This is a genomic window from Rhizobium sp. 10N414 (genome assembly GCF_056394785.1).
The window spans coordinates 1-111,954 of sequence record NZ_JBFTIN010000015.1 but is presented as its reverse complement, the minus strand read 5'-3'; the positions used below and the strand labels follow the sequence as shown (position 1 = coordinate 111,954).

108 protein-coding genes and 2 pseudogenes (1 of these 110 only partly in view) are annotated in these 111,954 nt (G+C 60.9%); 58 read left to right on the top strand and 52 right to left on the bottom strand.

Annotated elements, in window-relative coordinates; all coding sequences use genetic code 11:
• Together AC1DE4_RS15965 and AC1DE4_RS15960 are read right to left on the bottom strand one after the other, a co-directional pair.
• On the bottom strand, positions 1-922 hold the 5' portion of the coding sequence (locus tag AC1DE4_RS15965; RefSeq protein WP_018857509.1) for a DEAD/DEAH box helicase. It extends 761 nt beyond the left edge of the window; the window shows 922 of its 1,683 coding nt (coding positions 1-922); it begins with the start codon at positions 920-922; its stop codon lies beyond the left edge, outside the window.
• 321 nt (positions 923-1,243) lie between these two features.
• Positions 1,244-1,630 carry a hypothetical protein gene (locus AC1DE4_RS15960; protein WP_082728539.1) on the bottom strand — a complete coding sequence of 129 codons (387 nt, stop codon included), beginning with the start codon at positions 1,628-1,630 and terminating at the stop codon, positions 1,244-1,246.
• Between the two features lie 283 nt (positions 1,631-1,913).
• Between AC1DE4_RS15960 and AC1DE4_RS15955 the strand changes: the two genes are divergently transcribed.
• Positions 1,914-4,760, top strand: a complete 2,847-nt coding sequence (locus tag AC1DE4_RS15955) for a response regulator (protein ID WP_477882019.1) — start codon at positions 1,914-1,916, stop codon at positions 4,758-4,760.
• On the opposite strand, the gene mnmC2 is transcribed toward AC1DE4_RS15955, so the two are convergent.
• Entirely contained in the window at positions 4,750-5,466 is a 717-nt protein-coding gene (gene mnmC2 / locus AC1DE4_RS15950) for a tRNA (5-methylaminomethyl-2-thiouridine)(34)-methyltransferase MnmC2 (protein ID WP_025660457.1), read from the bottom strand. The two genes, AC1DE4_RS15955 and mnmC2, sit on opposite strands and share 11 nt — an antisense overlap.
• Between mnmC2 and AC1DE4_RS15945 the strand changes: the two genes are divergently transcribed.
• From AC1DE4_RS15945 to AC1DE4_RS15905, 9 genes are all read left to right on the top strand, one after another.
• Positions 5,465-6,643 (top strand): NAD(P)/FAD-dependent oxidoreductase, encoded by a 1,179-nt coding sequence (locus tag AC1DE4_RS15945; protein WP_025660456.1) that lies wholly within the window; start codon positions 5,465-5,467, stop codon positions 6,641-6,643. The two genes, mnmC2 and AC1DE4_RS15945, sit on opposite strands and share 2 nt — an antisense overlap.
• 113 nt (positions 6,644-6,756) lie before the next feature.
• On the top strand, positions 6,757-7,479 hold the full coding sequence (locus AC1DE4_RS15940; protein WP_025660455.1) for a DUF1045 domain-containing protein: 723 nt from the start codon (positions 6,757-6,759) through the stop codon (positions 7,477-7,479).
• Between the two features lie 99 nt (positions 7,480-7,578).
• Positions 7,579-8,502: an allantoinase PuuE gene (gene puuE, locus AC1DE4_RS15935; protein ID WP_018857514.1), complete on the top strand. Its 924-nt coding sequence runs from the start codon at positions 7,579-7,581 to the stop codon at positions 8,500-8,502.
• Entirely contained in the window at positions 8,502-8,999 is a 498-nt protein-coding gene (gene uraD, locus AC1DE4_RS15930; protein WP_018857515.1) for a 2-oxo-4-hydroxy-4-carboxy-5-ureidoimidazoline decarboxylase, read from the top strand. Before puuE ends, uraD begins: the two co-directional genes overlap by 1 nt.
• A gap of 55 nt (positions 9,000-9,054) precedes the next feature.
• Positions 9,055-9,348 (top strand): nucleotidyltransferase family protein, encoded by a 294-nt coding sequence (locus tag AC1DE4_RS15925; protein WP_025660454.1) that lies wholly within the window; start codon positions 9,055-9,057, stop codon positions 9,346-9,348.
• A complete protein-coding gene (locus AC1DE4_RS15920; RefSeq protein WP_018857517.1) occupies positions 9,345-9,707 on the top strand; it encodes a HepT-like ribonuclease domain-containing protein in 363 nt (120 codons plus the stop codon). The genes AC1DE4_RS15925 and AC1DE4_RS15920 overlap by 4 nt, the downstream gene beginning before the upstream one ends.
• 4 nt (positions 9,708-9,711) lie before the next feature.
• Positions 9,712-10,212, top strand: a complete 501-nt coding sequence (locus tag AC1DE4_RS15915) for an ureidoglycolate lyase (RefSeq protein WP_018857518.1) — start codon at positions 9,712-9,714, stop codon at positions 10,210-10,212.
• Positions 10,209-10,565, top strand: a complete 357-nt coding sequence (gene uraH / locus AC1DE4_RS15910) for a hydroxyisourate hydrolase (protein ID WP_018857519.1) — start codon at positions 10,209-10,211, stop codon at positions 10,563-10,565. The genes AC1DE4_RS15915 and uraH overlap by 4 nt, the downstream gene beginning before the upstream one ends.
• A gap of 3 nt (positions 10,566-10,568) precedes the next feature.
• Positions 10,569-11,309: a metallophosphoesterase family protein gene (locus tag AC1DE4_RS15905; RefSeq protein WP_025660451.1), complete on the top strand. Its 741-nt coding sequence runs from the start codon at positions 10,569-10,571 to the stop codon at positions 11,307-11,309.
• A gap of 9 nt (positions 11,310-11,318) precedes the next feature.
• On the opposite strand, the gene AC1DE4_RS15900 is transcribed toward AC1DE4_RS15905, so the two are convergent.
• Entirely contained in the window at positions 11,319-12,461 is a 1,143-nt protein-coding gene (locus AC1DE4_RS15900) for an alpha-hydroxy acid oxidase (protein ID WP_025660450.1), read from the bottom strand.
• Positions 12,462-12,537: 76 nt separating this feature from the next.
• Positions 12,538-13,506, bottom strand: coding sequence for a quinone oxidoreductase family protein (locus AC1DE4_RS15895; protein WP_025660449.1), 969 nt, complete (start codon positions 13,504-13,506; stop codon positions 12,538-12,540).
• A 97-nt stretch (positions 13,507-13,603) separates the two neighbouring features.
• Here AC1DE4_RS15895 and AC1DE4_RS15890 point away from each other — a divergent pair, with 97 nt between their 5' ends.
• Positions 13,604-14,455, top strand: a complete 852-nt coding sequence (locus tag AC1DE4_RS15890; RefSeq protein WP_018857523.1) for a LysR family transcriptional regulator — start codon at positions 13,604-13,606, stop codon at positions 14,453-14,455.
• 74 nt (positions 14,456-14,529) lie between these two features.
• On the opposite strand, the pseudogene AC1DE4_RS15885 reads toward AC1DE4_RS15890, so the two are convergent.
• The 3 genes and pseudogenes from AC1DE4_RS15885 to AC1DE4_RS15875 all read right to left on the bottom strand — a co-directional run bounded on the left by AC1DE4_RS15885 (position 14,530) and on the right by AC1DE4_RS15875 (position 16,698).
• Positions 14,530-15,274 (bottom strand): annotated as a pseudogene (locus AC1DE4_RS15885) (SDR family oxidoreductase).
• Between the two features lie 24 nt (positions 15,275-15,298).
• Positions 15,299-16,288 carry an aldo/keto reductase gene (locus tag AC1DE4_RS15880; protein ID WP_018857524.1) on the bottom strand — a complete coding sequence of 330 codons (990 nt, stop codon included), beginning with the start codon at positions 16,286-16,288 and terminating at the stop codon, positions 15,299-15,301.
• Between the two features lie 14 nt (positions 16,289-16,302).
• The gene (locus AC1DE4_RS15875) at positions 16,303-16,698 is read right to left on the bottom strand and encodes a (R)-mandelonitrile lyase (protein WP_018857525.1); all 396 of its coding nucleotides are present in this window, start codon (positions 16,696-16,698) and stop codon (positions 16,303-16,305) included.
• Between the two features lie 123 nt (positions 16,699-16,821).
• On the opposite strand from AC1DE4_RS15875, the gene AC1DE4_RS15870 reads away from it, so the two are divergent.
• The gene (locus tag AC1DE4_RS15870; protein ID WP_025660448.1) at positions 16,822-17,715 is read left to right on the top strand and encodes a LysR family transcriptional regulator; all 894 of its coding nucleotides are present in this window, start codon (positions 16,822-16,824) and stop codon (positions 17,713-17,715) included.
• Positions 17,716-17,771: 56 nt separating this feature from the next.
• On the opposite strand, the gene guaD is transcribed toward AC1DE4_RS15870, so the two are convergent.
• From guaD to puuD, 3 genes are read right to left on the bottom strand one after another with little or no spacing between them, the layout of a single operon-like run.
• Complete coding sequence (gene guaD, locus AC1DE4_RS15865) at positions 17,772-19,079, bottom strand: guanine deaminase (protein WP_025660447.1); 1,308 nt, start codon at positions 19,077-19,079, stop codon at positions 17,772-17,774.
• A gap of 44 nt (positions 19,080-19,123) precedes the next feature.
• Positions 19,124-19,555 carry a COG3650 family protein gene (locus AC1DE4_RS15860; protein ID WP_477882012.1) on the bottom strand — a complete coding sequence of 144 codons (432 nt, stop codon included), beginning with the start codon at positions 19,553-19,555 and terminating at the stop codon, positions 19,124-19,126.
• Complete coding sequence (gene puuD / locus AC1DE4_RS15855) at positions 19,552-20,790, bottom strand: urate hydroxylase PuuD (protein ID WP_025660445.1); 1,239 nt, start codon at positions 20,788-20,790, stop codon at positions 19,552-19,554. Before puuD ends, AC1DE4_RS15860 begins: the two co-directional genes overlap by 4 nt.
• Before the next feature lie 780 nt (positions 20,791-21,570).
• Here puuD and AC1DE4_RS15850 point away from each other — a divergent pair.
• Positions 21,571-21,903, top strand: a complete 333-nt coding sequence (locus AC1DE4_RS15850; RefSeq protein ID WP_018857532.1) for a hypothetical protein — start codon at positions 21,571-21,573, stop codon at positions 21,901-21,903.
• Here AC1DE4_RS15850 and AC1DE4_RS15845 read toward each other — a convergent pair.
• Positions 21,900-22,805, bottom strand: coding sequence for a LysR substrate-binding domain-containing protein (locus AC1DE4_RS15845; protein WP_018857533.1), 906 nt, complete (start codon positions 22,803-22,805; stop codon positions 21,900-21,902). The two genes, AC1DE4_RS15850 and AC1DE4_RS15845, sit on opposite strands and share 4 nt — an antisense overlap.
• A 101-nt stretch (positions 22,806-22,906) precedes the next feature.
• Between AC1DE4_RS15845 and AC1DE4_RS15840 the strand changes: the two genes are divergently transcribed.
• Positions 22,907-23,104, top strand: a complete 198-nt coding sequence (locus AC1DE4_RS15840) for a hypothetical protein (RefSeq protein ID WP_037216974.1) — start codon at positions 22,907-22,909, stop codon at positions 23,102-23,104.
• 54 nt (positions 23,105-23,158) lie between these two features.
• Here AC1DE4_RS15840 and xdhB read toward each other — a convergent pair whose 3' ends face one another.
• The 3 genes from xdhB to AC1DE4_RS15825 are packed head-to-tail and all read right to left on the bottom strand — an operon-like array spanning position 23,159 to position 27,775.
• The gene (gene xdhB, locus AC1DE4_RS15835; RefSeq protein ID WP_477882009.1) at positions 23,159-25,498 is read right to left on the bottom strand and encodes a xanthine dehydrogenase molybdopterin binding subunit; all 2,340 of its coding nucleotides are present in this window, start codon (positions 25,496-25,498) and stop codon (positions 23,159-23,161) included.
• Entirely contained in the window at positions 25,498-26,964 is a 1,467-nt protein-coding gene (gene xdhA, locus AC1DE4_RS15830; RefSeq protein WP_477882007.1) for a xanthine dehydrogenase small subunit, read from the bottom strand. Before xdhA ends, xdhB begins: the two co-directional genes overlap by 1 nt.
• 34 nt (positions 26,965-26,998) lie before the next feature.
• Entirely contained in the window at positions 26,999-27,775 is a 777-nt protein-coding gene (locus AC1DE4_RS15825; protein WP_025660442.1) for a 3-hydroxybutyrate dehydrogenase, read from the bottom strand.
• Positions 27,776-27,953: 178 nt separating this feature from the next.
• Here AC1DE4_RS15825 and glpK point away from each other — a divergent pair, with 178 nt between their 5' ends.
• A complete protein-coding gene (gene glpK, locus AC1DE4_RS15820) occupies positions 27,954-29,447 on the top strand; it encodes a glycerol kinase GlpK (protein ID WP_025660441.1) in 1,494 nt (497 codons plus the stop codon).
• A gap of 39 nt (positions 29,448-29,486) precedes the next feature.
• On the opposite strand, the gene AC1DE4_RS15815 is transcribed toward glpK, so the two are convergent.
• Entirely contained in the window at positions 29,487-30,569 is a 1,083-nt protein-coding gene (locus AC1DE4_RS15815; RefSeq protein ID WP_025660440.1) for a hypothetical protein, read from the bottom strand.
• A gap of 72 nt (positions 30,570-30,641) precedes the next feature.
• Between AC1DE4_RS15815 and AC1DE4_RS15810 the strand changes: the two genes are divergently transcribed.
• The 8 genes from AC1DE4_RS15810 (at position 30,642) to map (ending at position 37,035) form a co-directional block, all read left to right on the top strand.
• Complete coding sequence (locus AC1DE4_RS15810) at positions 30,642-31,049, top strand: OsmC family protein (RefSeq protein WP_018857540.1); 408 nt, start codon at positions 30,642-30,644, stop codon at positions 31,047-31,049.
• Positions 31,050-31,174: 125 nt separating this feature from the next.
• Positions 31,175-32,101 carry an MYG1 family protein gene (locus AC1DE4_RS15805; RefSeq protein ID WP_025660439.1) on the top strand — a complete coding sequence of 309 codons (927 nt, stop codon included), beginning with the start codon at positions 31,175-31,177 and terminating at the stop codon, positions 32,099-32,101.
• A 207-nt stretch (positions 32,102-32,308) separates the two neighbouring features.
• Complete coding sequence (locus tag AC1DE4_RS15800; protein WP_018857542.1) at positions 32,309-32,683, top strand: YciI family protein; 375 nt, start codon at positions 32,309-32,311, stop codon at positions 32,681-32,683.
• A complete protein-coding gene (locus AC1DE4_RS15795; protein WP_025660438.1) occupies positions 32,680-33,939 on the top strand; it encodes an RNA polymerase sigma factor in 1,260 nt (419 codons plus the stop codon). Before AC1DE4_RS15800 ends, AC1DE4_RS15795 begins: the two co-directional genes overlap by 4 nt.
• 102 nt (positions 33,940-34,041) lie before the next feature.
• Positions 34,042-34,509 (top strand): SRPBCC family protein, encoded by a 468-nt coding sequence (locus AC1DE4_RS15790; protein WP_018857544.1) that lies wholly within the window; start codon positions 34,042-34,044, stop codon positions 34,507-34,509.
• A gap of 29 nt (positions 34,510-34,538) precedes the next feature.
• Positions 34,539-34,955, top strand: a complete 417-nt coding sequence (locus AC1DE4_RS15785; protein ID WP_018857545.1) for a DoxX family protein — start codon at positions 34,539-34,541, stop codon at positions 34,953-34,955.
• A 153-nt stretch (positions 34,956-35,108) separates the two neighbouring features.
• Positions 35,109-36,170: an LLM class flavin-dependent oxidoreductase gene (locus AC1DE4_RS15780; protein WP_025660437.1), complete on the top strand. Its 1,062-nt coding sequence runs from the start codon at positions 35,109-35,111 to the stop codon at positions 36,168-36,170.
• A 106-nt stretch (positions 36,171-36,276) separates the two neighbouring features.
• Positions 36,277-37,035 (top strand): type I methionyl aminopeptidase, encoded by a 759-nt coding sequence (map, locus tag AC1DE4_RS15775; RefSeq protein ID WP_018857547.1) that lies wholly within the window; start codon positions 36,277-36,279, stop codon positions 37,033-37,035.
• Positions 37,036-37,039: 4 nt separating this feature from the next.
• On the opposite strand, the gene AC1DE4_RS15770 is transcribed toward map, so the two are convergent.
• Entirely contained in the window at positions 37,040-37,609 is a 570-nt protein-coding gene (locus tag AC1DE4_RS15770) for a PadR family transcriptional regulator (RefSeq protein ID WP_025660436.1), read from the bottom strand.
• 152 nt (positions 37,610-37,761) lie between these two features.
• Here AC1DE4_RS15770 and AC1DE4_RS15765 point away from each other — a divergent pair, with 152 nt between their 5' ends.
• Positions 37,762-38,946, top strand: a complete 1,185-nt coding sequence (locus AC1DE4_RS15765; RefSeq protein ID WP_210258319.1) for a YbfB/YjiJ family MFS transporter — start codon at positions 37,762-37,764, stop codon at positions 38,944-38,946.
• Positions 38,947-39,070: 124 nt separating this feature from the next.
• Complete coding sequence (bacA, locus tag AC1DE4_RS15760; RefSeq protein WP_018857550.1) at positions 39,071-40,336, top strand: bacteroid development protein BacA; 1,266 nt, start codon at positions 39,071-39,073, stop codon at positions 40,334-40,336.
• A 22-nt stretch (positions 40,337-40,358) separates the two neighbouring features.
• Here bacA and AC1DE4_RS15755 read toward each other — a convergent pair whose 3' ends face one another.
• The gene (locus tag AC1DE4_RS15755) at positions 40,359-40,625 is read right to left on the bottom strand and encodes a DUF2277 domain-containing protein (RefSeq protein ID WP_018857551.1); all 267 of its coding nucleotides are present in this window, start codon (positions 40,623-40,625) and stop codon (positions 40,359-40,361) included.
• A gap of 134 nt (positions 40,626-40,759) precedes the next feature.
• Positions 40,760-41,758, bottom strand: coding sequence for a polysaccharide deacetylase family protein (locus AC1DE4_RS15750; protein ID WP_025660434.1), 999 nt, complete (start codon positions 41,756-41,758; stop codon positions 40,760-40,762).
• A gap of 117 nt (positions 41,759-41,875) precedes the next feature.
• Between AC1DE4_RS15750 and AC1DE4_RS15745 the strand changes: the two genes are divergently transcribed.
• From AC1DE4_RS15745 to der, 3 genes are all read left to right on the top strand, one after another.
• Complete coding sequence (locus AC1DE4_RS15745) at positions 41,876-42,460, top strand: NnrU family protein (protein WP_025660433.1); 585 nt, start codon at positions 41,876-41,878, stop codon at positions 42,458-42,460.
• Between the two features lie 104 nt (positions 42,461-42,564).
• Positions 42,565-43,248, top strand: a complete 684-nt coding sequence (locus tag AC1DE4_RS15740) for a tetratricopeptide repeat protein (RefSeq protein WP_018857554.1) — start codon at positions 42,565-42,567, stop codon at positions 43,246-43,248.
• Positions 43,249-43,263: 15 nt separating this feature from the next.
• Positions 43,264-44,688, top strand: coding sequence for a ribosome biogenesis GTPase Der (gene der / locus AC1DE4_RS15735; RefSeq protein WP_018857555.1), 1,425 nt, complete (start codon positions 43,264-43,266; stop codon positions 44,686-44,688).
• A gap of 14 nt (positions 44,689-44,702) precedes the next feature.
• On the opposite strand, the gene AC1DE4_RS15730 is transcribed toward der, so the two are convergent.
• Entirely contained in the window at positions 44,703-45,140 is a 438-nt protein-coding gene (locus AC1DE4_RS15730) for a MarR family winged helix-turn-helix transcriptional regulator (RefSeq protein ID WP_062370317.1), read from the bottom strand.
• A gap of 159 nt (positions 45,141-45,299) precedes the next feature.
• On the opposite strand from AC1DE4_RS15730, the gene AC1DE4_RS15725 reads away from it, so the two are divergent.
• Complete coding sequence (locus AC1DE4_RS15725) at positions 45,300-46,313, top strand: alpha/beta hydrolase (RefSeq protein WP_025660431.1); 1,014 nt, start codon at positions 45,300-45,302, stop codon at positions 46,311-46,313.
• A 5-nt stretch (positions 46,314-46,318) separates the two neighbouring features.
• Here the strand turns inward: AC1DE4_RS15725 and AC1DE4_RS15720 are convergent, their stop codons facing one another.
• Both AC1DE4_RS15720 and AC1DE4_RS15715 read right to left on the bottom strand, forming a co-directional pair.
• Positions 46,319-47,485, bottom strand: a complete 1,167-nt coding sequence (locus AC1DE4_RS15720) for a glycosyltransferase family 4 protein (RefSeq protein WP_156932714.1) — start codon at positions 47,483-47,485, stop codon at positions 46,319-46,321.
• A 156-nt stretch (positions 47,486-47,641) separates the two neighbouring features.
• Entirely contained in the window at positions 47,642-48,562 is a 921-nt protein-coding gene (locus tag AC1DE4_RS15715; protein WP_025660429.1) for a sugar kinase, read from the bottom strand.
• A gap of 151 nt (positions 48,563-48,713) precedes the next feature.
• Here AC1DE4_RS15715 and AC1DE4_RS15710 point away from each other — a divergent pair, with 151 nt between their 5' ends.
• Entirely contained in the window at positions 48,714-48,947 is a 234-nt protein-coding gene (locus AC1DE4_RS15710) for a hypothetical protein (RefSeq protein ID WP_025660428.1), read from the top strand.
• A 66-nt stretch (positions 48,948-49,013) separates the two neighbouring features.
• A complete protein-coding gene (gene bglA / locus AC1DE4_RS15705) occupies positions 49,014-50,663 on the top strand; it encodes a beta-galactosidase BglA (RefSeq protein ID WP_025660427.1) in 1,650 nt (549 codons plus the stop codon).
• 4 nt (positions 50,664-50,667) lie between these two features.
• Here the strand turns inward: bglA and ade are convergent, their stop codons facing one another.
• From ade to AC1DE4_RS15665, 8 genes are all read right to left on the bottom strand, one after another.
• A complete protein-coding gene (gene ade, locus AC1DE4_RS15700; protein WP_025660426.1) occupies positions 50,668-52,365 on the bottom strand; it encodes an adenine deaminase in 1,698 nt (565 codons plus the stop codon).
• A gap of 137 nt (positions 52,366-52,502) precedes the next feature.
• The gene (locus AC1DE4_RS15695; RefSeq protein WP_018857563.1) at positions 52,503-53,606 is read right to left on the bottom strand and encodes a branched-chain amino acid ABC transporter substrate-binding protein; all 1,104 of its coding nucleotides are present in this window, start codon (positions 53,604-53,606) and stop codon (positions 52,503-52,505) included.
• Between the two features lie 257 nt (positions 53,607-53,863).
• Positions 53,864-55,192: an omega-aminotransferase AptA gene (aptA, locus tag AC1DE4_RS15690; RefSeq protein WP_025660425.1), complete on the bottom strand. Its 1,329-nt coding sequence runs from the start codon at positions 55,190-55,192 to the stop codon at positions 53,864-53,866.
• 265 nt (positions 55,193-55,457) lie between these two features.
• The gene (locus tag AC1DE4_RS15685) at positions 55,458-55,775 is read right to left on the bottom strand and encodes an ArsR/SmtB family transcription factor (RefSeq protein WP_025660424.1); all 318 of its coding nucleotides are present in this window, start codon (positions 55,773-55,775) and stop codon (positions 55,458-55,460) included.
• Between the two features lie 96 nt (positions 55,776-55,871).
• Positions 55,872-56,627, bottom strand: a complete 756-nt coding sequence (locus tag AC1DE4_RS15680) for a HugZ family pyridoxamine 5'-phosphate oxidase (RefSeq protein ID WP_477881998.1) — start codon at positions 56,625-56,627, stop codon at positions 55,872-55,874.
• 32 nt (positions 56,628-56,659) lie between these two features.
• The gene (gene choV / locus AC1DE4_RS15675) at positions 56,660-57,712 is read right to left on the bottom strand and encodes a choline ABC transporter ATP-binding protein (protein ID WP_018857567.1); all 1,053 of its coding nucleotides are present in this window, start codon (positions 57,710-57,712) and stop codon (positions 56,660-56,662) included.
• Positions 57,709-58,554, bottom strand: coding sequence for a choline ABC transporter permease subunit (gene choW, locus AC1DE4_RS15670; protein ID WP_018857568.1), 846 nt, complete (start codon positions 58,552-58,554; stop codon positions 57,709-57,711). Before choW ends, choV begins: the two co-directional genes overlap by 4 nt.
• An 81-nt stretch (positions 58,555-58,635) precedes the next feature.
• Positions 58,636-59,592, bottom strand: a complete 957-nt coding sequence (locus AC1DE4_RS15665; protein ID WP_025660422.1) for a choline ABC transporter substrate-binding protein — start codon at positions 59,590-59,592, stop codon at positions 58,636-58,638.
• Positions 59,593-59,829: 237 nt separating this feature from the next.
• Between AC1DE4_RS15665 and AC1DE4_RS15660 the strand changes: the two genes are divergently transcribed.
• From AC1DE4_RS15660 to AC1DE4_RS15650, 3 genes are all read left to right on the top strand, one after another.
• A complete protein-coding gene (locus tag AC1DE4_RS15660; protein WP_025660421.1) occupies positions 59,830-60,432 on the top strand; it encodes a thymidine kinase in 603 nt (200 codons plus the stop codon).
• A gap of 73 nt (positions 60,433-60,505) precedes the next feature.
• A complete protein-coding gene (locus AC1DE4_RS15655; protein WP_477881996.1) occupies positions 60,506-61,600 on the top strand; it encodes a hypothetical protein in 1,095 nt (364 codons plus the stop codon).
• Between the two features lie 75 nt (positions 61,601-61,675).
• Positions 61,676-62,797, top strand: coding sequence for a DUF2333 family protein (locus tag AC1DE4_RS15650; protein ID WP_062370298.1), 1,122 nt, complete (start codon positions 61,676-61,678; stop codon positions 62,795-62,797).
• Positions 62,798-62,806: 9 nt separating this feature from the next.
• On the opposite strand, the gene AC1DE4_RS15645 is transcribed toward AC1DE4_RS15650, so the two are convergent.
• Both AC1DE4_RS15645 and AC1DE4_RS15640 read right to left on the bottom strand, forming a co-directional pair.
• Positions 62,807-63,532 carry a helix-turn-helix transcriptional regulator gene (locus AC1DE4_RS15645; protein ID WP_025660418.1) on the bottom strand — a complete coding sequence of 242 codons (726 nt, stop codon included), beginning with the start codon at positions 63,530-63,532 and terminating at the stop codon, positions 62,807-62,809.
• A gap of 241 nt (positions 63,533-63,773) precedes the next feature.
• Entirely contained in the window at positions 63,774-64,298 is a 525-nt protein-coding gene (locus AC1DE4_RS15640; protein WP_062370295.1) for a TIGR00645 family protein, read from the bottom strand.
• A gap of 155 nt (positions 64,299-64,453) precedes the next feature.
• Between AC1DE4_RS15640 and AC1DE4_RS15635 the strand changes: the two genes are divergently transcribed.
• Positions 64,454-66,133, top strand: coding sequence for a formate--tetrahydrofolate ligase (locus AC1DE4_RS15635; protein WP_025660417.1), 1,680 nt, complete (start codon positions 64,454-64,456; stop codon positions 66,131-66,133).
• A 56-nt stretch (positions 66,134-66,189) separates the two neighbouring features.
• The gene (locus tag AC1DE4_RS15630; protein ID WP_025660416.1) at positions 66,190-66,444 is read left to right on the top strand and encodes a hypothetical protein; all 255 of its coding nucleotides are present in this window, start codon (positions 66,190-66,192) and stop codon (positions 66,442-66,444) included.
• A gap of 53 nt (positions 66,445-66,497) precedes the next feature.
• On the opposite strand, the gene AC1DE4_RS15625 is transcribed toward AC1DE4_RS15630, so the two are convergent.
• Positions 66,498-67,349 (bottom strand): extensin-like domain-containing protein, encoded by an 852-nt coding sequence (locus tag AC1DE4_RS15625; RefSeq protein ID WP_018857577.1) that lies wholly within the window; start codon positions 67,347-67,349, stop codon positions 66,498-66,500.
• A 263-nt stretch (positions 67,350-67,612) separates the two neighbouring features.
• Here AC1DE4_RS15625 and AC1DE4_RS15620 point away from each other — a divergent pair, with 263 nt between their 5' ends.
• The 8 genes from AC1DE4_RS15620 (at position 67,613) to queF (ending at position 78,252) form a co-directional block, all read left to right on the top strand.
• Complete coding sequence (locus AC1DE4_RS15620) at positions 67,613-69,916, top strand: TonB-dependent hemoglobin/transferrin/lactoferrin family receptor (protein ID WP_018857578.1); 2,304 nt, start codon at positions 67,613-67,615, stop codon at positions 69,914-69,916.
• Between the two features lie 248 nt (positions 69,917-70,164).
• Positions 70,165-72,354, top strand: a complete 2,190-nt coding sequence (locus AC1DE4_RS15615; protein WP_025660415.1) for an anthranilate synthase — start codon at positions 70,165-70,167, stop codon at positions 72,352-72,354.
• 17 nt (positions 72,355-72,371) lie between these two features.
• Entirely contained in the window at positions 72,372-73,079 is a 708-nt protein-coding gene (locus tag AC1DE4_RS15610) for a DUF2161 domain-containing phosphodiesterase (protein ID WP_018857580.1), read from the top strand.
• Between the two features lie 254 nt (positions 73,080-73,333).
• On the top strand, positions 73,334-73,792 hold the full coding sequence (locus AC1DE4_RS15605; RefSeq protein WP_477881993.1) for a (2Fe-2S)-binding protein: 459 nt from the start codon (positions 73,334-73,336) through the stop codon (positions 73,790-73,792).
• A 3-nt stretch (positions 73,793-73,795) separates the two neighbouring features.
• Positions 73,796-75,955, top strand: a complete 2,160-nt coding sequence (locus tag AC1DE4_RS15600; protein ID WP_025660413.1) for a xanthine dehydrogenase family protein molybdopterin-binding subunit — start codon at positions 73,796-73,798, stop codon at positions 75,953-75,955.
• An 11-nt stretch (positions 75,956-75,966) separates the two neighbouring features.
• Positions 75,967-76,620: a hypothetical protein gene (locus AC1DE4_RS15595; protein WP_025660412.1), complete on the top strand. Its 654-nt coding sequence runs from the start codon at positions 75,967-75,969 to the stop codon at positions 76,618-76,620.
• A gap of 252 nt (positions 76,621-76,872) precedes the next feature.
• A complete protein-coding gene (gene emfA, locus AC1DE4_RS15590; RefSeq protein WP_025660411.1) occupies positions 76,873-77,787 on the top strand; it encodes a CDF family cation efflux transporter EmfA in 915 nt (304 codons plus the stop codon).
• Positions 77,788-78,252 (top strand): preQ(1) synthase, encoded by a 465-nt coding sequence (gene queF, locus AC1DE4_RS15585; RefSeq protein WP_025660410.1) that lies wholly within the window; start codon positions 77,788-77,790, stop codon positions 78,250-78,252.
• Positions 78,253-78,297: 45 nt separating this feature from the next.
• On the opposite strand, the gene AC1DE4_RS15580 is transcribed toward queF, so the two are convergent.
• Positions 78,298-79,092, bottom strand: a complete 795-nt coding sequence (locus tag AC1DE4_RS15580) for a glycosyltransferase family 25 protein (RefSeq protein ID WP_025660409.1) — start codon at positions 79,090-79,092, stop codon at positions 78,298-78,300.
• 126 nt (positions 79,093-79,218) lie between these two features.
• A complete protein-coding gene (locus AC1DE4_RS15575; protein ID WP_025660408.1) occupies positions 79,219-80,022 on the bottom strand; it encodes a DUF2076 domain-containing protein in 804 nt (267 codons plus the stop codon).
• A 214-nt stretch (positions 80,023-80,236) separates the two neighbouring features.
• On the opposite strand from AC1DE4_RS15575, the gene AC1DE4_RS15570 reads away from it, so the two are divergent.
• The 3 genes from AC1DE4_RS15570 (at position 80,237) to leuA (ending at position 84,285) form a co-directional block, all read left to right on the top strand.
• Entirely contained in the window at positions 80,237-80,824 is a 588-nt protein-coding gene (locus AC1DE4_RS15570; RefSeq protein ID WP_018857588.1) for an ATP-dependent Clp protease proteolytic subunit, read from the top strand.
• A gap of 229 nt (positions 80,825-81,053) precedes the next feature.
• Positions 81,054-82,238, top strand: coding sequence for a benzoate/H(+) symporter BenE family transporter (locus AC1DE4_RS15565; protein ID WP_477881991.1), 1,185 nt, complete (start codon positions 81,054-81,056; stop codon positions 82,236-82,238).
• A gap of 331 nt (positions 82,239-82,569) precedes the next feature.
• Positions 82,570-84,285: a 2-isopropylmalate synthase gene (gene leuA / locus AC1DE4_RS15560; protein WP_025660406.1), complete on the top strand. Its 1,716-nt coding sequence runs from the start codon at positions 82,570-82,572 to the stop codon at positions 84,283-84,285.
• Between the two features lie 44 nt (positions 84,286-84,329).
• Here leuA and AC1DE4_RS15555 read toward each other — a convergent pair whose 3' ends face one another.
• Positions 84,330-84,719, bottom strand: a complete 390-nt coding sequence (locus tag AC1DE4_RS15555) for a winged helix-turn-helix transcriptional regulator (protein WP_025660405.1) — start codon at positions 84,717-84,719, stop codon at positions 84,330-84,332.
• Between the two features lie 72 nt (positions 84,720-84,791).
• Here AC1DE4_RS15555 and AC1DE4_RS15550 point away from each other — a divergent pair.
• A pseudogene (locus AC1DE4_RS15550) lies at positions 84,792-85,768 on the top strand (quinone oxidoreductase family protein).
• A gap of 5 nt (positions 85,769-85,773) precedes the next feature.
• Here AC1DE4_RS15550 and AC1DE4_RS15545 read toward each other — a convergent pair.
• The 4 genes from AC1DE4_RS15545 to AC1DE4_RS15530 form a co-directional block, all read right to left on the bottom strand.
• Entirely contained in the window at positions 85,774-86,616 is an 843-nt protein-coding gene (locus tag AC1DE4_RS15545) for an anti-sigma factor family protein (protein WP_018857592.1), read from the bottom strand.
• 1 nt (position 86,617) lies between these two features.
• Positions 86,618-87,124 carry an RNA polymerase sigma factor gene (locus tag AC1DE4_RS15540; RefSeq protein ID WP_025660404.1) on the bottom strand — a complete coding sequence of 169 codons (507 nt, stop codon included), beginning with the start codon at positions 87,122-87,124 and terminating at the stop codon, positions 86,618-86,620.
• Positions 87,125-87,293: 169 nt separating this feature from the next.
• On the bottom strand, positions 87,294-87,854 hold the full coding sequence (locus AC1DE4_RS15535; protein WP_025660403.1) for a hypothetical protein: 561 nt from the start codon (positions 87,852-87,854) through the stop codon (positions 87,294-87,296).
• Between the two features lie 150 nt (positions 87,855-88,004).
• Positions 88,005-88,913, bottom strand: coding sequence for a metallophosphoesterase family protein (locus AC1DE4_RS15530; RefSeq protein WP_025660402.1), 909 nt, complete (start codon positions 88,911-88,913; stop codon positions 88,005-88,007).
• Positions 88,914-89,026: 113 nt separating this feature from the next.
• On the opposite strand from AC1DE4_RS15530, the gene AC1DE4_RS15525 reads away from it, so the two are divergent.
• On the top strand, positions 89,027-89,464 hold the full coding sequence (locus AC1DE4_RS15525) for an NUDIX domain-containing protein (protein WP_051420064.1): 438 nt from the start codon (positions 89,027-89,029) through the stop codon (positions 89,462-89,464).
• Between the two features lie 9 nt (positions 89,465-89,473).
• On the opposite strand, the gene AC1DE4_RS15520 is transcribed toward AC1DE4_RS15525, so the two are convergent.
• A complete protein-coding gene (locus AC1DE4_RS15520) occupies positions 89,474-90,460 on the bottom strand; it encodes a glutathione S-transferase family protein (protein WP_025660400.1) in 987 nt (328 codons plus the stop codon).
• A gap of 270 nt (positions 90,461-90,730) precedes the next feature.
• Here AC1DE4_RS15520 and AC1DE4_RS15515 point away from each other — a divergent pair, with 270 nt between their 5' ends.
• Together AC1DE4_RS15515 and AC1DE4_RS15510 are read left to right on the top strand one after the other, a co-directional pair.
• Complete coding sequence (locus tag AC1DE4_RS15515) at positions 90,731-91,231, top strand: GNAT family N-acetyltransferase (protein ID WP_025660399.1); 501 nt, start codon at positions 90,731-90,733, stop codon at positions 91,229-91,231.
• A 72-nt stretch (positions 91,232-91,303) separates the two neighbouring features.
• Positions 91,304-92,614 (top strand): MFS transporter, encoded by a 1,311-nt coding sequence (locus AC1DE4_RS15510; protein ID WP_113160343.1) that lies wholly within the window; start codon positions 91,304-91,306, stop codon positions 92,612-92,614.
• Here AC1DE4_RS15510 and AC1DE4_RS15505 read toward each other — a convergent pair.
• Genes AC1DE4_RS15505 through AC1DE4_RS15485 form a run of 5 tightly spaced genes read right to left on the bottom strand, consistent with a single transcriptional unit; the run spans position 92,611 to position 99,856 of the window.
• Positions 92,611-93,027 carry a GNAT family N-acetyltransferase gene (locus AC1DE4_RS15505; protein ID WP_025660397.1) on the bottom strand — a complete coding sequence of 139 codons (417 nt, stop codon included), beginning with the start codon at positions 93,025-93,027 and terminating at the stop codon, positions 92,611-92,613. The two genes, AC1DE4_RS15510 and AC1DE4_RS15505, sit on opposite strands and share 4 nt — an antisense overlap.
• A 4-nt stretch (positions 93,028-93,031) precedes the next feature.
• Entirely contained in the window at positions 93,032-95,101 is a 2,070-nt protein-coding gene (locus AC1DE4_RS15500; protein WP_018857601.1) for a membrane protein, read from the bottom strand.
• Position 95,102: 1 nt separating this feature from the next.
• On the bottom strand, positions 95,103-97,916 hold the full coding sequence (locus AC1DE4_RS15495; protein ID WP_025660396.1) for a DUF4159 domain-containing protein: 2,814 nt from the start codon (positions 97,914-97,916) through the stop codon (positions 95,103-95,105).
• Complete coding sequence (locus AC1DE4_RS15490; protein ID WP_018857603.1) at positions 97,913-98,833, bottom strand: DUF58 domain-containing protein; 921 nt, start codon at positions 98,831-98,833, stop codon at positions 97,913-97,915. Before AC1DE4_RS15490 ends, AC1DE4_RS15495 begins: the two co-directional genes overlap by 4 nt.
• Positions 98,834-98,845: 12 nt before the next feature.
• Positions 98,846-99,856: an AAA family ATPase gene (locus tag AC1DE4_RS15485; RefSeq protein ID WP_025660395.1), complete on the bottom strand. Its 1,011-nt coding sequence runs from the start codon at positions 99,854-99,856 to the stop codon at positions 98,846-98,848.
• 158 nt (positions 99,857-100,014) lie between these two features.
• Between AC1DE4_RS15485 and AC1DE4_RS15480 the strand changes: the two genes are divergently transcribed.
• Genes AC1DE4_RS15480 through AC1DE4_RS15470 form a run of 3 tightly spaced genes read left to right on the top strand, consistent with a single transcriptional unit; the run spans position 100,015 to position 102,532 of the window.
• On the top strand, positions 100,015-100,638 hold the full coding sequence (locus AC1DE4_RS15480; protein ID WP_025660394.1) for a DUF1285 domain-containing protein: 624 nt from the start codon (positions 100,015-100,017) through the stop codon (positions 100,636-100,638).
• Positions 100,635-101,285 carry a CoA pyrophosphatase gene (locus AC1DE4_RS15475; RefSeq protein ID WP_018857606.1) on the top strand — a complete coding sequence of 217 codons (651 nt, stop codon included), beginning with the start codon at positions 100,635-100,637 and terminating at the stop codon, positions 101,283-101,285. Before AC1DE4_RS15480 ends, AC1DE4_RS15475 begins: the two co-directional genes overlap by 4 nt.
• Positions 101,282-102,532, top strand: a complete 1,251-nt coding sequence (locus AC1DE4_RS15470) for a CCA tRNA nucleotidyltransferase (RefSeq protein ID WP_025660393.1) — start codon at positions 101,282-101,284, stop codon at positions 102,530-102,532. The genes AC1DE4_RS15475 and AC1DE4_RS15470 overlap by 4 nt, the downstream gene beginning before the upstream one ends.
• A 1-nt stretch (position 102,533) precedes the next feature.
• Here AC1DE4_RS15470 and AC1DE4_RS15465 read toward each other — a convergent pair whose 3' ends face one another.
• From AC1DE4_RS15465 to hemF, 3 genes are all read right to left on the bottom strand, one after another.
• Positions 102,534-102,719 (bottom strand): DUF1059 domain-containing protein, encoded by a 186-nt coding sequence (locus AC1DE4_RS15465; RefSeq protein WP_018857608.1) that lies wholly within the window; start codon positions 102,717-102,719, stop codon positions 102,534-102,536.
• Positions 102,720-102,830: 111 nt separating this feature from the next.
• The gene (locus tag AC1DE4_RS15460) at positions 102,831-103,091 is read right to left on the bottom strand and encodes a hypothetical protein (RefSeq protein WP_025660392.1); all 261 of its coding nucleotides are present in this window, start codon (positions 103,089-103,091) and stop codon (positions 102,831-102,833) included.
• 90 nt (positions 103,092-103,181) lie between these two features.
• Entirely contained in the window at positions 103,182-104,096 is a 915-nt protein-coding gene (gene hemF, locus AC1DE4_RS15455) for an oxygen-dependent coproporphyrinogen oxidase (protein ID WP_025660391.1), read from the bottom strand.
• Positions 104,097-104,262: 166 nt separating this feature from the next.
• On the opposite strand from hemF, the gene AC1DE4_RS15450 reads away from it, so the two are divergent.
• Positions 104,263-104,523, top strand: a complete 261-nt coding sequence (locus AC1DE4_RS15450; protein WP_025660390.1) for a hypothetical protein — start codon at positions 104,263-104,265, stop codon at positions 104,521-104,523.
• 5 nt (positions 104,524-104,528) lie between these two features.
• Here the strand turns inward: AC1DE4_RS15450 and AC1DE4_RS15445 are convergent, their stop codons facing one another.
• Both AC1DE4_RS15445 and AC1DE4_RS15440 read right to left on the bottom strand, forming a co-directional pair.
• On the bottom strand, positions 104,529-106,175 hold the full coding sequence (locus AC1DE4_RS15445; RefSeq protein ID WP_025660389.1) for a Na/Pi cotransporter family protein: 1,647 nt from the start codon (positions 106,173-106,175) through the stop codon (positions 104,529-104,531).
• Positions 106,176-106,370: 195 nt separating this feature from the next.
• On the bottom strand, positions 106,371-106,832 hold the full coding sequence (locus AC1DE4_RS15440; protein ID WP_018857613.1) for a tRNA (cytidine(34)-2'-O)-methyltransferase: 462 nt from the start codon (positions 106,830-106,832) through the stop codon (positions 106,371-106,373).
• A 388-nt stretch (positions 106,833-107,220) separates the two neighbouring features.
• Here AC1DE4_RS15440 and AC1DE4_RS15435 point away from each other — a divergent pair, with 388 nt between their 5' ends.
• Entirely contained in the window at positions 107,221-109,077 is a 1,857-nt protein-coding gene (locus AC1DE4_RS15435; protein ID WP_025660388.1) for an ABC transporter ATP-binding protein, read from the top strand.
• 58 nt (positions 109,078-109,135) lie between these two features.
• Here AC1DE4_RS15435 and AC1DE4_RS15430 read toward each other — a convergent pair whose 3' ends face one another.
• Positions 109,136-109,345 carry a ribbon-helix-helix domain-containing protein gene (locus AC1DE4_RS15430; RefSeq protein WP_018857615.1) on the bottom strand — a complete coding sequence of 70 codons (210 nt, stop codon included), beginning with the start codon at positions 109,343-109,345 and terminating at the stop codon, positions 109,136-109,138.
• Between the two features lie 182 nt (positions 109,346-109,527).
• Here AC1DE4_RS15430 and AC1DE4_RS15425 point away from each other — a divergent pair, with 182 nt between their 5' ends.
• The gene (locus AC1DE4_RS15425; protein ID WP_477881986.1) at positions 109,528-111,447 is read left to right on the top strand and encodes an ABC transporter ATP-binding protein; all 1,920 of its coding nucleotides are present in this window, start codon (positions 109,528-109,530) and stop codon (positions 111,445-111,447) included.
• Positions 111,448-111,770: 323 nt separating this feature from the next.
• Positions 111,771-111,954: ubiquinol-cytochrome c reductase iron-sulfur subunit N-terminal domain-containing protein (locus AC1DE4_RS15420; protein WP_477817943.1), on the top strand; the 184-nt coding region annotated here is incomplete at its 3' end.

Genomic DNA, 111,954 nt, shown 5'->3' with positions numbered 1-111,954 from the left:
GGGCGGCAACGTCGGTCGCAATCAGCGTCTTGACGTCGCCGTCACGGAAGGCCTTGAGGGCGCGCTCGCGCTGGCCCTGGCTCTTGTTGCCATGGATGGAAGTGACCGAATAGCCAACGTGGTCGAGGTGCTTCATCAGCTTCTCGGCGCCGTGCTTGGTGCGCAGGAAGACGATCGCGCGTCCGTCAGGGTTCTCGGTGAGTGACTTCTTTAGGAGGTCCGTCTTGTCGTTCTTGCCGTTGACGAAGTGGACATACTGCTCGACCTTGTCGGCAGCCTTGCCCGGAGGTGTCACTTCGACGGTGACCGGGTCCGTCAGGTATTCGCCGGCGAGGTCGGCGATCGATTTCGGCATGGTTGCCGAAAACAGCATCGTCTGGCGCTTCTTCGGCACCATCTTGGCGATCTTGCGCAGGTCGTGGACGAAGCCGAGGTCGAGCATCTGGTCGGCCTCGTCGAGAACGAGGTAGCGTACGGCGGTGAGGCCGATGGCGCGGCGGGCGACGAGGTCGAGCAGGCGGCCGGGCGTGGCAACGAGGATGTCGGTGCCCTTTTCGAGCTGCAGCTGCTGCTTGTTGATCGAGACGCCGCCCACGACGACGTTGATGCGCAGGTGCGACTTGCGCAGGAAGTTCTTAAGGTTCTGGGCGATCTGGTTCACCAGTTCGCGGGTTGGGGCGAGGATCAGCGTACGGGTGGTACGGTTGTCCGGACGCCGCTCTTCAGGGATGATCTTTTCGATGATCGGCAGGCCGAAGGCGGCCGTCTTGCCGGTGCCTGTCTGAGCAAGGCCGATAAGGTCGCGGCCTTCGAGAAGAAGCGGGATCGCCTTTTCCTGAATGGGGGTCGGCTTTTCGATGCCGAGCTGGAAAAGTGTGGCGACGATCGGCTTGGAGATGCCAAGCGATTCAAAATTGGTCAAGTCATAACCTTTTTAGGGCGCGCCAAAAAAATCGGCCGGATCGCAAAATGCGGCCCGGTGTCATTCTGGCGTCAAGAACCCCGCGTGAAGTGGGAACTTGTCTTGTTGGAAAAAGCTTTCCAGCGCTTCTTGCCCGCGTCTTGGGATGCGGCCTGTACGAAATGCGCTTTTGCCCTTCTTCCTGCTCCTATTTGCTGGCAGGGGCACGCTCACGCGGCGGCCGGAAGGTGAAAGCTGGCCTGCATTTGGTCTAGTTGGGGCCAAAAGTCAAGAGCACAGGCTCAACGCCCACCGCAGCGACACCCTATGCCAGCGCCGTTCTCAGTAGCAGACCCGTGTCCGGTAAGCGTCGCCCCAACCGTTGTGCCGCCATACGATATGGCACCGAGGCGCGTAGTAGTACCGCGAATAAGGCCTGTAATAGCTCCGATATGCCGGCCTGTAGTAGCCCCCATAATAGGGTTGGTAGTACGGCCTATAGTAGGACCTGTAATACGGCCGATAGTACGGTCGATAGTATGGGCCCGGATAGCCGTAATAGGCGTAGGGGCGCCCAACCTGCGACAGCAGCAGGCCGCCGACTGCTCCAACGGCAACGCCTCCCCAGAAGTCATGATTGGCGTTCGCGGGCGTTGCCGGGATGAGGGTTGTACCCGTCAGGGTCAATGCCATTAAGCCCGCCGCCATGCTTTTATGAAGTACGGACATGGTCGTCTCCTTTCGTAGACGATGCTTGTTCCTGAAGCCGTCAGGCGAAACCGTTCGGGTATACGGGCCAACTGAACGAGTTCATTTTAGAAACGAGTGAAACTATACCACAGTTCCGCAGGGTTTATTCGGTTTGAACTGCTGCATCGCAGCGGCCGCGCCGGCGCTAGAGCACAGGTTACCTGCGTCCTGCAGGGTGCCGCTGCATTATGGTTAAAGGGTTGTTAAAGAGCGCCCGTTATACTTGCTCGATGAGTAAGCTTTTCCTGACTGAGGACCAACTTTGACATCGAGCGGGGACCTTCTCGAGCTGGCCTGCCGCCGGATCGCGGATCTGGAGCGCCCCGCCTATGTCAAGAACAGCGAGCTTCGCTATGTGGCCGTCAACGAGGCCTATGCATCCTTCTTCGGAAGGGAGATCCCTGATTTCATCGGCTGCCGGAGCCGAGAACTTATCGATACGCCGGAAGAGGAGGCCCGCGAAGACAAGGAGCGGCGCGCGCTCGTCTTCGCGAGTGAGGAAAGTGCCGTTTGTTTGGACAGCAGGGGCTTCGGGCGCGAGCGGGTGCGGATCGAGAGTTTCTCGCCGTCCGAAGACCGCGTCTATGTGCTCGGTATTTTTGAAAGGACAGCTCCACATCAAGACGGCGGCGATCAGCTGACAGGGGCCAAGCCGACCCTTTCGGCATCCGACTTGGCTCGCAGCCGGGCGCTGACGGACGATCTTGAAGGCATTCTTCGTGCTCTCCCAGTCGGTGTCATGATCCTCGACGAAGAGCGCAACGTCCTCTACGCCAATGACGAGTTCTACGATGTCTGGGATCTACCACGTGACGACCGCTTCGACGGCTTGGCCTTCATCGACGTCATCCGTCGCAATCACCAACTCGGTCGCTATGGGGACAGGCTCACGCCGGAGCAGATCCTTGCCCGGCGCGAGAAGCATTTTGCTGCGGAACAGCAGCCGCCAATAGAACTGGGCTGGGTTAACGGCAAGCGGGTCCTGTTCGAGGGCGGCTGCCTTTCCAACGGTCGCGTCCTGCTTTCCTATACTGATGTCACTGCGGTCCGCCAGCGGGAGAAGGAAATTCACGAAACGCGGGCGGCTCTCGCGCATCTCGGCGACTTGATGGAGGACGCGACACGGGCGATGTCGCAGGGCCTCTTGATCGTTCAGGACGGCAACATCCTGCTTGCCAGCGAGCCACTCAGCGAGATCCTCGCCATACCACCTGAATATCTCGCAGTTGGACGGGGGTGGATCGATCTGTTCCGGTTTTGCGCCGAACGTGGCGACTTTCACGGGCAGGAAGATGAAATCCTGCAGAGCTGGCGCGATAATATCGCGGCCAAGAAGCCGATTTCGACGCCGTTCCATGTCGCCGGAGAGCGCTGGGTTAACCTGGATGCGACGATCAGCGAGCGGCAGCACTGGGTTGCGCTGTTCACCGATGTCACCGAAGCGAAGCAGCGTGAGGCCGAGCTTGAGCGGTTGCTATCCCGGGCGGAAGCCGCCGATCGCGTCAAGTCGGAGTTCCTGGCGAATATGAGCCATGAGATCCGAACGCCGATGAACGGCGTTCTCGGAATGGCCGAATTGCTGGCGAAGACCAATCTCGACACGCGCCAGAAGACGTTCATCGATATCATCGCCAAGTCGGGCAACGCCTTGGTGACGATTATCAACGACATTCTCGACTTCTCCAAGATCGACGCCGGCCAGATGACCCTCAGGCGCACGACGTTCGATTTGGTCGAGGCGATCGAGGACGTTACAACGCTCCTGTCTTCGCCGGCGGCTGAGAAGAACATAGAGCTGCTGGTGCGCGCGGCACCCGATTTGCCGTCGGCCGTGATCGGTGACGCCGGCCGCTTCCGCCAGATCATCGCCAATCTCGTCGGCAATGCCATAAAGTTCACCGAGCGCGGTCACGTCCTTGTGGACGTCGGCTTTACGCCGGGCGCGGAAGACGAAATCATGGCGCGCATCCGGGTCGAGGATACCGGCATCGGCATCCCGGGCGACAAGCTCGACTCCATTTTCGACAAGTTCTCGCAGATCGACTCATCCTCCACGCGTCGCCATGAGGGAACCGGGCTTGGCCTTGCCATCACGGCAGGGCTGGTCGACTTGTTCGGCGGCTACCTCGAGGTGGACAGCGAACCGGGGGAGGGCTCGGTCTTTACGGTAAACCTGCCTCTCACCGTGGCAGCGGCGCGCCTTGCTCCAAAGCCCTTGCCGGTCAACGTGACGGGTGCGCGCGTTCTCATCGTCGACGACAACGCGGTCAACCGACAGATTTTGGCCGAGCAGCTGGACCTCTGGGGCTTCGATGGGGCCGCCGCCGAGGACGGACCGGCGGCCATGGCAATAATCGCCGCAGCGAACGAGTTGGGCATCGAGATCGATGCGGTCGTGCTGGATTACCAGATGCCGGGCATGAACGGCGCCGACATCGCACGGAAGCTGCGCGCCGACAGCCGCTTTGAACGGCTGCCGATCATCTTCCTGACCTCAATGGACATTTCCGGGACGGAGAAAGAGTTCGCCGCGCTTAACGGTCAAGCCTATTTGATGAAGCCGGCGCGGGCCAACGTGCTGCGAAACACCATCGTTGACGTCGTGCGGGCAAGTCGCACGAAACAGATCGCTGCGGCGGGGAAGACGGTTCCGGAGGCAGCGCCGCCGCCGCTCGCCAAAGCTGAGCCTTCCGAATGGCCGCCGGCGGAGTTCATCGACGTGCTGGTTGCGGAAGATAACGAAGTCAACCAGATCGTCTTTACGCAGATATTGCAGGAAACCGGCCTCAGTTTTCTCGTCGTCGGCAACGGCGAGGAGGCGGTCGAGGCATGGGATCGCTGCGCACCACGCATCATCATGATGGATGTCTCGATGCCTGTCATGAACGGCCACGACGCGACGCGCGCAATACGCGATCGCGAACGCGTACAAGGTCATCGCGTGCCGATCATCGGAGTGACGGCGCATACGCTGGAGGTCGACCGCGATCTCTGCCTGGACGCCGGAATGGACGATTACATGTCAAAACCGATCAGCCCGGAACTGCTCGAAGAGAAGCTTGCGCTGTGGCTGCGCGCGAGCGAGCAGCACGCGGGGTCTAGGATTTGATGCCGCAGAGCATCTCGCGTTTTCCGGCAAAGCCGGCACGACGCTCCACCGCAAAGCCGGCGGCGATCAGGTTTCGTCGGACAAAGCCGGCCGCCGCATAGGTCGCGAAGGTTCCGCCTGGCTTCGTCTTCTCGCAGACGAGGCGCATCAATTCCTCAGACCACATGTCGGCATTGCGCGATGGGGCGAAGCCGTCGAGATACCAGGCATCGAAGCCGGCTTGCGCGGCCGCGACGCCTTCGAGAGCATGGCCGCGGATAACGCTGAGCGACGTCTGGTCATCGAGCCGCAGGAAGACGCTTGCTTCCGGCGTTTCCGGCCAGGCGGCCGCCAGGGCTTGCCGCTCGATGTCGATCTCGGCCCAATGAGAAAGCGCACGGTCGATTTCCCCACGCCGCATCAGATAAAGTTCAAACGACATGAAGTGCAGTTGCTGCCCGTTGCGCCGAAAGAGTTTCCATTGCCGCCACGTTTCGGCGAAATTCAAACCTGTGCCGAAGCCGAGCTCACCGATCAGGAAGTCGCCGTTATCCTGCCAGCGCTGCGGCAGGCCGTTGCCGGCGAGGAAAACGTGTCCGCATTCCAGCCGGCCATCGGTCTGGCAATAAAAATGGTCGCCAAAGGCCGGTGAATAGGGCATATCGCCGTCGCGCCACTCCAGCGGCTGGTGGGGGCCAGCACTCTTTTCGGGATCAGTATCTGTCATGCCAAAAGCCGATAGTCCGACCGCGCGTTCCGGTCAATCATCGACTGCCCTGCTGATCATCGGTGGCGGTATCATGGGGCTATGGGCAGCGGTTCAGGCGGAACGCCTGGGCATCAATGCATGGCTCATCGAAGCCGGCCGGCTAGGTCACGGCGCGAGCGGCGGCCTGCTCGGGGCGCTGATGCCGCACATGCCGGACAAGTGGAATGCCAAGAAGCAATTTCAGTTCGATGCGCTCGTTTCTCTGGAGGCGGAGATTGCAGCGTTGGAACGGCAGACCGGTCTTTCCGCCGGCTATCGGCGCTCGGGCCGCCTCATTCCGCTGCCGAAGCCGCATTTGCGCGAGATCGCGCTCGGTCATTCCCGGGATGCGAAGCATCGCTGGATCGCCGGCGAGCAGCGCTACCACTGGCGCGTGCTCGACAAGCCTCCCCAGGACAACTGGCTGGACGCAGCGGCAGGTGAAAGCGGCTTCGTGCACGACACGCTTGCCGCCAGAGTCGCGCCGCGGTCGCTCATCGCGCTCCTAGCGGCATCACTGCGCGACGCACGGAGCGTCCGCGTTGCCGAAAACGTTTCGGTCGATGATCTCGATCTTGAGCGCAAGGTTGCGATTACCAGTGCAGGTGACATTGCTTTCAGACAGTGCATTGTCGCTGCCGGCCACCAATCCTTTCCATTGCTGCAGCGGTATACCGGTGGCCTTGTGAAGCCGCTGGGCCAGCCCGTCAAAGGCCAGGCAGCCCTGCTGAAAGTCGACATAGCCCCGTCCTTGCCGACGATCTTTCGCGACGGGCTGTATATCGTTGCGCATGAGGGCGGCCATGTCGCCGTCGGCAGCACCAGCGAGAATCGCTTCGACGAACCATTCTCGACGGACGAGCAGCTCGACGCGCTGCTTGAGGCATCTGCCCAATTGGTGCCGGCGTTGCGAGGCGCGCCCGTTGTTGAGCGGTGGGCCGGTCTGCGGCCGAAAGCGATCGATCGTGATCCGATGATCGGCGTCCATCCCGACCATGCCGGCCTGATCGCATTGACCGGCGGCTTCAAGGTCAGCTTCGGCCTGGCGCACCGTCTGGCTGCGGCAGCGATCCACCTCGCGGCCGGCCGCCAGCCGCCCTTCGCGCTGCCGGAAAGCTTCTTGCTCGCCAATCACATCTGCGTCGCTTCACGCTAAACGTGAATTAGCACCTCCTGCCTTTCGTTATTCTGTCATGCAAATCACCTATCTGCTAGCGCAACCGCGGCGCCGACGGAGGGCTGTGCCGTTTGTTCGACGGAGGAAATTGGATGCGCTATGCCATTTGCTTTACACCCGCTGCGAGCGACCCGCTTTCGCACGTGGCTGCAAACTGGTTGGGTCGAAACGTGTTCTCTGGCGAGATGGTCGAGCCGACAGCGATCCGCGGCCTGAGCATTCACGAGATTGCCTTCCATACGGCGCTACCGCGCCGCTATGGCTTCCAAGGTGTTCTGAAGGCGCCCTTCCGCCTCGCCGCCGACGTAACGGAGGCGCAACTTCTGCGGGATCTGATGCGCTTCTGTGGAACGCTGACGCCGTTTCACATCCATCAGCTTGAGGTGGCGAGGCTCGGTGTATTCTACAGTCTCGTTCCGTCGCGGCCTTGCGAACATGTCCACTATCTTTCCAGTGCCGTCGTTCAAGAGTTCGACCGATTCCGGGCGCCGTTGAGCGAGGCAGAAATCGAGCGGACGGACCCGGGTGGCCTGTCGGCGGCGCAGTTCGCCAATCTGTATCGCTGGGGCAGCCCTTTTGTGATGGACGAGTTTCGCTTTCATATGCCGCTGACCGGTCCTGTCAGCCACTGCGACATGCCACGGGTCGAGCAGGCGCTTCGGAACGCCTTCGAGCCAGTCCTCGCCGATCCCGTCAAGGTCGCCAATGTCGCGCTGATGGTCGAAGAGGGGAATGGCGGGCCGTTTAGCGTGCATTCGCTGCATCCGATGGGCAAGGTCAGCGCACGTCGAGATCGTGTTTCTACACTGGCCTAAGAGTTTGYGCCGCAAAGGCAAAACTCTGTTGCGTACTTTCCGTCTCGACATTCCTTCTCTGGATGCTACCGTTTCGCCGACTTTCAGGAAGGTGATTTCATGGTATCCGAAACTTATCCGCGCAATCTGATCGGTTACGGTCGCAACACGCCCGACCCGAAGTGGCCGGGCGATGCCTGCGTGGCCGTTCAGTTCGTTATCAATTACGAAGAAGGCGGCGAAAGCTGCATTCTCGATGGCGATCCTGCCTCCGAAAACCTTCTGTCGGAAATTGTCGGTGCCGCGTCCTGGCCGGGTCAGCGAAACCTCAATATGGAATCGATTTACGAATATGGCTCGCGCGCCGGGTTCTGGCGCTTGTGGCGCATGTTCACGGAGCTCAAGGTTCAGGCCACCGTTTATGGGGTGACGCTTGCTATGGCGCGCAACCCGGAGGCGGTCGCGGCCATGAAGGAAGCCGGTTGGGAGATCGCCAGCCACGGGTACCGCTGGCTTGAGTACAAGGACTTCCAGGAAGACGTCGAGCGCAAGCATATCCAGGAAGCCGTGCGCCTCCACACGGAACTGACCGGCGAACGTCCCTACGGAATGTACCAAGGCAAGCCTTCGGACAACACGCTGCGCCTCGTCATGGAAGAGGGCGGTTTCCTTTATTCCTCTGACTCTTATGCCGACGATCTGCCGTTTTGGGTGAAGGGTGTCGATGACAACCCGTTCCTGATCATACCCTATACGCTCGAGACGAACGACATGCGCTTTGCAACGCCGCAAGGCTTCAATTCCGGCGATCAGTTCTTCACTTACCTCAAGGATGCCTTCGATACGCTGTATGAAGAGGGGAAGGCCGGCAGCCCGAAGATGATGTCGGTTGGCCTGCATTGCCGTCTCGTCGGTCGTCCCGGTCGCGCCGCAGCGTTGAAACGCTTCATCGAATATGTGCTGAAGCACGACAAGGTGTGGATACCCAGGCGAATCGAGATCGCGCAGCATTGGCATGCCCACCACAAGCCGGAGACAATCTGATGCTTTCGCGGGACGAGTTCGTGTCACGCTACGGCGGTGTCTTTGAACATTCGCCGTTCATTGCCGAGCGTGCCTATGACGACGGTTTCGTCGGCGACGAACTGACGGTGGATCGTGTCCACACGGCGCTCGTCGCCATCTTCCGGGCGGCGAGTCCGGAGGAGCGGCTCGGCGTGCTGCGTGCCCATCCCGATCTTGCCGGACGTCTCGCGATAGCGGGTGAGCTTACCGAAGACAGCAAGAAAGAGCAGGCAGGCGCCGGGCTCGATCGGCTGAGCGCCGCGGAACATGGCCGCTTCACCGAGCTCAACACGGCCTATGTCGAAAAGTTCGGCTTTCCCTTCATCATCGCGGTTAAGGGCCTGAACAAGGATGACATTCTGGCTGCCTTCGAAAAGCGCATCGACAACACGCGCGATGAAGAGTTCGAAACAGCCACCGCACAGGTCGAGCGTATCGCGTTTCTGCGCCTTGAGATGATACTGCCGGGGCGTTGAGACAGGCAGCTCCTTGGTGCTTTTCTCTTTTGCGCCCGTGACTTATAGTTGCGCCATGAGGCCATCCGAAGTGCTGGAGAAGAACAGGCAGGCGATCCGCGAAGTGACGAAGCGCTTCAACGCGGCGAACCCACGTGTCTTCGGCTCCGTGGCGCGCGGCGAGGACCGGCCGGACAGCGATCTGGATATTCTGGTGGATGCGCTGCCGGGCAGCACATTGTTGACGCTGGGCGGCTTGCAGGACGCACTGGAACAGATGATGCTGGGTACGTCCATCCATCTGCTGACGCCCGGCGACTTTCCCGAACCCGTGCGTATCCGTGTCCTTTCGGAAGCGAAGCCCATATGAGCCTCGAGCGAATTTCCTACCTGCTGGAGCGCATGCGGCAAGCCGCTACCGATGCCCATCAAATGGTCACCGATGTCAGTAAGGAGCACTTTCTGGCTGACATCATCCTTCAGCGGGCGGTCGGAATGAGCCTCCTGATGGCTTCGGAGATCGCTGCACAACTCATAAAGATCCATCCCGAGTTTATGGTAGAGCACCCCGAGTTCCCTTGGGGCGCGATGCGAGGCATGCGCAATCGTATTGCTCATGGCTATTTCGACATCGATCTCGACAAGATTTGGGCGACCGCGAAAGACGATGTTCCCGACCTGCTCTACAGACTTGACCTCGTGCGCAATTGGCGTGCCGAAGGCGAATAAAGACATGTCTCAAATCCTCGATATTGTTCCGCTGACCAAATCCGCCTTTGCGCCCTTCGGTGATATCATCGAAGCCGATCCGGTAACGATGCGCTATATCAACAACGGAACGACCGAGCGCTTCCATGCGCTTGCCGCTGCCGAAGCGGCAGGCGAGGGCGCGCGCGTCATCATCAACCTGTTTCGCGGGCAGCCGCGCCACTTTCCCTATGAAGTTGACATGATGGAGCGGCATCCGTTCGGCAGCCAGAGTTTTTCGCCTATCTCCGGCCGCCCCTATCTCGTCGTCGTCTCCGAGGACGAGGGCGGCAAGCCCGGTCGTCCGCGGGTGTTTCTGGCGCGGGGCGATCAGGGCGTGAACTATCGCCGCAATACCTGGCACCACCCGTTGATGTCGCTTGGCGCCGTAAGCGATTTCCTTGTTGTCGACCGCGAGGGACCCGGCAACAATCTGGAAGAATACTTCTTCGAAAGGCCCTTCATCATCAGCGAGCCGAGCCTATGACCGGACTGACCACCCACGTACTAGATACCGCGTCCGGCAAGCCGGCCGAGGGATTGCGGATCGATCTCTTTCACCTTGAAGGAGAGGTCCGTCGCCATATGAAGACGGTCAAGACCAATTCCGACGGCCGCGTCGACGGCGGGCCGATCCTGATCGGCGATAGCTTCAAGGCGGGGACTTATGAACTCGTCTTTCATGCCGGAGACTATCTGCGCGCCGAGGGTATTGCTCTGCCACACCCGGCCTTTCTGGATCTCGTGCCCATCCGCTTCGGTATTGCCGACGTCACCGCGCATTACCACGTGCCCTTGTTGATCTCGCCTTACGGCTATTCGACCTATCGCGGTAGCTAGGTGATGCGGTTTGCGGCGATCGCGGATGTACACGGCAACCATCTGGCGCTCGAGGCGGTGCTGGCCGATATCGCGGCGCAGGGCGTTACCGAGATCGTCAATCTCGGCGATTGTTTCAGCGGCCCGCTGACGGCAGGGCGAACTGCGGAGCTTCTGCGGGAGCGAGACATGCTAACCGTCCGCGGCAATCACGATCGCTATCTGATCGAACAGCAGCGCGAGGCCATGCATCTTTCGGACACGGCAGCGTTTGATCAGCTGACGGCGGACGACCTGCAATGGTTGCGCGGCCTGCCGACGAGCGCCGTTTATCGGAGCGAGGTCTACCTTTGCCACGCGACGCCTGCGAACGACAGCACCTATTGGCTGGAATCCGTGTCTACGGAAGGCCATGTCTTCCTGAAGCCGCTTGCAGAGATCGAGGCGTTGGCCACGGGCGCGGATTTCCCGCTGATCCTCTGTGGCCATAGCCATATCCCGCGACTGGTTCGCCTCAGCGATGACAGGCTGATCGTCAATCCCGGCAGCGTCGGCTGCCCGGCCTATGACGACGATCGACCGCATTACCACAAGGTCGAGACCGGCCACCCGCTGGCGTCCTATTGTATCCTGGAAAAGGGCGAGACCGGCTGGCTCCCTGCCTTCCGCACGGTCGCCTACGACTACATGGCCATGTCGCGCCTCGCAAATGAAAACGCCCGCCCGGATTGGGCAGGCGCGCTCGCGACCGGTTGGATGCCGTAGCTTCTTTTCTTACTGCCGACCGAGCAGTATGGAAGAATTGACGTCGTTGATGTCGCGCTTGCCGCAGAGCGCCATGGTGATGTCCATCTCCTTGCGGAGGATGCTGAGCGCGAGTGTAACGCCGTCCTTACCCATGGCGCCGAGGCCGTAAAGGAAGGGGCGGCCGATATAGGTGCCCTTGGCGCCGAGGGCTACTGCCTTCAACACGTCCTGGCCGGAGCGGATGCCGCCGTCGAGATGCACTTCGATCTTGTGGCCGACCACATCGACGATTGGCTCCAGCATGCTGATCGAAGAGGGGGCGCCGTCCAGCTGGCGACCACCATGGTTGGAAACGATGATGGCGTCGGCGCCTGTTTCTGCTGCTGCCTTGGCGTCCTCGACGTCGCAGATGCCCTTGATGATCAGCGGGCCGCCCCACTGCTCCTTGATCCAGGCGACGTCGGCCCAGGAGAGCTGCGGGTCGAACTGTTCGGCGGTCCAGGAGGAGAGCGACGAGAGATCGGAAACATTCTTGGCGTGGCCGACGATGTTGCCGAAGCTGCGGCGCTTGGTCTGCAGCATGTCGAGGCACCAGAAGGGGCGTGTCGCCATCTGCCAGATGTGCTTCGGCGTGAACTTCGGGGGGGCGGAGAGACCGTTGCGCAGGTCCTTGTGGCGCTGGCCGAGGATCTGCAGGTCAGCGGTCAATACGAGAGCCGAGCACTTCGCCGCCTTGGCGCGATTGATCAGGTTGAGCACGAAATCCTTGTCGCGCATCACGTAGAGCTGGAACCAGAATGGCCTGGTGGTAACCGAGGCGACATCCTCGATCGAGCAGATGCTCATCGTCGACAGCGTGAAGGGAACGCCGGCTTCTTCCGCAGCACGGGCTGCCAGCATTTCGCCGTCTGCGTGCTGCATGCCAGTCATGCCAGTCGGGGCGAGCGCCACTGGCATCGACACTTTCTGGCCGATCATGGTCGTTTCAAGTGTCCGGTTCGTCATGTCGACGAGGACGCGCTGGCGCAGCTTGATCTTGGCAAAATCGCTCTCGTTCGCCTGGTAGGTCGACTCCGTCCAGGCACCCGAATCCGCATAGTCGAAAAACATCTTCGGGACGCGGCGCTGGGCGAGGCTCTTGAGGTCGGCGATTGTGAGAGGAGTGGCCATGGATAAGACTTTCACATCTGAATAACGCCATGGCCCTTAACATGATTTCCGAGGCTTTGTGTATCTCTTTCGTCGCCTATGGGACAAGAATCAGGCTGCCTGCCGCCCGTCCTTCCTCAAGGAATTGCTGGGCTTCCGCAGCCGCCTCTAGAGGGTATTCGCGGGCAATTGTCGACGTTATGCCTGAAGCCAGCATTCCGACCACGGCTTCAGCTGCCGTCAGGTAGGCTGCAGTGTCCGTGATGTAAGCCATGACGCTGGGATGTGTCAGCGATTTTCCGGGGCGAAGCTCATCAACTGAGACAGGCGGGATCGGCCCGCCGGCCTGTCCGATTGTGGCGACGACACCGAAGGGACGAAGGGCCGCTATGGATTTTGCCAGCATGCCGCCCCCGATGCCGTCATACGCGACATCGACGCCGCGGCTGTCCGTCAACCGCTTCACTGCGGCGACGACATCTGCGTCTCGGCCGATGATCAGATGGTCCGCACCGTAGCTGCGGGCGAGATCGGCCTTCTCCTCCGAACTCACGGTTCCGATGACTGTAGCGCCGAGATACTTTGCCCACCGCACGAGAATACTTCCAAGCCCGCCGGCGGCGGCATGAATGAGAACGGTCGTTCCGGGCTCGACGCGATAGGTCTTCGTCAAGAGCATGTACGCTGTCAGCCCCTTGAGCATGGACGCGGCCGCAACCTTTGAAGGTACGCCATCGGGTAGGAGAACGGCGCGGGCCGCCGGCAAGAGCCTTGTCGCGGCATAGGCGCCGACAGGCGCGCCGGCATAGGCTACGCGATCGCCGGGTTTCAGTCTCGTGACGGCGCTTCCAACGGCTTCGACAGTGCCTGCTCCCTCGACCCCGAGTACGGCGGGATAGGCCGGCAGGGCGTAGAGCCCGCGACGGTGGTAGATATCGAGGAAATTCATACCGATCGCGTCGTGACGGATGCGGATCTCGTTTGCGCCAGGCTCCTGCGGCTGCTGTTCTGATACCTGTAGTTGCTCGATGCCTCCTGGTGCGAGAAGCGTAACGGCCTTATCCATGAAACGTGCTCTCCGATTGCTGCTGCAGCCATCATCGCCCATGGCGTTATGGTCGAAAATTCCCTATCGTTTCTCATTGCATGGGAAAAAATGAACAATGATCGATTGGGAAAACCTTCGCTACTTCGCGGCGCTCGCTCGTGCCGGAACGTTGCTCGGAGCTGCGCGCGCCCTCGGAGTGGAGCACGCGACAGTTGCCCGTCGAGTGGCCGGGCTCGAGGAGCAGATGGGTGTGAAGCTGGTCGACCGGCGCGGTCGGCGCATCGTGCTGACGCCGGAGGGCGAGCGGGTGGCGGGCATGGCGGAGCGGATGGGGCAGGAGGCGCAGGCCATCGAACGCTTGGGGCTTGCGGCCGGCGCGACGCTTGCCGGCGAGGTCAGGATCAGCGCGCCACCGACGCTCGCGGCTGCAATGCTGCCGGCAGCGCTGGTCGCCTTGCGAGCCCGCCACCCAGATATTGGTATCACCATCGTCGGCGAGACCCGCTATGCGTCACTCGACAGGCGGGAGGCGGATATTGCGGTCCGCATGACGAAGCCGGAACAGGGCAATTTCGTCATCAGCAAGCTTGGGAATGTCGGCTTCGGCTTCTATGCCACGGCTGCCTATCTGGCCGCGACGTTGGAGGAACAGCGGACTTTCATCGCCTACGATGAAACGATGGCGAGCGCACCGCAGTCGATCCGGCTCGCCGACGCGACTGAGGGAAGGAAGGTGGCACTAAGGGCAACGACGCTGGAATTCCAGCTGGCGGCGGCGCGCGCTGGCGGCGGCATCGCCATGCTGCCAAATTTCATGCTGGCGGGTCGTGATGATCTCGTCGAGGCTATTCCTCAGCGGCAGCCGCTGACTCGGGAGTTCTGGCTCGTCGTCCATGCCGACATCCGCAACGTGCCGATCATCCGGGTTGTGATGGAGGCGCTGAAGTCGATTCCGTGGTCCGGCTAGCAGCTGCGGGCATTTCCGTGGGCAATAGCGCAGGTGGTTGGGGCTAAGAGGCGGCCTGAGCCGGCCGCCCCTAGTCAATATTCTTGCTTGGTCGGCCTGAACAGGATCTCGTTGACGTCGACATCCTCCGGCTGGCTCATGGCGAAGGCAACCATCCTCGCGAAAGAGTCGGCCGGGATCGCCATTGCGTAGACCTTGCGGACGCGCTCGGCGACGTCAGGTTCAGTGATGCTGTCGGGCAGCTCGGTTCGCAACGGCGCCCGGCGAGATGATCGTCGTGCGGATGTTGAAGGGCTTTACCTCCTGCCGCAGCCCTTCGGAAATGATGCGCAAGCCATGCTTGGTCGCGGCATAAACGGCGCCGCCCGGATTGACCTTGTGGCCGGTGACCGACGAGACGTTGATGAGATGGCCACTCTTCTGCTGCTTCATATAGGGCAGCGCTGCGGCAATGCCGTAGAGCACGCCCTTGAGGTTGACGTCGATCATGCGGTCCCAATCCTCGACCTTGCCGCGCTCCAGCGGAGAGTGCGGCATCAGGCCGGCATTGTTGATGATGACGTCGACGCGGCCATGCAGCCGAACGGCGTGGTCGACCAGGCGTTTGACCTGATCGACCTTAGTTACGTCGGTCTCGACGACGGCGTCGCTGCCGAGGCCGAGTTCGTCGGCGATCGCATTCAGCCGGTCGAGACGCCGGGCGCCGAGAACGAGTTTGGCGCCGTCTCGCGCCAGGTGTCTGGCCGCCGCTTCACCAAGGCCGCTGCTCGCGCCGGTGATCACGACGACCTTGTCCTTGATACTGTAGTCATGACAGATCCTTTCCCTTCGCTTGGTCACCGCTCAGCGGTCGACCCTTGCCTGTAGGTGTGCCGGATAGCGGTCACCCTCGACCTTTATGCCAGCGAGCGCGGTTTCGATGGCGGCAAGGTTTTCCGCCGTCAGCTGCGCGGCAGCGGCGCTGATGTTCTCTTCCAGACGGTGCATCTTTGTCGTTCCGGGGATCGGAACGATCCAGGGCTTGCGGGCCAGCAGCCAGGCAAGCGCGATCTGTGCCGGGGTCGCGCCCTTGTCGCGGGCGATCTCGCCGAGGCGATCGACGAGCGCTTGATTGGCCTTGCGGGCTTCGGCGGAAAAGCGCGGAACGACGTTACGGAAATCCTTGCTGTCGAAGGTGGTCGTCTCATTGATCGCGCCGGTCAGGAAGCCCTTGCCGAGCGGGCTGAACGGAACGAAGCCGATGCCAAGCTCCTCGAGCGTCGGCAGGATGTCCTGTTCTGGCTCGCGCCACCACAGCGAATATTCGCTCTGCAGCGCGGCGACCGGCTGCACTGCATGCGCGCGGCGGATCGTCCTGGCGCCGGCTTCCGAAAGGCCGAAGTGCTTGACCTTGCCTTCGCTGATCAGGTCCCTGACCGTGCCGGCGACATCCTCGATCGGCACGTCAGGATCGACGCGGTGCTGGTAGAAGAGGTCGATCACGTCGGTGTTGAGGCGCTTCAGCGCCGCATCGGCAACCTCTCTGATATGAGCAGGGCGGCTGTTCATGCCGCTCTGGCCGCCATCCGGGCCGAAGTTGAAGCCGAACTTGGTGGCGATGACGACCTTGTCGCGGAATGGCGCCAGCGCCTCGCCAAGCAGGGTCTCGTTCTTGTAGGGACCGTAGGCTTCCGCGGTGTCGAAGAAGGTGACGCCGCGTTCGAAGGCGGCGCGGATTAACTTGATCGCGTCCGCGGTGTCCATTGCCGGGCCGTAGCCATAGCTTAAGCCCATGCATCCGAGGCCGAGCGCGGAGACTTCGAGGCCGCTTTTTCCGAGTGTGCGCTTCTGCATGGAATTTCCCTTTCCTAGCCCTGGTATTGTTCGTCGGTGACCGTTTCCATCCAGTCGACCACCTTGCCGTCGAGGGCTTCGGCGATCGCGATGTGGGTCATGGCTGTTGTCGCGGATGCGCCGTGCCAGTGCTTTTCGCCCGGTTCGAACCAGATGATGTCGCCGGCGCGAATTTCTTCCACAGGTCCGCCGTCACGCTGTGCGCGGCCGGTACCGGAGAGGACGATCAGCGTCTGACCGAGCGGATGGGTGTGCCAGGCGGTGCGGGCGCCGGGCTCGAAGGTCACCGTTGCACCGCCGACGCGTGCTGGCGCCGCCCCGTTGAACGGCGCATCGATGCGGACCGTCCCAGTGAAATAATCCGCCGGTCCCTTGGCGGATGGATCGGAGCCGTTTCGCTTGATTTTCATCTTTCGTCCTTTCGTGAGCTCAGGAGCGTGCTGCTCGGCCGACGTTCGGAAGAAGATCTAGTGCGGATGCTTTCCTGCGATTAGATGGTATAAACGGCATAAGCTTATGAGTGAGATTCATGAATGACGCGGCAATCGATCAACGACCTCATCGCCTTTCTGGCCGTGGCGCGGGAGAGAAGCTTCACGAAGGCCGCGGCCAAGCTCGGCGTGTCGCAATCGGCGCTCAGCCATACCGTCCGCGGCCTTGAAACACGCCTCGGCCTGCGGCTGCTGACGCGCACGACACGCAGCGTGTCGCCGACGGAGGCAGGCGAGCGTCTGCTGAGCTCGATCGGGCCGCGTTTCGATGAGATCGAGAGCGAGTTGGCTGCGCTCAGCGAATTTCGCGAGAAGCCGGCGGGTACGATCCGCATCACCGCGGGAGAGCACGCCGCTGACGCCATACTCTGGCCCGCGCTGGAGAGGCTGTTGCCTGATTATCCCGATATCAATGTCGAGATCATCGTCGACTACGGGCTGACCGACATCGTCGCCGAGCGCTATGACGCCGGCGTCCGCCTTGGCGAGCAGGTGGCGAAGGACATGATCGCTGTGCGCATCGGGCCGGACATGCGGATGGCTGTCGTCGGAGCGCCTGCCTATTTCGACCGGCAGCTCAAGCCGCAGGCGCCTGCCGAACTCACCGACCACAACTGCATCAACCTGCGCCTGCCGACCTATGGCGGGGTCTATGCCTGGGAGTTCGAGAAAGAAGGGCGAGAGGTAAAGGTGCGGGTGGAGGGGCAGTTGGTGTTCAACAACGCGCAGTTACGGCTGAACGCAGCGCTTTCTGGCCTCGGTCTGGCGTTTATGCCGGAGGCGCTGGTGTGGCAGCCACTGTCCGATGGACGGCTCGTTCGCGTCCTTGAGGATTGGTGTGCGCCGTTCCCCGGATATCATCTCTATTATCCGAGCAGCCGGCAGACGTCGCCGGCCTTCGCCCTGCTGGTCAATGCGCTTCGCTACCGGGGGTGAGGCATACGAAATTCGCCTGCTCGCTGCGGACCGATGCCGACCTCAACGGGCAGATCTCAGATCGCACTCTTGGCGGCGACGCCTGCCACATAGGTCTCCACGATCGCGCGGTCGTCGCCCATGGTTTGCAGCAGGAAGAGTTCTTCCGGCAGCGTCTTCACGACCTCCATCTTGAGCGCCATGGCGGGCGTTGCGGCGGCGTTGAGGACGACGATATCGGCGTCGGAGCCGACATCGAGCGTACCGATCCTGTCGGCAAGGGACAGCGACCGGGCGTTGCCCAATGTTATGTGATAGTAGCTCTCCAACGGGTTCAGGCGTTCGCCGAGCAGCTGCTGGATCTTGTAGGCCTCGTCCATCGTGCGCAGCATCGAATAGCTGGAGCCGCCGCCAATGTCGGTCGCGACCCCGATGCGCACCGGCTTTTCGCGGCGCGCAAGCGCCTTCAGCGGGAAAAGACCCGAGCCGAGGAAGAGGTTCGACGTCGGGCAATGCACCGCGACCGAGCCTGCTTCGCTCATCGCATCGGCCTCGCGATCCGAAAGATGGATGCAGTGGCCGAAGAGCGTCTTGTCGCCGAGCAGGCCGTAGCGCGCGTAGATGTCGGTGTAGTCGATCGCCTCGGGATAAAGCTCGCAGGTGAACTTGATCTCGTCGTGGTTCTCGGAGAGGTGAGTCTGGATGTGGAGGTCGGGAAACTCGCGGGCAAGCGCCTGGGTGGCCTCCATCTGTGCGGGCGTCGAGGTAATCGCGAAGCGCGGGGTGATGGCGACGTGGCAGCGCGCCTTGCCGTGCCAGTCCGCGATGATCTTGCGGGTCTCGTCATAGCCCATCTGAGGTGTGTCGAGCAGCCCCTGCGGGGCGTTGCGGTCCATCATCACCTTGCCGCCGATCATGCGCATGCTGCGCCTCAGCGCTTCTGCGAAAAAGGCGTCGGCGGAGGTCTTGTGGACGGAGCAGTAGGCGACGGCCGTCGTCGTGCCGTGGCGCACGAGCTCATCGTAGAAATGCGTGGCGATGCGCTGGGCGTGATCGCTTTCGACGAAGCGGCATTCCTCGGGGAAAGTATAAGTGTTCAGCCATTCCAGCAGGTTTGCCGCATAGGAGGCAATGACCTGCATCTGCGGGAAATGCAGGTGCATGTCGATGAAGCCAGGCATGATCAGATGCGGACGATGGTCGACGGTTACGGCATCGGCGGGGGCGTGCGGGCTCACCTTGTCATAGGCGCCGCAGGCAACGATCAGGCCATCCTTGATCAGGAGGGCGCCGTCGCTTTCGTAGAGATAGCTTCCACTATCGCCAAGATCTTGGGGTGCGCGCAGGAAGGAAAGCAGGCGGCCGCGGAGGAGGGTATGTGTCATGGCTTTCTGTCTCTGTCGATTGTCTTCTTGTTGCGCCGTTGGCGTCAGGGCGCCGGCTGGGCGGCAATGGCCGCCGGAGTGTCGGCGCAGCCGTACATGGTCTTGTCTCCGAATGCCAGAACCGCGTTCAGCGTGTAGTGACGATCGGACATGCCGTCTGAGCAATCCCCTTTGGTCAGCGTCAGCTTGAAGGGTGCCGGCCCGTCGGCGATCGTCCACGTGGCGCGATCGTTCTCGATGACCGGACCGGAGTTGGCGCTTTTGACGTCCTCGATACCTGGACGGCTGAACGTGAGCCCGTCGGTGCGGATCTTGATCGCCCAGAAGGGCTCGGTGCCAAGGGCGTTCAGATCGCCTGAAAAATTGCCAGCGGCTGGTGCCGCGCCGCCCTCCGATCCCGAAGCATCCGCTCCGCTCTGCCCGCAGGCGGTCAGGGTGGCGGCGAGGAGCAGGGCGCGAAGGGTGGCTGAGATCATTCCTGTTTGCCTTCGACTGCGCTTTCGAACCAGGCGACGAGCAGCTTGCGCTCATCCGGGGTGATATCGGTCAAGTTGCCGGGCGGCATGGCGTGGCTGCGGCCCGCCTGTATATAGATCTCGCGCGCATGAGCGGCAATTTCCGCATCGGTTTCGAGGACGACGTCCTTTGGCGGCCGCGCTAGCCCTTCATAAACCGGTTCGGCGGCATGGCACATGGAACAGCGCGTGCCGACAAGCTGCTTGACCGCGGGGAAATGCGGGTCGCCGGCGAATTGCTGAAAGGCGGGGGCAACCGCTTGCGCATCCTTCTCGCCGGTTAGCACCTGCGGCACCGTGGACAGCCACATGATCAGGATGAAAAGGATCACGGTGACGATCCAGGTCCAGGTCGGGCGGCCCTTCCTCGCATGCGTCGTGTTGAACCAGTGGCGGATGGTGACGCCCATCAGGAAGACGAGGGCGGCGATTACCCAGTTATAGGCGGTGCCGAAGGCCAGCGGATAGTGGTTCGACAGCATGAAGAAGATCACGGGCAGCGTCAGGTAGTTGTTGTGGAGTGAGCGCTGCTTGGCGATCGCGCCGTACTTGGCATCGGGCGTGCGCCCGGCGATCAGGTCGGCGACGACGATCTTCTGGTTCGGGATGATGATCATGAAAACGTTGGCCGACATGATCGTTGCCGTAAAGGCGCCGAGATGCAGGAAGGCGGCGCGGCCGGTAAAGAGCTGCGTGTAGCCCCAGCCCATGAAGACGATCACGGCGTAGAGAACCGCCATCAAGCCCCAGGTGTTCTTGCCGAGCGGCGACTTGCACAAGAGGTCGTAGATGACCCAGCCAACCGCAAGCGAGGCGAGCGAGATCAGGATCGCGACCGGAGCGGTAATGTCGAGCACATGGCGGTCGATGAGGAAGAGATCGGCGCCGCCATAGTAGACGATGCAGAGCATCAGGAAGCCGGAGAGCCAGGTAAAATAGCTTTCGTATTTGAACCAGGTCAGGTGCTCGGGCATCTGCGCGGGCGCCACCAGATACTTCTGGATGTGATAGAAGCCGCCGCCGTGAACCTGCCATTCCTCGCCATAGGCGCCGGGCGGAAGGTGCGGCCGCTTCACTAGGCCGAGGTCGAGCGCAATGAAATAAAAGGACGAGCCGATCCACGCAATCGCGGTAATGACGTGAAACCAGCGGGCCGCAAAAGCCAACCATTCCCACGCTATGGCATATTCATACATAGAGTTCCCCTGTTCTTCCCTCGACTCGTCACTTTGCAGAAAGACGCGCCCGGAGGAAAGAGGATTGCGGTTACTCGGAGCTATTGCCGAGAATAACGTAGAGCCGATCACGGTAACGAACTTTTGAAAAGGCGGCGTGCGATCCGTCCGCGCACGCTCGAGGCTCGAAACCTGCCGGTAGAGCCAGGTGGTTCCCTTCATGTTCGTTGAGGAGATCAAGGTTTGCGGGAGCGACCTACCCGGAGCATGTCGACGTGGGAGCCGGTGATTGACAGCACCGCCCAACTGCCTTCGTCGCCCTTGTAACCGATCGTGTCGAGTGTCTCGTTGACCTGTCCCGGCCCTCGAACGCGAAGAAAATCCGATCCTGATAAGGCTGCAATACATAAACCATATCAACGCCGTTTTCCGGGCTGCTCACCTTGCGGACCTCGCCGACGTCGATCGCCATCAGATCCTCTACCTGAAGCCTGCGCTCCTGGGCATGCAGCGCGAGCGGCATCGAGACAAAGCATACTAGGCCAACATGTCGACGTTTTTTCATTGGATGCTCTCTGTGCCGGCGACGCTCGGCACTCTAGAGACCGCTTGCCGGCTGTCGAGAGGTGGGCGCGCGAAATGGTACGGCGCCCCCGAACAAAGGGGGCTGTCAGCGCCGCTGTGCAGCATGGAAAGTGGCTTGAAATGTCACGTTTCGATTACAATTTCATTTTGAGGCCGTCGGGCTGAGGTGGAAACCGCTTCGTCCCGGCGGCGCTTTCATCAACGGAGATGATGCCCATGCGCAGCATTCTTGTGTGTGTGATGATTGCATTCGCATCCTGTGCTTACGCGCATGATGCGCCGTCGGGCTGGAGCTATGAGCCGTTCTGTTGCAATGGTGACAGCGAGACCGGCGACTGCCAGATGATCCCACCAAAGAGCGTAGCGATCACGCCGCACGGCTATCGAGTGACGCTGCTGCCGGGGGATCACCGGCTTGTCACGCATGCGCATGTGTTCCTTCTTCCCATGGGCAAAGCGATGCGTTCGGGCGATGGCGACTACCATCTCTGCCTGTTCCCGAACGAGGATACGCCGCGCTGTTTCTACGCGCCACAGATGGGCTATTAGCTGCCGTCGATCCCGGCGGCGTTCATTTCCGCAAGAATCCAATTTCGGAATGCCTTGATCTTAGGGACGTTGCGACGGTTCTCCGGATAGGCGAGCCAATAGCCTCGGCCATCGGTGCATTGCAGTTCGAATGGGCGGATCAGCTTCCCGCTTGCAAGCTCTTCCGGATAGAAGTCGGGCGTCAGGATCGCGACACCCTGGCCGGCGACGGCAGCCGCGGCCTCATAGGCCTGGGCGCCGTAGAAGCTTGTGCTTCGCTTCTCGAGGCTGGGAATCGGTACACCAGCTGCGTCCAGCCATTGGTGCCACCAAGGATCAGTGGGATCGAAAATCCGAAGCTTCAATAGGTCGGCGGGCTCATGAATGCCGCCAATGCTTTCCGCGAGTGCCGGGCTCAGCATAGGCGTGAAGTAGACGTCCATCAGTTTGTCCGCCCGCAGGCCGGGCCACTCGCCCCTGCCTGAGCGTATGCCGACATCGACCGCTTCGCGGCCGAAATCGACCAGCGAATCCGACGTGCTGAGCCGTACGGCGATATTCGGATTGGCGAGCTGAAAATTGCCGAGCTTACGCGCAAGCCATTGGGACGCGAATGTCGCCAGGCAGGTGATCTGTAGCGTTACCTCCGTTTCGCCGCGTGCCTCGGCCATCGCGAGTTGCAGCATTTCGAAGGCTTCTGTGACCTGTGGAGCCAGCCGTTCTCCAGTCTCGGTCAGACTGATGTGACGTGGACGACGCAGGAACAGCGGCTCGCCGACATTCTCCTCCAGAAGCTTTATCTGGTAGCTCACGGCAGTCTGAGTCATGCCGAGTTCTTCGCCCGCGCGCGTAAAACTGCCGAGCCGCGCGACCGCCTCGAAGACCCGCAGGGCGTTCAACGGAAATTGCTTCGACAGCTTCATGGATAAGTTCTCTTTATGTGTTCCGACGATTGTTCGATTGGAATTGCAGCATTTATTGGCACAATCTGCAACTCAACGGATCAGATTATTGAGGTGAAGTTATGGATTGCGCCGTTATCGAACAAGAGAGCCATGCAAGGGCTGCCGGGACTTCCAGTTGGCTCTCCGGCTTTGGCCGAAGGCTGCTGCGCCGGCTTTCGGAATGGGACAGGCTGGAGCTCGAGGGTATGCCGGATCGCGTGAAGCGCGACCTTGGTTTCATGGATGGACGCGAGCCGCGCTACGACAGGGAGTTCTAGCGGTAGGGCCCGGGATGGGAACGATGGCAGCACCGCGACGTGCTGCCCGTCATGTCAGGCCCTCTTCATCCGCTCGACGGCCATCAGCACCCGCTCGGGCGTTGCCGGTGCATCGAGCTTCGGGCAGACCTTGTAATTTGCGACGCTGGCGACAGCCATCGAAATGGCCTCGAGCACCGAAATCGCCAGCATGAAAGGCGGTTCGCCGACTGCCTTGGAGCGGCCGATCGTGTGCTCGGCATTCTCCGACCATTCGGCAAGCCGTACGTTGAAGACCTTCGGTCGGTCAGAGGCGAGCGGAATCTTGTAGGTTGATGGTGCGTGCGTGCGCAGCCGGCCCTTTTCATCCCACCACAATTCTTCCGTCGTCAACCAACCCATGCCCTGCACGAAGGCGCCCTCGACTTGTCCGATGTCGATCGCCGGGTTCAGAGAACGCCCGACGTCGTGCAGGATATCGGTGCGGTCGATGAGGTATTCGCCCGTCAGTGTATCAATCGATACCTCCGAGCAGGCTGCGCCATAGGAATAGTAGTAGAAGGGCATGCCGCGGCCGGCGGCCCGATCCCAGTGGATCTTCGGGGTCTTGTAGAAACCGGCAGCCGAAAGCTGGACGCGGGCGAGGTATGCCTGCTTGACGAAATCCGCAAATGCGAACTCCTTGTCGCCAACGCGCACGCGGTTTGGCAGGAAGACGACGTCCGATGGAGGGACGCCCCACTTGTCGGCGGCAAAGGCGACTAGCCGTTCCTTGATCTGGCGCGCGGCATCGTAGGCGGCCATGCCGTTCAGGTCGGAACCCGAGGAGGCTGCCGTCGCCGAGGTGTTCGGCACCTTGCCTGTTGTCGTCGCCGTGATCTTCACATGCTCGATATCGACCTGGAAACTGTCGGCCAGCACCTGCGCGACCTTGGTGTAAAGACCCTGGCCCATCTCCGTGCCGCCGTGGTTCAGATGGATCGAGCCATCCTGATAGACATGCACGAGCGCGCCCGCCTGGTTGAAGGCGGTCATGGTGAAGGAGATGCCGAACTTCACCGGCGTCAGGGCAATGCCCTTGCGGATGTAGCGGCTATTGCGGTTGAACTCGATGATGGCGTTGCGGCGCGCCTGGTACTCAGCGCCTTCTTCCAGTTCGCCAACGATGCGTTCGAGGATGTTGTCTTCGACTTCCTGGTGGTAAGGCGTCAGTGTGCGGCCAGAGCCGGGCTGGCCGTAGAAATTCAGCTTGCGGATCTCCAGCGGGTCCTTTCCGATCGCATAGGCGATCTCTTCGATGAAGCGCTCGGCCCCGAGCATGCCCTGCGGTCCGCCGAAGCCGCGAAAGGCAGTGTTGGAGACTGTATGGGTCTTCAGCGGTTTCGAGCTTAGATGAACATGCGGATAGAAGTAGCTGGAATCCGCATGAAAAAGAGCGCGGTCCGTGACCGGGCCTGAAAGGTCGGAAGAAAAGCCGCAGCGCGCCGCATAGGTCGCGTCGACCGCGTAAATGCGGCCGTCATCATCGAAGCCGAGTTCGTAGTCGACAAGGAAGTCATGGCGCTTGCCGGTGGCCGTCATGTCCTCATCGCGATCAGGTCGGAACTTGATGGCACGCTTCAGTTTCTTGGCGGCGATCGCTGCCAGGGCCGCGAACTGGTTGCCCTGGGTTTCCTTGCCGCCGAAACCGCCGCCCATCCGGCGGACATTGACGGTGATGGCATTCGACGGAATATTCAGCACGTGACCGACGATATGCTGGATTTCGCTCGGATGCTGGGTGGACGACCAGATGACAACGTCGTCGTCCTCGCCGGGGATGGCCACGGCGATATGGCTTTCCAGATAAAAGTGCTCCTGGCCGCCGATCCGCATCTGGCCATTCAGCCGGCGCGGGGCATTTTCCATTTTCGCCTTCGCATCGCCGCGCTGCAGGGTCATTGGCGTGATGACGAGTGGGCTGCCGTTCTCGAGCGCACCGTCAATATCGCTCCAATGCGGCAGGTCGCGATACTCGATCTTCGCCTTGCGGGCGGCCCGCCGGGCAATCTCGCGCGTCTCGGCGATGACGGCGAAGATCGGCTGGTTGTGGAATTCGACCTTCTTCTCGGCGAGCAGCGGCTCGTCGTGGCTACCGTTGGAACTGACATCATTGACGCCGGGAACGTCCTTGCCAGTGAGAACCCAGACAACGCCGGGCGTCGCTTCGACCTCCGAGAGATCCATGCTGACGATTTCGGCGTGCGCCCGGTCGGACAGGCCGAGTGCGCCGTGCAACAGGCCGGCGGGCTCCGGAAGGTCGTCGATGTAGTCGGCCGATCCGGTCACATGCTTGTGCGCGGAATCGTGGCGCAAGGCATCGTGCATCGCGCCGTTGATGATGAATTTGGGATCGGCGAAAGTCGACTTGTCCATTATGCCACCTCCTCGAAGCGGTGGAGCTCAGCTGGTGCGCCGGATGTTTCCAGGAAGAAGCGCGTCAACAGGTTCTTCGTCGTCAACTGGCGATACTCGGCCGTTGCGCGCCAATCGCTCAGCGGTTGGAAGTCGGCGTCGAACTCTGCACGCACTTCTTCGATCGTTTGTTCGTTCCATGGCCGGCCCATAAGCGCATTCTCGACGTTGCGCGCACGCTTCGGCGTTGCGGCCATGCCGCCGAAGGCGATGCGGATGTCGTTAACGTCGCCTTCGCCGTCCAGCGTCAGATAGAAGGCGCCGAGAACCGCCGTGATGTCTTCATCGCGGCGCTTGGTGATCTTGTAGACCGCAAACTGGGTTTCTTCTGCCGGGTAGGGCACGAAAATGCTCTCGACGAATTCGCCGGGGCGCCGATCCTGCTTGCCGTAGTCGATGAAGAAATCTTCCAGCCGCAGCATGCGCGTTCCGGCCAGGGAGCGCAGCTTCACCGTCGCTCCAAGGGCAATCAACGGTGGTGGCATATCGCCGATCGGCGAACCATTCGCGATATTGCCACCGATAGTACCCATGTTGCGCACCTGATCGCCGCCGATGCGGTTGATGAGGCGGCCAAGCGTCGGAACCTTACCGGCGATAGTCTCGAAGGCGCGGCTGTAGGTGACACCCGCGCCGATCGTGAAGCCGCCGTCGCCAGCGGTGAGCGACTGCAGATCGGTCAGATGGTTGATGAAGACGACGGGGTCCAGGGCACGCATCTGCTTGGTTACCCAGAGGCCCACGTCGGTCGATCCGGCGACGATCGTGGCGTTCGGCTCTTCGGACAGCACACGGGCCAGCGCGTCCAGTGATCCGGGCAGAGTCAGTCGGCCCTCCGCCGTGGTGATCGTGACGGTCTCACTGTTTCGCATCGCCCAGAGGCGCGAGATGATCTCGGAGCGGGTTTTCTCCAGCGGATCAAAGAGCGCGCTCGGGCGGGTGTGGCTCACCTGCTCGGCCGCCTTCACGATCGGCTCATAGCCGGTGCAACGACAGAGATTGCCTTGCAGTGCCTTTTCGATGTCTGCGCGGCTCGGCTTGTCGTTGGAAAGCCAGAGGCCATACATCGACATGATGAAGCCCGGCGTGCAAAAGCCGCATTGCGATCCATGGCAATCGACCATCGCCTGCTGTACCGGATGAAGCGTGCCGTCCTTGGCGGCCACATGCTCGACAGTGACGACATGGGTGGCGTTCAGCGACCCCATGAAGCGAATGCAGGCGTTGACGGACTCATAGTGTAGCTTGCCGTCTATCAGCCGTCCGACAAGGACGGTGCAGGCGCCGCAATCGCCCTCCGCGCATCCTTCCTTCGTGCCGGTCAGCCGGCGCTTCAACCGGAGATAATCGAGAAGCGTCTCGGTCGGCCGGACATCGCCAAGCGTGATGTCCTCGCCATTCAGGATGAAGCGGATGCTGTCGTTCATATTGTTCCCTGGTTTTTATCTTTGTTTTGAATGGTTATGCCGCGGTCCAGCCTCCGTCAATCGAGATGTGGGTCCCGGTCACTTGCCGAGCCTCGTCGCTTGCGAGGTAGAGAGCGAGCGCGCCAATCTCTTCGGCCTTGACGAATTCATGCGTTGGTTGCGCCTTTAGGATCACCTCGGTCTTGACCTGTTCCTCGGTGATGCCGCGCGCCTTGGCCGTATCCGGGATCTGCTTCTCGACGAGGGGCGTCAGCACGTAGCCTGGGCAAATCGCGTTCACGGTTATGCCGAATTCGGCAAGTTCGAGCGCGGCGGTCTTCGTCAGGCCCAATATACCATGCTTTGCAGCGACATAGGCGGATTTGAAGGGTGAGGCGACCAACCCGTGCGCGGAGGCGATGTTGATGACGCGGCCTAGCTTCTTTGCCTTCATCAACGGAATCGCCGCCCGCATCGTGTGAAACGAGCTGGACAAATTGATGGCTATGATCTGGTCCCACTTTTCGATCGGGAAGTCTTCGATCTTCTCGACATGCTGAATGCCGGCGTTGTTGACCAGCACATCCACACTGCCGAAGGTCTTGGCGGCCGTTTCGATCAGATCCGCGATTTCGGTCGGCTTTGTCATGTCTGCCGGATGGTAGATCGCCTTTGCCTCCGAGACTGATTCAAGCGTCTCGACTATCGCCTTGATTTCCTCGGGCTTTCCGAAGCCGTTGATGACGACGTTGTCGCCCTTGCCGGCAAAGGCTGTCGCGATCGCAAGCCCGATGCCGCTGGTGGATCCGGTGACGACGACTGTTCTGGCCATGCGCTTCTCCTCAGGGTGTTTTGCGACGCAATAGAGCTGAGGTTATGCGCAAAGCATCTCTGCTGGCAATTGCGGTCAAGGCAAAACTCCTGTGTCGAAGCGATGGCGGGTTCTTTCCTCAATCGCCCTCCTGTCCTATTGATTTCTCCCGACAATCACGATCAGCGGGAGGGCTGGCATGAGCGGGTATGTTCTGGCAATCGATCAGGGGACGACGTCGACACGGGCGATCGTCTTCGACGGCGAGATGAAGATCGCCGGTGCGGGCCAGAAGGAGTTCCGCCAGATCTATCCGCGATCCGGTTGGGTCGAGCACGATCCAGAGGAAATCTGGGATTCCGTCATCTCGACGATCAAGATGGCGATCCGTGAGGCCAGGATCACGGCAAAGGACATTGCGGCGCTTGGCATTACCAACCAGCGCGAGACGGTTGTGGTCTGGGAACGCGAGAGCGGCAAGCCGATCCACAACGCGATCGTCTGGCAGGATCGCCGCACCGCAAGCTATTGCGACAAGCTGAAGAGACAGGATCTCGAAAAGACTTTTACGAAGAAAACCGGCCTTCTCCTCGATCCCTATTTCTCCGGCACCAAGCTTTCGTGGCTGCTCGCGAACGTCAAGGGCGCACGGGCACGCGCCGCCAAGGGCGAATTGTGCTTCGGCACCGTCGATACGTTCCTGATCTGGCGGTTGACCGGCGGCAAGGTGTTCGCGACCGATGCGACGAACGCCTCTCGCACGCTGATGTACAACATTGCCGACAACACGTGGGACAGGGATCTCCTCGACATCCTGCGCGTTCCGGTAGCCATGCTGCCCGAGGTAAAGGACTGCGCCGACGATTTCGGCACGACCGAGAAAGCAATCATCGGAGCGGAGATCCCGATCCTCGGCGTCGCCGGGGATCAGCATGCCGCGACCATCGGGCAGGCCTGCTTCGAGCCGGGCATGATGAAGTCGACCTACGGCACCGGCTGCTTCGCTCTGCTCAACACCGGCAGCGACATGGTTCGCTCGAAGAACCGGCTGTTGACGACGATCGGCTATCGGCTGAATGGCGAGACCACCTACGCGCTCGAAGGCTCGATCTTCATCGCGGGAGCCGCGGTGCAGTGGCTTCGCGACGGGCTTGGCATCATCGATACCGCCTCGCGCACCGGCGAGCTGGCCGATGCCGCGGATCCGACGCAAGAGGTCTACCTGGTTCCCGCCTTCACCGGCCTCGGCGCGCCGCATTGGGATGCCAACGCCCGTGGGGCGATCTTTGGCCTGACGCGCAACAGTGGGCCGAAGGAATTCGCTCGGGCCGCGCTCGAGGCGGTCTGCTACCAGTCCCGCGATCTGCTCGATGCCATGCACAAGGATTGGAAGGGCGGCGTGGAGAGCACCGTCCTTCGTGTCGATGGCGGCATGGTTGCCTCCGACTGGACGATGCAGCGGCTTGCGGACATTCTCGACGCGCCTGTCGATCGGCCGGTCATCCTCGAAACCACGGCGCTTGGCGCTGCCTGGCTTGCCGGCAGCAAGGCCGGTGTCTGGCCGGACCGCGTTGGGTTTGCCAAGAGTTGGAAACGCGACCGCCGTTTCGAACCAAGCTTGGACGAGAAGACGCGTGCGGCGAAGCTGAAGGGATGGCGGAGTGCCATCAAACGCACGCTTGCCGACGTCTGACGAGCGTGGTCCCGTTCGCTGAGGGTGCAGGTAGGTCGGCTATTCCTCGATCTCGCCAGCGGCTCGGCTCATGCGATGCTCGAGAAAAGTCAAACGGTTCTCCTTGATGGCTTGCAGGGCGGACATGTCGCTGCCCGCTATCTTCAGGTGTGGCAGATGCTCTCGGTAAACGAGTTCGAATATTGCGGCACGCGTGCCTGGATCGACAGGGTTGGCCTCGTAGACGGGTAGGTCCGCGTGGATCGAGGGGCGGCCCGTGGCCTGTTCGATGCGCGTGGAATAGACTGGCTTGCCTTTGATCCGCGTTGTCGTTGCCGACATGTCGGCGCAGATTTCAAGCGCCTGCAGGATCGTAAACCTCTCCTGTCTTGTGGGCAGAACAAACCGGTGCATGATGTCCATCGAGCGGCCACTGTCGCTCAGGTTGGCGATGATGGCGAGATCGCCGAGACGGATCATGATGGTTTGCGTTTCGTGCACGGTGACGAAGTCGAAGTCCTCACGATAGCGATCGTCGTCAATCGCGAGGATGACGATCGAGCCCAACACCTCTGGCGCGATATGCGCGCCGGTGTAGGGGGATCTGGCGAGGCAATGAATGTGATGCAGCGTCGCCCAGTCGGTGTTCTTGTCTTGCATCACCGCTTCCACGCGGTGATCGGGGTTGATCGGGATGGCGCCGTCCTTGATCAGGAACTTCAGGAAGATCCAGGAAAGCCAGGCAAACAGCAGGCGTTGTGTGTCACCGTCGAGATGGCGCAGAAGTTTCGAGTGTCCGCCTTCCATTAATCGCCGCACCGGTTGTTCAAGCTTTCTTCCGAGCATCGAATTGCAGTCCTTGCAGCAGGGGATCGTGTGGCGACCGTATCGGCGACCATGGTATTCGTGCGGCAGGCTGACCTCCTTGTCGTAGAGGTCGTACTTCCGCAGGATCCACTTGGGCAGGACGTGTTCCCGGTTGACCACTTTACTGTCGAGGGGTTCGCAGCAGATCAGGCACCGTGTCTTTTTGCTGACGAGGTCAATGAAGGTGTCGGTATCGATGTAGACCTTGGGGTCATTCAAATACGGTGAAGGCGTCATGTCCTTGTCTCCCGTCGGATCGATGAGGATAATATGCACCGAGTTTCCCGTCAGGTCGCGCGAAACTGCGGCGTGTTCGGACTTGCCTGTTTCAGTCACGGAGGAGTTGGCATGGTTGCGGTCACGGTGGAGCTGCGGAATGTCGAGGGTACGCAAGCGGCGATGGGGTGGGCCGGTCCGCACACCATCATTGTCGATCGTCCGGAGGGGAAGGCCGGTGGGCAGGGGCTCGGCTTCAACGGCGCACAGCTTTTGGCGCTGGCGCTCGGCGGGTGCTTCTGCAACGACCTGCGCTATGTCGCCGAAGAGATGGGCGTCTTGCTTGGCAGGATTGCGGTCTCGGTAGTCCTGGAGCTCGAGGGGAGCCCGCTGCTCGCCAAATCGGCCAAGATGACCGTTCTCTGCGAAAAGCAGGATGGCGACGGCGCCGAACGTGTGATCGAACGGGCGAAGGAGGTCTGCATGGTCGCCAATTCGCTGGGGCGTGGGGTTGCAGTTTCGATTGAGCATGCCGCCTAGTCTAGGCCCTATAGCCGGAACTGAAGCGGGCACGACGGGCACTGACGGGTTGAGATGACCGCCAGCAAAGGCTATGAGCTGCCGACCGCAAGCGGCTTCCGCAAACCAACAAGGGCGCATCCTGCATGACTCCAGAGTTCCTCGTCACTCATTCCGGTGGCTTCCATGCGGATGAGGTGCTGTCGAGCGTCATCCTCACCCGGCTCTTCCCGCAGGCTCGAGTGATCCGCAGCAGGGCGCCGGAGTGGATCAAGCCGGGCGCCGACCGCATCATCTATGACGTCGGCGGCGCGTATGATGCCTCTCAGCGTATCTTCGACCACCATCAGCGTGGCGCACCGCTGCGTGACGATGGGCAGCCCTACAGTTCGTTCGGCCTGGTCTGGAAGCACTACGGCCACGACTATCTTGTTGTCACCGGCATTCCAGAGGCTCACGTCGCGGCCTTGCATGCCTCGTTCGACCTCTCCTTCGTGCTGCCGGTCGATCTGACTGACAATGGTGCGCTCAGCCCGTCCGGACCGCTGGCCGGGCTGACGCTACCGACCTTGCTGGAAACCTTGAAGCCGGTGTTCGACGAAACGGACGCGAATGCCGATGATCGCAGATTTCAGGATGCCGTTGCCATCGCCCGCAGTTTCGTCGAGGCGAAGATCGCTCAAAGCGCCGCCAAACTGCGGGCAGAGACGCTCGTGCTTCAGGCGATAGAGCGTACGGGGCAGGGGCGCGTGCTCGAACTTCCGATGGGAATGCCTTTCCGTCCCGCGATCGTCAAGGCGGGCGCCGATCACCTGCTCTTTGTCGTTCATCCGCGAGAAAGGGATTGGTGCGTCACCGGCATTCGCCGCGGGGACGAGGGGTTCGAACTTCGTGCGGATCTGCCTGCTGCCTGGGCCGGCCTGACCAATCACGATCTGGAGGCCGTTTGCGGCGTCGATGGCGCAACCTTCTGCCACAACGGCCGATTCGTCGCTGCAGCCAAGACACGCGAGGCCGCGTTAGCGATGGCCGAGCTGGCCGTGCAGGAGGCCATCAACGTCGGATCAGGCTGACTAGATGGAGAGGAGATAGCTGGCGCTCGTCAGGCCCGACCGTTTTAGCAAGAAAGGCTGCGACCGCAGACGTCGTCCGTTTGCCGCATTCGGCACGCCGGCCCCTGCCGTCAGGGCGGCGGCATCTCCTTTTGCGCGCTGCAATTTTTTGCTGCGTTCTGTCGGATGTCACGCTACTCCTTCGTCATTCAGGAAGAGGAGTAAGACATGCTTTATGCAATCCTTTGTTACGCCAATGAAGAAACGGTGTTCTCCTGGACCAAGGAGGAGGAAGACGCCGTGATGGCGAAGCTTTATGCGGTTCAGGCACCTTTGGCCGAGCGCGGCAAGCTTGGTCCTGTCGGCCGGCTGATGCCGACGACAGCGGCGACCACCGTGCGCAAGGGCAAGGAGGAACCGCTCGTTCTCGATGGCCCCTTCGCRGAAACGAAGGAAGCACTCCTCGGTTTTTACGTGGTTGATTTCGACACTCTGGAGGAAGCCGTTGCGTTTTCCAAGGAGCTCTCCACGGTCAACCCGGGTTCTACCTCTTACGAAATTCGGCCGTTCTACGTGTTCCGACCGGGAGTTTCTTCGGCATGACAGACATTGCCTGGATCGACGTGACGCTTGCTTCGGCCCGACCGAAAGCGCTTGGTGCGCTGCTCAGATACTTCCGCGATCTCGATATCGCGGAGGAGGCCTTCCAGGAGGCCTGTTTGCGCGCCATCCGTACCTGGCCGGACAAGGGGCCGCCGCGCGATCCGACGGCATGGCTGATCTTCGTCGGCCGCAACAGTGGCATCGACGCCGTGCGCAAGCGTTCGAAGACGCAGGCACTTCCTGATGAAGAACTGATCTCCGATACCAGCGATGCTGAGAGCGATATTGCCGAACGGCTTGATGATTCCAACTATCGCGACGATATCCTGCGGCTGCTCTTCATCTGCTGCCACCCGGATCTGCCGGCGACGCAACAGATCGCATTGGCGCTGCGCATCGTCTCGGGCCTGTCAGTACAGCAGATCGCGCGTGCCTTTCTTGTTGGCGAAAGCGCGATGGAGCAGCGGATCACGCGGGCCAAGGCTCGCGTTGCCAAGGCCGGTGTACCCTTCGAGACGCCGGACGCGCAGGAGCGGGCCGAGCGGCTCTCGATCGTCAGCACAATGATCTACCTGATCTTTAACGAGGGCTACAGCCAGGCGGATCCGAAGCACGACGCCTGTGCGTTCAGCGACGAGGCGATCCGGCTCGCGCGGCTCCTGCTGCGCATCTTCCCCGGCGAGCCTGAACTGATGGGTCTGCTCGCATTGATGCTCCTGCAGATCTCGCGGCGCCAGGCCCGTTTCAACGGTGAGGACGATATCGTGCTGCTCGAGGATCAGGATCGTTCGCTGTGGAACCGCGAGCTGATCAACGAGGCGCTGGCGCTGCTCGACAAGGCGATCCGCCATCGCCAACCGGGGCCTTACCAGCTGCAGGCGGCGATCGCTGCCCTGCATTCGCGGGCCAGGCGCGCCGAGGATACGGACTGGGAAGAGATCGAGCTGCTTTATCGCGCGCTGGAGCGTGTTCAACCGTCGCCGGTCATTACGCTCAACCGCGCCGTCGCCGTCTCCAAACTCAAAGGGCCGGACGTGGCGCTGGCACTCGTCGAAACGCTTGGCGAGAAGCTCGATGGCTACTTCTACTATCACGGCCTGCGTGGCGGTCTGCTGAAGCAGATCGGTCGTGCCCGCGAGGCGCACGAGGCCTTCGATCGCGCCATAGCACTTGCTCATTCGGCAGCGGAAGCCGCGCATATCCGCCAGCAGATCGACAGCCTCGCCCATGGGGCCGCGCAGCCGATCGCCAAATAATTCCAGAAATAATTGCGCCGGGTTGTCGGAACCGGAAAACCTCCCACGTCCTTGTAACAACCTGATCGAAAACAGGTTTCACTCAATAGGAGGAATGCCGAGATGACCGCAGAAGCCCAACACGAACTGGTTCTCGTCCGGGAATTCGACGCTCCGCGCGAGAAGATCTTCAAGGCCTGGACCGATCCTGTCCTGATGAAGGAATGGTTCGTACCACGTCCCTGGACCCTTGCTGATGTGAAAGTCGATGCACGGCCGGGCGGCTCGAACCTCATCGTCATGCGCAGCCCCGAGGGCCAGGAATTTCCGAACCGCGGTGTCTATCTGGAGATCGTCGAAAACGAGAAGATCGTCTTCACCGATGCGTTCACCAGCGCCTGGGTGCCATCCGAAAAGCCGTTCTTCGTCGGCATCATCCTGCTCGAAGACCTCGGAAACGGCCGGACGAAATATACCGCGAAGGCGCGGCACTGGACTGCGGCCGACAAGGAACAGCACGAGCAGATGGGCTTCCACGAAGGCTGGGGCAAATGCGCCGACCAGCTCGCCGAGCTGCTGCCCAGGATCTGAGACTAGAATCGAAACAGGGGGATAGAGGCATGTCTGCAATTGTTGATTCAACTGCCGGGCTTCCGCGCTGGCAGACCGTCACCGGCACTGTCATGAGCGGGCTGATCGTGGCCTTCCTGGTGTTCGACGGCGCGATCAAGCTGGTGCCGATCGTGCCGGTCACGGAGACTATGACGGCGCTCGGTTATTCGGGCGACCCGATGCTTGCTCGCGGCCTCGGTTCCCTGACGCTGTTGTGCGCGCTGCTCTATGCAATTCCGCGGACGTCGGTGCTCGGCGCAATCCTACTCACCGGTCTGCTCGGAGGCGCGATAGCGACGCATCTGCGTGTCGGGAGCCCGGTCTTTTCCCATCTGCTGTTCGGCGGCTATCTCGGGCTCATTGCATGGGGTGGCCTTTATCTCAGATACGAAGCCGTTCGGAAAATGATTCCATTCAGGCGCTGAAACCGTTGATTTCAGAATCAAAGTTCCGCCGCGATCCCAGGTCGCGGCGGTACTGCTTATCGATATTTTTCGAACGATCGGTTCCAGAATTTATGTTTGCCCTGAGGCCGCTCAGTCCTTATCTCCATCAGTAGATACAACGGGATGCGAGCGATGGAACTGGGCCTCTACACCTTTGCCGACGTGAACCCGAACCCGAGCCGAAGCAAGGGTGAGGAAGGGGCCGAGCGGCTGAAGCATCTGATCGATGAAATCGAACTCGCGGACCACGTGGGGCTCGACGTATTCGGATTGGGCGAGCACCACCGGCCCGATTATGCGGCCTCGGCTCCGGCAGTCGCTCTCGCGGCCGCTGCGATGAAAACGAAGAACATCAGGCTGACCAGCGCAGTGACCGTGCTGAGTTCAGACGATCCGGTTCGGGTCTTCCAGCAGTTCGCAACACTCGACCTGCTTTCGAACGGGCGTGCCGAGATCATGGCCGGACGAGGCTCGTTCATCGAGTCCTTCCCGCTGTTCGGCTACAATCTCGAGGACTACGACCAACTGTTCGAGGAAAGGCTCGACCTGCTGATGGCCCTCCGCGACGAGGAAGTGGTCACCTGGTCGGGTGAATTGCGTGCGCCGATCAATGGGCGTGGCGTTTACCCGCGGCCGCTGCAGGACCCCTTGCCCTTGTGGATCGCCGTTGGTGGCACGCCGCAATCGGTTGCGCGCGCGGGCGCGATGGGCTTGCCAGTGGCACTGGCGATCATCGGCGGCGAGCTGCGCCGTTTCGCGCCGCTGTTCGACCTCTATCGCGAGGCGGCTCGCCGAGCCGGGCAGGAGGCATCGAAGCTCAAGACCAGCATCAACGTGCACGGCTTCATCGCCGATACGACGGACGCTGCTGCCGATCAGTTCTACGGCCCGCAGGCCGAGGTCATGAACCGAATTGGCCGCGAGCGCGGCTGGGGGCCGACGAACAGGGCGCATTTCGACATGTCCCGCGGACCTAGCGGCGCGCTCTTCGTGGGCGATCCGGAATTGGTCGCGGAGAAGATCATCGCGCACCATCGGTTGTTCAAGAACGACCGTTTCCTGCTGCAGATGGCGATCGGCTTGATGCCCCACGACCAGATCATGCGCGGGATCGAACTCTACGGCACGAAAGTCGCGCCGCTCGTCAGAAAGGCATTGACTGAAAGCGACGAAGAGGCGAAAGCCACCGCCTGAAGCTGGAGCATGATGCCGTAAAGGATGAATTGGATTCTGAACGCCGTCGTGCTCTCATCGTGATCGAGAGCCGGCCGACCGGCCGAAGAAGGCCGGGTAGACATTCATGATCATTGAAAGCGAAGACGAACTCCTCAAGCTAAAGGAAATCGGGCGAATCTGCGCCAATGCCCTGCAAGTGATGAGCGCATCGCTTGAACCGGGTATCACGACCCTGGAGCTCGATCAGATCGGCCGCAAAGTGTTGGAAGATGCCGGTGCGCGTTCTGCGCCCGAACTTTGCTACCAGTTTCCCGGTGCGACCTGCATCAGCGTCAATGAGGAAATCGCCCACGGCATTCCAGGCCCGCGCGTCATTCGCCCGGGGGATCTGGTCAATATCGATGTCTCAGCGGAGAAGGACGGATTCTTTTCCGACACCGGCGCGTCGTTCAGTGTTCCGCCGCACAGGTCCAAGATCGAAAAGCTCTGCCGCGACGGCAAAAGGGCGCTGTGGGTTGGGCTTAACCAGGTGAAACCCGGCGAGCCGCTCGCCAAGATCGGGCAGGCTGTCGGCGCCTTCGCCCTGAAGAATCGCTATACGCTTGTTGCCAATCTGGCGAGCCACGGGATCGGCCGTTCGCTGCACGAGGAGCCGGCCGAGCTCTCGACCTGGCCGGATCCGTCCGAGAAGCGAATGATCACGGAAGGCCTCGTCTTCACGGTCGAGCCGTTCCTCTCGCTCGGCGCAACATGGGCGGAAGGCGGCGACGACGCCTGGACGCTCTACGCGGACCCGGAGGCCCCGACCGTGCAATACGAGCACACGGTCGTCGCCACGCGAAATGGCCCGCTGATCCTGACGCTGCCGGAAGGCGGCGCCTGAGGCCTCACTCGCCCGAACGTCCGCCGGCAAGAATTTCGCCGGCCGCGCGCTCCAGAATGCCGGCGATGCGCTTGGCCTCGTCCTTCGACCAGGGAAAGCGGAGCCGGAGGGCCGATTTCAGCAGCATTCGTGCAGCTGCGACTTCGCTTTTGTCTTCCGGAAATGCGTCCTCGTCCCGATCGCCATTGCGGCTTTCTGGGTCGAAAATCTTGCGCACATGCGCCATCTTCGCGCCGATTTTCTCCAGCTTTCCGAGCGTCATGTCGATCATCGACTGGTTCTCCTCGACGAGCCTGCGGCCGCTCTGCGTGATGCGGTAGAGCTTCTTGGTGCCTTCGCTCTCCACGTCGGCAAGGCCGGTTTCTTCCAGGTAGGTTAGCGCCGGATAGATTACGCCGGGGCTTGGAACATAGAAGCCGCCCGAACGCTCTTCCAAGAGCTTGATCAACTCGTAGCCGTGGCGGGGCTGCTCCACCAGCAGGGCCAGGATCACCAGTTGCAGGTCGCCTGATGCGAATTTCCGCCCCATGCGAAAACCGCCACCACCCATCATTCCGCCTCTAAAACCTCTCATAGGTCACTCCTTAGATATATCTTTCACTATGTCGTAAAACATATATCGTAAGATGGTCGCTTTCAAGGGCTGGCTTTATGATTTCGTGAGATTGATCAATCGATCAGAAATTCTTGATTGTCGGCGCCGTGCTGCAGCGCGATAAACACGCCATGTTGGCACGCAATGAAACTTTCCCCGAAAACTTGTTTCGAACTGGCCTTGCAGGCGCCATCGCCATGGCCGCCGCGATGGGCTTTGGACGCTTTTCCTACACGCCGATCCTGCCGAGCATGATCAGCGGCGTGCCGCTCTCGGCTGCCGATGCCGGCTTCATCGCCTCTGCGAACTTCGTCGGCTATCTGGTGGGCGCTGTTCTCGCCGCCTACGGGTGGGCAACAGGATGTGAGCGCAAGGTCGCACTCCTTGCGCTAGCGGCGACAGCATTGCTTCTTGCTGCCATGGCCACGACGACATCCGTCATGGTCTTTGCAGTCATCCGCTTCCTGGCGGGTGTTGCGAGTGCCTTTGCTCTCGTATTCAGTTCGCAGATCGTACTTAGCCACGGAGCCATGGCCGGTAACGACCATGTGCAGGCAGCCCATTTCGGCGGCCCGGGTGCCGGCATCGCGCTTTCATCGGTGATGGTGCTGCTGGTCGGGTTGTTCTTTGATGGAAGCAGCGACGCCTGGCGGGCGTCCTGGGTTGGAGGCGCGATCTATTCGGCTCTCAGCCTGCTGGCAGTCTGGTGGCTGCTGCCGTCGGGCCCGGCTGCCGCGGCACAGACCGGCAAGGAACCGCGGATCGCTTGGAGCCTGCCGATGCTGCTTGTCACGGCGTCCTATGGCCTGTTCGGGTTCGGCTATGTGATTACAGGCACATTTCTGGTGACGATCGCGCGCATGGATGCCGCCGGGCCGATGGTTGAGTTTCTCTGCTGGTTCATCGCCGGCCTGACAGCTTCGGTCGCGCTTTTTGCATGGAAGCCGTTCGTCCGTCCGCTAGGATTGGGCTGGGTCTACGTGGCGGCGCTGCTTATCGAGGCGGTCGGTGTGTTGGCGACTGTTCTACTGCCGCACTCTGTTGCGCCGCTGATTGGGGGAGCGTTGTTTGGAGCGACCTTCCTCGCGATCACCGCCTATGGCCTGCAGATCGGCCGTAAACTTTCGCCGGCCAGCCCGCGCCGGATATTGGCGACGATGACGGCAGCATTCGGAGTCGGGCAGATTGTGGGCCCCATTGTTGCTGGCTGGATGGCAGAGCGAACCGGCAGCTTTACGACGCCGACTTACGCTGCCGCGGCGGCGCTGCTGGTGTGCGCAATGCTGGTGATGCCGGTCGCCAAAAAGCTGTCATAGCGCGTTACAAGTGCGTAACAATGGGGTGAGGCCATTGCCGCTCTTTGCGAACTGCCGTAGTTTTCGCCGCAATCTGTCTGTTTAGAGACACCGAAGACTCCAGTTCAGGAAAGCAAGCTCTCCCGTGTTCGTATCGTATTTCCCCAGGCCCAGGCTTTTCTTCATCTCAGCTGTTGCTTGGGCACTTCTGGCCGTTCTCTTTTGGTATTTCGTGGGTTCCGGCCTCGGCTCGGTGATCGGCCTCCCGCCGCTGGCTCCAGGGGCGGAGGCTCCAATCGGTGTTTCGGTCTTCTGGTCGGCTCCGTTCCTGTGGTTCTACATCTATTATGCTTTGGCCGTGGCGCTCTTCGCCGCCTTCTGGTTTACCTACAGCCCGCATCGCTGGCAGATGTGGTCGGTGCTCGGCTCGGCACTGATCATCTTCAACACCTACTTTTCGGTTCAGGTGAGCGTCGCCATCAATGCGTGGTATGGACCGTTCTATGACCTGATCCAGCAGGCGCTCGCAAAGACGGCGCCGGTGACCGCAATGCAACTCTACCTCGGCATGTTGGGCTTTGCCGGCATCGCCTTCGTGGCGATCACCGTCGGCGTGCTCAACCTCTTCTTCGTCAGCCATTGGATCTTCCGCTGGCGCACGGCGATGAACGAATACTACATGGCACACTGGCCGAAGCTCAGGCACATCGAGGGCGCCTCGCAGCGTGTCCAGGAAGACACGATGCGCTTTTCCTCCACGGTCGAAAGCCTTGGCGTCAGCCTCGTCAGCTCGGTCATGACGCTGATCGCCTTTCTGCCGGTGCTATTCAAGATCGGCGCTAATATCACCGAGTTGCCGCTGATCGGCGAGGTGCCGCACGCGCTCGTCTGGGCCGCAATCTTCTGGTCGATCTTCGGAACAGTCTTCCTAGGATTGGTCGGCATCAAGCTGCCGGGCCTCGAGTTCCGCAACCAGCGCGTCGAAGCCTCTTACCGCAAGGAACTCGTCTACGGCGAAGACCATGCCGACCGCGCGACGCCGCCGACTGTCGCCGAGCTTTTCGCCAATGTGCGCCGCAACTATTTCCGGCTCTATTTCCACTACATGTATTTCAACGTCGCCCGCATCTTCTATCTGCAGGCGGATAACCTCTTCAGCCTGATCGTGCTCGTGCCGTCGATCGTCGCCGGCAAGCTGACGCTCGGCTTGATGACGCAGATCAACAACGTCTTCGACCAGGTGCGCGGCTCGTTCCAGTATCTCGTCAATTCCTGGACGACCATCGTCGAGCTGTTGTCGATCTACAAGCGCCTTCGCACCTTCGAATCCGCGATCGAAGGTGAGCCGCTGCCGGATATCGACCAACGCTATCTGGAGCGCGAGGCTGGCATCGTTCACGCCGACGGCTAGAGTCGTCGGCTGTGAGGCCCTCTTAGGCGAACCGCATCGCTGTTCTCGCGCGAGCCTTTGCGGCCACTTCTTCACGGTCACGAGGAGGCTGGGAAGTCTCCAGTGAATCAAGCAACTCGTGGGCGCATTTCGCGATCGAATTGACCGCACGTTCGAACGCCGCCTCATTGCGTTTCGATGGTTTGGTCGTTCCGCTCAGCTTCCGCACGAACTGAAGCGCCGCATCATGGATCTCCTCGTCCGTTGCTGGCGGATCGAAATTGAAGAGGGGTTTGATATTCCGGCACATGACTAGCTCCCGGTCGTCTTCTCTCCGCCACTACGAGGAGGGTGGCGTAGGACAGAAGGTAGTCGCGTAAGCGCTAATTGCAAACGGACCAGATGGCCGCGCCGGCAAAAGGCGGAAGGGATGGCAATGCCTGCTTAAAGACCCGATGTTTGCGTCTGGTCCTGCAGCTTACCCCGCGCTTCGATCATCGGGATCGCCTCCGAATAGCTGACGCAGGCTACGTCCGCGCGACGGCAGACATCGCTGACCAGCCGGTCGAGCGCGCGCCAATAGGCGCCGCCGTTCATCTCGACGAAGTGAAAGCCCAGCTGCAGCGGGATGCGGCTGCCTGAATACTGCTTGTCGAAGGCTTCCTTGAAGGCGGCATAGGAGCGGTCTTCGAATGCCTTCGAATCGGCCTTGTCTTCCTCGCCGTTGGAGTGGCGAACGAAGAGGTTGTAGTCCATGCCGATGATCGGTTTTTCGCGCGGGCCCTCGGGGATCAGTGGCAGGCCGAAGCGGATGATGCCGTTTTCCTCGACCGGCAGGGTCGGCCCCTTGGTCACCAGGCTGGCGTCATAGGTGAAACCGGCCTTCCTTTCCGCGGCGATCATATCGGCGCCCGGCGTTGCCGAGAGATAGGGCGCGCGGAAGCCGTGGATGCCATGGTCGACCAGATCCTGCCAGCCCTTGGGTTCTTCGAGGTCGACGCTCTTCCAGGCATTCTTCAAGGTGGCGTGGAAGGTGGCGAACTCCTTGCCCCAATCTGCCTCGCTCCACTGCCGTCCATCGAAGTGGCCGCAGGCGTGGCTCGAGATGTCGTGCCCCTCGAGGTGGGCGTGCCAGATGTTGCCGAGCCGCTCGCGAATCTCGTCGTCGCCCTGGGCAAAGCCGACATTGGATTTGCCAAGCTTCTGGTGCGGCGCCTGATAGGCCTTCTTGGTCGCCTGGTTCATCAGGAAGGTGCAGGAGAGGAAGTAGGTGAAGCGGGCGCCGTTCTTGGCGGCCATCTCACGGCTTTTCTGCCAGAGCGCATTGTCGTGCGCACCGTCGAACGAGATCATCACCAGCTGTTTCGGCTGGTCGACAGCGCCCGCTGTGCCTGGAATAAACAAAGAGAGGGCGAGGGAGGCCTGGAAAAAAGAACGAAACATGGACACCGCGAGAATTTGTTTGCGGCTTTCCTGTTACAGAAATGCGGCGAAGCTGCGGTGACGCTGGCGTTTTTGCGCGGCTCCGGCTAAGTCTCGGAAAACGCACAGGAGATCGCCATGACATTGCTTATCGTCGGCATCATCATTTTCCTCGGACTTCATCTCATACGCGTCATCGCGCCCGGCTTTCGACAGTCCATGATCGATAGTCTCGGCGAGAACGGCTGGAAGCTGGCGTATTCCATCGTCAGCATTCTCGCGCTGATCCTGCTGATTTACGGCTTTGGTCAGGCCCGTCAGGTGACCGGCTTGCTCTACACGCCGCCGGTCTGGATGGCGCACATCACCCTGACCCTGATGCTGCTCGCAATGATCTGTCTGGTCGCCTCGCTGCTGCCGGCGGGGTATATCGCCGTCAAGGCGAAGCATCCGATGGTGCTTTCGGTGAAGATCTGGGCCTTCTCGCACCTGCTGGCCAATGGCGAGACCTCTTCGGTACTGCTGTTTGGTGCTTTCCTGGCATGGGGTGTGATCCTGCGGATTGCGCTGAAGCGTCGTGAGCGCGCCGGCGAGCTCACCCTTCGTCCGTTCGTCTCGGGCAAGTATGATCTCTATGCCGTCATCATCGGCGCGATCGCCTGGGCGCTCATCACGTTCAATCTGCACGAGCTATTGATTGGCGTGGCTCCGATCGTTATGTGACGAATCTTTCCAATCCCCCTTACAACTGCTGAAAAATGGGGTAGAAGGCGCCACAATGTGCGTGCAACCCGCATGCCGAAGCATATCCGCGGCCGGAGACGAGAATGGCATTCAACGACGACAGCTTCATTCGTGAAGTTAATGAGGAACTGCGTTCCGACCAGGTGAAAGGCGCATGGCGCCGGTTCGGCCGCTACCTGATCGCGCTCGCCGTCCTGATCGTTCTCGGCACCGTCGGCTACAAGGTCTATGAATATTGGGACGACAACCAGTCCTCCGGCGCGGGTGACAAGTTTATCGCTGCCATGAAACTCGCCGACGAGAACAAGCACGACGAGGCGCTGGCAGCGCTTGAGACGCTCGAAAAGGAAGGCCACGGAGCCTATCCGATCCTCGCGCGGATGCGTGCCGCAAGCGTTCTCGCCCAGAAGGGCGATACGGCGGGTGCTGTGGCGGCCTTTGAGGTGATCGGCAAGGATAACGCCGCGCCGGCAGCTGTGCGCGATGCCGCCAGAATGCGCGCCGGCTGGCTGCTGATCGAAGGTGGCACCTACGAACAGGTCTCGGCCCAGGTTGAGGAAATGGCTGTTCCCGGCAACGCCTTCCGTCACTCCGCCCGCGAAGCACTCGGCCTTGCTGCCTACAAGGCTGGCAACATGCCGCAGGCACGCCAGTGGTTCCAGGCGATCGCTGACGACGCGCAGAGCCCGCGCAATGTTGCCAATCGCGCCCAGATGATGCTTGATAACATCACCGCATCCGGCAAGGCGCCCGCCGCACAGGGCTGAAAGTAAGGAATATCAATGAGCTTCACGGTCGCCATCGTCGGTCGCCCGAATGTTGGCAAGTCGACGCTTTTCAACCGCCTGGTTGGGAAGAAGCTGGCGCTTGTCGACGACACGCCGGGTGTCACCCGCGACCGTCGCCCCGGCGAGGCGCGGCTCGTCGACCTGCGTTTCACCATCGTTGATACCGCCGGTCTTGAAGAGGCCCATGAAGAGAGCCTGCAGGGCCGCATGCGCGCCCAGACCGAAGCGGCGATCGATGAAGCCGACCTTTCTCTGTTCGTCGTCGATGCCAAGACGGGCCTGACGCCTGTCGACACGGCGCTCGCGGAAATGCTGCGTCGTCGCGGCAAGCCGGTCGTGCTCGTGGCCAACAAGTCGGAAGCTCGCGGCTCGGACGCTGGGTTTTACGACGCTTATTCGCTCGGCCTTGGCGAGCCGACTCCGATCTCGGCGGAGCACGGGCAGGGGATGCTCGATCTCAGGGATGCGATCGTTGCAGCGCTTGGCGAAGACCGGGCGTTTCCGCCGAAGGAAGATGTCGCCGTCACCGACGTCGATATCCCTCAGTCGTCCGGCGAGGAAGGCGAGGAAGAGGAAGAACCCGTATACGACGACACCAAGCCGCTGCGTGTGGCGATCGTCGGCCGCCCGAATGCCGGCAAGTCGACCCTGATCAACCGCTTCCTGGGTGAGGACCGGTTGCTGACCGGACCGGAAGCCGGAATCACACGCGACTCCATCTCGGTTGAATGGGACTGGCGCGGCCGCACCATCAAGATGTTCGACACGGCAGGCATGCGCCGCAAGGCCAAGGTGATCGAGAAGCTGGAAAAGCTTTCGGTTGCAGATACGCTCCGCGCCATCCGCTTCGCCGAACTTGTCGTCATCGTCTTTGACGCGACGATCCCCTTCGAGAAACAGGATCTGCACATCGTCGATCTCGTGCTGCGCGAGGGCCGGGCTGCCGTGCTCGCCTTCAACAAGTGGGACATGATCGAGGAGCCGCAGGCGGTTCTCGCGGACCTGCGCGAAAAGACCGACCGGCTGCTGCCGCAGGCGCGAGGAATCCGCGCCGTACCGATCTCCGGCCAGACGGGTCGCGGGCTCGACAAGCTGATGCAGTCGATCATCGATACGGACAAGGTCTGGAACAAGCGCATCTCGACCGCTCGCCTCAACCGTTGGCTGGAGCAGCAGCAGGTTCAGCATCCGCCACCGGCAGTCTCCGGTCGCCGTATCAAGCTCAAGTATATGACGCAGGTGAAGGCTCGCCCGCCGGCCTTCATGATCTCCTGCACGCGCTCGGACGCGTTGCCGGAATCCTATACGCGTTATCTGATCAATGGCTTGCGCAACGATTTCGACATGCCGAGCGTGCCGATCCGCATTCACTACCGCTCGCCCGAAAATCCGTACGAATCGAAGAAAAGACGGAGCTGATCAAGCGAGCAATCTTACGTCTCATAACGCGACAGCGTATCGCGTAGTGTGATGACATCTGCCGCCAGCCGCTTCAGTTCTGCAAATTCCCGGCCCGATGCATCCAGAATGCAGCCGGGAATGGATGCCGCACGCTTCCTGAGTTCGCGGCCTTCCTCAGTCAGGCCAATAATGACGACACGCTCGTCCTCCTTGCCGCGCTGCCGCTTGATGTAGCCGGTCGCTTCCAGGCGTTTGAGGAGGGGGGTAAGGGTGCTCGACTCGAGATGCAGCTTCTCGCCGATGCCGCCGACAGTCTGTCTGTCTTCCTTCCAGAGAGTGACCATTACCAGATATTGCGGGTATGTGAGATCCAGTGCGTCAAGCATCGGCTTGTAGACGCGGTTCATCGCGTGGTTCGCGGTGTAGAGGGCGAAGCACATAAAATCGTCGAGGTTGAGATCGTCGCTCATGTCGTGTTCTCCGAAATTGATCTAATTATATCGCGCAATAAATAATCGCAATCAAGTTTGTTGCATAGGAGCTATGCCGGAATATTTATCGTGCGATAAACGATCGTGCGATAAACAAATTGCGTGTTCACGACGAACCGCAACCAAGAGGACTGGACAATGTCGACCATCAAGACCGCACTCTCCGCAGCCACGATCCTGGCAGCCACCACATTCGGCGCCGCTGCCGATCCGGTATTGGAACCGACGACGCAGAAGTTCATCGACGCGCTGGCCGGCGCCAAGCCGATCTACACGCTGTCTCCGTCCGACGCCCGCGACGTACTTGCCGGAGCGCAGAAGGGCGCTGTCAAGAAACTCGCCGCCAAGGAAGAGAACCTCACGATCAAGGCTGGTCCGACCGGCAGCATCAAGCTGCGCGTCGTCCGTCCGGAAGGCGCGAAGGGCAAGTTGCCCGTCGTGATGTATTTCCACGGTGGCGGCTGGGTTCTCGGCGATGCCGAGACGCATGACCGCCTCGTTCGCGAGATCGCCAACGGCGCCAAGGCCGCCGTCGTCTTCGTTGATTATGAGCGCTCGCCTGAGGCACGCTATCCGATCGCGATCGAGCAGGCCTATGCCGCTACGAAATACGTCGCTGAGCATCAGAAGGAATTCAACGTCGATGCGAGCCGCCTGGCAGTGGCCGGCGATAGCGTCGGTGGCAACATGACGGCAGCAGTGACCCTTCTAGCCAAGGAGCGGGGCGGTCCCGCAATCGATCAGCAGGTCATGTTCTATCCCGTGACCGACGCCAACTTCGAGACCGGCTCCTACAACCAGTTCGCCAATGGTCCCTGGCTGACCAAGGAGGCCATGAAGTGGTTTTGGAACGCCTATCTGCCTGACGAAGCCAAGCGCAAGGAGCCGACCGCTTCGCCGCTCCAGGCATCGCTCGACCAACTGAAGGGCTTGCCGCCGGCATTGATTATTACCGATGAGAACGACGTGCTGCGCGACGAAGGCGAGGCCTATGGCCGCAAGCTGACGCAAGCCGGCGTCAAGGTAACCTCCATCCGCTACAACGGTACGATCCATGACTTCGTGCTTCTGAACGCCATTGCCGAGACACCGGCAGTGCGCAGCGCGGTCTCGGTCGCCAGCCAGACGCTGCGCGAGGCGCTCAGCAAGTAACGCCTTCAGGTTCCCGAAGAGACAGGCCCGGCGGCTTCGCCGGGCTTTTTCGTTCTTGGCAGCGACTTGGCGGCAAATTGCCAGGCCTTTTTCCATTTCGGCGTAATGACACCGTTGGCAGCGCGGATGTTGTTGATGAACTGCGTGGTTGCCGCTTCCCAGGAATATTGAAGCGCGAGTTCGCGTGCTTTCTCGCGGGAAGCAGACAATGCCGTCAGGCAGGCCGTTTTCAGGTCGTCGTCGAGTGCTCCGACTTCGTTGTCGTCTCCGATGATGTCGAACGGGCCGGTGACAGGGTAGGCGGCCACGGGAACGCCTGACGCGAGGGCCTCGAGGATCGTATTGCCGAACGTATCCGTCAGCGACGGGAAGACGAAGACATCGGCCTGGGCATAGGCCTTTGCCAGCTCCTCGCCGACTTTTAGGCCGGTGAAATGCACATCGGGATAGCGTTTCTCGAGTTCCGTGCGGGCCGGCCCGTCACCGACGACGACCTTCGATCCGGGCAGGTCGAGATCGAGGAAGGCCGGCAGGTTCTTTTCCAGGGCAACGCGGCCGACTGTCATGAAGATCGGGCGGGTAAGGCTGAACGGCGCATCTTCCGGGGGCATGGGGCGGAAATGATCGGCATCAATGCCGCGGCTCCACGGCATGAGGTTTCGAATGCCCTTTTCGGAGAGTTCGCGCGCAAGGCTTGGGGTCGCGACCATGCAACCGGCGCCCGAGTTGTGAAACCAGCGAACGAAGGCGTAAAGCCAGCTCTTCGGTATGGGCAGGCGAGCCGAAACGTATTCCGGAAAGCGGGTGTGGTAGCTGGTGGAGAAAGGCATGCGATTCTTCAGGCACCAGCGCCGCGCCGTCAGTCCCAACGGGCCCTCCGTCGCGATATGAACGTAGGAGGGCATGTGTTTCTTGATCTCGCGCGCGACGCGGCGGTAGCTCGCTATCGAGAGACGAATTTCGGGATACGTGGGGCAGGGCACGCTGTGAAAGCCCTGCGGCGTCACCATCGCCACGTCAATGCCCATCTTCGCCAGTTCGCGATTGGTGTTCTCGATCGAACGGACGACGCCGTTGACCTGCGGATGCCAGGCATCGCTGACAATCACCAGCCGTTCCGCCATGCCCGGCCGAGATGCATACCGGCCTTCGTTGCCTCCAACATCCGACATATGTTGCAGCACGCCCCAATCCCATCCATGCCGCGCCCGCGGGGGCGCCGGCCCAATTCCCGGCTGACCCGGAGACTCGATTCCCGCGCCTCACATTCTGGCGGTCGTCGATGATGGAAATATTACAGTCGCACTGCGCCGATCGTTCGATGTTGCTCAGGTCTTGTCGATGCCGAGCTTTTCCCATGCGATGAGGGCGCCGTGTTCGCTAACCACGCGTGCGGCGACCTTCGCGGCAAACGCCGCTGCAGCAGGGGCGTCCTTCGTTTCGAGATAGTGGGCGAGAAATGCGCCGTTGAAACTGTCGCCGGCGCTGGTCGTGTCGACGACCTGTTCGACCTTTTCGGCTGGGACGAAGCTCTCCACGCCGTCGAAGCTCAAGGTCGCTCCCTCTGCGCCGTTCTTAACGACCACATCGGTCGCGCCAAGCGTGCGATACCGCTGGATCGTCGCAGCGATCGAGACGTCGCCGAAGTGCGTTGCTTCGTCGTCAAAACTCGGCAGCACCAGGGACGAGGCGCGCGCACCTTCGCTGATCGTCGCATGCATCACGTCATAGCCGGACCAAAGCCGCGGGCGGATATTGGGGTCGAAGGCCACGATCTTGCCGGCGGCCTTGGCGCGACGGACTTCGGCGAGCAACGTATCGGCGTCATTGCGAGACAGGATCGCAAGTGTGATGCCGGAGAAATAGATGACGTCGCATGCCTCGATCGCCTCGCGCAGGAGCTCCGCATCGGCTGCCAGCTGGCGGGCGGCCGAGTTGTCGCGCCAGTAGCTGAAGGAGCGCTCGCCGTCCTTGAGGCTGATCATGTAGAGACCGGGCGCCTTACCCTTGATGCGCCTGATAAATTCCGTGCCGATGCCAGCCTGCTTGTAGAAGGCGATCATCTCATCGGACATGGCTTCGTCGCCGAGCGCGGTAAAATACTCCACCGACCAATCTGCCGGCAGGCAGGCGCGGGCATACCAGGCGGTGTTCAGCGTATCGCCGGCAAAGCCCTTGCGTAGCAATCCGGCGCCTGCCTGCGAAAGCTCCACCATGCATTCACCGATCGATAAAAAACGCCCGCTCACAGAAAGCCTCCCTGAATTTTCCCGTTTCGCTGATACGCGCAGAGCACCTTCCTGACAAGCCGCGAGCGGCATGTGTCTGCGGCATTAGGCCGGATTTGTTGACCGTGTGGACGGGGCGCATAATGACCCGCGTAGCTATGGGGATATGTTCATGCAGAAGATCCCAGTTTCTCTGATCGCCATTTCACTTGTCGCGGGACTATCCCTCTCAGCTATTCCCGCTTTCGCACGCGGCGGAGGCAAGGGCCGAAAGATGGATTGCCAGACACTCGCCATTCAGGAGCGCAACTCCGTGGGCGGCAAGCTACCGAGCAAGGACATCAAGCGCCGCGACAAGATAAAGCGCCGAATGCAGAAACTTGGATGTGCGACGGATCCCGGCTGAAGGTTGTTTTTTGGCGCGCCCGCTTTAGTCTTGGCATGATTGCGTGATGCGGGAGATGATTGGCTGATGTCGGTTGCAGGCAAGACGGCGGACTGGTGGCGGGGTGCTGTCATTTATCAGGTCTATCCGCGATCCTTTCAGGATACCAACGGAGATGGTCTCGGAGACCTGAAGGGCATTACCCGGAGATTGCCCTATATCGCCAACCTTGGCGTAGATGCGATCTGGCTGTCGCCGTTCTTCAAGTCACCCATGGCCGACATGGGTTACGATGTTTCGGATTATTGCGATGTCGACCCGATCTTTGGCACGCTTGATGATTTCGATGAAATGATGGCGGCCGCCCATGGGCTCGGCCTCAAGATCATCATCGATCAGGTCATTTCCCATACCTCCGATGTTCATCCCTGGTTTGTCGAAAGCCGCTCGAGCCGGACCAATCCCAAGGCGGACTGGTATGTGTGGGCGGACCCGAAACGGGATGGGACGGCCCCCAACAACTGGCTCTCGATCTTCGGTGGACCAGGATGGGAATGGGACGGCGTGCGCCGGCAGTATTACCAGCATAACTTCCTGACCTCGCAGCCGGATCTCAACTTCCACAGTCCGGAGGTTCAGGATGCCGTGCTTGCCACCGTGAAGTTCTGGCTCGACCGCGGCGTCGACGGCTTCCGCCTCGACACTGTCAATTATTACTTCTGCGACAGGCTGCTTCGCGACAACCCTCCGCATGCGCCCGATGAGAGCGATACCGGTCTCGATGCGCCGGATACCAACCCGTACGGCATGCAGAACCACCTCTACGACAAGACGCAGCCGGAGAATGTCGGCTTCCTCCGGCGGTTCCGGGCGCTGCTTGATCGCTACGAGGCGCGCGCGACGGTCGGCGAGGTCGGCGACGGTGCCCGCTCGCTGAAGACCGTCGCCGCCTATACGGGCGGCGGCGACAAGCTGAACATGTGCTACACCTTCGACCTGCTCGGACCGGACTTTACCGCGACGCATATTCGAAACTGCGTCGATGCCTTCCAGAAATCGGTTGCCGATGGGTGGGTATGCTGGGCGTTCTCGAACCACGACGTCAACCGTCATCTGAGCCGCTTTGCCAAGACGGCAGCAGAGCGGCCCGTGATCGCCAAGCTCGCCATGTCTGTGCTGGCGACGCTGCGCGGCTCGATCTGCCTCTACCAAGGAGAAGAACTTGGGCTTCCCGAGGCCGAGCTCGCCTTCGAGGATCTGCGTGATCCCTATGGCATCCGCTTCTGGCCGGCGTTCAAGGGACGTGACGGATGCCGCACTCCGATGCCCTGGGAGGCTGCCAAGGCGCATGCCGGCTTTACGAGCGCCGAGAAGTCATGGTTGCCGGTGCCTTATGAGCAGGCGGCGCTTTCCGTCGATACGCAGGAGAGCGATCCGAATTCCGTGTTGCACCACTACCGGCAGACGCTCAATTTCCGGAAAAGCCACCCGGCTTTGCTCAATGGCACTATGGAATTCATCGGTACCAATCAGGACCTTCTCGCCTTCACGCGCAGCAAGGGAAGCGAGAAGCTGCTCTTCGTCTTCAACCTGACGCGCAAGCCCGCGCAGTTCATCCCGCCGGCCGGAATGGTGATCGGAGAACGGCTGGCGATGCCGGGCTTCGCGGCGGCAGCCGGAACCGGTCCAATCAAGCTGGCCGCACTCGATGCATTCTGCGCACGGGTGGCTGGCTAGACGCTCACCCGATGAGGGCGAACTTGTCGACGTCCACCATTCCGCGATCCGAGATCTTCAGGTGCGGAATGACCGGGAGCGGCAGGAAGGCCACCTGCAGGAAGGGTTCCTCAAGCGTCGTGCCGAGCGCGTAGGCGGCCTTGCGTAGATGGTGGAGCGTGTCGCGCACCGTCTCGTAGGTCTCGAGGCTCATCAGGCCGGCAATGGGCAGGGCGATCTCGCCGGTGACCTTGCCATCCTCGACGACAACGAAGCCGCCGTTGATTTCGCCGAGGCGATTGGCGGCGAGGGCCATGTCATCCTCGCTGACGCCGACGACGCAGATGTTGTGACTGTCATGCCCGACGGTCGAGGCGATCGCACCTTTCTTCAGGCCGAAGCCCTGGACGAAACCATTGGCATGGTTGCCGTTCTTGCCGTGCCGCTCGATGACGGCGACCTTGATGATGTCATTGCCGAGATCGACGTCAGTCTGGTTGCCCTTCACCGGTAGCCGGTAGCGGCGATGTTCGGTGATGATCTTGCCGGGCGTGACGCCGATCACAGGGGTTTCGCCGTCGGCGACGGGAACGCCGAAGTGCGCGGCGTTGACGGGCCGGGCCTTGACGCTATCAAGGCCGACCGGTTCGACGGGCTTGCGCGTGGCGAAAAGCTCTGGGGTCACTTGGCGCCCACCGGCAAAGACGAGATCTGCGCGGCAGTTTTCAAGGCTGTCGATGACCACGAGGTCTGCACGCCAGCCGGGGGCTACGAGACCGCGGTCCCTCAGGCCGAAGGCACGGGCAGCCGAGATCGACGCGGCGCGATAAATGGCCAGCGGCTCAACGCCGTTCTTGATCGCGGTCCGGATCATGTAGTCGAGATGGCCTTGCTCGGCGATGTCGAGGGGATTGCGGTCATCAGTGCAAAGGGCGAGGTACGGCGACAGGCGCTCGGTGATGATGGGCATCAGGGCCGCCAGATCCTTCGACACGGAACCCTCGCGCACGAGGATATGCATGCCCTTGCGCATCTTTTCTAGCGCTTCGGCAGCACTGGTGCATTCATGCTCGGTGCGGATGCCGGCGGAGAGGTAGCCATTCAGGTCATTGCCCGAGAGCAGGGGGGCGTGGCCGTCGATATGCTGCCCCTGGAAGGCATCGAGCTTGGCCATGCAGATGGGATCCTTGTGGATCACACCGGGGAAGTTCATGAACTCGGCGAGGCCGATGACCTTCGGATGATGGCGAAATGGAAGGAGACGTTCGATCGGCAGATCTGCGCCCGATGTTTCCAGATGCGTGGCGGGCACGCAGGAGGAGAGTTGGACACGGATGTCCATGATCGTTTCGAGGGACGAATCGAGGAAATACTGAATGCCTTCGGTGCCGAGAACATTTGCAATCTCGTGCGGGTCGCAGATGACTGTCGTTACGCCATAGGGCAGGACGCAGCGGTCGAATTCGTGCGGCGTCACCAGCGAAGACTCGATGTGGAGATGCGTATCGATGAAGCCCGGCACCACGATCTTGCCCGAGATATCGATCTCGGTTTCGCCGTCGTAGCTGCCGCACGTGCCGACGATACGATCCTGTGCGATCGCGACATCGGATGCCACCAGTTCTCCGGTCACGAGGTCGAAGAAGCGTCCGCCTTTCAGAACGATGTCGGCGGGCAGGCGGCCCGTCCCTTGGTCGATAAGGCGTTCGAGCTTGGCGGTCATGGCATCCTCGTGCTGGCGTTTCACCAGTTATAGCCCATGTGTCTGACAAAGCGAGATCGGCTTTGTCGGCCGGTCCACAAACGAAAACCGGGCGCCCCAGAGGGACGCCCGGCGATCGAAATCGGGAGATCGAAGGCTTATTCGGCCGGAACGATCTTGCCAGCTTCCCACTTGTAGAGCGCGAAACTCTGCGAAGTCAGGTCGCCGGTTTCGCCGTAGGTCAGCTTGCCGATTGCCGTCGGGATCGCTTCGCCGCCCTTCAGCGCCTTGGCGACTGCTTCGGAATCCTCAGCGCTGCCAGCCTTCTCGATACCTGCCTTCAGGACTTCGACTGCGGCGTAGGCGTTGAGCGTGAAGGCTTCGGCCGGGATGCCCTTGGCCTTCAGCGCATCGGCAGCTGCCTGCGAATCCGGGCTCTTGGTCGCATCCATGGCATTGGTGAAGATCGTGCCGCCGGCTGCGTCGGTACCGATGTTCCAGAACTCGCTGTTCGAGAGGCCGTCGCCGCCGATGATGACGGCCTTGACGGACAGGTCATGCAGCTGGCGGGCCAGCAGGCCGCCTTCCGGGTGATAGCCGCCGAAATAGACGACATCGACGTTCTCGGCCTTCAGACGGGTGGTCAGCGCGCTGAAATCCTTGTCGCCAGGGGTCAGGGAGTCGTCGAGCACTTCCTTGATGCCGCCAGCATTCAGTGTGGCCTTGAATGAATCGGCCAGGCCCTTACCGTAGGCGCCCTTGTCGTTGATGATCGCAACGCGCTTGTCCTTGAAGTTCTTCAGGACGTAGTTGGCGGCGACTTCGGCCTGCTGGTCGTCGCGACCGCAGGTGCGCAGGACGTTGGCGAGGCCACGCTTGGTGAGGTCTGGTGCGGTTGCCGTCGGGGTGACCATCAGCACGCCGTTCTCAGCAAGAACGTCGGAAGCCGGGATCGCGACGCCCGAGGTGACCGGGCCGACGACGAAGCGGATACCGTCGCCGACGAGCTGGTTTGCAGCGGAAACGCCCTGCTTGGGTTCGCCGGCATCGTCGGCATATTTGAGGATGACTTTCTCGCCGAGGATGCCGCCCTTTTTGTTGATCTCGTCAACAGCAGCCTGCGCGCCATTCTTCACCTGATCGCCATAGGCGGCAACGGGGCCAGTCAGCGGCGCGATGAGGCCGATGGTGACGTCAGCATGGGCGAGCGGCGCAAAGGCAAGCGAGGCGACGAGGGCCGCCGACAAAGTCTTCAGACTCATTTTCTTTCTCCTTGGGTGGGTATCAAAACCCGCGATTTAAGTGCCGCGGCGGCGAGCCCAGATCGTCAACAGCCCTTGCAGGGGGATGCGCCAAGAGACGATGAGCAGCCGCGCGCCGAAACACCCGCCCTCCATATTTGGCTTCGACGGACGCTTTGCAAGTTTCTTAGGAATTTACCGTCGATTTCGCAAGAAGATAAAGAAATAGGGCCCGTTTTTGCCTGATTTGACAAAAGCAGGCCCCGAAAACGCGTCGTTTAGATGTTATTTTGCAAAATTTCGCGCAGTTTTCCGAAGAGCTCGTCGATGTGGTGCTTTTCGATGATGAGCGGCGGCGAGAGCGCGATGATGTCGCCGGTAGTGCGGATCAACAGGCCCTTCTCATAGGCCCTCAGGAAGGCGGTAAAGGCGCGCTTGGTCGGCTCGCCGGCGATCGGATCGAGCTCGATCGCGCCGATCAGACCGGTGTTTCTGATGTCGATGACATTCGGGCAGTCCTTCAGGGAGTGCAGCCCGTCGGCCCAGTAATCCGAGAGCTCGGCGGCGCGGGTCAGGAGGCCTTCTTCCTTGTATGTGTCGAGCGTGCCGAGTGCTGCGGCGCAGGCGATCGGGTTGCCGGAGTAGGTGTAACCGTGCATGAACTCGATCATGTGCTCGGGGCCGCTCATGAACGCGTCATGGATCTCTGCGGTCACGAAGACCGCGCCCATAGGAATCACACCGTTGGTCAGGCCCTTTGCGGTGGTGATCATGTCCGGCTTGACGTCGTAGTACTGGGCAGCGAACGGCGCGCCGAGGCGGCCAAAGCCGGTGATGACTTCGTCAAAGATCAACAGGATGCCGTGCTTGGTGCAAATTTCGCGGAGCTTCTGCAGGTAGCCCTTCGGCGGGATCAGCACGCCGGTCGAACCGGCAATCGGCTCGACGATGACGGCGGCAATCGTCGAAGCGTCGTGTAGCGTGACGATGCGCTCGAGCTCGGTCGCCAAGTCGCCGCCATGCTCGGGCTGGCCGCGGGTGAAGGCGTTCTTGCCCGGCTGATGCGTGTGGGGCATGTGGTCGACGCCCGTCAGCAGCGTGCCGAACATCTTGCGGTTGGAAACGATGCCGCCGACGGAGATGCCACCGAAGTTGACCCCATGATAGCCGCGTTCGCGGCCGATCAGACGGAAGCGCGAGCCGTTCCCCTTCACACGATGGTAGGCGAGGGCGACCTTCAGCGCCGTCTCGACCGATTCAGACCCCGAATTGGTGTAGAGAACGTGGTCCATGCCTTCGGGCGCGATGTCGACGAGGCGGTTCGCGAGTTCGAACGCCTTGGGGTGGCCGAGCTGGAAGGCCGGCGCGTAGTCGAGCTCACCAGCCTGTTCGCGGATCGCTTCGGTGATCTTCGGCCGGCAGTGGCCAGCATTCACGCACCAGAGGCCGGCGGTGCCGTCGAGCACCTGACGGCCGTCATGGGTCTGATAGTACATGTCCTTGGCGCTGACGAAAAGACGCGGCTCCTTCTTGAACTGGCGGTTCGCAGTGAAGGGCATCCAAAAGGCCCGAAGGTCGTTTGGCGTGGTATTGAGGCGATTGGACATGCTGTTCTCCATGGCCGTTTCGGAGGCCGTTCCCGGTATTGGCTGATGCGGTTTTTTTACTGCCTGGTCAAATTATCAGCGGTTCTTCGGGCGTCAAGCCGCTGACATTGCCGTCAGGCCGCTGCATCGGAGATACGCGCAAAAAATAGACCGGCATCGCTGCCGGTCTAAAAGTATGTAAACGTGCTGAAATGAGGTTGCCACACTATTCCGGATGCATTTCACGGCAGTGGGGCTTATCGGCTGACATTATGTCAGCTTGTCCTTACGCCGCGGACTTTGCCTGGCTTTGAACAGAGTAGATGTCGGTGAGGGCTTCGAGGATCCTGAGGACCGGCTCGGAGTTGCTGGAGTAGTAGATCGTCTGGGCGTCGCGGCGCGTCTTCACCAGTTTTTGGGCGCGCAGCTTTGACAAGTGCTGCGACAGCGCGGACTGGCTCAAGCCAACCTCCTGCGCCAGCGCACCGACCGGGATTTCGCCCTTCACGAGGTTGCAGAGAATGAGAAGCCTTTTCGGGTTTGCCATTGCGGACAAGAGCGCAGCGGCAATATTCGCATTGGCGGTTAAATCGATTGTGTCCATATCTTCTTCCCGATGTGAAACTAATTTCAAAAACGCATGTTCCCGCTCAATGCCGGACGGCGAAAACTATCAATACGGCGTCAAGATTGTATATAGCTAAATTTCAGGTATTGCGGATTTTATGTTAGATATATGGAAATAAACGTCCTCGATGTCCTCTGCGACGGCAGCGAATTCGCAACGCAGAAGCAAATCACCCGAAATCAGATCGAAACCGGCGCAGTCCACTCCACAAATGCGCCAATCGCCGCCGTTGCCGGCCTTCAAACTCGCTGCGGTCATGGCGGCGAGATCGGGGCTTGTACCTAGTAATTCTTGCACTATCGCATCGGCCTGCGCCGCCACGTTCTCGTTGCCGGGGGATCGAATCGTCAGGTCGTCTCCATCAAGAAGAAAGGCGCGACCAAACCCACCATTCAGGCTCGCGGATTGCGGCACCAGCCGGAAGAAGCGGAAATCCGGGAAATCGATATAGAGCTTTGCCTTGGCATGGCGGTTGAGGAAGCGGCTGCGAATCCGGGCATGGATGACGCGGTCGCGCTCGACCGGTTCGGCAAGGCATTGGGTCGTCAAGCGCGGATAGGCCAGCGGATCGCCCTTGCCGGGCTCGCCCGTCAGAAGCGACGCACGGCGATCGACGTCAAGCGCGCGGGTATGCGTCGACAGGCCCGACACGAGAATGACGGGAACGCCATCGATGTCGGTGCCGAGAAGTACCCGGCTGGCAAATGGGAAGCCGGTCTCGGGATCGAGGACCGCGATTGCAGCATAACGGGCGGAACGGAGAAGCGTGCGCGCGAGCTTGCGGGCTTCTCCGTCCGTTTCCCTGAGAACGGAAGCTTGATCTTTCATGTCCACTTTTCTGACCGAAGCGGACGGTCGGATCAAGCTTCTTCTTTGCGGCGATGCTGCGTCAGACCCTCAACGATATCCTGGGCCGAAATGGTACCGATGATCGCGCCGTTTTCCACCACCCCGATACTGCCGGGCTGGCGCGACAGTGCATCGAGAATGTCGATCAATGGCGTCTCGGCGCGCGCAGTGCCGCTGACGCTTGCGCCAGCGGCGGCGTGGCCGAGGCCTGGCTGCATTACGTCCTGGGCCGTCAGCATGCTGATCGGATTCATGTGCTGGACGAAATCGGCGACGTACTGGTCGGCGGGGTTTTTGACGATCTCCTGCGGCGTGCCGCATTGGATGATGCGCCCGCCCTCCATGATGGCGATGCGGTTGCCGATGCGGAAGGCCTCATCCAGGTCGTGGCTGACGAAGAGGATCGTCTTCTTCAGCCGCCGCTGGAACTCGAGAAGCTCGTCCTGCAGGCGCGTGCGGATAAGCGGATCGAGCGCCGAGAACGGCTCGTCCATCAGCAGGATCGGCGCGCCGGTCGCGAAGGCACGAGCGAGGCCAACGCGTTGCTGCATGCCGCCGGACAATTCATTGACCTTGCGGTCCGCCCATTTGGTCAGGTTGACCAGTTCGAGCTGTTCGCCCACGCGCTTCTTGCGCTCGGCCTCGGGCATGCCCGCAAGCTCAAGGCCGAAGCCGACATTTTCCGCGACCGTTCGCCACGGCAGCAAGGCAAACTGCTGAAACACCATGGAAACGGTGTGCATGCGCAGGTCGCGCAGGCCCTTGGCGGTGGTCTTGTAGGGATTGCAGGGGCCGTTTGGCGTTGCGACCGAAACCTCGCCGCGCACGACGGGCGCCAGCCCGTTTACGGCCCGCAGAAGGGTGGACTTGCCGGACCCAGAAAGTCCCATGAGGACGAGGATCTCGCCTTCCTGCACGGAGAGCGAGGCATCCGCCACGCCGAGAACAAGACCAGTCGCAGCACCGATCTCGTCGCGGTTCTTACCCTGATCGGCCAAAACCAGGGCGTTTTCCGGCTTGTCGCCGAAGACGATGCTGACGTTGTCGAAACGGACCGCAGTCATACGCCTTCTCCTTCACCCGCAGTGCGGAACATTCGGTCGAGAATGATGGCCAGGATGACGATGCAGAGACCCGCTTCGAAGCCCTTGGCGACGTTGACCGTATTGAGTGCACGAACCACCGGCACGCCGAGGCCGTCGGCGCCGACAAGCGCGGCGATGACCACCATCGACAACGATAGCATGATCGTCTGCGTCAGGCCTGCCATGATCTGTGGCATGGCAAAGGGCAGCTCGACCTTGCGCAGCACCTGCATCGGCGTAGCGCCGAAAGATTCTGCCGCTTCCACCAGGGAGGAAGGGGTCGAGATGATACCGAGGCGCGTGAGGCGGATGGGGGCGGGGATTGCGAAGATCACGGTTGCGATCAAGCCGGGCACCATGCCGAGTCCGAAAAGGATAAGTGCAGGAATGAGATAGACGAATGTCGGAATGGTCTGCATCAAGTCGAGGATCGGGCGCAGGGCGGAATAGACCCAGGCGCGGCGCGCGGCGGCGATGCCAAGAGGAATGCCGACGATCATGCTGACAAAGGTTGAGGCGAGTACCAGCGCCAGCGTCTCCGTCGTCTCCTTCCAGTACCCCTGGTTCACGATGAAGAGGAGGCCAAGACAGGTGAAGACCGCCACGACGATCGAGCGACGGAGCCAGTAGGCAATCGCCCCGATCCCGAGGATGACGATTAGTGGGTGAGGTTTCTGCAGAATGAAAAGCAGCCCGTCGATGACGTGGGACAGAATGAAGGCGAGCTGATTGAAAAACCAATCGGCGTTGGAGGTCAGCCAGTCCACGAAGGCTTTCGCCCAGGAGCCGATGGGAATTTTAGTGTCGGTGAGCCAGGTCAAGGGAGCGCCTATCCATTGGGAACAACAACATTTCGCGACGATAGCGAGATGGGGCGGCGCGAGCCGCCCCGCTCGTCGTTATCAGAGGCCGAGGCTCTTCTTGACGACCGCGAGGCCATCGCCGCTGTCATCGCGCGCCTTGACGCCGGCAAGCCAGGGGTCAAGCGCGGAAGGATTGGCCTTCAGCCACTCTGTCGCTGCCTTTTCCGGCTCATCGCCGTCGTTCAGGATCTTGCCCATGATCTGGTTTTCCATCTCGAGGGAGAAAACCATGTTCTTGAGCAATGCACCGACGTTCGGGCACTCATTGAGATAGCCCGCGCGCACGTTGGTGAAAACCTTCGCGCCGCCGAAGTCCGGCCCGAAGACATCGTCACCACCGGTCAGATAGGTCAGCTTGAAGTTGTCGTTCATCGGATGCGGCTCCCAGCCGAGGAAGACAACGGGCTTGCCTTCCTTCTCGGAGCGAGCCACCTGCGCCAGCATGCCCTGTTCGGAAGACTCGACCACTTCCATGCCCTTGAGGCCGAAGGTGTTCTTTTCGATCAGATCCATGACGAGGCGGTTACCGTCGTTTCCGGGCTCGATGCCGTAGATCTTGCCGTCAAGGTCATCCTTGTGAGCTGCAATATCCTTGAAATCCTTGATGCCGAGCTCAGCGCCCTTGGCGTTGGTCGCCAATGTGTATTTTGCGCCGACGAGATTCGGTCCGAAGGATTCGACCGATTTATCATCAAGGAAGGGGCGAACGTCTTTTTCCTGTGTCGGCATCCAGTTGCCGAGGAAGATGTCGATGTCCTTGTTCTTTAGCGATTGGTAGGTTACCGGCACGGAAAGAACTTTGACGTCAGGGGTATAGCCTAGTCCCTTCAGCACGACTGCTGCAGTCGCCGTTGTGGACGTGATGTCAGTCCAGCCGACGTCCGAAAAATGAACGGTGGAACAACTGTCCGGATCTGCGGCGAATGCAGCGGTTGCGACAGAGAGAGCGGCAACTGCGGTGGCGGTGATCAGTCTGAATGCGCTTGTCGTTTTCATTTATAGACTCCCAGTCTTACGTTCCCAAGCCAAGCACCAATAGCCGAGTTTTACAAGCGACCTCAGCGCGTTTGCGCCGCATTGCAGTACTCGATTGCGACGTGGGTCATTTTTCCGCCAGCGCTGAGATTTCAAAGGTTTTTGGCGATTTTTGGTCCTGAATTTCCTGTGACTATCAGAATGAGGGACTTTTCTTCGAGGTTTCGAGCTTCCAAGAAGCGAAAGACGGAGAAAACGATGGCAAAACTCTATTTCAACTACTCGACCATGAACGCCGGCAAGTCGACGATGCTGCTGCAAGCCGCCTACAACTACGAGGAGCGCGGCATGCGTGTCGTTCTGCTGATTGCGGCCTTCGACGAGCGCGCTGGAAAGGGGATTATCGGGTCTCGGATCGGTCTGCAGGCAAGCGCCGTCGCCTTCGAACCGGAAGCTGACCTCCAGGCCTTGATCGGCGAACTCGGCAAGGAGGGAGAGCCGATCGCCTGCGTCTTTGTCGATGAAGCTCACTTCATGACGCGCGAGCAGGTCTGGCAACTCGCCCGGGTTGTCGATCGCATGAACATACCCGTCATGGTTTATGGCCTGAGGACTGATTTCCAGGGCCAACTCTTCCCGGCGTCGCAGGAGCTTCTGGCGATTGCCGACGAGATGCGCGAGGTGCGGACCATCTGCCATTGCGGACGCAAGGCGACGATGGTGGTGCGTCTCGACGCAAATGGAAAGGTGCTGCGCGAAGGCGCACAGATCGATGTCGGCGGCAACGAAAAATACGTCTCGCTCTGCCGGCGTCACTGGGATGATGCCGTGAACGGGGAATGGCTCGCCACGGCGGTGTGACCGGTCCTCAAAGTGATTCCGGTTTGGCAGCTTATGCGCTAGGTTCGCGATAACCGATTCATGGAGCCGCCCGGTGCGCAAGCCCTTCTCCTTCGATACCCAGCTCGAAGCCGCGCGAGCACTCGCGGAGCAATTGCGTCTTGAAGCCAAGGTCTGCGTCGAATTCATCAACGAGTTCGCACGACAGGCGGCTGCCGTCGATGACGAACGCTTTCTGGTCGAGAATGGCCGCTTCCAGGCGTTTGTCGCAAACGGCGCGAGCTTGACCAATCTCCTTGCGGAGCTCGTCTTCGTCCTCGACACGCTGACGGTCAAGATTTCGGCGGATCTCGATGGTTTCCGTGGCCTGACCGCCGGCGAAAGATTGATCGGTCGTTTTTCGCGCCAGCGGATGTGGCGTCGCCACAGCGCGCGCGTGCGCGCAGCCCCTGTCGTGGAGCGGCTGCGCGACCTGCTGGTGAAGTCCGAAGCCACGGCAGGTGTCATCGCGATCTACCGCACGATTGCGATCGACTTTCACAAGCTGGGTGAGCATGGGCTGATCGGCATCGTCGAGCAGCGCCGTCGGCTTGTCGAAAAGATCGACATCGCCCGCCTTCGCATCCGGGAATTGAACGCTAAGGCACTGACGACGCAGGGCAGGATCGGCCTATACGGAAGCAGAGCCGAATGGGAGCTTATGGAACAAGAGCGGCGCTCGCTGAAAGCGGAGGCCGACCGCGTTGCCGATGAGGAACACGGAATGCGCGAGGAGAGCCAGCGCCGCGAACGCTTCATCAATCTCTTCCAGGTCTTCGTCGATGCGCTGAATAGCCAGGTGGGCCAGTGCAACGCCCTCAGGCGCAAGATGTTGATAGACACCGAAGAGCGGCTGCTGATCTATCAGGCGCAAGTCGACACCGACATCCCGGGATCGAAGGTTCAGATTTCAGCGGAGCTCTTTCCCGCCATCGCCGGTCCGATTGAATTGTTTGAGCGCAACATGCTGGCGCCACAGGAATTGGAGCAGCGCAAGCGGGCCGCCGACGCCGTCTTCGCGAGCAAGTTCGAAGCCTTCCGGCAGGAGCCGGAGGAGGGCTTCGCAGTGCCGATCATCGATACGACGGAAATCTCCAGGCGACTGCGCTTCCGTTTTCTGCGTCCTGGCTTCTGGCCGAAGAAACAATAATATCAGCACGATATTGTTCTTCCTGGAGCGAGCGCATATGTCAGTGCGCAGACCAAGCTTATCAAGGAGAAGACGATGCTCGACCGGATCGCCGGTTTTTTCAGGCTGATCGGCCGAACAATCGGACGCTGGGCGCGGGTTTTCTTTGCCTGGGCTTTCTGGCCATTCATCGCTGCCCGCGGCTGGTACGTTCAGCGGACTTGGATGATCCGCTTGCCGATCCTTGGTCTGATCGCGCTTCTTGCTGTCCTCTATTGCTATTTCATTTGGCAGACGCAGGTCTGGTCTAACTTCAATCCCTCCTTCGTGAATGAGTACAGACTTTCCGAGCGCAAGGTTCCTGCCGGCCAGGAGCTGCCGTCAACAGACGGAGCGGCAGCCAAGACTTGCCAGCGGTCGGCGATCGTCGATGTCGCCGCCGACCTGACCGATTTCAACGTCAACCAGAATGCGTGGATCTCCTCCATGCTTCTCTACCGTCTCGGCTTCTTCGGCATCGACTGGGATCACACGCCGTTTCTCGACAACAAGGCGTCGTTCCAGCGGGGCGTAAACCAGGCGGTTCGCCGCACCTCGGTCGAACTCGTCGATACGCTCGGGCGCGTCCGCGGGACGTCAGGGATCAATAACGATCTGCAGAAGGCGCGCGGCAACCTGCAATTCGACGAGTACAGCTGGTACTTCGGCCTTGATCCGTTCGGACCGAAGACACCGACGCCGAGCTATTATCGCTCGGCGCTCGACAGCCTGCGCAAGTTCAATACCGACCTCGCCGCCTGCAACGCCATCTTCGATGGGCGGGCGGATAACCTGATCCAGTTCATCGACCGCATCGCAAACGATCTCGGCAGTACCTCCGACGTGCTCGCGGACCGCTCGCAGAACCATCATCGGGGCTGGTTCGATACACGTGCAGACGATCGCTTCTGGTTCGCCTATGGTCAGCTTTACGCTTATTACGCCATCCTGGCGGCTGCACAGTCAGACTTTTCTCAAGTTATCGCGGAGCGCAATCTGGGCGCCATCTTTGGCGCAACAATGAGACAGTTCCAGGCGGCACTGAAGATCCAGCCGGCAATCATTTCTAACGGCCGGGAAGACGGCTGGCTTATGCCGAGCCATCTGGCAACGATGGGCTTCTATATTCTCCGCGTCCGGTCGAACCTCGTCGAGGTCCGCTCCGTGCTCGATCGCTGAGCGCTTTGCTTAGTTGATCAGCTTCATACGGATCGCCTTGGCGACAAGCTGCGTCCGGTTCACACAGTCGAGCTTCTTGATGGCGCTCGTCATGTAGGCATTCACTGTGTGGTCGGATAGCGAGAGGATCTGGCCGATCTCGATCGACGTTTTTCCCTGCGCCGTCCACCGGACGACCTCGCGTTCGCGAGCGGAAAGGGGCGTGTGTTCCGGAAGCTTCGAATGCTGCGTGCGATGATACGCGTCGAGCAGATGGAGGATCGCAATGGTGAGTTCGTTGAGCTCGGTCTGCGCGAGCAGTGGGCGGTCGCCGGCCAGCCAAAACAGGATGCGCTCGCCGTCGCGAGTGTAGGCGGGCACCGCAACGCCTGTCGGTATGCCGAAGTGATGCAGAAGTTTGCTCAACTCATTGGGGAAAATTTCGGCGGAGGAACTGTCCAGAAGGCTCCATGAGCGCGGCAGGGCCGACTCGCTCATGCCCATTGCCAGCATTGGAAAACGCATGATGCGGGCGCGGTCGAACTGATTGAAGTATGCGGACGGAAGCGTTGTTTCGATGACCAGAGCCTTGAGGAGGACGCTTTCAGGAGCGGGCGCGAGCAACAGCGTGATATGCCGGAAGCCGTAGGCGCGGGCTACCTTTACAAGAACTTGCGCGAATTCGGCCCTGGTATTGACAGCTGAAATCTCTGTGGCCAGGGACAACTGTCTTTCCAAGGTAGTCATGTAAGACATCGATGCGTCCCTGCTGACCTTCATATCAGCGCCATAGAATATGCAAACTGATATATTTGCTAGTGCGAAACGGGGAGGCGCGCAGCGATTAATTTCAAATGTATTACTTTAACCACAGCGGATCGTCCCATGGTTGCGTTTTTGTTTTCCAAAAACGCAACTTCAGGCACAATCGAGTTCCTCTTCTACGCCGCAGGAAAGCACACGGGTTCGCCGGAGAATAGCGCAAAGCGTCTTCGAATCACTTGGCGATCAGACCTTGTCCTTCACCCTTGGCCTTTTTTGTCAGCTGCTCGAGGAAACCGAGCATCACCGCGGAGACGACGAACGCAAGATGCATTGCCGTCAGCCACATGATTTTGCTGTCGGTGTATTGCTCGGCATTCAGGAAGACCTGGAGGAGGTGAATCGATGAAATTGCCACGATCGACGAGGCCACCTTGACCTTGAGGCTGCCGGCGTCGAGCTTGCCAATGAACGAGACGTCTTCTTCGCTCTCGTCAAAGCGGCTGACGAAGTTCTCGTACCCGGAGATCATCACCATAACGATGAGGCTCGCGACCAGGGCTGCATCAATCAGGCCGAGCATGGCCAGGATCATTTCCCCCTCGTTGAGGACAAACACGCCGCCCGCCACCTTAAGGAATTTGTAACCGAAGGACACGGCGTACACGGCGAGCGCAAGAGCGAGACCGAGATAGAAGGCGACGAGTATCCAACGGCTCGAAAGGATGATGCGCTCGACAATCAGTTCGAGTGATTTCATGTCCGGTCCTCGCAATGTTAGAATCAATGCCTGACAGATAGCGGCTTGGATGAGCGTTGGGCAACCAGCGCGCTATTCACAGTCTCGGCATATTTCGCTATCCCGTTGAAACAATATGGCCGCGCCTATCGAGCGCAGAAAACCGGGGAACGGGGATGGCAGCACACAAGTCCGACATCGAGATCGCGCGCGCGGCGAACAAGAGACCGATCTTCGAGATCGGTGCAAAGCTCGGTATTCCGGCCGAGCAATTGGCGCCTTATGGGCATGACAAGGCTAAGCTCAGCGCGCAATTCATTGCCGCGCAGGCAGACAGGCCCGACGGCAAGCTGATCCTCGTCACGGCAATCAATCCGACCCCGGCAGGCGAGGGCAAGACGACAACGACCGTCGGTCTCGGCGACGGGCTGAACCGGATCGGCAAGAAGGCGATCGTCTGCATCCGCGAGGCCTCGCTTGGGCCATGCTTCGGAGTGAAGGGCGGGGCGGCGGGCGGCGGCTATGCCCAGGTCATTCCGATGGAAGACATCAACCTGCATTTCACCGGTGATTTCCATGCGATCACGTCGGCCCACAATTTGCTCGCAGCGATGGTCGACAATCACATCTATTGGGGCAACGAACAGGATATTGACCTCAGGCGCGTCACGTGGCGGCGCGTCATGGATATGAACGATCGGGCGCTGCGCGAGATGGTCTCTTCGCTGGGTGGTGTGGCCAACGGCTTTCCCCGGCAGAACGGCTTCGACATCACGGTCGCTTCCGAGGTGATGGCCATTCTTTGCCTCGCCAAGGACCTCGAGGATCTGGAAGAACGCCTCGGCAACATCATCATCGGCTACCGTCGCGACAAGTCGGCCGTCTATGCCCGCGACCTGAAGGCCGATGGGGCTATGGCGGTTCTTCTGAAGGACGCCATGCAGCCGAACCTCGTCCAGACGCTGGAAAACAATCCGGCCTTCGTCCATGGCGGCCCCTTCGCCAACATTGCCCACGGCTGCAACTCGGTGATTGCGACGAAAACGGCGTTGAAGCTTGGCGACTATGTCGTGACCGAGGCGGGCTTCGGCGCGGATCTCGGAGCCGAGAAATTCTTCGATATCAAGTGCCGCAAGGCGGGACTGAAGCCGGATGCCGCCGTCATCGTTGCGACGGTGCGTGCGCTCAAGATGAACGGCGGTGTAAAGAAGGAAGATCTCGGAACGGAGAATGTCGCTGCGCTGAGAAAGGGCTGCTCCAATCTCGGGCGCCATGTCGCCAACGTTCGCAAGTTCGGCGTTCCGGTTGTCGTTGCCATTAATCATTTTATCTCGGACACCGATGCGGAAATCGCTGCGGTGAAGGAGTATGTCTCGCGCCTCGGGGCAGAAGCGATCCTCTGCCGGCACTGGGCCGAGGGCTCTGCCGGTATCGAGGAGCTTGCTTACAAGGTGGTCGAGCTCGCGGAATCGGGACAGTCGAGATTCGAGCCGCTTTATCCCGACGATGTCTCCCTGTTCGAGAAGATCGAGATCGTCGCTTCGAAGATTTATCACGCAGGAGAGGTGACCGCTGACAAGGCGGTGAGGGACCAATTGCTTGCCTGGGAAGAGCAGGGTTATGGACACCTGCCGGTCTGCATGGCCAAGACGCAGTACTCCTTCTCAACCGATCCGAACCTGCGGGGTGCGCCGGAAGGGCATATCGTGCCGGTCCGTGAAGTTCGCCTATCGGCGGGCGCGGGCTTCGTTGTTGCCATCACAGGCGAGATCATGACCATGCCCGGCCTGCCGAGATCGCCGTCGGCGGAGCGGATTTACTTGAACGATCAAGGGTATATCGAAGGGTTGTTCTAATCTTCGATTAAGGACGGGAGAGCTTATTGTCCCAGCCTATCAATTTGGAACCGATAATGTCGGCCTATTGGCGAAGCTGCGTTTTTGCCGTGGCTGCAGTTGTTTCTGTGATGGCAAGCAGCGCTGCGACCGGTGAGTCGGTTGCTACCGAACAAAGCATGGCCGACTTCATGAAGGGCAATCCCGACTGCGTGGAGTTCAACGATCAATGTTCGATCTGTACCGTGGTCGACGCCAAGGCCAATTGCTCCACGCCTAAGATAGCCTGCATCAAGAAGCCTTATGTCTGTACGCGGCGTTCGGACAAGTGAGTTGACGTCGACGGATGGCCGAGAGCCGCGATAAGGGACATTGGCGAAGCTTGCTAATGACAGTAGCGATATCCGCCCTTGCGTTCCAAGACATCGAGGTGGAAGTGGGTTTCGTGTGCTGCATCGCTTTCCGGATCCAGCACTGTCGTGAAGAAGAGGCAGCCTGCGGAACTGACTGTGCGCTGGAAGGCACCGATCAGAGTCGAATCCTCGCGGCGAGGCTGCACGGCGATATCCTTCCCTTTTTCGAAGCTGAAACTTGCGATGTCGATCGCGTTGCCGCGGGCATGCTCGGACACCTTGCCGGTCTCGGCACCATTGCGCAGGCGACAGATGTAGGATGATGCCTGGTTGATGCCGACTATGCTCCCCTGATCCGGCGCGGCAACGCGGGCGGCCGGGATGACACTTTCCTTCATCCAGCGGGCGAGGCCGAGAGCCACGGGGCATCGGAAGACGGCATCCGGTTTTATCTTGATGCCCGGAAGGACCTCGGTGACCTTGATGGGCTTGTCGATGCCGCAACCGTTGCCATCATCGATGCGCGAGATGTCCTTGAAGACGACGCCAAGGGCCTGAAGCTCCTTCACACATTCAGAATGTTCCGCATCGCTCTCGGGGGCGATTGTCAGGTGTTGCTCCTCGAGCGTCTGCTGGGAGGGGAGCTTCGGCCCCTGCTTTTCCAACGGAGGAGAAGAGCCGGAAGGCGGCTGAGTGACCGGCGGCGTTTCGGTATCGGGCCTTTCCGGTTTTGGTTCGGGCTTAGGGGGAAGTCCTGGCGTGGGTTCTGCTGTAATTGATTTACCCGGACGGATTTCAGGTCGAGGGCCTTTCTCCGGCAGGCCTGCGTTGGTCAGGAGGCCAATGCAGCTCAGCGCCGCCAGTATCACGATGATCTTCTTCACACATCCACCCTTGTACGTTCGCCCCGGGGAGAGAACGTGCGGATGCGGTTTTCGTTGCAATTTCGCAACGTTGATTGCTACGGTATAAATATGACTTATTAAATCAAGATATCGCGGGTCTGATATATTGACAATTATAGTCATGTTTTTTATGCGCGAAAAGAAGGCGAGAAATCTTGCCTGAAAGCCTAGCCAGCCCATCGAAAGCGCAACCGCGCCACGACCAGCCAGCCCGGTGACATTTCTCTCAAGGGGTTGTTTTCATGATCGTCCGGCACTCGCGCTCGGTTCTTTTGGCTTGCACGGCATTCGTCACGCTCGGCCTTACATCCATTTCACTAGCACAGACGACGGAGAAGCCCGCCGCGTCTGCCGGCGACAGCACGGTGCTGCAGCCGATCGTGGTCAAGGGCAAGCGCGTTGCAGCTAAGCCCGGCAGCGTTGCCGACACGCCGCTCGCCTCGCAGACGACGCAGGAAACGATCCTCAAGAAGAACGTCAACAACCTTGCGGATTTTGGCCGCACGGTGGATCCGGGCGTAACCTATGTGCCGAAGCAGGGCGGTGCCTTCCTGCGCGGCCTTGGTGGTCCCCGCATTACGACGATGGTGGATGGCGTTCCGATCCCGTTCCTGTCGAACGCTGCGCGTGCCGCCAACCCGATCACGGACACCACCAACGCCGACGGCGGCATGAATACCTTCGACTTCCAATCGCTTTCGACGCTGGATGTCGTACGCGGTGCGGACTCCAGCCGCGCCGGTTCGGGCGCGCTCGCCGGTGCATTTGTCCTGCGCACATTGGAGCCGGAGGATCTGATCGAGCCCGGCCGTGATTGGGGCGGCGTTACCAAGTTCGACTATGACGGTACCGACCGCAGCGCTGGCGGTTCTCTGGCTGTTGCAAAGAAGATCAACAACACCTCTGTCCTGTTCCAGGGCTCGTATCGAAAGGGGCATGAGATCGAGAACAACGGCAAGGTCGATACCATCGGACCGACCCGCACGGAGGCCAATCCGGCCGACTACGACCAGAACAACCTGCTCTTCAAGCTGCGGCAGCAGCTGGAAGGCGGCCACATGGTTGGGATCACCGCCGAACGCTTCAGCCGCGATACGACGACCGATCTGAAAACCCTTCAGGGCGCAACAACCGGCTCTTCCCGAGTCTACAAGATCGGCGACTATGACGGTACGGAAGACAATCGGCGTGAACGCGTTTCGTTGGATTACCAGTTCGAGGCGCCCAGTGCTGACTCGACCTTTGATGCGGCACGGATGAGCCTTTACTGGCAGCGTCTGACCCGTGAGGCAGGTGCGGAGGGTACCCGCGTCGGCACCGTCGCCGGCCCCTGGCTGCGCAACAACCAGATTCAGGAAAACGACTATGGTTTGACGGGTAACCTCACGTCCCGCTTTGCGACGGGCACATTTGAGCACGAGGTCAATATTGGCGGGGATGTCTCGCTCTTCAACGCGACATCCTTCATCGACGGCCTCGACGCTTGCATTCTCGGAACTGCCAGCGCTACCGCGAAGGCCTTTTCATGCCCGAATCTTCATGCCGACCAGGCTGATATTCCTGATGTCGATGGAGCACGCCTTGGCCTCTTCGTCGATGACAAGATCTCCTTCGGCAATAGCGGCTTTGCCCTCACGCCCGGTTTGCGCTTTGACTGGTACGACTACGACCCGAAGCAGACGGCCGCCTTTGAAGACAATCCGGGCTTTGCGGCCAACGGCCTGCCTGATGGAAGCGACGGTTCGCGCTTCTCGCCGAAGCTGCTTGCAACTTATCAGGTCGCGCCCGCAGTCGAACTCTTTGCGCAATGGTCAATGGCCTTCCGCGCGCCGACCATCAATGAACTCTATCTTGATTTCTCCAACCCTGCCTTCGGTTACGCTACCGTCGGCAATCCCGACCTGAAGCCGGAAACGGCGAACGGTTTCGAGATCGGCGCGAACTTCGGTGATAGCGATACGGGCGGTCGCGTCACGGCGTTCCACAATCTCTACCGGAACTTCATCGACAGTGAGACCAGCTTCGCCAATCCGCTCTATCCGGCGGGCCTGACCAGCTATTTCAATCGAAATCGCGTCCAGATATCGGGCGTCGAATTGGAGGCACATAAGCTCTTCGACAACGGCATCAACCTCCACGGCTCGCTTGCTTATGCCTACGGCAAGGACACCGACACGAACGAGTATCTGCGCTCGGTCGCGCCGCTCAAGGCAATTGTCGGCGCCGGCTATCAGCGCGAAACCTGGGGCACGGACCTGTCGCTTGTCACCTCCGCCGGCATGCGCAGTGACGGCAACACCAGGACCTTCGACGCACCTGGCTATGGCGTTGTCGATCTGACGGCCTGGTGGGAGCCGGAACAGACCAAGGGGCTGCGTATCCAGGGCGGCATCTACAACCTGTTCGATAAGACCTACTACAACGCCGTTGCGCTTAAGGACCTCAACAACACGACGGTCCCAAGCAATAGCAATACGGCGCAACCGCTGGACTTCTATTCGGAGCCTGGCCGGGTGTTCAAGATCTCGCTCGTACAGCGGTTCTAACGCGAGGGAAGGGCGGCCGTTGTGCCGCCCTTTTTATTCCCGGATTTCGGCTCTTGCGCTTGGTCCGATCTCACGCTAACAATTTCGCCCATGAACACGTCCTTGAATATTGCAGTTTGGTGGTGGGCTCGCTGAGGCGGCCTCGACCAATCGTGTCCAAAGACGACGATGAGCCGCCCGGAAAACGCCAGGCGGCTTTTTTGTTTTTAAGGCTGCCTGTCATCCGGGCCCGATAACGGAGTGGAACAATGGTAACGATCCTTCGTGATGACGGAGCGGAAATTTACGAGACCCGGGGCGGTATCACCGTTACCCGGCAGCGGCGCGCGATTCCTTACGCCGATGCGGTCTCCTCCTATATCGACAAGCTCGACGAGCGCCGCGGTGCCGTCTTCTCGTCGAATTACGAATATCCGGGCCGTTACACACGTTGGGACACCGCCGTCGTCGATCCGCCGCTCGGTATTTCCTGCAATGGCCGCCAGGTTTGGATCGAAGCCTACAACGAGCGTGGTGCGGTAATCCTCGCCTTTGTCGCCGAGCGCTTGAAGACAATTTCCGACCTCGTGCTCGGTGCGACCTCGGCACGCCGTCTCGACCTAACGGTGAAGACGCCGGAGCGCGCGTTTACCGAGGAAGAACGCTCGAAGATCCCCACCGTCTTTACGGTGCTGCGCGCCGTCACCGATCTCTTCTATTCGAAGGCGGATGCGAGCCTCGGCCTCTATGGCGCCTTCGGCTACGATCTTGCCTTCCAGTTCGATGCGATCAATCTGAAGCTGACGCGCCCGGCCGGCCAGCGCGACATGGTGCTCTACCTGCCGGATGAGATCCTCGTCGTCGACAACTACTCGGCCAAAGCCTGGATCGACCGCTACGATTTCGAAAAGGGCGGGCTTTCCACCGAGGGCAAGGCGGGCGACATTCCTGCCGAACCCTTCCAGCGCACGGATGCCATCCCACCGAAGAGCGATCATCGCCCCGGCGAATACGCCGATCTTGTCGTCAAGGCGAAGGAAAGCTTCCGCAAGGGCGACCTCTTCGAAGTGGTTCCCGGCCAGAAATTCATGGAACGCTGCGACAGCAAGCCGTCCGACATTTCCAAGCGGCTGAAGGCGATCAACCCGTCGCCCTATTCCTTCTTCATCAATCTCGGCAACCAGGAATATCTCGTCGGTGCTTCGCCTGAGATGTTCGTGCGAGTGTCGGGCCGCCGCATCGAAACCTGCCCGATCTCGGGCACGATCAAACGCGGGGATGATCCGATCGCCGACAGCGAGCAGATCCTGAAGCTCTTGAATTCCAAGAAGGACGAGTCCGAGTTGACGATGTGCTCGGACGTCGACCGCAACGACAAGTCACGCGTCTGCGAGCCAGGTTCGGTCAAGGTCATCGGTCGCCGCCAGATCGAGATGTATTCGCGTCTCATCCACACCGTCGACCACATCGAGGGCCGACTTCGCGACGACATGGATGCCTTCGACGGCTTCCTCAGCCACGCCTGGGCCGTGACGGTGACCGGCGCGCCGAAACTCTGGGCCATGCGCTTCATCGAAAGCCATGAGAAGAGCCCGCGCGCCTGGTATGGCGGCGCGATCGGCATGGTTGGCTTCAACGGCGACATGAACACTGGCCTGACGCTGCGCACCGTGCGCATCAAGGACGGCATCGCCGAAGTCCGGGCAGGGGCGACCTTGCTCAACGATTCCGATCCGCACGAAGAAGAAGCCGAAACCGAACTGAAGGCCTCCGCCATGCTTTCCGCCATCCGCGATGCCAAGGCCGGCAACTCCGGCAAGGTCAGCCGCGACGTTGCCGTCGTCGGCAAGGGCGTCAAGATCCTGCTCGTCGACCACGAAGACAGTTTCGTGCACACGTTGGCGAATTATTTCCGCCAGACAGGGGCGACGGTCTCCACCGTGCGCACACCGGTGCCGGAGGAAATCTTCGACCGGCTGGATCCTGATCTCGTCGTGCTGTCGCCGGGGCCCGGCAATCCGAAGGACTTCGATTGCAAGGCGACGATCAAGAAGGCGCGGGCGCGCAACCTGCCGATCTTCGGCGTCTGCCTCGGCCTGCAGGCATTGGCGGAAGCCTATGGCGGCGAGCTTCGCCATCTGGCAGTGCCGATGCATGGCAAGCCGTCGCGTATCCGCATTCTTGAACCTGGTTTGGTTTTCTCCGGCCTTGGCAAGGAAGTGACGGTGGGCCGCTATCACTCGATTTTCGCCGATCCATCGACTCTGCCGCGTGAATTCATGATCACGGCGGAAAGCGAAGACGGCACGATCATGGGTATCGAGCACACCAAGGAGCCGATCGCGGCGGTGCAGTTCCACCCGGAATCGATCATGACGCTTGGCGGCGATGCCGGCATGCGGATGATCGAGAACGTCGTCGCCCATCTCTCACGCAAGGCAAAGACCAAGGCGGCCTGACGGCGGCGCGGCTCTCGATGGAAACCTCGCTCTATCTGCCGGTCAAAGGCTTTCTGGAGGCGGCAGGCTATGTCGTCAAAGGCGAGATCGGCGGATGCGATCTCGTCGGCTTGACCGAGGGCGAGCCGCCTGTCGTGGTGGTGTGCGAGTTGAAGCTCAGCTTCAACCTCGAGCTCGTCCTGCAGGCGGTCGATCGCGCCGCCATGAGCGACGAGGTGTGGATCGCTGCCCGCGTGTCCGCCAAGGGACGCGGGCGCGAGGCTGACAAGCGCTACCGCGATCTTTGCCGCCGCCTCGGGATCGGCATGCTCGGCGTGTCCGACGGCGGCGACGTCAGTGTCATCGTCAGCTCGGTTTCGCCGATGCCGCGCACAAATCCGAAACGCCGGTCGCGGCTGGTCAGGGAACATCAGCGCCGGCGCGGCGATCCCGCCGTCGGCGGCAGTACGCGTGCGCCTGTCATGACGGCCTATCGCCAGCGTGCGCTGATCTGCGCTGCAGCACTCCAGCAGGGTTTGGTGCGACCGCGCGACATGAAGACGCTGGCGCCGGACGCGGGGAAGATCCTGCTCGGCAATGTCTACGGTTGGTTCGAACGGCGAGACAAGGGCGTCTATGCCCTGACGGCAGTGGGCGAAGCGGCGCTCCTCCGCTGGCCGCAATCCGTCAGCATCGCTGCTGAAGGCGGTAGTACAGGTATCGTTGACCCGGCGGAGAATTTCTGACGCCATCCGGAATGAGCAGTGGTCGCCGGCATAGCACTTGTGCGCACGCAGCCCCAAGATTGTTGGCTACAGGACCGCGCAATTGAACGCCGGCTTAGCTACGTGCGGCGGTCGATAGGCCGGACCTCCAGTAACGCAACCTTTATCGGAGGCCCGTGGTCGCGGCGTTCCAATCGCCCTAGCTTACCCGTTGTGAAAAATGCTGCGACGCTCGCTGGGGCCGCAATGGGTCCAGCCAATCCCGAGGCTCGACCATGATTACGTTCACGCTCAATGGACAGAAAAGAACTTTTGACGGCGATCCGGATACGCCGCTGCTATGGGTTATCCGCGATTTTGAAAGGTTGACAGGCACGAAATACGGTTGCGGCGTCGCCCAATGCGGCGCCTGCACTGTGCACATGGACGGCTTTACGCGTCGCTCCTGCATTACCCCGATTTCGACAGCTGAGGGCTCCGAGATCATTACGATCGAAGGGGTCGAAGGCAAGGAAGCGGAGGCTGTGAAAACCGCCTGGATCGCGATCGACGTGCCGCAATGCGGCTACTGTCAGTCGGGCCAGATCATGTCGGCCGTCTCGTTGCTGCAGAACATTCCCAAGCCGACCGACGAGGATATCGACGGTACCATGGCCGGGAATATCTGTCGATGCGCCACCTACCACCGGATACGCGCGGCCATTCACAACGCCGCTGCTTCGATGGAGGGTTGAGCCATGACGATCCAGGAAATTTCAACAACGCGCCGCGCCTTTCTTGCGGGCACGGGTGGATTGGTGATCGGCTTTGCGCTGATGCCGAAGGTATCCGCCTTCGCCGCCGAAAGCGGTGTGCAGGCCGGTGGCCCGGATTCGCTGGTGACGCTGAACACCTTCGTCAGGATCGGCACCGACGATATGGTGACGATCCTTTCCAAGCATATCGAGTTCGGGCAGGGGCCGTTCACTGGCCTCGCGACGCTGGTGGCCGAAGAGTTGGATGCCGATTGGGGGCAGATGCGCGCCGTGCATTCGCCCGCCGACGACAAGGTCTATGCCAACCTCGCCTTTGGCTTGCAGGGCACCGGGGGTTCGTCATCCATCGCCAATTCCTACGAGCAGTTCCGCAAGGCGGGCGCAACGGCACGGGCCATGCTGGTTGCGGCAGCCGCCAATGAATGGAACGTGCCGGCTAGCGAAATCACGGTCGAAAAGGGCCGCGTCAAGCATGCCGGTTCGGGCAAGGAGAGCGGCTTCGGTGCGCTGGCAACGCAAGCCGCGGGCATCAAGCCGCCGTCTAACGTCAATCTCAAGAACCCCGCGAACTTCACGCTTATCGGTCAGGAATTGCCGAAACTCGACACGTTCTCCAAGACCAATGGCCAGGCGATCTATACGCTGGACATCGTGCCCGACAATCTTCTTGTCGCGGTGGTGGCTCACCCGGATCATTTCGGAGCTGCGGTCAAATCCTTCGACGACAGTGAAGCCCGCAAGGTAAAAGGCGTGGTCGATGTCAAGCAGCTGCCGCAGGGAGTTGCCGTCTATGCCGACAATACCTTTGCCGCACTGAAGGGCCGGTCAGCGCTGAAGGTCGAGTGGGATCTGTCGAAGGCGGAAACGCGCTCCAGCAACCAACTCTCTGCCGACTACGCCAAGGCGCTGAGCGAAAAGGGCATCGTGGCATCTGACAAAGGCGACGTCGAAAAAGCCTTCGGCGATGCAAATCTGAAGATACTGGAGGCCCAGATCATCTTTCCGTTCCTTGCCCATGCCCCGATGGAGCCTCTCGACGCGGTCTTCATCAAGGCGGCGGATGGAAGTCTCGACGTCTATAATGGTGCGCAGTTTCCCGGAATGGACAAGGCGACGGCGGCGAAGATCGTCGGGCTTGATCCGTCGAAGGTCCGGCTGAATACCCAGATCACCGGCGGCAGCTTCGGGCGCAAGGCGCAGTTTGGTTCGCCCTATATGCAGGAGGCGGCGGCAGTCTTTGCGGCGACCGACCAGTCGCGTCCGGTCAAGCACATGTGGACGCGCGAGGACGATATTCGCGGCGGCTATTACCGCCCGATGTATCTTCACAAGATGCGCGGCGCCATCGATGCGGATGGCCGCATCGTCGCCTGGGATCAGGCGATCGTCGGCCAATCGATCTTGGCCAAGGCGGATCTCGACAGCACTTCGGTCGAAGGGGCCTCGGACCTGCCCTACGACGTGCCGAACCTGCGAGTGGTGTCGCATAATGTGAACCTGTCGATCCCGCCGTTGTGGTGGCGGTCGGTCGGGCATACGCATACCGGATTTGCGGTCGAGACTTTCCTCGACGAACTGTTCCAGATGGCTGGCAAGGATCCGGTTCTGGGGCGGCTCCAGCAGTTGAAGGAGGACCCGCGTTACGCGGGCGTGTTGAACAAGGCCGCCGAGCTTGCCGATTGGGGAGGGAAGGTCCCCGAAGGCAGAGAGCGCGGCGTGGCGGTGGTCAAGAGCTTCAACACCTATGTCGGCCAGGTGGTCGAAGTCTCGGCTGGGACCGATGGCGTGCCTCGTGTCCACAAGGTCTGGTGTGCGGTCGATTGCGGCGTGGCGATCAACCCGAACGTCATCAAGGCACAAATGGAAGGCGGCATCGGCTATGGTCTCGGCGCGGTGCTGTTCGATGCCGTGACGCTTGGGGAGGGCGGCGCGATCATGCAGTCGAACTTCCACGACTATCGGTCGATCCGGATCAATGAGATGCCGGATGTCGAGGTCGCCGTTATCAAATCCGATGCGCCGCCTACGGGTGTCGGGGAGCCAGGCGTACCGCCCGTCGGACCCGCGACGGCGAATGCCTGGCGGCGCCTGACCGGTGCGCCGGTTCGCAGCCTTCCGATCGTTGCCGTGGCGACGAGCTGAGGGAGGCGGAGATGAAAAGCAGACTAGCACTCGCCTGCGCAGCAGGCGGCCTCTCCCTTCTTGCGGCTTTGCCCGCCTCGTTCATGGCGCTGGCGCAGACGGCGCCCGCGTCCGACATGTCGACACTCAAGCCCGCGGCATCCTTTTCGTCGATCGCCGATCAGAAGGCGCGCTCGGTCGCTCTCTTCGAAGAGGCAAGCAAAGTGATCGAGCATCCCCGATGTCTGAACTGCCATCCGGCGGGCGACAGGCCGCTGCAGACGATGGCGATGCATCCGCATCAGCCGCCGGTGACCCGCGGCGATGGCGGAATGGGTGTGCCCGGCATGATGTGCAATACCTGTCACGGCGCGGACAATGCCACTGTCGTGGGGCAATCGCCGACGTTGAAGAGCATTCCCGGCAATCCGGCCTGGCATCTGGCGCCGATCGAAATGGCGTGGGTGGGCAAGTCGCTCGGCGAAATCTGTCAGCAGCTCAAGGACCCGGCCCGCAACGGCGGCAGGGATCTGAGCAAGATCGTCGAGCACATGTCCCATGACAGCCTCGTCGGCTGGGGCTGGAACCCCGGGGAGGGCCGCGAGCCCGCGCCGGGCACCCAGGCGGAGTTCGGTGAGTTGATCAAGGCCTGGGTCGACACGGGAGCCGCCTGTCCGGCCGGATGATGAGACGGCGTCAAGCGTCGGTCAGTCTCGACGCTTGACGACCCTAAGGTTCGGCTCCAGGCGCTTTTTCGAAGCCGAGCGTCTTGTAGAGGGCCTGGTTTTGTGACCTTGACCTTTGACAAACGGTACGGCTTCGCCCATATGAACCCCATTGGCCGCCTGTGCGATTTTCGCGCGGGCGGTTTTGCGTTTGGATAGGTTGGTTTCTGCAATTCATTCGCATCCGCACCGATGTCTGCGCAGGGGATGAAGATGGACGAGAAGGGCAATCTTACGGTTCGGCGGTTGGCGCTCTGGGGCATCCCGATGTCGTTCGGCGTGATGGGCCTGAAGATGCTTGCATGGTGGATAACCGGTTCGGTGGCATTGCTGTCGGACGGGCTGGAATCGACGGTCAACGTCGTTGCCGCCTTCATCGCCTTCTTCGTCATCCGCTATGCGCAGAAACCGGCCGACCACGATCATCCGTTCGGTCATCATAAAGCGGAATATCTTTCGGCCGTAACCGAGGGCGCGTTGATCGTCGTGGCGGCGCTCTTGATCGTCAACGAGGCGATTGGGCATCTCTTCGATCCCCAGATGCTGGATGCGCCGGCGCTCGGTCTTGCGATCAACTTCGTCGCCGGCGTGATCAATGCCGTCTGGGCGCAGATCCTGATCAGAACCGGGCACAAGTATCGCTCGGCAGCGCTGACGGCGGATGGCCAGCATATCATGTCTGACGTCTTCACTTCGGTCGGCGTTCTTATCGGCCTGCTTCTGGCGCTGGCCACCGGCTATGCAATCTTCGACCCTGTGCTTGCCATTCTGGTTGCCGTCAACATTCTTTATCAGGGCTGGAAGGTGATCTCGAATTCGATCGGTGGCCTGATGGATCAGGCTGTCACATCCGAGGAGGAGGAGGCGATCAAGCAGGCGATTGCCACCCATGCCGCCGGCTCGATCGGCGTGCACGATCTGAAGACGCGCCGCGCGGGCGCGGTCACCTTTGTCGATTTTCATCTTGTCGTGCCGGCAGCCATGTCTGTAAGGCAGGCGCACGATATCTGCGATCGCCTTGAAGATGCCATCCGTGCAGCGCATCGGGGCTCCAGCATCGCCATTCACGTGGAGCCGGAGGGCGAAAAGGCTCATGGCATCCGCGTCAAAGTCATCAAGGAGGCTTGAATGCCCACAACAGACGTATCCAACCTGTCCATGCTGGGTAGCCAGACGGAATCTCCGAAATCACCCGAAGAGGCCGTTCTTGAGAAGGTGCCGTCGAGTCATGCCAGCACCGACTATGTCGTCCGCTTCACAGCACCGGAATTCACGTCGCTCTGCCCGATGACGGGCCAGCCCGATTTCGCCCACATCGTGATCGATTACATCCCGAACGAATGGCTGGTGGAATCGAAGTCGCTGAAGCTCTTCCTGCATGCTTTCCGCAACCATGGTGCATTCCACGAGGATTGCTCGGTCTATATCGCCAAGCGGCTTGTCGAATTGCTCGACCCGAAGTGGCTTCGAATTGGCGCCTACTGGTATCCGCGCGGTGGTATTCCGATCGACGTCTTCTGGCAGACCGGCAAGCCGCCGGAGGGCGTGTGGCTGCCCGACCAGGGTGTCGCAACCTATCGCGGCCGCGGCTGATGATTTGAAAAGAGTCGGTGGCGATCGTCTCGTATCGCCGTCGTATCAGTCGCCTGATTTGGTGGGATCGAGCGGGAAGCTTGCGCGATCCATCCGCAGCGGGCGCTTCACGCCGCCGAGCCAGCCCCGGATCAGGTTTCTCGTCTTGATGCCCTCGAGGCAGAGCCGCATTAGGTTCTTGCGCAGCTTGCTCCGGGGGGTGAAGGCGCGGTCGATCGACCTGCGTACGAAAGCCGTCTTGTCGGCGCTGCCGTCCAGGAACTGCATCTGGATGACCGGCGCTGGTTCGATCTGGTAGGCCTTCAGCCAAGCGCGATGCCACATATAGGCATCGAGGAGGCCGTAAATCTTGGTATCCTCGAGCATCCGTTTTGCCGCGCGCGGGCCGATGACGTAGCCTGCTGTCCCGACACGGTTCTGGAACACCCGTGTTGCCCTGTAGATGCCGTCGGTCCAGACGGGCGTCCTTGCCAGGATATGCGGGCGCGGCGCGAATTCGAGATCGTAGGCGCAGTCGCCGTCCTCGGCGCGCGCTTCAATGCTGGCGAGTACATCGGCAAAGCTTTCGGCAAGCACCGCATCGTCTTCGAGGATCAACGTCTGCTCGTTGCGGTCGATGATGATCTGCCAGGCGATCCTGTGCGAGGTGAAACAGGCAACGTCTTCGCGCAGCGTCGGGCTCGGCCAGCTGTTTGCTGCCTTCTGGCAATCTTCTGCAGAAAGGTCGCGGGCTTCGAACGCATCCAGGAACTTGAAATCGAGGCCAAGTCTGCGCATCTGCTGCGTCTGGAACTGTCGTCTCTTCTCCTCGGCCTTCCGACTGATGATAAGGATCTTCACTGATGCCCGCCTGCTCGACAATGTCGGCGGACCTTATCCGCCCGGCGGGGGCTTATCAATCGATGCGGTGCCATGCCCACGGAAACTCGGGGCCAATGGCCGATTAGGCGGATGCCGGATCTCGGATCAGACGTCGAAGCTGTCGTCATTGTCGGATTGATCGTCGTCGCTGTCGTCGTAAGCGGCCTGCTGCAGACTGGCATCGTCGTTATCGTTGTCATTATCGTCGACGACCTGTTGTGCGTTGCCGGTATCATTCGATGCCTGCTGCTTGTCGCCGTCGCTGTTGAAATAGTTGTTGATGACAGTCTCTTCAGTCGGCGCGTTGCCGAAGGGATTGTTGCCGGCAAGCGGGCTACCCCAGCCAAGCGACGACATGTGGCTCCCGAAGATCCCGCTCAGCGAATTGGCAAGCAACATGCCGCCCGCAACGCCAGCCGCCGTGCCGAGCGCGCCCTGCAGGAAGCTGCCGCCCGCGGAAGGTGCCGCCGCCTGTGAGCTCCAGGGACCGGTCGGCTGCTGCGGCACGGCTCGAGGTGACGTGTCGAAGCCGCGCTCCTGCTGGATCTGCTGACGCGGGGCGCTTCCCCACGGACCGGAGGAGGGCGGAGGCGCCGCCGGCTGCTGCGGTGCCTGGCTGCTGCCGAAGATCGAGCTAAGGAAGCCGCCACCCTGTTCGGCCTTGTGGTATTCGCTTTGGTCGGCCTCGAGCAGACGAATGCGCTCCTCCAACTGCTTGATGTGGTTGGCTGCCGCTTCGAGGCCCTTCTCTTGCACGATCACGGCTTGCGCAAGATAATAGGTGGCATAAGGCTGCTCGCGCGTTCCCTGATCGATCAGCGCTTCGGCGTCATGGTCACGCGGCGTTGCCGATGCGGTGCGGACGCGCTCGAAAAGGGCGGTCAGCAATTGGCGTTCTTCAGGTGACATGGCCGGTCTCCTTTGTTGCTGGCGATTTGCGCCTAGGGATGACGTAGGAACCGATTCGGACTTTTCAAAGCCGCGCTAAGTTACATCGCCGTAACCCGGCCCGGCTGCCTAACCATATCTTCACCCGTTCCGTGGCTTGTCTTTTTCCCGCATTGTTTTACGCATGGAGTCGCACTATGTGCGGTGAACCGAATTGGACGTAAGAGAGGTTCGAATGTACGAAGAAGAAGAACAGGACGACAAGACGAAGGAACTGCCGCTCGGCAAGGAAACGGAGGCGAACCTTTTTAAGTCGCGTTCGATCTTCATCTACGGGCCGATTACGCAGGAACTCGCGCAGAAGGTCTGCACGCAGCTCGTCGCGCTTGCCGCGGCCAATGACGACGATATTCGCATCTACGTCAACTCGCCCGGCGGTCATGTCGAATCCGGCGATTCGATCCATGACATGATCAAGTTCATCAAGCCGAAAGTCTGGATGATCGGAACCGGCTGGGTCGCATCCGCCGGCGCGCTGATCTATGTCGCGGCTCCGAAGGAACAGCGCCTTTGCCTGCCGAACACGCGCTTCCTGCTGCACCAACCGTCCGGCGGCACGCGCGGCATGGCTTCCGATATCGAGATCCAGGCTCGTGAAATCATCAAGATGAACGAGCGCCTGAACAAGATCATGGCTGAAGCCACCGGCCAACCCTACGAGAAGATCGCTGCCGACACCGACCGCGACTATTGGCTGTCTGCTGAAGAAGCGAAGGCTTACGGCCTCGTCTCGCGCATCATCACGTCGCAGGCCGAGATCTGATTTTGAGCTATGAGAAGCGCCCTTGCCTGCCAGACAGCGGGCGAGGGCGCTTTTTTGTCGTCTGATGCGTCGTGACCCTTTGATGTGGCTGGTCTGAGCGAGCTCTGTTGGCCATCGGGCCCGCCAGACAGCGGGCTAGCAGGAAGCAGAACCATATCGGCTCTTTCTGCCCTTGCCTCGCCGCGTTCCCTCGTGCTCCATGCGGACTTTCCGCTGCTCGAGTCCCGCGATGCTCAAAGATTTTTCCATCCAGGCCCTGTTCATGGGCATCCTCACCACCTTCGTGGGATTTGCCAGTTCGTTTGCCGTTGTCCTGCACGGCCTGCAGAGTGTCGGCGCGACGGATGCGCAGGCGGCGTCGGGTCTTATGGCGCTGTCGATCGCGCTGGGGCTCTGTGCGATCTTGCTCAGCAGCGTGACGCGGCTGCCCATCAGCATTGCTTGGTCGACGCCGGGTGGGGCGCTTCTTGCAAGTACCGGTGTGGTTGAGGGTGGGTTCAATGCGGCGGTCGGTGCGTTTCTGATTTGCGCGGTGCTGATCGTCATCGCCGGCCTGTTCAAGCCGCTCGGCCGGGCGGTGGCCGCCATTCCGGCGCCTCTGGCCAATGCAATGCTCGCTGGCGTTCTGATCGGCTTGTGTTTTGCCCCGGTCAGGGCGATCAGTTTCAATGCGTTGCTAGGCTTGCCGATAGCGCTGGCGTGGATTGTCGTCGGCGCGTTCAAGCGGCTCTGGGCAGTGCCTGCGGCGCTCGCAGCCTTTGTGCTGGTGGTTGCCTTTGGCGTGGACATTCCCGATGGAGCGCTCGGCTCGATCGAACAAGCGCTGCGGCCGCCCAGAGAGTTCGTTATGCCCGTCTTCAACTTGCCGGCTTTCATCTCCATCGCCCTGCCGCTTTTCATCGTCACCATGGCGTCGCAGAACATTCCCGGCATCGCCGTCTTGAAGGTGAGCGGCTACACGCCGAAGCCCGGGCCGCTTTTTTCCGTGACCGGACTGTTCTCGATAGTCTCGGCGCCATTCGGCGGCCATGCGGTGAATCTCGCGGCGATTACCGCCGCGATGTGCGCCGGCCAGGACGCGCACCCCGATCCCGCGCGACGCTATTGGGCTGTCCTCGTCTCAGGCATCTCCTACGTTATTCTCGGCCTGCTGGCAGGCGCGGTGACGACGTTCGTTGCCTTGGCGCCGCCGATCCTGATCCAGGCAGTGGCCGGTCTCGCACTGGTCGGGGCGTTTTCCAGTTCCGCCATGTCGGCCTTCCAGGCACAAGACTCGCGGGAGGCGGCAGCCATCACGTTTCTGGTGACGGCATCGGGCGTTTCCTTCGGAGGAATCTCGGGCGCATTCTGGGGATTGCTCGCCGGAGGGCTGATGCTGGCCCTGTCACGTATCGTGCAAGCGGCGAAAAAATAGACGGAGGGATTGCCAGTTTTTTGTACCCCGGCTATAAGCGCGACCATGAAGAACACGGGCATCACGATTTCTGAGCAGGTTGCTCGCGGGCGCATCGCGCTCCGTGACAACACGCGTGCCCTTACCTCGCTTCTTCTCCTCGGCCTTACGCGCGGTTGCCGGGTCCGTTGAGGAGCGCCCGGCGGCCGAAAGCCCGCCCAGGCCATCRCTCCTCGTGATCAATCCCGAAAACTGATCAGCCGGATGCTTTCGCATCGGATTCGTCATCGCCAAGCCAGACCCGATACGCTATGACGCGGCTGGCCAGATGACGGGAAGAGGAAGAGAAGACATGGACACGAACACCCGCTCCCAAACCAAAGGCATGCCCGAGGCGGCGATCAAGTATCGCGCCTATCCGCAGGTAAATATCCCTGACCGTACGTGGCCATCGAAGACGCTGACCAAGGCGCCGATTTGGTGTTCGGTCGATCTGCGCGACGGCAATCAGGCGCTGGTCGATCCGATGGGCCACGACCGCAAGGCCCGCATGTTCCAGCTGCTGCTCGACATGGGCTTCAAGGAAATCGAGATCGGTTTCCCGTCCGCGTCGCAGACCGACTTCGATTTCGCGCGCTGGTGCGTCGAGCAGGGCAATGTGCCCGACGACGTCTCGCTGCAGGTGCTGGTGCAGTGCCGTCCGGAGCTGATCACCCGCACCTTCGAGGCGCTGGAAGGCGCGAACCGCCCGATCGTTCACTTTTACAACTCGACCAGCGAATTGCAGCGTCGCGTGGTGTTCGGCAAGGACGTCCACGGCATCAAGCAAATCGCCGTCGATGCGGCAAAGATGATCTCCGACATGGCGGCGAAGGCCGGCGGCGGCTATCGTTTCGAATATTCGCCGGAGAGCTTCACCGGCACCGAGCTCGACGTGGCGCTGGACATCTGCAACGCCGTTATCGAGGTGATGAAGCCGACGCCCGATAACAAGCTGATCATCAACCTGCCGTCGACCGTCGAAATGGCGACGCCGAACGTCTATGCCGACCAGATCGAGTGGATGTGCCGCAATCTCGACAACCGCGAAAACCTGATCATTTCGCTGCATCCGCACAACGACCGCGGCACCGGCATCGCCGCCGCCGAACTGGCCCTGCTGGCGGGCGCCGACCGCGTTGAAGGCACGCTCTTCGGCAATGGCGAGCGCACCGGCAACGTCGACGTCGTCACCATGGCGCTGAACATGTTCACGCAGGGTGTCGACCCCGAGATCGACTGCTCTGATATCGTACGGATGAAGGAAGTCTTCGAATATTCGAACCAGATGCCGATCGGCGAGCGCCACCCCTATGTCGGCGAACTGGTCTATACAGCCTTCTCCGGCTCGCACCAGGATGCGATCAACAAGGGCATGAAGGCGATCAAGGTCGCCAACCATCCAGTGTGGGAAGTGCCTTACCTGCCAATCGATCCGCAGGACGTCGGTCGCTCCTACGAGGCGATCATTCGCATCAACTCGCAGTCCGGCAAGGGTGGCATCGCCTATATCTTGCAGCAGGATTACGGGCTCAATCTGCCGCGTAACCTGCAGGTCGAATTCCGCGAAGACATTCAGCGGATCACCGATGAAGAAGGCAAGGAATTGCCGTCGAAGCGGATCTACGACCGTTTCGTCGAGCGCTACGTGACGCAGCCGCAAGGCCGCATCAAGTTTGTTGACCACCACACCTATGCCGATCCCGAGCGCAAGGGGCAACGCATCGTTGCCGCCGAAATCACTGATAACGGCGAGACGAAGCATATCGAGGGCAGGGGCAACGGCCCGGTCGACGGCTTTATCAACGCGCTCTCGCACTATCTCGGCATCGAGATGTCGGTCGAGGATTATTCGGAGCATTCGCTGCAGCACGGTTCGAACGCTGCCGCGATCTCCTACGTCGAGACGTCCTATCCTGGCGGCAAGCTCTTTGGCGCCGGCATCAGCACGAACATTGTCGGGGCGTCGCTGGAGGCGATCGTCTCGGCTGCGAACCGCGTGCTTGAGGTGCGGGCGGGAAAGGCCTGACGAAATCAGCGCAGCGGAGTATTCTGCTGCGCACTTTATCCGGCTCAGGCAGCCAGCCGTGCCCGGTTGCGTGGCCGCACGATACAGTCCGCGATATCGTTTGCCTCGTCCTGTGCTTCGGCATGTTTCTGACCCCATTTGCAGAGCGCCAACAGAACCGGTTCCAACTCCAAACCCACCTCAGTTGCCGAATGTTCGACGCGTGCAGGTACCTCTGCGAAGATCTGCCGGGTCACCAGACTATGCTTCTCCATCTCGCGCAGCTGCTGGATCAGCACCTTTTGGGTGATCTGTGGCAACATCCGCTTGAGCTCCGACAGGCGCTTCGGGCCATCGAAGAGATAATAAAGGATGATGGGCTTCCAGCGTCCGGCTATCACCTTGAGCGCCCGCTCGACAGGCAATCTGGGCAGCTTCTTGATCGGAGCGGTCATGGTCACCTCCTGGTGGGTATAGCACCAAATTGCTAAGGCGCATCTCACGCCAATTCAAACGTGAGGTTTGCTATGAAAGCCATCCGCTACGACCATTTCGGTTCGCCCGAGGTCTTGACCTGTGTCGAGCTGCCGGTGCCCGACTGCAGGCCGGCGAAGTGCTCGTCAGGGTTCACGCCGTAGGCGTCAATTTCTTTGACGTCTTGATGCGCGCTGACCGCTACGCGGTGACGCCTCTGTTGCCGATGCTGCCGGGCGTCGAAGTTGCCGGAGTGGTCGAGAAAGTGGGTGAAGGCATCGATGGCACTCGGCTTGGGACGCGAGTTGCCGTGCCGCTCTTTGCCCTCGGTGGCGGAGGCGGATACGCCGAATATGTGGCGGTCGACGCAGGATATGCCGTGCCTATACCCGAAAGGCTCCCCTTTTCCGGCGCAACTGCCCTGGTGGTGCAGGGACTGACAGCATTGCATATGGTCCAGCAAAGCTCGCTGATGGGCAAAACGGTCCTTGTTCATGCCGTGGCAGGTGGCGTGGGTTCCTTGCTGACCCAGCTTGCCAGGCGTCGCGGTACTCGGCGCGTGATCGCGACGGCAGTGAGCTCAGCGAAGCGATCGCTGGCGCTGGAGATGGGGGCTAATCTGGCTATAGACTATAGCGCCCCCGGCTGGGAAACGTCTCTAGCTGGCCTCCGCCCGGACGTTGTTTACGACACGATTGGTGGCGACACGACGCGTGCGTCGCTCGCGGTTCTCGCGGATGGCGGCGAACTTGTCTTTGCGGCCGGTTCGCAGCCACAGCCGAGGACATTGCCCGCATGCTCGACAAGAACCAGTCGCTGAGAGGCTTTGCGCTTCTGCCGTTGCTGGGAGCAGGTCTTGTTCCCGATCTCCAGTCGCTCTTCGAACTGGCCGCTTCCGGGGAGCTGAGGCTCTTACCCGGGCGCCAAGTTTCCGCTTCACGGCGCAGCGGAGGCGTATCGGGCGATCGAAAGCCGCATGGCAACGGGGAAGGTGGGTCTGGTGTCCTATAGCTTTTCAATTCAACCCTGAAAGGCTCAGATCGATGTGGCGACCTGCATGGCGAGCTGGCCAAGCGAGGCTTCCGACGACGGGCCAACGAGCACATAGGATGTGCCGGCATTGTGCCAGGAAACGACGCCGATCTCGTCCTTGATCGTTTCCTTGAAATCGTCTGCCTCGGAAGGCAGGTTGTCCTTGCGGAAACAGATGGAAGCCAGGTCGCCATCGGAGCTGGTGTAGACGAGTTGGCCGACCGGCCTGCTGTCGCCGATGAAGACGCGGGCACCCTGGAAGGTCCAGCCCTGTTCCGACAGGTCAGGGACACGGAACGCAACGCCGACCGTTGAGGTCAGCCAGGTAGAAATTTCCTCTGCCTGGGTCGACGGAACCTCGAAAATATGACGGGGCTGGCGGGCGATAAGCCGCTGGTTGGCGATGACGTCGGTCAGCCACTCGTTGGAGTCAGGAATGGCTTCCATCGTTGTCGCGGCAGGCGATTGCATGGTGCTCATGCTGCCGGCGGCGAAGAAGCCGATGCCACAGCCGGCAATGAGGAGGACGATTGCAGCCGCAAGAGCCTGTGGGCCGATCGGCGCAAGTTTGAAGGAGGGCCGCGAAACGCGCGGTGCAACCGGAGCCTTTGGTGGCTGCGCGCTCTTGATCGACCGCACGAGGGCGAGGGGAACCGGCTCCCTGAGAACGTCGTCGAGGCGGTGCTTTCCGAAGTCGGCGCCGTGTCGCAGCTTGTCGTAGAGCCGCTTGGCACCCTCGTCGGTGGCCAGGCGCTGCTCAAGCTCATGCTTCTGTTCGGGCGTCGTCTCGCCATCCAGCAGGGCGGCTAGCTGAGCATCGAGCGGCAGTTTCTTGAAATCGAGCAATTCAGTACCTGTGAGGATAGTTGTCCGCGACACTGGCGAAATGCAGTCTCGCCGCGGCAAGCTGGGATACGACGATGTTGATGGTGACACCCATGATGTCGGCGGCCTGCTGATAGCTGTGCCCTTCGACAACAACCAGCAAAAAGGCGCTGGATGTGCCTTCCGGCATGTCGGCGATCATGCGGTGGATGACATCGGGATCGACAAGCGAGGTGCGATCGCGGTTCGCTTCCCGGATATCGGTGACATTGCCCTTGGGAGCGGGGTGCGGCTTCCGACGCCGATGCTCGTCCGTCCAATGTTGGCGGGCGAGGGCGTAGACCCAGCTTTCCAGGCGGCCTTCGCCATTCCATTGTCCGCTCTTGGCGATGGCGCGCTCACACGCCACTTGTGCGAGTTCGTCCGCACTCGCTGCGTCACCTGCAAGGGTCATCGCGAAACGCCGCAGTCGGGGCAGAAGGCCCACCAGGTCGCGTCTGATATCGATGGTCGTCACGGGTTGACGCATAGTCTTTCCAGGTAATGCTTGGGCGATCGGCGAGAGCGCCCAGCAGCAGATCGATTTATATTGCTTCTGTGTCCTTTATGAAACAAGTACCGGATGCTTCGCAAGCATCCGGCGGCCTATCCCACGGGTTCTCAAAGCTTTTCTTCATTAGGCTCGGCTCGGATCAACGTCAGTATGTACGATAACCATTCAGTGCCTGCAGCAGCGAGCGATAGGCCCAGGTCTGCTCGCCGCCCCGATCCCGGATCTCGACGAGCTGGACGCGCGCTCCCTGCACGTCACCCTGTTCCACCAAAGCTTGTCCCATATATGACCGTGCCAGAATATAATTGTCGTCCGCCTGCAGCGCCTTGCGGTAATACGACATCCCCAGCTCCATTCTGCCCGCCTTGCGGTTGGCATAGCCGAGATAGTTCAGGATGCGCGGATCGTTCTGGTTCCTGGCAAGCTGAAGCACCGTCAGGGCGTTGTCGTATTGACCGGCATAGGCAAATTCGCGGGCAGCCTTGTAGAGTTCATCGTCGTTGAACGAATTCTTCTTCGGGACCACGCATTCCTTGCGCTTCGCATCCCAAACCTTGCCGCCGGCACATTTTGTCGTCGTTTCGGTCTTTGGCGGCGGCTTGGTTTCGTCGCTTTCGTCGCCGATGGCCAAGGCGGATGAGGAGACTGCGAGGGCAAGCGAGCCGGCCAAAGCCAGACTGCGAAGACTGATCGACGCGATGGGCATGCAATAACTCCGTGAATTGGTGCTGCCGAGGGGACAAGTTTACGTGGCAATCGCCAATTGCCAAGACCTCGGATGCTTTGCCAAATTCAAGATATCGTCATCTTTAGTTCCTGAAACAGCTTGGCGAAGAAGATGAATCCAAAAACGGCGCTAAGCCTTGAAAATATCGACGCTTTCGCTGCACACACCATCGCCCATGGAGTTGATGCTGAACCGTTCCCCGGTCAGCTCCCAAGCACCCGGTGCGCCATCGATCGAGAAGAGGTTGTAGCCGGCACGGGGTTTCAGCCCGCCGGGCCCCTGCGATGCAGAGGCGATACCGACGACGGGAACCGGACCAGTCTGGCCGCGCAGCCAGTGCAGCGTGTTCAAATGGGTATGGCCGTGGAGCACCAGTTCTGCACCGCCGGTGGAGATCACGGCGCCGAAGCGGCGGATGCCGATCATCCGCTTGTGGAAGGAGGTCGCGCCGCGGATCGGCGGATGGTGGATCATCACGACGCGAAACAAGCCGGCCTCGCCAGCGGCACGCAGCATGTTCACCGTATCGCGGGCCTGGCGCTCGCCGAAGAAGCCGCTGGCCGCGAAAGGGGGCGTCGCGACCGCCGTCGAACAGCCGACGATCGCGACCTTGCCGCGAACGCGAAGATAGGGAAAGACGTGGCGATTTTCCTGCCATTCGGCTGGAGCGAGGTCACCGCGCACATTGTCGTACCATGCGCGCACCGACTTTTCGTAGGCGCCGGGCACGTAGGCATCGTGGTTTCCCGGCACGACTGAATTGTCTTCGGGATCACCGAGTTCTTTCAGCCAAGCGGCTGCGGCTCGGATCTCCAGTCCGCTTGCGAGGTTCACGAGATCGCCGGTAACCGCCAAATGATCGGCTTGCTTCGCGCGTATGTCATCGAGCAGCAGATCGAGCGTGCTACCGAAAAGGTGCTTGCTCCTGTTGCGATGCCAGTTCACAAAGCCGGTAATGCGTTTGGAAAAGAGCTCGCGGACCGAAAGGCGAGGGAGAGGGCCGAGATGGATATCGGAGATGTGTGCGAGCTTGAACATGCGACGACACATAGCCCAGTCAGTCTGCAATTCAAACACATCTGCTTGAACGGATTAGCGGAATTGGAAAAAGCGTGACCAGAACCATACGCCCCTGGCAGTCGCGAGTGCTGATGCGCATCGTGCATATGTATTTCGCGGTTGCGCGCGGAATGACGATGGGCGTGCGGGCCGCCTGCTTCGATTCGGCGGGTCGTATCTTTCTCGTGCGGCACAGCTACCTGCCGGGCTGGCACATGCCTGGCGGCGGGCTGGAGCGTAATGAGACTGCCGAGGCAGCCTTGATCAAGGAGCTTCGCGAGGAAGGGAATTTGCGCATCCTCGGACGGCCGGAGCTCTTCCACATCTATTTCAATACGGCGGCCAGCCGCCGCGATCATGTCCTTTTCTATAAGACGCAGGTTGAGCAGACGGCACCGCGCCCGCCAGACCGGGAAATCGTCGAGTGCGGCTTCTTCGCGATCGATGATCTGCCAGTGGGCACAACGGACGCGACGCGTCGTCGTCTGGCTGAACTCGCGGGCGAGCGGGAGCCCGCCCACGTGTGGTAGAGCGCAGGGCTAGGCCGCTGCCAGTAGGGCACGGCCATGCGGGCGATCGAGATCCAGTGCCGGGCCGACAGGCACGATGCCGGTCGGATTGATCGTCGTGTGGCTGCGGTAATAGTGGTCCTTGATGTGGCGGAAGTTGACCGTCTCCTTGACGCCCGGCGTCTGATAGAGATCGCGCAGATAGGCCGACAGATTGGGGTAGTCGTCGATGCGGCGAATGTTGCACTTGAAGTGGCCGACATAGACAGCATCGAAGCGCACCAAAGTCGTGAACAGCCGCCAATCGGCCTCGGTCAGTCGATCGCCGAAGAGATAACGACCCTTGCCGAGACGGTCTTCCAGCATGTCCAGCGTTTCGAAGAGCCTGACGACATTTTCGCCATAGGCTTCCTGTGTCGTGGCAAAGCCGGCCTTGTAGACGCCGTTGTTGACGGTGTCGTAGACGACGGCGTTGAGCTCATCGATATCGGCGTGCAGGTCGTTCGGGTAGAAATCGGCGGTCGAGCCCGTCAGATGATCGAAGGCGCTGTTGAACATCCGGATGATTTCGGAGGACTCGTTGTTGACGATCGTGTTGGTCTTCTTGTCCCACAAGACCGGAACGGTCACCCGGCCGGAATAGTGCGGGTCGGCCTTCAAGTAGATTTCGTATAGCGTCTTGGCGTCGAAGAGATGGTCGCCGGTGGCGCCGTCGCCGATCTTGAATTCCCAGCCCTTCGAAAGCATCAGCGGATCGACGACCGAAACGCTGATGAGGTTTTCGAGCTTCTTCAGCTTGCGGAAGACCAGGGTCCGATGCGCCCACGGGCACGCCAGCGAGACATAAAGGTGGTAGCGGTCTGCCTCTGCCTTGAAACCACCCGTTCCGGACGGGCCAGCCGCTCCGTCCGCTGTAATCCAGTTCCGAAACTGCGAGGCGGCGCGCTTGAAGTGCCCCTTGGTTTCCTTCGTGTCGTACCAGACGTCATGCCAGACGCCATCAACCAGCATGCCCATATTGTGATCCTTCAAATTATCCTTGGCTCGAACATATCCCACGTCCTGGCGATTTGCAGGGCGGTAAAGATTGAACACTGCGTCACGCCGCGCCGTCGCTTTCTAAATTTCCATTGGACGACTGAAATTTTTCCTGCTATCGGCGATTTCACATTTCTGGAAACCGATTTGATGTTTGCACCGAGAAACCTGCGACGACGCTGATGCTCCCGAACGCCTGACGGCGTGCTCGAGATCCATCAACTCTGTCTATCCGGTTTCCGTCTCATCATGCACAAGCACGATCTGGTCTACCTCACTGAGGATGCGTCGCACGACGCTGCTATCGAACACATCAACGAAGAAGCATTCGGCCCTGGCCGGCATACGCGTGCGGCCGCCCGGATCCGCGAGCAGGGGCCGCACGATCTCTCGCTCTCCTTCATTTGCGCCGATGATGGCGAGACCATTGCATCGGTGCGGATGACGGCTGTTCAGGCCGGCTCGGTGAATGGGCACCTGCTTGGGCCGCTTGCCGTACGGCCGTCGCACAAGGGTCGCGGCATCGGCCGGGAACTCGTCCGGATTGCCATCGACGCCGCGCGTCGCAAGGGATCGGAAGCGGTCATCCTCGTCGGCGATCCGCCTTACTACTGCCCCCTCGGCTTCGAGCGGGTGGCCCACAACGCGATCACGTTTCCCGGTCCCGTTGATCCGTCTCGCGTGCTGGTCGTGCCGCTTGTCGAGGATGCGCATAGCAGGCTGAAGGGAACTATCGGCTGGCGAAAATAGGTTGCATGCGGTATTGAGAGCCATAGGCCTGAGACACGCTTCGCGTGATTTTTCAGGGGCTTGAGAGGTAGCATGAGCAACGTTTCCATGGACGAGGCGCTGGATCGCGCCGGCACCGGGCCCTTCCAGTGGCGCCTGATCGGCATCTTCGGTCTTGTCTGGACAGCGGACGCGATGCAGGTCCTCGCCGTCGGCTTTACGGCAGCCTCGATCGCGGCCACCTTCGGGTTGACTGTTCCGCAAGCCCTGCAGACAGGTACGCTGTTCTTTCTCGGCATGCTCATCGGCGCTGTCGCCTTTGGGCGCCTGGCCGACAAGGTCGGGCGGCGTCGGGTCCTGATCACCACTGTTGCCTGCGATGCGCTTTTCGGCACCCTTTCCATCTTCGCTCCCAGCTTTGCCAGCCTGCTCGTGCTGCGTTTCCTGACAGGCGTGGCGGTCGGTGGCACGTTGCCTGTCGACTACGCGATGATGGCGGAGTTCCTGCCCGCCAAGAGCCGCGGCCGCTGGCTGGTGGCGTTGGAAGGCTTCTGGGCGGTCGGCACGCTGATCGTCGCACTGGCTGCCTGGGCTGCGAGCGTCGCCGGGGTAGCCGATACCTGGCGCTACATTTTCGCCGTCACCGCAGTTCCGGCGCTGCTGGGCCTGACACTGCGCTTCTTCGTTCCTGAATCGCCACTCTACCTGCTGCGGACCGGGCGGGCGGGCGAGGCCAAGGTGATCGTCAACCGAATGCTCGCGCTGCACCGGAAAGCACCACTGCTGCCCGAGGATCAAATCGTCGCGTCGCCGCAGGTGGCTGAGGGCATCTTCTCCGACGAGCTTCGTCGCCGAAGTGTACTGATCCTGACGATCTGGTTCCTGGTTTCCGTTTCCTACTACGGGGTCTTCACCTGGATGCCGGCGAAGCTGGCCAGCGATGGGTTCGGCTTCGTCCGCGGATACGGCTTTCTGGTCTTCGTCGCCCTGGCTCAGATCCCGGGCTATGTACTTGCCGCCTACGGGGTCGAGACTTGGGGTCGCAGGCCGACCTTGATCGGTTTCTGCCTGCTGTCTGCGCTTGGTTGCCTGCTCTTCGTGGTTTCTCCTGACGACATGCTGATCGGCGTGTCGCTGCTGGTCATGAGTTTTGCGCTACTCGGGACGTGGGGCGCGCTCTATGCCTACACCCCGGAACTCTATCCCACCGCCTCACGGGCGACAGGCATGGGCGCTGCGGGGGCGATGGCCCGCCTTGGCGGACTGCTGGCTCCATCCCTGATGGCGTTCATCGTCACGGGTGGGTTCGGTCTGGCCATCGGCCTGTTTGCGGGCCTGCTGGTCGTGGCGGCCTTTGCGGCAACGGCGATCGATACTGAAACACGCCAGGCGGCGCTCAGCTAGAGCATCTTGCGCAGAAACGTGCGGGTACGGCCTTTCGGAAACTCTGGTAGTTCGCCAAATATCTCGTAGCCTTGCCGTTGATACGATCGCAGGGCTAGCGGATTGAAGGTGTCGATCCAGGCCCCATGGCAGCCACGTGCCGCTGCTTCCTCTTCCGCCAAAGCAAGGATCTTGCCGGCCATGCCCTTGCCGCGTTCCTCGTCGGGAATGTACAGCAACTGCGTGAAGAGCCATCCCCAGGCGGTATAGCCGGACAGGCCACCGGTGACGTTCCCGTCGGTATCTCGAATGAGAACCGCGAGCGGTTGCCGTTCGGCTGGGCCGACGTCATGGACGTTGAAGGCTGATAGCGCGTCGCCGATCGTGCTGAGATCATCGGCGGCGGGCGAGCCGGTCACTTCAAACTCGGCCATGCCGTTAACGCCCTTCGCGCCACCACATGGCGCCAAAGGCAAGCAGCAGAATGCCGACACCGGCGAAACCGGCAAACAGCGGCAGGGTGTTGATGCCCTTCAGCACCGTTTCGTTGGTAAGGTGGATCTGCATGCGATCGTCGTCGGCAACGCGGATCTGGCCGCGAACCGGCAGGATCGGCGGGATGCTGATCGCGCCGCTGCTATCGGAAACGCGGGTGACGAGCCCCTTCGACTTGTCGGAAATCGGCTTCAACGCCTCGGTCGTCGAGATCATGGCCTTGAATTCAGGAGCATCGACTGCGCCGACATGCGCCAGCGTCGTCATGTCGCCGTTTCTGATCTCGAAAAGGCCGATCTCGTCCATCTTCTTCTCGGCCTTGAAGAGGCCCGGCTCGGCTTGCGTCAGGGGGAGAGTTTCCGTCCTTCCCGAGGGATATCGGACCGTTGCATTGCCCGGGTCGCCGCCAATGGTCTGACGCGTGATCTCCAGCGTGCGGCCGGATGCGCGTGCCGTCAGGGCCTCTTCCTCAAGGGCGGGCTCCTTCATCAGCCAGTGGGCGACGCGGCGATAGAGCGACACATGCGGGCCTCCGCCCTCGAAGCCGCGGGCCCAGAGCCAGCCCTGGTCGGAGAGCAGCATGGCGACACGCCCCTGTCCGGCGCGATTGAGAACGAGCAGCGGATGGTTGTCAGCGCCGACCATCACCGTCTGGCCCTGCGGCGGCTCCACATCGACGCTGCGGAACCAGCGGCCCCAATGCGGCGGTTCGTCAGCGGATCCATCGAGGCCGCGGGTAACGGGGTGCTTGCGGCCTTCCTCCGAAAGCCGGGGGTAGAAGGCTTTTTCGATCATCTGCCCGGTCGGCGCGGCCGGCAGCACCGACGATAGCGGCGTCAGGGCAATCGAATCCTGGCCGGCATGCTCTGGGCCGGCAGCGATCAACAGCGCGCCGCCATTTTCCACGTACTGGGCGATATAGTCGTAGTAGAGGATCGGCAGCACGCCGCGATGCTGATAGCGGTCGAAGATGATCAGGTCGAAGTCCTTGATCTTATCGACGAACAACTCGCGGGTTGGGAAGGCGATCAGCGACAGTTCGTTGATCGGTGTGCCGTCCTGCTTTTCGGGCGGGCGCAGAATGGTAAAGTGGACGAGATCCACCGAGGCATCCGACTTCAAGAGATTGCGCCAGGCGCGCTCGCCGGCATGCGGCTCGCCGGAGACGAGCAGAACGCGCAGGTTTTCGCGAATGCCGTCGATCAGGTGGACCGCGCGGTTGTTGGCGTCGGTGACTTCGCCCGGAAGATCGGCGACCGAAAATTCGAGGACGTTGCTGCCGCCGCGCTCGACCTTGAACGAAAACGGCGTGTCGCGGCCAGGCGTTGCCTGGAGCGTGGCGATCTCGTTGCCGTTGAGTTTCACCGTGACGCTTGCCGTGCCGCCGGGGCTCGGTCCGTCGTCGAAGACGCGCAGCATCAATTGCTGCTCCTCATTGACGATCCCGAAGCGCGGTGCCTTCACGACCTCGATGCGGCGGTCGAATTCGTTGGCCTTGCCCGTGATCAGGCCGTGGATCGGCGCGTCGAAGCCGAGCGCCTGATTGACGCCTGGAACGTCGTGGATTTCGCCGTCCGTCAGCATGATCGCGCCCCCGATGCGCGCGGGCGGCACGTCCGCGACAGCCGCCGAAAGCGCATTGAACAGCCGGGTCGAGGGAGCATCGGAATCTTGCGGCTCCGTCGCGTCGACGTAGCGCGGCTCGACATTGGGGAAGCGCGAGAGGCGATCCTTCAACTGCGCCAGGGCATCGTCGGTCATCTTGATGCGATCAGGCGTTTGCTGGCTCTGGCTGCGGTCAACAATGACGGGCACGACGGTCGACAGTGGGTCGCGATCTTCCTGCAGCAAGAGAGGGTTGGCGAGGGCAGCCAGCAAGGCAAGGGCCGCGATCGAACGGATCCATGCGCCGCGCACGCCGCGCCAGATGCCAAAGGCAGCGGTTGCGAGAACAATGACCGCCAGACCCGCCAGGAGCGACCAAGGAATGAAGGGTGAAAAATCAACCGTCATATCACTGTCCCAACCGTTCCAGCAGGGCGGGGACGTGGACCTGATCGGTCTTGTAGTTGCCGGTTAGCATGTACATCATGATGTTGACGCCGCTGCGGTAGGCGTATTCGCGCTGTGTCTCGTCCGGGGGGACCGTCGGCAACAACGGTACCCCATTGTCATCGACGGCCCAGGCACCGGCAAAGTCGTTGCCGGTGATGAGGATCGGGGAAACGCCGTCGGCCGTGGCCGCCGACTTGGCGTTTTCGGGACGACTTTCCTGGCGTGCTTCAATCCAGAGCGGGCTACCCGTGTAGCGGCCGGGGAAGCTTGAGAGCAGGTAGAACGATTTCGTCAGCACGTGGTCCGACGGCACCGGTTCCAGCGGCGGAATATCGAGATTGGCAAGGATTTGCTGCAAGCGCTCGCCGTTGGCGCTGACCGAGCCGCCATTGTTGTCGAGCGCGCTGAACTGATCGCGCGTATCGAAGAGCACGGTTCCGCCGGCGCGCATATAGGCATCGATCTTGTTGATTGCAGCTGCCGAGGGCATCGGCGCGGTGGCCGAGATCGGCCAATAGATGATCGGATAGAAGGTGAGCTCATCCTTGGTGAGATCCACGCCGACAGGCGGCGATGGCTCCAACGTGGTGCGGTATGTCAGGAATTCCGTCAGGCCCTCCAGCCCGCGTTCGGATATGTGGTCGACGTCCTGTTCGCCGGTGACGACATAGGCGAGGTGCGTATTGTCGAGCCGCTGGAAGATCTGATCGTCGCCGGGCTTGGAGTCGTCGGCATGCGATTGCCCCGGCTGCAGGAAGAAGGCCGCACTGACCGCCACAGCGACAAGCGCCGCTGTTCGCGCCGCCGGGCGCAGCCTCGAGAAAGCGCCGCTCATGAACATTACGATCAGGCTGTCGGCCAGCAGCAACAGGAAGGCGATCAGGAACAGCGCGGGCTTTGCCGACCAGGTTTCGCCGCCGATCAGCCCTTCGCGCACGACTGTGAGACCCGACGTATCAAGCGGCTTCAGTTCGGCATTCTTCGGCAGGATGTTCAGCGCGGTAAATCCTTCTTCGGAGCCGTAAAGGCCGGGCGGGTTGTCGAAGCTTGCGACCGGCGTGACCTTCGCGTTCGGGATCAGCGGACGCGCCGTGCCGGTTTCGGTCGTGAGTGCGCCTTTGGCGGTCAACAATCGGAAAGGCGGCAGCGCCTCGGCGGTCGATGCACCGCCGGCTTCAGCGGTAACGCCACCGGAACGCGACAACTGGACGAGGCGGCGCAGCATCTCGACAAAATTGCCCGAGATCGGCAGGTCAGACCACGTCGCTTCTGCGCTGACATGGAACAGGACGATCCTGCCTGCATTGATCGGCTTCGTCGTCACCAGCGGCGTGCCATCGGCGAGGCTCGCCCAGGTGCGCTCGGCAAGATCCGGCGTCGGCTCTGCGAGAACCTGCCGCTTGACCGTAACATCGGTCGGCTTCGGCATGCCGGCGAAGGGGCCGAAGGTTGGAAATTCGGCGAGGGGCTGCGGTTCGGCCCATGAGAGCGCGCCACCCAATGCACGCTCGCCCTGGCGCAACGTCACCGGCACCAGCGGATCGTCGGCGGGTGCCGCGGCAAGGCGCGGCCCGGCGAAGCGGACAAGTGTTCCGCCATTTGCGATCCAGCGCTGCAACGGCTCGTAGGTTTCCTGGGGTAGGCGACCGATATCCGCCATGATGATGACAGATGGATTCTGCGACAGGAGATCCGGGATCGAGGTCGCGAGATCAGGCGTGTTCGGCTCGATCAAATCGGCATAAGGCTGCAAAGCGCGCTGGATGTAATAGAGCGGCGAAAGCAGCGGTTGGAACGTGTCACCGACCTCACCTGATAGCAGAACCACGCGGCGACGCTTGAAACCGTCGTCGAGCAGATGCACGGCGCCAGCCGTCGCGTGGTTATCGATGCTGACGCGCGCGAAATCGTTGCGCATTTCAAACGGTGCGGTGATTGATCCGGTCGCGACGCTCTGACCCGGCTGGAAATCGATCGAGCCGGTCGCGATCGCGCGTCCCTGCGTGTCCTGCGCGGTGATCGGGCGCGAGGCGGCAGCGCCACTGTCGAGGCGCGTGGCGGTGACCGTCATCGCGTCGGCGGCATTGCTTGCGGACGTGATCGCAATCGTTTCGTTTGCGTCCCCTGAGATCAATCGCAATTGGGCAGGCGAGAGGTCGGAAAGCTGGCGGACGGTCGTGTCGTTCTCTCTTGCGGCGGCGCCATCCGTAAGGAAGGCGAGAGTGCCGGGATGGAGGCCGTTCAGCGCGGCGCGGAGAGCCTCGAAAGCACGCTGGCGATCCGGCACAAGCGGCTTCGGTTCTGCGGCACGCAGCTTGTCGCGGGCGACGGCTGCCGTTCCGGGGACGGCATCGTTGGTCGGGTCGGCGGTGAAGGCGATCGCCACCGGAGTACCAGCGGATTCCGCGTCGTCGATCAGGGTGTCAGCGGTCTTCACGCGGCGATCCCAATCCGGCGAGGTGGCCCAGCCGTTGTCAACAAAGAGCACGAGCGGACCGCCGGAAGCGATTGAATTGGTGCGCGGATTGAAGACCGGATCGGCGATGGCCAGGATGACTGCGGTCGCAAGCAGCATGCGCAGCAGCGTCAGCCACCAGGGACTCTGGGCAGGGGTTTCTTCCCGCTTCAGGACCGTGGCGAGAATCTTCAGAGGTGGGAAGACTTCTGTCTTCGGGCGCGGCGGCGTCAGTCTGAGAAGCCACCAGATGATCGGCAAGGCCACAAGGGCGCCGAGGATTGCGGGATAGGCAAAGGCAAAGGGGAGAGCGTTCACGCGCGTTCTCCCTGCGTCATCCTTGCGGGCATGCCCGAAAGGTACATGTGGACGGCGACCAGCGCTTCAGAGGCTAGGTGGTCTGTGCGGTGGCTGACGAAGGTCCAGCCCATGTGGCGCAGCGCCTGGCCGAGATCGTCCCGGCGGTCGAGATAGGCGCGGGTATAGGCTTCGCGAACATGCTCGGCGCGGCCGGATGTCAGCTTCGACCCTGTCTCGGGGTCGGTGAATTCGGTGCGGCCATCATACGGGAAGAGCTCCTCGGCCGGATCGGCGATCTCGATCACGTGGCCGCGCAGACCGCGCCGCGCCAAGGGGGCGATGCGCGCCATCACTGCTCGCGCGTCATCGAGAAAATCGCCAATCAAGACGAGTTCGCTCCAGCCGCGGATCATCGCCGTGTCGGGCAGCCCTCCGCTTAGCGGCGCGTGCATCAATGCCGTCGCAAGCCGTTCCGCGGCATTGCGTGCGGCAATCGGTTCCATGACGCCGGGACATCCGATGCGTTCGCCGGAACGCGCCAGGATTTCGGCAAGCGCCAGCATGATGACGAGCGCGCGGCCTTCCTTGGAGGCGTTTCCGAAGGTCGACTTGTACATCATCGAGGGAGACATGTCGGCCCAGAGCCAGATCGTATGGGCTGCTTCCCACTCGCGGTCGCGGATGTAGGTATGGTCGTCGCGCGCCGAACGGCGCCAATCGATGCGGGATAGACTTTCGCCCTCGGTATAGGGACGGAACTGCCAGAAATTCTCGCCGATGCCGCGCTTGCGGCGACCGTGCCAGCCGGCGATCACCGTGTTGGCGATCCGCTTGGCCTCGACCAGACAATCCGGCACAAGGCTCGCCCGCTGCCTTGCGCGAGCGAGGGCGTCATTGCCCGAGGTCGGATTGACGATCTGTCCGATGGGTGCCACGCAGACGCTTCCTTATCCCTTGGCCTGCTTGACCAGCCCTTCGATGACATCGCGAACCGACATGCCTTCCGCGCGGGCCGCAAATGTCAGCGCCATGCGGTGCTGCAGCACCGGTTCCGCGAGGGCATGGACGTCGTCAATAGACGGCGCCAGGCGGCCTTCGTAGAGGGCACGGGCGCGGGCGCAAAGCATCATGGCTTGGCCGGCGCGCGGACCAGGGCCCCAGGCGACGTTCTTGTCGGTCGCGGCATTTCCCTGACCCGGACGGGCCGAGCGAACAAGCGCGAGGATGGCGTCGACAACCTTGTCGCTGACCGGCATCTGGCGAATGAGCGTTTGGATTTCGACGAGGCGCTCCGCGTTCAGGATCGCTTGCGGCGTCGTTTCGCTGATCCCGGTCGTCTCGAGCAGGATCTGTCGCTCGGCGGCGAGCTCCGGATAGTGGACGTCTACCTGGAGAAGGAAGCGGTCGAGCTGCGCCTCGGGCAAGGGATAGGTGCCTTCCTGCTCCAGCGGGTTCTGGGTGGCCAGGACGTGGAAGGGCGCGGGCAGATCGTAGCGGTGGCCGGCAACGGTGATGTGGTATTCCTGCATGGACTGCAGCAGGGCCGATTGCGTGCGCGGCGACGCGCGGTTGATTTCGTCGGCCATGAGGAGTTGGGCGAACACCGGACCCTTGACGAAACGGAAGGAACGGCGGCCGCTGTCATCTTGGTCCATCACTTCGGAGCCCAAGATATCGGAAGGCATCAGATCCGGTGTGAACTGAATGCGGTTGGAGGCGAGGCCAAGCACTTCGCCGAGGGTAGTAACGAGTTTGGTCTTGGCAAGGCCCGGCACACCGACCAGCAGGGCATGGCCGCCCGAAAGAACCGCGAGGAGAGTGTTCTCGACGACGCTTTCCTGGCCGAAGATCACCTTCGAGACTTCACCCCGCACGGCGGCAATATCTGCAAGGGCCTTCTCGGCCGCGGCGATGATCGCCTTTTCATCGAGGGGGGCTTCGGTCTTCATCATACCCATAAGGCATCTCCAGCGGGTGATCTCATTCGTCGCGAATCGGCAGACTTACACGCAAGCGTCATACCAGATAGAGTTATGGAGATGTTGCGGGCTGACAAGTTCGTTCCGAATGACTATCTCGTGACCTTCTTGAGTTAAAGACAAACCGGGACAGAAGAATGGCAGCCGAAGAGATCAAGGCGACAACAGACGCGGCCGGTCTTGCTGCGATGATTTCGCGCGCCGCCGGCGATGCAGGGGCCAAAGCCCGAGGCCTTCCGCCCGTCGACAAGTGGAATCCGCCGTTCTGCGGCGATATCGACATGGAAATCCGAACGGACGGAACATGGTTCTACATGGGAACGCCGATCGGCCGGGCGCCGCTCGTCAGGTTGTTCTCCACGGTCCTGCGCAAGGACGAAGATGAGAAGACCTACCTTGTAACCCCCGTCGAACGGGTTGGTATCCGGGTTGTCGATGCGCCGTTCGTCGCCGTTGAAATGAATGCCGGAGAAAGGGATGGCGAGCCGCTGCTAACTTTCCGGACCAATGTCGGTGACGTGGTCGAGGCTGGGCCGGAGCATCCGCTGCGTTTTGTAGTTCATGGCGAAAACAGCGAGCTGAAGCCCTATCTTCATGTTCGCGGGCGGCTGGAGGCGCTGGTTTCGCGACCGATCATGTACGAACTCGTCGAGCTCGGCGAACGCCTTGAAGTCGACGGTAAGACGATGTTCTGTCTGCGCTCCGGCGGTGTGACCTTTCCTGTCATGCCGGCGGAAGAACTGGATGCACTCTCCCGATGAACAATGTTTTGACCGAAAACCGTTCGCTCTATTCAGCGGCTGAATTCCGCCGTCGCGCTCTTCACCAGAGCGGTGGTCCGGTGGATCTCTCCTGGCGTGATCACGGCGATCACATTCTCAACCCCGATATCGTCACGCAGGTGGAGACCTTCAAACTTCGCGATGCCGCGGTGCTGGTGCCTGTTATCGACGATGGTGACGATGCGCATGTGATTTTCACGCAGCGCACGGCGACGCTGCGCAAGCATTCCGGACAGATCGCGTTCCCGGGTGGAAAGATTGACGCCATCGACGGCTCCGCCGAAAAGGCCGCAATCCGGGAAACCGAAGAGGAGATCGGCATCGACGGCTCCTTTGTCGAGACCGTGGCGCGGCTTCCGAACTATCTGGCGTCGACCGGCTTCCGTATAACGCCAGTGCTCGCCGTTGTTCGGCGCGGCTTCGAATTGAAACTCAACCCCACCGAGGTGGATGACGTGTTCGAAGTACCACTGTCCTTTCTCATGAACCCGGCCAACCACAGCCGCGACAGGCGCGTGCTTGACGGTCTCGAACGACAATTCTACCGGATGCCCTATGAAAGCCGGATGATCTGGGGCATTACCGCCGGCATCGTTCGCACCCTCTATGAAAGGCTCTATGCATGACCAACCTTGGCAACGAGGCATGGTTCAAGGATCCGGCTCTGACGCGTGTTTTTGCGTTGCTCAACTCTGATGGAGAAGGGCGCGTCGTCGGTGGGGCGGTCCGCAACAGCCTCATGGGGCTTCCGGTCAGTGACATTGATGTCGCCACGACCCTTACGCCGGAGCAGGTCATCGAGCGGGCGGTTGCCGCTGGGATCAAGGCTGTGCCGACCGGCGTGGCGCACGGCACTGTGACCCTCGTCATCGATGGCAAGCCGTTCGAAGTCACGACGCTGAGGGCAGACGTGGAAACCGATGGGCGGCGTGCAAAGGTAGCCTTCAGCTCCGATTGGCGGACAGACGCGGAACGCCGCGACCTCACGATCAACGCGCTCTATGTCGACGCCAAAGGCGATGTGATCGACCTGGTCGGTGGTCTCGCCGATATCGAGAAGCGCAATATCCGCTTCATTGGGGACGCGGCGACGCGTGTTGCCGAGGACTATCTGCGTGTCCTGCGATTTTTCCGGTTCTTCGCCTACTATGGCTCCGGTCGCCCGGATGCTGATGGGTTGAGAGCCTGCGCATCGGCTCGCGCCAAGCTGAAGACGCTTTCAGCCGAAAGGGTCTGGTCGGAACTGCGCAAGCTACTCAGCGCCGAAGATCCCGGACGGGCACTTCTGTGGATGCGACAGGTCGGCGTGCTCAGCGAAATCCTGCCAGAGACTGAGAAATGGGGGATCGACACCATTCCGACATTGATCGGTACGGAGAAAACGCTTGCCTGGAAGCCAGATCCGCTTCTGCGTCTTGCTGCCATCATTCCGCCCGATGCCGATCGGCTGGAGAAGATGGCGGCGCGCCTCAAGCTGGCCAATGCCGAGGCCGCCTGGTTCAAGGCATGGGCCAAGGCGCCTGTTATCAATGATGAATTGTCCTCGGCCGCCCTTTCACGACTGCTTTATCGGCACGGCGCCGACGGCATCAATACCCGCTTGAAACTTGCGCTGGCAACAGCACGCGGCAAGGCGGAAGGTGACACACAGGAGATGGCTCGCTCGGCAAGGCTCGGCAAGCTGCTCGAACTGGCGGAAAACTGGAAGAAACCGCAATTCCCGATCAATGGCGGCGACGTCATGGCTGCCGGTGTCCCGACCGGGAAGCAGGTCGGCGAGACGCTGTCGGTCTTGGAAGACGCCTGGATCGAGGAAAACTTCATACCGGACCGGGCGGCGTTGCTCGCCCGGCTGAAGGATCTGGTGGGGTAGTTTAGGCCGCTGTCGCCTCGTTGCGGATGCGGGCCTTGATGTTTTCTACCATGTTTTCGCGGATCACGGTCTCGCCGTGGGCGTTGCGCATATGTTCGACAACGCGACGGACGATTTCGGCATCGTCATTCGCGCGGGTATGCCAGTCGCATCCAGGAACGAGCGTTCCGCATTCGAAGAGTCTCATTCTTTTCCTCCTTCGGTTTCATGCGATTGCGCGATGCTGCAATGGCTGAATGCTCGAGGGGTAAGAAGGTTCCGGCCGGCGCGAAGGACCGGCCGGTTCGTCATTTTCTCGTTATTCGGGCATCGCCCAGGATCTAAAGCAATCTGTCGCCGCCTTGTTGTCCGGACGCTTTGCCAGACGGTCCAGTTCTTCCGGTGTCTTGCCGCCTGCCAGCTGGAGCTTCACTTGTTCCACAAAGCAGGAAAGGGGAAGGTCGGAGCCGCTTTTCGCCCGCAGCCGTTCTGCAATCCGGCTCAAAAATTCGGGTGCATCCATAGATGGGGGTTGCTCTGGCGCACCCGCCGATGCCGCAGAGCTACTTTGTACCGTCATGACAATCCTCCTCCGATTGTTACGCGTACATGCACAGAGTTAGTGGTCCAGTCTCCGAATTTAAGCCCTTCAGACGTCTTTTTTGTCTGATCACGGCCAACGGACAAGAGGGGGCAACGATGAGAGAATGGACTCGACGTTTCCTCCTGTCTTGAGGCCAAAGATTGTACCTCGATCATAGAGTAAATTGAACTCAACATAGCGCCCACGGCGAATCAATTGTTCGTCACGATCCGCGTCTGTCCACGGCTTATTGAAGTTGGTGCGAACAATGCGTGGATAAACCATGGCGAAAGCCCGTCCGACGTCGCGGGTGAAGGCGAAATCGGCGTCCCATCCGCCGGCTTCCTCGCCGGAATGCAGCCAGTCATAGAAGATGCCGCCGATGCCGCGCGCTTCGTTGCGGTGCTTGAGGAAGAAATACTCCTCGCACCATTTCTTGTAGGCGGAGTAATCGGCGACGCCCGAGTGGCTGCGGCAGGCGATCTCCATCGCCTTGTGAAACAGCTGGCTGTCCTCATCTTCCTGCGTACGGCGGCGGTCGAGCACTGGCGTCAGGTCGGCGCCGCCGCCGAACCAGCGGCTCGAGGTTACGACCATGCGCGTGTTCATGTGAACGGCCGGTACGTTGGGGTTGACCGGATGGGCGATCAGCGAGATGCCAGAGGCCCAGAAACGCGGATCTTCCTTGGCGCCGGGCATCTGGGCGCGCAGATCAGGCGCGAATTCGCCATAGACGGTGGATGTATGCACGCCAACCTTCTCGAAAACGCGGCCATGCATCATCGACATGCGGCCGCCGCCACCGGCGCCATTTTCGCGCGTCCATTCCTTCGCCACGAAGAGGCCGGGTTCTCTATCGGAGAGTGGGCCCGAGAGTTCGTCTTCGAGCGCTTCGAATGAGGCGCAGATAGTATCGCGAAGACTTTCAAACCAGGCGCGGGCGACTGACTTCTTCTCTTCGATATCGTCCGGCAGGCCGATCGGAAGTTCGGGTCGTTCCATTTCATCTCTCTCCGAGCGGGTCGCTATCGACTCGCGCTTTCGTCTTTGCTGCTCTGATAGCAGGTAGGGCAGGGTCCTGCCAGCAGAGGCGATGCCTGAGGGCTCCTCAGATTCGACTCGCAAAAGGCGGCTTTCGATACTACCTTTTTGTCACAGAGGTAGGCTCATGACGAAAATCCCTGGACCTCCGTCGTTCGACGGTCTCAAGCGACGGATTGCTTCCCACCGGGCGGAAGGCACACCCCGGAAGAACGATCGTTTCGTGCGACAAACCTATTGCCTCAATCTGCTCGACGCGCGCGCCAAGGCGCGCGAATGGTTCGACGAGTATCCCAAGGCCGCGTACTGGACGGAAGTCGAGAGTTGGCGCCAGTTGGAAGGCGACCAGATCGAATTCACCATGCGCCGGCTGCCGTCCGCCGATTGATCGGTCTACTCGGCCGCACCCTTCAACCTGCTTTCGATGAGCAGGCCGCTTTCGTCGAGGATGGGGTGGGCGACGGAGACGATGTGGGCGTTGATGCGCTTTAGGTCGCGCAGCATGTCGAGGTGCAGCGAGCTTGTCTGCAGGCTGTCGGCACGACCGTCGCGCAGGCGCTCCAGATGCCGCTCCGACGATTGCTTCTCCATCCGGCGAACCTCGACCTTCACCTCCATCAACTGCCTGGCGAGATTGAAGTCGCCGGTGACGAGGATCGTCTGGGCAATGCGCAGATTGTCGATCGTCAGGTGGAAGAGCTTGCGCAGCTCCTCATAGCCTTCCTGCGAGAATTTCAAGCCGAGCGAAACCTTCTTCGTCACCTGCGGCATCAGCCCCTTCTCGATGATGTCGCCGATGTGTTCGAGATTGATGGCGTAGTCGATGATCACGATCGAGCGACGCCCGTCCTCTTCGCTGAGCCCGGCATGGCCGAGCTTGGAGAGATAGATCTTCACCTCCTGCTGCAGGCTGTCGACCCGCTTTTCCAGCGACGGGATTTCCTTGAGTTTCGTCAGGTTGTTGGCCTCGAAGGCATCCGAGGCGCGCATCAGCATGCGTTCGATCAGGTCACCGACGCCGAGCACCTCCCTTGTCGCACTGGCCAGCGCCACGACCGGTGTCGCCAGCTCCTGCTGGTCGAGATAGCGTGGTCCGCCCTCCGCCTGGGCCTCTTCCGGCACCAGCCTGAGCATCAGCCGTGACAGGGGGCGGGAGAACGGCCAGGCGAGCGCAGCCAGCATCAGGTTGAAGCCGAGATGGGCGTCGACCGGCAGTTTTGCCGGCGTCAGCGGCAGCGTTCCAAGCAGGTCGGCGCCGTAGCCTGCGAGCGGCAATGCGATCAGGCAGCCGATGGCGCGTACGATCAGATTGCCGAGCGTGACGCGCCTGGCGGCTGCCGGACCGGCAAGCGAGGCGATCACCGGCGGAATGGCGCCGCCGAGATTGGCGCCGAGCACCAGAACGATGATCAGCCCTGCTGACAGGATGCCCGTCGAGGCCAGCGAGAGAATGAGGACGACGGCGGCAAGGCTCGACGACGAGATGAAGGCGATGACTGCGGAAAAGGCGAGTGCGACCGGCCAGGCATTGTCGAGCAGGGCAATGAAGGCGCCGAGCGCCGGCGACTGCCGCATCGGTTCGGTGGCGCTGCTCAAAAGATGCAGCGACAACAGCATCAGGCCGATGCCGATCAGTGCGGTGCCGCCACCCTGGCGCGACGACGAGCCGCTGCGATGCAGCACCATGCCGGCAAGGATCACCAGTGGTGACAGCCACGCGATGCCGGTGGCGACGATCCAGGCGGTCACCGCGGTTCCGACATTGGCGCCGAGCAGGACGATCTGCGCCATGCGCGGCTTCACCAGCTCGCGCTCGACGAAGGAGGCGACCATCAGCGCGGTTGCCGTCGAACTCTGCAGCGCAACCGTCGCAAAGAAGCCCGAGACGAACGAGCACAGGCCGCTGCGCGTGCCGGTGGCAAGGCCGGTGCGCAACCGCGCCCCAAACGCACGCGACACGCCGTCTTTCACCTGGGCCAGGCCGAACAGCAGCAGCGCTACCGCGCCGAACAGGTTGATCATGACGATCGTCGATTCCATGCTGCCGTTTCTTTGCCTCTTATGCGGGAAGGGTGTTCCTATTCGAATATAGGTTCTCAAGTGTTTGAAAATATGGCGTTACGCGCGCAATTTTTATTGCTCGGCTAAAAACTATACGCTGCTTGGGGAAATTCACAACGTCGTTCGCGACATATTTTGAAGCGGTATCGTCGTCGAGGTCGCGAAGGTCGGAAATCAGCGCCAGACGGTCTGCCGCATGGCTTCTCCGACGATCATCGCAGCCGAGACGGCGACGTTTATCGAGCGTTGGCCTTCCACCATGGGAACGAGGATCCGGGCGTCGGCTGCCGCGTGGACATGATCAGGGACGCCGGCGCTCTCGCGGCCGAAAAGAAGGATGTCGTCGTCACGGAATGCGAAGTCGGTATAGCGGTCGGACGACTTGGTGGACGCCAGCACCAAACGCCGACCGGTAGCCTTTCGCCAGTCCTCGAAGCGATCCCAATTGACATGGCGGGTGAGGGCGGCTGCGGCGATATAGTCCATGCCTGCCCGTTTGAGGTTGCGGTCGGATATGTCGAAACCAGCAGGCTCGATAATGTCGACAGCGAAGCCAAGACAGGCGGCGAGACGCAGGATGGTTCCCGTATTGCCGGGTATGTCAGGCTGATAGAGCGCTAGTCTGAGGATCGCCATGGTTTAGGCCGTATTCTTCGGTTTTCGTCGAAGGACGCCTATTGCAACTGTGATTTCAGCGCAATAGGGCGCGTTTTGGCCGATAATTGTTCAATTTCCGGCCGGTCGGGGCTGGAAATTCTGCTTGATTCGCGTTAAGGGTGCACATCTTTTAATCGCCAGAAGGGAGCGCCAAGATGGAAATATTGCCGCGTATGCGCTCTCGATGCGTGACCCCGCGAGTGGCGACCTGGCACGCGTAGTGCCATTTCTCTCCTGAGTTCCCATTTCTAACCTTTGCGCGGCCGTTATGGCCTCGTCCCGTGAACGTCCGGTTCCCATATGAGCTCTCAAGCGCCGTTTTGCGCGAGCCGGGGAGGCTGGACCGATCAGGTTTCGGAGCATTTTCATGTTTGGCTGGTTCGAGCAGCGACTTAATCCTTTCCCGACCGAGGAGCCGGTTGCTCCTCCGAAGGGTCTTTTTGCATTTTGCTGGCACTACACGAAGCCGGCAGCACCGTGGCTCGCCATCATGGCAGTGCTGACGGCGCTGATCGCCGTCGGCGAGGTGGCGCTCTTCCAGTTCCTCGGTGATATCGTGGACTGGCTGACTAAAGCCGACAAGGCGACATTTCTGGAGTCGGAATGGCCGAGGTTGGCATGGATGGGATCGTTGATCCTCATCGGCCTGCCGCTGGCGGCGGGGCTGGATTCACTCATCATGCATCAGGTGCTACTCGGCAACTATCCGATGATCGCACGCTGGCAGATGCACCGTTTCCTCCTGCGTCACAGCATGACCTTTTTCGCCAACGAATTCGCCGGACGCGTTGCGACGAAGGTGATGCAGACGTCGCTTGCGGTTCGCGAAACGACGATGAAGATCCTCGATGTCTTCGTCTATGTCGTCACCTACTTCCTGTCGATGATCATTGTGATCGCTGCTGCCGACTGGCGGCTGATGATACCGATCCTCGTTTGGCTCGCTGTCTATATCGGAATCGTGTCCTACTTCGTGCCGCGGCTTCGCAAGATCGCGGCACAGCAGGCGGATGCGCGCTCTATGATGACGGGGCGGGTGGTCGACAGCTACACGAACATCGCGACGGTGAAGCTGTTCTCGCATGCCGGCCGCGAAGAGACCTATGCGCGTAGCGGCATGGAGGAGTTCCTCGAAACTGTCCACGCGCAGATGCGTCGCGTCACGTTGTTTCATATATCCGTCTATATGAACAACTGCGTGGCGTTGTTCGTGGTGTCCGGCCTGTCCATCTGGTTCTGGCTGAACGGACAGATCTCGGTCGGTGCCATTGCTATTGCGATCGGTCTTGCCATGCGTGTCAACGGCATGTCGCAGTGGATCATGTGGGAAGTCTCGGCGCTGTTCGAGAACATCGGCACGGTCTATGACGGCATGGAGATGATGACGAAGAAGCATGACATCGTCGACAAGCCGAACGCGCCGCAGTTGTCAGCGAGGAAGGGTGCAATCCACTACGAGCGCATCCGCTTCCACTATGGCAAGGGCAAAGGTGTCATCGACAATCTCTCCCTAGACATCAAGGCGGGTGAGAAGGTCGGCCTGGTCGGTCGCTCCGGTGCCGGCAAGACGACGCTGATGAACCTGTTGCTGCGCTTCTACGATCTGGAGGCCGGCCGCATCACGATCGATGGGCAGGACATCTCGGGCGTGTCCCAGGAAAGCCTGCGTGAACTGATCGGCGTCGTGACGCAGGATACGTCCCTGCTGCACCGGTCGATCCGCGACAATATCGCCTATGGCCGCCCGGACGCGACCGACGCCCAGGTGATCGAAGCCGCCAGGCGTGCGAATGCCTGGGACTTCATCGAAGGGCTTGTCGACATGCAGGGCCGCACAGGGCTCGACGCGCAGGTAGGCGAACGCGGCGTGAAGCTCTCCGGCGGCCAGCGTCAGCGCGTCGCGATCGCCCGCGTCTTCCTGAAGGACGCGCCGATCCTGGTGCTCGACGAGGCGACATCGGCGCTCGACTCCGAGGTCGAGGCGGCAATTCAGGAAAACCTATTTGCGCTGATGGAAGGCAAGACGGTGATTGCGATCGCGCATCGCCTGTCGACCCTGACCGAGATGGACCGTCTGATCGTGCTCGACAAGGGCAGGATCATCGAGGCCGGCGCACACGCAGAGCTGGTCCAGCAGGGCGGTATTTACGCTGACCTGTGGAACCGTCAGTCCGGCGGCTTCTTGGCCGATCACTCGGAAGAGGCGGAAGAGGCGGCCGAATAGAAAGAAGCCCTCCCTGCGGATGCGGGGGGCTTCTCTTTTCGTGTCCATGGATGTGGTGTCAGAGGCTGTCTGCCCAGTCTTTCACCCGGTTTCCTTCGACAAGCATGCTATTGGTCGACACAAGCGTACGCAATGCGAACAGACGTCGCTCTTCCTCGCGATCGACCCACGTAGAGATCGCCTCGGCGATTGCCTCGTCGTAGGACATTTCCAACTGTTCAACGATTGCATCAAGTCGTTCCGCAAGGGGYAGCGGAATACTCGACAATACTGTCTTCCTTGCTTGCATTGCGGCCGTCTCCCGTAAAAATCCATTGTACCTCGAGATTGTGACGAGGTCAGTCTCATTCAACAACGATGCCGTTGTTGTTACCGATTGTTACGAAAATATAAGGTTGCGCCCTGGGGCCGTTGCTTTCCCGCCCTGGCTAATAAGCCTATATCGCATTTATGCTGATAAAACGACTCCTTCGTGTCTTTGAAAATTGGATTAATCCCTTTGCGCCGCGGGAAAACATTCAGCCCCCGCGTTCCACGCTTGGATTCATCTGGTTCTATATCGGGCAGGCGAAGACGCCCTTCGTCGCGATGCTCGTGCTCGGCGGGATGTCGGCGGCAATCGAGGCGGCGCTCTTCTGGTTCGTCGGCCGGCTTGTCGATATCCTCGCGACGATCACGCCGGCCGCAGGCTGGAGCGGCCTTCTTGCCGCGCACGGCGCCGAACTCTTCGGTATGCTCGTCCTTATCGGCATCGTCCGCTTTGTCGTCGCGCTGTTGATTGCGCTCGTCGATCAGCAGGTGATCACGCCCGGCTTCTATAACCTCGCGCGCTGGCAATCCTACCTGCATGTTTCGAGGCAATCGCTCTCGTTCTTTCAAAGCGATTTCTCCGGCCGCGTCGTCACCAAGGTCTGGTCGGCGGGCCAGGCCACGGGCGATCTGGTGACGTTGCTGATGGAGAGCGTCTGGTTCGTCGGCATCTATGCGGCGACAACGCTGGTGCTCGTCGCGCGGCTGGATCTCTCGCTTGCCGTGGTCGTGCTCTGCTGGCTCGGCGTGTTCGGCGTTCTCGCGCGTTATTTCGTGCCCCGCATCCGATTGCATTCCCGGGAAACGGCGGAAGCGGCGTCGATGATCAACGGGCGCATGGTGGACGCCTACAGCAACATCCAGACACTGAAGCTGTTTGCGCGTGACGAAGAGAGCGACCGCTACATGCGGCAAGGCTTCGACTTCTATCAGCACACTGTCCTGCGGTTCACGCGCTTCATCACCGGGGTACGCGCCTCGATGGCACTGCTTTCGGGCATCATGATCGTTACGATGGCCGGACTGAGCGTTCATCTTTGGCTGGCGGGGCTCATCAGTTCCGGCGCGGTCGCCTTCTCGCTGGCGCTTGTGCTGCGCCTCAACTTCCTTCTCGGCCGGCTGATGACCCAGTTCAACGGCATCATGCGCAACCTCGGCACGATCCAGAATGCTGCCGAGCTGATCTCGCAGCCGCTTGGACTGGTCGATCGCCCCGGTGCCCGCGACCTTACTATTCGACAGCCCGGCATCCGCTTCGAGAACGTCTCTTTCCACTACGGCAGACCAGATGGCGTTATCGACAACTTCTCGCTCACGATCGAGCCGGGGGAGAAGGTCGGCATCGTCGGGCGCTCGGGCGCCGGCAAGTCGACACTGGTCAACCTCCTGCTGCGGCTCTACGACCTCGAAGGTGGACGGATCTTGATCGACGGCCAGGACATTGCGTCCGTCACGCAGGAAACCCTGCGCATGCAGATAGGCGTTGTCAGCCAGGATACGTCGCTCCTGCATCGTTCCGTCCGGGACAATATCTTGTTTGGGCGCCCTGATGCGGGCGAGGCGCGGTTGGTCGAAGCGGCTCGGCGCGCGGAAGCGCTTGGCTTCATCGAACGCCTGCAGGACCAGAATGGCCGCAGGGGTTTCGACGCGCACGTCGGGGAGCGTGGCGTGAAGCTTTCCGGCGGTCAGCGCCAGCGTATCGCGATTGCGCGCGTCATGCTGAAGGATGCGCCGATCCTCGTTCTCGACGAAGCAACATCGGCGCTGGATTCCGAGGTGGAAGAGGCGATCCAATCCAATCTGATCGGCCTCATGCAAGGCAAGACGGTGCTTGCCATCGCGCATCGGCTCTCGACCATCGCCGCCCTCGACCGATTGATCGTCGTCGACGAGGGTGGGATTATCGAAGAGGGGACGCACGAAGCTCTGCTGAAACAGGGTGGTCTCTATGCCGAACTCTGGGCACGGCAATCCGGTGGGTTCATCGCAACCGATGTCGAGCCGCCACCGCCCGGTTCAAAGGCACACCGTAAACTCGGCGACGAGGCCAAAGTCGTCTGAGATGCAGTGTTGCCTTCGGTCCACTGGAATGGTTTCAGCCGTAGTGGCCGGTCGGCGGGAACGCCGTCGACGCTGGTCCCGAAGGCTCGAGTTGGTGCAATGCGCAGCTGTGGCAAGCATGTGATTGTCTTCGAAAATCATCTGAAAATTCCCGCGACATTGTGCCCACATGGCCTTGCCAAGGCTGGACATAATTTGCGATCAAGCTTAGAACGCGCCGGATTGGTGGGGAATCTATGGTCGAATTGTGTCGCGACAGATTCGCCGCCGCGAGGAGCAGGGGCGGAGTTCCGCAAAATTTGCGTAGAGGATGGTTATAAGCCGTGAGCGAACACGAAACGACAGGCGAGATCACGGGCGAGCCGACTCGCCGTGATTTCCTTTATCTCACCACAGGCATGGCGGGGGCGGTTGGGGCCGTTGCGGTTGCATGGCCGTTTATCGACCAGATGCGTCCGGATGCTTCGACGTTGGCGCTGGCCTCGATCGAGGTTGACGTTTCCAGCC

What these genes read in the sequence shown, in the direction of transcription:
- AC1DE4_RS15795 (WP_025660438.1), top strand. Translation starts at nt 32,680, where the DNA reads ATGACAGACATTGCCTGGATCGACGTGACGCTTGCTTCGGCCCGACCG.
- guaD (WP_025660447.1), bottom strand. Translation starts at nt 19,079, where the DNA reads ATGACACATACCCTCCTCCGCGGCCGCCTGCTTTCCTTCCTGCGCGCA.
- AC1DE4_RS15435 (WP_025660388.1), top strand. Translation starts at nt 107,221, where the DNA reads ATGTTTGGCTGGTTCGAGCAGCGACTTAATCCTTTCCCGACCGAGGAG.
- AC1DE4_RS15645 (WP_025660418.1), bottom strand. Translation starts at nt 63,532, where the DNA reads ATGTCTTACATGACTACCTTGGAAAGACAGTTGTCCCTGGCCACAGAG.
- AC1DE4_RS15730 (WP_062370317.1), bottom strand. Translation starts at nt 45,140, where the DNA reads ATGAGCGACGATCTCAACCTCGACGATTTTATGTGCTTCGCCCTCTAC.
- AC1DE4_RS15745 (WP_025660433.1), top strand. Translation starts at nt 41,876, where the DNA reads ATGACATTGCTTATCGTCGGCATCATCATTTTCCTCGGACTTCATCTC.
- AC1DE4_RS15710 (WP_025660428.1), top strand. Translation starts at nt 48,714, where the DNA reads ATGCAGAAGATCCCAGTTTCTCTGATCGCCATTTCACTTGTCGCGGGA.
- AC1DE4_RS15520 (WP_025660400.1), bottom strand. Translation starts at nt 90,460, where the DNA reads ATGGGCATGCTGGTTGATGGCGTCTGGCATGACGTCTGGTACGACACG.
- AC1DE4_RS15740 (WP_018857554.1), top strand. Translation starts at nt 42,565, where the DNA reads ATGGCATTCAACGACGACAGCTTCATTCGTGAAGTTAATGAGGAACTG.
- AC1DE4_RS15685 (WP_025660424.1), bottom strand. Translation starts at nt 55,775, where the DNA reads ATGGACACAATCGATTTAACCGCCAATGCGAATATTGCCGCTGCGCTC.
- AC1DE4_RS15470 (WP_025660393.1), top strand. Translation starts at nt 101,282, where the DNA reads ATGACCAACCTTGGCAACGAGGCATGGTTCAAGGATCCGGCTCTGACG.
- puuE (WP_018857514.1), top strand. Translation starts at nt 7,579, where the DNA reads ATGGTATCCGAAACTTATCCGCGCAATCTGATCGGTTACGGTCGCAAC.
- AC1DE4_RS15720 (WP_156932714.1), bottom strand. Translation starts at nt 47,485, where the DNA reads ATGTCGGATGTTGGAGGCAACGAAGGCCGGTATGCATCTCGGCCGGGC.
- queF (WP_025660410.1), top strand. Translation starts at nt 77,788, where the DNA reads ATGCCCACAACAGACGTATCCAACCTGTCCATGCTGGGTAGCCAGACG.
- xdhB (WP_477882009.1), bottom strand. Translation starts at nt 25,498, where the DNA reads ATGGACAAGTCGACTTTCGCCGATCCCAAATTCATCATCAACGGCGCG.
- AC1DE4_RS15525 (WP_051420064.1), top strand. Translation starts at nt 89,027, where the DNA reads ATGCGCATCGTGCATATGTATTTCGCGGTTGCGCGCGGAATGACGATG.
- AC1DE4_RS15940 (WP_025660455.1), top strand. Translation starts at nt 6,757, where the DNA reads ATGCGCTATGCCATTTGCTTTACACCCGCTGCGAGCGACCCGCTTTCG.
- AC1DE4_RS15900 (WP_025660450.1), bottom strand. Translation starts at nt 12,461, where the DNA reads ATGGCCACTCCTCTCACAATCGCCGACCTCAAGAGCCTCGCCCAGCGC.
- AC1DE4_RS15945 (WP_025660456.1), top strand. Translation starts at nt 5,465, where the DNA reads ATGCCAAAAGCCGATAGTCCGACCGCGCGTTCCGGTCAATCATCGACT.
- der (WP_018857555.1), top strand. Translation starts at nt 43,264, where the DNA reads ATGAGCTTCACGGTCGCCATCGTCGGTCGCCCGAATGTTGGCAAGTCG.
- AC1DE4_RS15460 (WP_025660392.1), bottom strand. Translation starts at nt 103,091, where the DNA reads ATGACGGTACAAAGTAGCTCTGCGGCATCGGCGGGTGCGCCAGAGCAA.
- uraD (WP_018857515.1), top strand. Translation starts at nt 8,502, where the DNA reads ATGCTTTCGCGGGACGAGTTCGTGTCACGCTACGGCGGTGTCTTTGAA.
- AC1DE4_RS15895 (WP_025660449.1), bottom strand. Translation starts at nt 13,506, where the DNA reads ATGGATAAGGCCGTTACGCTTCTCGCACCAGGAGGCATCGAGCAACTA.
- AC1DE4_RS15770 (WP_025660436.1), bottom strand. Translation starts at nt 37,609, where the DNA reads ATGAGAGGTTTTAGAGGCGGAATGATGGGTGGTGGCGGTTTTCGCATG.
- AC1DE4_RS15650 (WP_062370298.1), top strand. Translation starts at nt 61,676, where the DNA reads ATGCTCGACCGGATCGCCGGTTTTTTCAGGCTGATCGGCCGAACAATC.
- AC1DE4_RS15755 (WP_018857551.1), bottom strand. Translation starts at nt 40,625, where the DNA reads ATGTGCCGGAATATCAAACCCCTCTTCAATTTCGATCCGCCAGCAACG.
- AC1DE4_RS15765 (WP_210258319.1), top strand. Translation starts at nt 37,762, where the DNA reads ATGTTGGCACGCAATGAAACTTTCCCCGAAAACTTGTTTCGAACTGGC.
- AC1DE4_RS15610 (WP_018857580.1), top strand. Translation starts at nt 72,372, where the DNA reads ATGGAAACCTCGCTCTATCTGCCGGTCAAAGGCTTTCTGGAGGCGGCA.
- AC1DE4_RS15725 (WP_025660431.1), top strand. Translation starts at nt 45,300, where the DNA reads ATGTCGACCATCAAGACCGCACTCTCCGCAGCCACGATCCTGGCAGCC.
- emfA (WP_025660411.1), top strand. Translation starts at nt 76,873, where the DNA reads ATGGACGAGAAGGGCAATCTTACGGTTCGGCGGTTGGCGCTCTGGGGC.
- uraH (WP_018857519.1), top strand. Translation starts at nt 10,209, where the DNA reads ATGACCGGACTGACCACCCACGTACTAGATACCGCGTCCGGCAAGCCG.
- choV (WP_018857567.1), bottom strand. Translation starts at nt 57,712, where the DNA reads ATGACTGCGGTCCGTTTCGACAACGTCAGCATCGTCTTCGGCGACAAG.
- AC1DE4_RS15640 (WP_062370295.1), bottom strand. Translation starts at nt 64,298, where the DNA reads ATGAAATCACTCGAACTGATTGTCGAGCGCATCATCCTTTCGAGCCGT.
- AC1DE4_RS15555 (WP_025660405.1), bottom strand. Translation starts at nt 84,719, where the DNA reads ATGACCGCTCCGATCAAGAAGCTGCCCAGATTGCCTGTCGAGCGGGCG.
- AC1DE4_RS15600 (WP_025660413.1), top strand. Translation starts at nt 73,796, where the DNA reads ATGACGATCCAGGAAATTTCAACAACGCGCCGCGCCTTTCTTGCGGGC.
- map (WP_018857547.1), top strand. Translation starts at nt 36,277, where the DNA reads ATGATCATTGAAAGCGAAGACGAACTCCTCAAGCTAAAGGAAATCGGG.
- AC1DE4_RS15595 (WP_025660412.1), top strand. Translation starts at nt 75,967, where the DNA reads ATGAAAAGCAGACTAGCACTCGCCTGCGCAGCAGGCGGCCTCTCCCTT.
- AC1DE4_RS15535 (WP_025660403.1), bottom strand. Translation starts at nt 87,854, where the DNA reads ATGCCCATCGCGTCGATCAGTCTTCGCAGTCTGGCTTTGGCCGGCTCG.
- AC1DE4_RS15840 (WP_037216974.1), top strand. Translation starts at nt 22,907, where the DNA reads ATGGATTGCGCCGTTATCGAACAAGAGAGCCATGCAAGGGCTGCCGGG.
- AC1DE4_RS15750 (WP_025660434.1), bottom strand. Translation starts at nt 41,758, where the DNA reads ATGTTTCGTTCTTTTTTCCAGGCCTCCCTCGCCCTCTCTTTGTTTATT.
- xdhA (WP_477882007.1), bottom strand. Translation starts at nt 26,964, where the DNA reads ATGAACGACAGCATCCGCTTCATCCTGAATGGCGAGGACATCACGCTT.
- AC1DE4_RS15500 (WP_018857601.1), bottom strand. Translation starts at nt 95,101, where the DNA reads ATGACGGTTGATTTTTCACCCTTCATTCCTTGGTCGCTCCTGGCGGGT.
- AC1DE4_RS15825 (WP_025660442.1), bottom strand. Translation starts at nt 27,775, where the DNA reads ATGGCCAGAACAGTCGTCGTCACCGGATCCACCAGCGGCATCGGGCTT.
- AC1DE4_RS15570 (WP_018857588.1), top strand. Translation starts at nt 80,237, where the DNA reads ATGTACGAAGAAGAAGAACAGGACGACAAGACGAAGGAACTGCCGCTC.
- AC1DE4_RS15565 (WP_477881991.1), top strand. Translation starts at nt 81,054, where the DNA reads ATGCTCAAAGATTTTTCCATCCAGGCCCTGTTCATGGGCATCCTCACC.
- AC1DE4_RS15845 (WP_018857533.1), bottom strand. Translation starts at nt 22,805, where the DNA reads ATGAAGCTGTCGAAGCAATTTCCGTTGAACGCCCTGCGGGTCTTCGAG.
- AC1DE4_RS15465 (WP_018857608.1), bottom strand. Translation starts at nt 102,719, where the DNA reads ATGAGACTCTTCGAATGCGGAACGCTCGTTCCTGGATGCGACTGGCAT.
- hemF (WP_025660391.1), bottom strand. Translation starts at nt 104,096, where the DNA reads ATGGAACGACCCGAACTTCCGATCGGCCTGCCGGACGATATCGAAGAG.
- mnmC2 (WP_025660457.1), bottom strand. Translation starts at nt 5,466, where the DNA reads ATGACAGATACTGATCCCGAAAAGAGTGCTGGCCCCCACCAGCCGCTG.
- bglA (WP_025660427.1), top strand. Translation starts at nt 49,014, where the DNA reads ATGTCGGTTGCAGGCAAGACGGCGGACTGGTGGCGGGGTGCTGTCATT.
- AC1DE4_RS15475 (WP_018857606.1), top strand. Translation starts at nt 100,635, where the DNA reads ATGAACAATGTTTTGACCGAAAACCGTTCGCTCTATTCAGCGGCTGAA.
- AC1DE4_RS15920 (WP_018857517.1), top strand. Translation starts at nt 9,345, where the DNA reads ATGAGCCTCGAGCGAATTTCCTACCTGCTGGAGCGCATGCGGCAAGCC.
- AC1DE4_RS15890 (WP_018857523.1), top strand. Translation starts at nt 13,604, where the DNA reads ATGATCGATTGGGAAAACCTTCGCTACTTCGCGGCGCTCGCTCGTGCC.
- AC1DE4_RS15850 (WP_018857532.1), top strand. Translation starts at nt 21,571, where the DNA reads ATGCGCAGCATTCTTGTGTGTGTGATGATTGCATTCGCATCCTGTGCT.
- AC1DE4_RS15805 (WP_025660439.1), top strand. Translation starts at nt 31,175, where the DNA reads ATGACTCCAGAGTTCCTCGTCACTCATTCCGGTGGCTTCCATGCGGAT.
- AC1DE4_RS15905 (WP_025660451.1), top strand. Translation starts at nt 10,569, where the DNA reads ATGCGGTTTGCGGCGATCGCGGATGTACACGGCAACCATCTGGCGCTC.
- AC1DE4_RS15425 (WP_477881986.1), top strand. Translation starts at nt 109,528, where the DNA reads ATGCTGATAAAACGACTCCTTCGTGTCTTTGAAAATTGGATTAATCCC.
- AC1DE4_RS15880 (WP_018857524.1), bottom strand. Translation starts at nt 16,288, where the DNA reads ATGCAGAAGCGCACACTCGGAAAAAGCGGCCTCGAAGTCTCCGCGCTC.
- aptA (WP_025660425.1), bottom strand. Translation starts at nt 55,192, where the DNA reads ATGTCCAATCGCCTCAATACCACGCCAAACGACCTTCGGGCCTTTTGG.
- AC1DE4_RS15875 (WP_018857525.1), bottom strand. Translation starts at nt 16,698, where the DNA reads ATGAAAATCAAGCGAAACGGCTCCGATCCATCCGCCAAGGGACCGGCG.
- AC1DE4_RS15660 (WP_025660421.1), top strand. Translation starts at nt 59,830, where the DNA reads ATGGCAAAACTCTATTTCAACTACTCGACCATGAACGCCGGCAAGTCG.
- AC1DE4_RS15540 (WP_025660404.1), bottom strand. Translation starts at nt 87,124, where the DNA reads ATGCGTCAACCCGTGACGACCATCGATATCAGACGCGACCTGGTGGGC.
- puuD (WP_025660445.1), bottom strand. Translation starts at nt 20,790, where the DNA reads ATGTATGAATATGCCATAGCGTGGGAATGGTTGGCTTTTGCGGCCCGC.
- AC1DE4_RS15785 (WP_018857545.1), top strand. Translation starts at nt 34,539, where the DNA reads ATGTCTGCAATTGTTGATTCAACTGCCGGGCTTCCGCGCTGGCAGACC.
- ade (WP_025660426.1), bottom strand. Translation starts at nt 52,365, where the DNA reads ATGACCGCCAAGCTCGAACGCCTTATCGACCAAGGGACGGGCCGCCTG.
- AC1DE4_RS15485 (WP_025660395.1), bottom strand. Translation starts at nt 99,856, where the DNA reads ATGGGTATGATGAAGACCGAAGCCCCCCTCGATGAAAAGGCGATCATC.
- AC1DE4_RS15960 (WP_082728539.1), bottom strand. Translation starts at nt 1,630, where the DNA reads ATGTCCGTACTTCATAAAAGCATGGCGGCGGGCTTAATGGCATTGACC.
- AC1DE4_RS15630 (WP_025660416.1), top strand. Translation starts at nt 66,190, where the DNA reads ATGTCGGCCTATTGGCGAAGCTGCGTTTTTGCCGTGGCTGCAGTTGTT.
- AC1DE4_RS15510 (WP_113160343.1), top strand. Translation starts at nt 91,304, where the DNA reads ATGAGCAACGTTTCCATGGACGAGGCGCTGGATCGCGCCGGCACCGGG.
- AC1DE4_RS15445 (WP_025660389.1), bottom strand. Translation starts at nt 106,175, where the DNA reads ATGGAATCGACGATCGTCATGATCAACCTGTTCGGCGCGGTAGCGCTG.
- AC1DE4_RS15860 (WP_477882012.1), bottom strand. Translation starts at nt 19,555, where the DNA reads ATGATCTCAGCCACCCTTCGCGCCCTGCTCCTCGCCGCCACCCTGACC.
- AC1DE4_RS15530 (WP_025660402.1), bottom strand. Translation starts at nt 88,913, where the DNA reads ATGTTCAAGCTCGCACACATCTCCGATATCCATCTCGGCCCTCTCCCT.
- AC1DE4_RS15620 (WP_018857578.1), top strand. Translation starts at nt 67,613, where the DNA reads ATGATCGTCCGGCACTCGCGCTCGGTTCTTTTGGCTTGCACGGCATTC.
- AC1DE4_RS15925 (WP_025660454.1), top strand. Translation starts at nt 9,055, where the DNA reads ATGAGGCCATCCGAAGTGCTGGAGAAGAACAGGCAGGCGATCCGCGAA.
- AC1DE4_RS15870 (WP_025660448.1), top strand. Translation starts at nt 16,822, where the DNA reads ATGACGCGGCAATCGATCAACGACCTCATCGCCTTTCTGGCCGTGGCG.
- AC1DE4_RS15635 (WP_025660417.1), top strand. Translation starts at nt 64,454, where the DNA reads ATGGCAGCACACAAGTCCGACATCGAGATCGCGCGCGCGGCGAACAAG.
- AC1DE4_RS15615 (WP_025660415.1), top strand. Translation starts at nt 70,165, where the DNA reads ATGGTAACGATCCTTCGTGATGACGGAGCGGAAATTTACGAGACCCGG.
- AC1DE4_RS15695 (WP_018857563.1), bottom strand. Translation starts at nt 53,606, where the DNA reads ATGAGTCTGAAGACTTTGTCGGCGGCCCTCGTCGCCTCGCTTGCCTTT.
- AC1DE4_RS15605 (WP_477881993.1), top strand. Translation starts at nt 73,334, where the DNA reads ATGATTACGTTCACGCTCAATGGACAGAAAAGAACTTTTGACGGCGAT.
- AC1DE4_RS15810 (WP_018857540.1), top strand. Translation starts at nt 30,642, where the DNA reads ATGGTTGCGGTCACGGTGGAGCTGCGGAATGTCGAGGGTACGCAAGCG.
- AC1DE4_RS15515 (WP_025660399.1), top strand. Translation starts at nt 90,731, where the DNA reads ATGCACAAGCACGATCTGGTCTACCTCACTGAGGATGCGTCGCACGAC.
- leuA (WP_025660406.1), top strand. Translation starts at nt 82,570, where the DNA reads ATGGACACGAACACCCGCTCCCAAACCAAAGGCATGCCCGAGGCGGCG.
- AC1DE4_RS15680 (WP_477881998.1), bottom strand. Translation starts at nt 56,627, where the DNA reads ATGAAAGATCAAGCTTCCGTTCTCAGGGAAACGGACGGAGAAGCCCGC.
- AC1DE4_RS15780 (WP_025660437.1), top strand. Translation starts at nt 35,109, where the DNA reads ATGGAACTGGGCCTCTACACCTTTGCCGACGTGAACCCGAACCCGAGC.
- AC1DE4_RS15665 (WP_025660422.1), bottom strand. Translation starts at nt 59,592, where the DNA reads ATGAAAACGACAAGCGCATTCAGACTGATCACCGCCACCGCAGTTGCC.
- glpK (WP_025660441.1), top strand. Translation starts at nt 27,954, where the DNA reads ATGAGCGGGTATGTTCTGGCAATCGATCAGGGGACGACGTCGACACGG.
- AC1DE4_RS15440 (WP_018857613.1), bottom strand. Translation starts at nt 106,832, where the DNA reads ATGGCGATCCTCAGACTAGCGCTCTATCAGCCTGACATACCCGGCAAT.
- AC1DE4_RS15790 (WP_018857544.1), top strand. Translation starts at nt 34,042, where the DNA reads ATGACCGCAGAAGCCCAACACGAACTGGTTCTCGTCCGGGAATTCGAC.
- AC1DE4_RS15480 (WP_025660394.1), top strand. Translation starts at nt 100,015, where the DNA reads ATGGCAGCCGAAGAGATCAAGGCGACAACAGACGCGGCCGGTCTTGCT.
- AC1DE4_RS15505 (WP_025660397.1), bottom strand. Translation starts at nt 93,027, where the DNA reads ATGGCCGAGTTTGAAGTGACCGGCTCGCCCGCCGCCGATGATCTCAGC.
- AC1DE4_RS15915 (WP_018857518.1), top strand. Translation starts at nt 9,712, where the DNA reads ATGTCTCAAATCCTCGATATTGTTCCGCTGACCAAATCCGCCTTTGCG.
- AC1DE4_RS15450 (WP_025660390.1), top strand. Translation starts at nt 104,263, where the DNA reads ATGACGAAAATCCCTGGACCTCCGTCGTTCGACGGTCTCAAGCGACGG.
- AC1DE4_RS15575 (WP_025660408.1), bottom strand. Translation starts at nt 80,022, where the DNA reads ATGTCACCTGAAGAACGCCAATTGCTGACCGCCCTTTTCGAGCGCGTC.